The 104281-nt window shown below is 63.5% G+C and carries 102 protein-coding genes, 1 tRNA gene and 1 other RNA gene (1 of these 104 cut by a window edge); 54 read left to right on the forward strand and 50 right to left on the reverse strand.

The window, feature by feature from the left end:
- Nucleotides 1–266: the 5' portion of an NADH-quinone oxidoreductase subunit B gene (locus tag CWS72_RS03220; protein ID WP_101249114.1), read on the reverse strand. Its footprint begins 292 nt before the window's first position; 266 of the gene's 558 nt are visible here — the first part of the coding sequence; its start codon is at nucleotides 264–266; its stop codon lies off the left edge, out of view.
- Nucleotides 242–622, reverse strand: a complete 381-nt coding sequence (locus CWS72_RS03225) for an NADH-quinone oxidoreductase subunit A (RefSeq protein ID WP_101249115.1) — start codon at nucleotides 620–622, stop codon at nucleotides 242–244. The genes CWS72_RS03220 and CWS72_RS03225 overlap by 25 nt, the downstream gene beginning before the upstream one ends.
- Before the next feature lie 468 nt (nucleotides 623–1090).
- Between CWS72_RS03225 and ald the strand changes: the two genes are divergently transcribed.
- Nucleotides 1091–2209 (forward strand): alanine dehydrogenase, encoded by a 1119-nt coding sequence (ald, locus tag CWS72_RS03230; protein ID WP_101249116.1) that lies wholly within the window; start codon nucleotides 1091–1093, stop codon nucleotides 2207–2209.
- Between the two features lie 200 nt (nucleotides 2210–2409).
- Here the strand turns inward: ald and CWS72_RS03235 are convergent, their stop codons facing one another.
- From CWS72_RS03235 to CWS72_RS03255, 5 genes are all read right to left on the reverse strand, one after another.
- On the reverse strand, nucleotides 2410–3000 hold the full coding sequence (locus tag CWS72_RS03235; protein WP_199175525.1) for a hypothetical protein: 591 nt from the start codon (nucleotides 2998–3000) through the stop codon (nucleotides 2410–2412).
- A gap of 44 nt (nucleotides 3001–3044) precedes the next feature.
- The gene (hslO, locus tag CWS72_RS03240; RefSeq protein WP_241911546.1) at nucleotides 3045–3956 is read right to left on the reverse strand and encodes an Hsp33 family molecular chaperone HslO; all 912 of its coding nucleotides are present in this window, start codon (nucleotides 3954–3956) and stop codon (nucleotides 3045–3047) included.
- Nucleotides 3953–4858: an ornithine carbamoyltransferase gene (gene argF, locus CWS72_RS03245; protein WP_101249118.1), complete on the reverse strand. Its 906-nt coding sequence runs from the start codon at nucleotides 4856–4858 to the stop codon at nucleotides 3953–3955. The genes hslO and argF overlap by 4 nt, the downstream gene beginning before the upstream one ends.
- A complete protein-coding gene (locus CWS72_RS03250; protein WP_101249230.1) occupies nucleotides 4859–6031 on the reverse strand; it encodes an aspartate aminotransferase family protein in 1173 nt (390 codons plus the stop codon).
- A 538-nt stretch (nucleotides 6032–6569) separates the two neighbouring features.
- Nucleotides 6570–7409 carry an ABC transporter permease gene (locus CWS72_RS03255; RefSeq protein WP_241911547.1) on the reverse strand — a complete coding sequence of 280 codons (840 nt, stop codon included), beginning with the start codon at nucleotides 7407–7409 and terminating at the stop codon, nucleotides 6570–6572.
- Here CWS72_RS03255 and CWS72_RS03260 point away from each other — a divergent pair.
- The 4 genes from CWS72_RS03260 (at nucleotide 7408) to CWS72_RS03275 (ending at nucleotide 10996) form a co-directional block, all read left to right on the forward strand.
- Nucleotides 7408–7992 carry a regulatory protein RecX gene (locus CWS72_RS03260; protein WP_241911548.1) on the forward strand — a complete coding sequence of 195 codons (585 nt, stop codon included), beginning with the start codon at nucleotides 7408–7410 and terminating at the stop codon, nucleotides 7990–7992. The genes CWS72_RS03255 and CWS72_RS03260 overlap by 2 nt on opposite strands.
- A gap of 141 nt (nucleotides 7993–8133) precedes the next feature.
- The gene (locus CWS72_RS03265; protein WP_101249120.1) at nucleotides 8134–8994 is read left to right on the forward strand and encodes a chorismate mutase; all 861 of its coding nucleotides are present in this window, start codon (nucleotides 8134–8136) and stop codon (nucleotides 8992–8994) included.
- Between the two features lie 29 nt (nucleotides 8995–9023).
- Nucleotides 9024–10115: a histidinol-phosphate transaminase gene (gene hisC, locus CWS72_RS03270; protein WP_101249121.1), complete on the forward strand. Its 1092-nt coding sequence runs from the start codon at nucleotides 9024–9026 to the stop codon at nucleotides 10113–10115.
- On the forward strand, nucleotides 10115–10996 hold the full coding sequence (locus CWS72_RS03275) for a prephenate/arogenate dehydrogenase family protein (protein WP_101249122.1): 882 nt from the start codon (nucleotides 10115–10117) through the stop codon (nucleotides 10994–10996). Before hisC ends, CWS72_RS03275 begins: the two co-directional genes overlap by 1 nt.
- A gap of 301 nt (nucleotides 10997–11297) precedes the next feature.
- On the opposite strand, the gene CWS72_RS03280 is transcribed toward CWS72_RS03275, so the two are convergent.
- Nucleotides 11298–11654: a MarR family transcriptional regulator gene (locus CWS72_RS03280; RefSeq protein ID WP_101249123.1), complete on the reverse strand. Its 357-nt coding sequence runs from the start codon at nucleotides 11652–11654 to the stop codon at nucleotides 11298–11300.
- A gap of 58 nt (nucleotides 11655–11712) precedes the next feature.
- Entirely contained in the window at nucleotides 11713–13092 is a 1380-nt protein-coding gene (locus tag CWS72_RS03285) for a leucyl aminopeptidase family protein (RefSeq protein WP_241911549.1), read from the reverse strand.
- Between the two features lie 214 nt (nucleotides 13093–13306).
- On the opposite strand from CWS72_RS03285, the gene CWS72_RS03290 reads away from it, so the two are divergent.
- Entirely contained in the window at nucleotides 13307–13936 is a 630-nt protein-coding gene (locus CWS72_RS03290) for a glutathione S-transferase family protein (RefSeq protein WP_101249124.1), read from the forward strand.
- Between the two features lie 124 nt (nucleotides 13937–14060).
- Here the strand turns inward: CWS72_RS03290 and CWS72_RS03295 are convergent, their stop codons facing one another.
- Nucleotides 14061–15110 (reverse strand): TAXI family TRAP transporter solute-binding subunit, encoded by a 1050-nt coding sequence (locus tag CWS72_RS03295; protein WP_101249125.1) that lies wholly within the window; start codon nucleotides 15108–15110, stop codon nucleotides 14061–14063.
- 324 nt (nucleotides 15111–15434) lie between these two features.
- On the opposite strand from CWS72_RS03295, the gene hyfB reads away from it, so the two are divergent.
- The 6 genes from hyfB to CWS72_RS03325 are packed head-to-tail and all read left to right on the forward strand — an operon-like array spanning nucleotide 15435 to nucleotide 22649.
- The gene (gene hyfB, locus CWS72_RS03300; protein ID WP_101249126.1) at nucleotides 15435–17441 is read left to right on the forward strand and encodes a hydrogenase 4 subunit B; all 2007 of its coding nucleotides are present in this window, start codon (nucleotides 15435–15437) and stop codon (nucleotides 17439–17441) included.
- A complete protein-coding gene (locus tag CWS72_RS03305; RefSeq protein WP_101249127.1) occupies nucleotides 17438–18385 on the forward strand; it encodes a respiratory chain complex I subunit 1 family protein in 948 nt (315 codons plus the stop codon). Before hyfB ends, CWS72_RS03305 begins: the two co-directional genes overlap by 4 nt.
- Entirely contained in the window at nucleotides 18382–19071 is a 690-nt protein-coding gene (locus tag CWS72_RS03310; protein WP_420824042.1) for a hydrogenase-4 component E, read from the forward strand. Before CWS72_RS03305 ends, CWS72_RS03310 begins: the two co-directional genes overlap by 4 nt.
- Nucleotides 19068–20570, forward strand: a complete 1503-nt coding sequence (locus CWS72_RS03315; protein ID WP_101249128.1) for a hydrogenase 4 subunit F — start codon at nucleotides 19068–19070, stop codon at nucleotides 20568–20570. Before CWS72_RS03310 ends, CWS72_RS03315 begins: the two co-directional genes overlap by 4 nt.
- Nucleotides 20571–20575: 5 nt before the next feature.
- Nucleotides 20576–22096 (forward strand): hydrogenase large subunit, encoded by a 1521-nt coding sequence (locus tag CWS72_RS03320; RefSeq protein WP_101249129.1) that lies wholly within the window; start codon nucleotides 20576–20578, stop codon nucleotides 22094–22096.
- Nucleotide 22097: 1 nt separating this feature from the next.
- A complete protein-coding gene (locus tag CWS72_RS03325) occupies nucleotides 22098–22649 on the forward strand; it encodes an NADH-quinone oxidoreductase subunit B family protein (protein ID WP_101249130.1) in 552 nt (183 codons plus the stop codon).
- Here CWS72_RS03325 and CWS72_RS03330 read toward each other — a convergent pair.
- The gene (locus tag CWS72_RS03330) at nucleotides 22631–23905 is read right to left on the reverse strand and encodes an MFS transporter (protein WP_199175526.1); all 1275 of its coding nucleotides are present in this window, start codon (nucleotides 23903–23905) and stop codon (nucleotides 22631–22633) included. The genes CWS72_RS03325 and CWS72_RS03330 overlap by 19 nt on opposite strands.
- A gap of 150 nt (nucleotides 23906–24055) precedes the next feature.
- Here CWS72_RS03330 and CWS72_RS03335 point away from each other — a divergent pair, with 150 nt between their 5' ends.
- A complete protein-coding gene (locus tag CWS72_RS03335) occupies nucleotides 24056–24520 on the forward strand; it encodes an FKBP-type peptidyl-prolyl cis-trans isomerase (protein WP_101249131.1) in 465 nt (154 codons plus the stop codon).
- Nucleotides 24521–24602: 82 nt separating this feature from the next.
- On the opposite strand, the gene CWS72_RS03340 is transcribed toward CWS72_RS03335, so the two are convergent.
- Nucleotides 24603–25439 (reverse strand): 23S rRNA (adenine(2030)-N(6))-methyltransferase RlmJ, encoded by an 837-nt coding sequence (locus tag CWS72_RS03340; RefSeq protein ID WP_101249132.1) that lies wholly within the window; start codon nucleotides 25437–25439, stop codon nucleotides 24603–24605.
- Between the two features lie 351 nt (nucleotides 25440–25790).
- Here CWS72_RS03340 and CWS72_RS03345 point away from each other — a divergent pair, with 351 nt between their 5' ends.
- On the forward strand, nucleotides 25791–27113 hold the full coding sequence (locus CWS72_RS03345; protein WP_101249133.1) for a DNA recombination protein RmuC: 1323 nt from the start codon (nucleotides 25791–25793) through the stop codon (nucleotides 27111–27113).
- A 329-nt stretch (nucleotides 27114–27442) separates the two neighbouring features.
- Here CWS72_RS03345 and CWS72_RS03350 read toward each other — a convergent pair whose 3' ends face one another.
- A complete protein-coding gene (locus CWS72_RS03350; protein WP_101249134.1) occupies nucleotides 27443–27970 on the reverse strand; it encodes a hypothetical protein in 528 nt (175 codons plus the stop codon).
- A 171-nt stretch (nucleotides 27971–28141) separates the two neighbouring features.
- Nucleotides 28142–28480, reverse strand: coding sequence for an arsenate reductase (glutaredoxin) (arsC, locus tag CWS72_RS03355; RefSeq protein ID WP_101249135.1), 339 nt, complete (start codon nucleotides 28478–28480; stop codon nucleotides 28142–28144).
- Between the two features lie 89 nt (nucleotides 28481–28569).
- On the opposite strand from arsC, the gene CWS72_RS03360 reads away from it, so the two are divergent.
- The 3 genes from CWS72_RS03360 to CWS72_RS03370 all read left to right on the forward strand — a co-directional run bounded on the left by CWS72_RS03360 (nucleotide 28570) and on the right by CWS72_RS03370 (nucleotide 33674).
- Nucleotides 28570–30813: a mechanosensitive ion channel domain-containing protein gene (locus CWS72_RS03360; protein ID WP_101249136.1), complete on the forward strand. Its 2244-nt coding sequence runs from the start codon at nucleotides 28570–28572 to the stop codon at nucleotides 30811–30813.
- Nucleotides 30814–31083: 270 nt separating this feature from the next.
- Nucleotides 31084–31908 (forward strand): PstS family phosphate ABC transporter substrate-binding protein, encoded by an 825-nt coding sequence (locus CWS72_RS03365; RefSeq protein ID WP_101249137.1) that lies wholly within the window; start codon nucleotides 31084–31086, stop codon nucleotides 31906–31908.
- Nucleotides 31905–33674, forward strand: coding sequence for an ATP-binding protein (locus tag CWS72_RS03370; protein ID WP_101249138.1), 1770 nt, complete (start codon nucleotides 31905–31907; stop codon nucleotides 33672–33674). Before CWS72_RS03365 ends, CWS72_RS03370 begins: the two co-directional genes overlap by 4 nt.
- Here the strand turns inward: CWS72_RS03370 and uxaC are convergent.
- From uxaC to CWS72_RS03400, 6 genes are read right to left on the reverse strand one after another with little or no spacing between them, the layout of a single operon-like run.
- The gene (uxaC, locus tag CWS72_RS03375) at nucleotides 33652–35067 is read right to left on the reverse strand and encodes a glucuronate isomerase (protein WP_101249139.1); all 1416 of its coding nucleotides are present in this window, start codon (nucleotides 35065–35067) and stop codon (nucleotides 33652–33654) included. The genes CWS72_RS03370 and uxaC overlap by 23 nt on opposite strands.
- Nucleotides 35068–35070: 3 nt before the next feature.
- Nucleotides 35071–35844, reverse strand: a complete 774-nt coding sequence (locus CWS72_RS03380) for an SDR family NAD(P)-dependent oxidoreductase (protein ID WP_101249140.1) — start codon at nucleotides 35842–35844, stop codon at nucleotides 35071–35073.
- Entirely contained in the window at nucleotides 35841–37049 is a 1209-nt protein-coding gene (locus CWS72_RS03385) for a UxaA family hydrolase (RefSeq protein WP_101249141.1), read from the reverse strand. Before CWS72_RS03385 ends, CWS72_RS03380 begins: the two co-directional genes overlap by 4 nt.
- Nucleotides 37042–37371: a UxaA family hydrolase gene (locus CWS72_RS03390; protein ID WP_101249142.1), complete on the reverse strand. Its 330-nt coding sequence runs from the start codon at nucleotides 37369–37371 to the stop codon at nucleotides 37042–37044. The genes CWS72_RS03385 and CWS72_RS03390 overlap by 8 nt, the downstream gene beginning before the upstream one ends.
- A gap of 19 nt (nucleotides 37372–37390) precedes the next feature.
- The gene (locus tag CWS72_RS03395; protein WP_199175527.1) at nucleotides 37391–38056 is read right to left on the reverse strand and encodes an RraA family protein; all 666 of its coding nucleotides are present in this window, start codon (nucleotides 38054–38056) and stop codon (nucleotides 37391–37393) included.
- Between the two features lie 20 nt (nucleotides 38057–38076).
- Nucleotides 38077–39387 carry an MFS transporter gene (locus CWS72_RS03400; protein WP_101249144.1) on the reverse strand — a complete coding sequence of 437 codons (1311 nt, stop codon included), beginning with the start codon at nucleotides 39385–39387 and terminating at the stop codon, nucleotides 38077–38079.
- A 158-nt stretch (nucleotides 39388–39545) separates the two neighbouring features.
- On the opposite strand from CWS72_RS03400, the gene CWS72_RS03405 reads away from it, so the two are divergent.
- Nucleotides 39546–40319, forward strand: a complete 774-nt coding sequence (locus CWS72_RS03405; protein ID WP_158240488.1) for a FadR/GntR family transcriptional regulator — start codon at nucleotides 39546–39548, stop codon at nucleotides 40317–40319.
- A gap of 31 nt (nucleotides 40320–40350) precedes the next feature.
- On the opposite strand, the gene CWS72_RS03410 is transcribed toward CWS72_RS03405, so the two are convergent.
- On the reverse strand, nucleotides 40351–41472 hold the full coding sequence (locus CWS72_RS03410; RefSeq protein ID WP_101249146.1) for an enolase C-terminal domain-like protein: 1122 nt from the start codon (nucleotides 41470–41472) through the stop codon (nucleotides 40351–40353).
- Between the two features lie 185 nt (nucleotides 41473–41657).
- On the opposite strand from CWS72_RS03410, the gene hcp reads away from it, so the two are divergent.
- Nucleotides 41658–43292 carry a hydroxylamine reductase gene (gene hcp, locus CWS72_RS03415; protein ID WP_101249147.1) on the forward strand — a complete coding sequence of 545 codons (1635 nt, stop codon included), beginning with the start codon at nucleotides 41658–41660 and terminating at the stop codon, nucleotides 43290–43292.
- A 327-nt stretch (nucleotides 43293–43619) separates the two neighbouring features.
- Here hcp and CWS72_RS03420 read toward each other — a convergent pair whose 3' ends face one another.
- Nucleotides 43620–45440 carry an EAL domain-containing protein gene (locus CWS72_RS03420; RefSeq protein WP_241911550.1) on the reverse strand — a complete coding sequence of 607 codons (1821 nt, stop codon included), beginning with the start codon at nucleotides 45438–45440 and terminating at the stop codon, nucleotides 43620–43622.
- 284 nt (nucleotides 45441–45724) lie between these two features.
- On the opposite strand from CWS72_RS03420, the gene CWS72_RS03425 reads away from it, so the two are divergent.
- The gene (locus CWS72_RS03425; protein ID WP_101249149.1) at nucleotides 45725–46129 is read left to right on the forward strand and encodes a tellurite resistance TerB family protein; all 405 of its coding nucleotides are present in this window, start codon (nucleotides 45725–45727) and stop codon (nucleotides 46127–46129) included.
- Here CWS72_RS03425 and CWS72_RS03430 read toward each other — a convergent pair.
- The gene (locus tag CWS72_RS03430; protein ID WP_101249150.1) at nucleotides 46114–46662 is read right to left on the reverse strand and encodes a gamma-glutamylcyclotransferase; all 549 of its coding nucleotides are present in this window, start codon (nucleotides 46660–46662) and stop codon (nucleotides 46114–46116) included. The two genes, CWS72_RS03425 and CWS72_RS03430, sit on opposite strands and share 16 nt — an antisense overlap.
- A 227-nt stretch (nucleotides 46663–46889) precedes the next feature.
- On the opposite strand from CWS72_RS03430, the gene CWS72_RS03435 reads away from it, so the two are divergent.
- A complete protein-coding gene (locus CWS72_RS03435; protein ID WP_101249151.1) occupies nucleotides 46890–47921 on the forward strand; it encodes a DUF2125 domain-containing protein in 1032 nt (343 codons plus the stop codon).
- A 72-nt stretch (nucleotides 47922–47993) separates the two neighbouring features.
- Here CWS72_RS03435 and murI read toward each other — a convergent pair whose 3' ends face one another.
- From murI to CWS72_RS03460, 5 genes are all read right to left on the reverse strand, one after another.
- Complete coding sequence (gene murI, locus CWS72_RS03440) at nucleotides 47994–48890, reverse strand: glutamate racemase (protein WP_101249152.1); 897 nt, start codon at nucleotides 48888–48890, stop codon at nucleotides 47994–47996.
- Nucleotides 48891–48900: 10 nt separating this feature from the next.
- Nucleotides 48901–50514 carry an ABC transporter ATP-binding protein gene (locus tag CWS72_RS03445; protein WP_101249153.1) on the reverse strand — a complete coding sequence of 538 codons (1614 nt, stop codon included), beginning with the start codon at nucleotides 50512–50514 and terminating at the stop codon, nucleotides 48901–48903.
- Nucleotides 50511–52391, reverse strand: a complete 1881-nt coding sequence (locus tag CWS72_RS03450) for an extracellular solute-binding protein (RefSeq protein WP_158240489.1) — start codon at nucleotides 52389–52391, stop codon at nucleotides 50511–50513. The genes CWS72_RS03445 and CWS72_RS03450 overlap by 4 nt, the downstream gene beginning before the upstream one ends.
- The gene (hisN, locus tag CWS72_RS03455) at nucleotides 52388–53197 is read right to left on the reverse strand and encodes a histidinol-phosphatase (protein ID WP_101249235.1); all 810 of its coding nucleotides are present in this window, start codon (nucleotides 53195–53197) and stop codon (nucleotides 52388–52390) included. Before hisN ends, CWS72_RS03450 begins: the two co-directional genes overlap by 4 nt.
- A gap of 244 nt (nucleotides 53198–53441) precedes the next feature.
- Nucleotides 53442–54014, reverse strand: a complete 573-nt coding sequence (locus tag CWS72_RS03460) for a c-type cytochrome (RefSeq protein WP_101249236.1) — start codon at nucleotides 54012–54014, stop codon at nucleotides 53442–53444.
- Between the two features lie 136 nt (nucleotides 54015–54150).
- Between CWS72_RS03460 and CWS72_RS03465 the strand changes: the two genes are divergently transcribed.
- Together CWS72_RS03465 and CWS72_RS03470 are read left to right on the forward strand one after the other, a co-directional pair.
- On the forward strand, nucleotides 54151–54900 hold the full coding sequence (locus tag CWS72_RS03465; RefSeq protein ID WP_101249155.1) for a 3-deoxy-manno-octulosonate cytidylyltransferase: 750 nt from the start codon (nucleotides 54151–54153) through the stop codon (nucleotides 54898–54900).
- A 5-nt stretch (nucleotides 54901–54905) separates the two neighbouring features.
- Nucleotides 54906–55784, forward strand: a complete 879-nt coding sequence (locus tag CWS72_RS03470) for a prephenate dehydratase (protein WP_420824043.1) — start codon at nucleotides 54906–54908, stop codon at nucleotides 55782–55784.
- Here CWS72_RS03470 and CWS72_RS03475 read toward each other — a convergent pair.
- Nucleotides 55759–56370, reverse strand: coding sequence for an FMN-binding negative transcriptional regulator (locus CWS72_RS03475; protein WP_101249156.1), 612 nt, complete (start codon nucleotides 56368–56370; stop codon nucleotides 55759–55761). The genes CWS72_RS03470 and CWS72_RS03475 overlap by 26 nt on opposite strands.
- Nucleotides 56367–57071 (reverse strand): TetR/AcrR family transcriptional regulator, encoded by a 705-nt coding sequence (locus CWS72_RS03480; protein WP_101249157.1) that lies wholly within the window; start codon nucleotides 57069–57071, stop codon nucleotides 56367–56369. Before CWS72_RS03480 ends, CWS72_RS03475 begins: the two co-directional genes overlap by 4 nt.
- Nucleotides 57072–57336: 265 nt before the next feature.
- Between CWS72_RS03480 and ffs the strand changes: the two genes are divergently transcribed.
- From ffs to CWS72_RS27655, 10 genes are all read left to right on the forward strand, one after another.
- Nucleotides 57337–57433, forward strand: an RNA gene (gene ffs, locus CWS72_RS03485) — signal recognition particle sRNA small type.
- 38 nt (nucleotides 57434–57471) lie between these two features.
- On the forward strand, nucleotides 57472–59286 hold the full coding sequence (locus tag CWS72_RS03490; protein ID WP_101249158.1) for a DNA polymerase III subunit gamma/tau: 1815 nt from the start codon (nucleotides 57472–57474) through the stop codon (nucleotides 59284–59286).
- The gene (locus CWS72_RS03495; RefSeq protein ID WP_101249159.1) at nucleotides 59283–59606 is read left to right on the forward strand and encodes a YbaB/EbfC family nucleoid-associated protein; all 324 of its coding nucleotides are present in this window, start codon (nucleotides 59283–59285) and stop codon (nucleotides 59604–59606) included. Before CWS72_RS03490 ends, CWS72_RS03495 begins: the two co-directional genes overlap by 4 nt.
- Nucleotides 59607–59619: 13 nt before the next feature.
- Nucleotides 59620–60216 carry a recombination mediator RecR gene (recR, locus tag CWS72_RS03500; RefSeq protein WP_101249160.1) on the forward strand — a complete coding sequence of 199 codons (597 nt, stop codon included), beginning with the start codon at nucleotides 59620–59622 and terminating at the stop codon, nucleotides 60214–60216.
- A gap of 56 nt (nucleotides 60217–60272) precedes the next feature.
- The gene (locus CWS72_RS03505; RefSeq protein WP_101249161.1) at nucleotides 60273–60857 is read left to right on the forward strand and encodes a DUF4136 domain-containing protein; all 585 of its coding nucleotides are present in this window, start codon (nucleotides 60273–60275) and stop codon (nucleotides 60855–60857) included.
- Between the two features lie 2 nt (nucleotides 60858–60859).
- The gene (locus CWS72_RS03510; protein ID WP_101249162.1) at nucleotides 60860–62308 is read left to right on the forward strand and encodes a DUF4139 domain-containing protein; all 1449 of its coding nucleotides are present in this window, start codon (nucleotides 60860–60862) and stop codon (nucleotides 62306–62308) included.
- 75 nt (nucleotides 62309–62383) lie between these two features.
- A complete protein-coding gene (gene def / locus CWS72_RS03515) occupies nucleotides 62384–62908 on the forward strand; it encodes a peptide deformylase (protein ID WP_101249163.1) in 525 nt (174 codons plus the stop codon).
- 2 nt (nucleotides 62909–62910) lie between these two features.
- Nucleotides 62911–63846, forward strand: a complete 936-nt coding sequence (fmt, locus tag CWS72_RS03520; protein ID WP_241911558.1) for a methionyl-tRNA formyltransferase — start codon at nucleotides 62911–62913, stop codon at nucleotides 63844–63846.
- Nucleotides 63828–64613 carry a tRNA pseudouridine(38-40) synthase TruA gene (gene truA, locus CWS72_RS03525; protein WP_101249165.1) on the forward strand — a complete coding sequence of 262 codons (786 nt, stop codon included), beginning with the start codon at nucleotides 63828–63830 and terminating at the stop codon, nucleotides 64611–64613. The genes fmt and truA overlap by 19 nt, the downstream gene beginning before the upstream one ends.
- A 653-nt stretch (nucleotides 64614–65266) precedes the next feature.
- Complete coding sequence (locus CWS72_RS27655) at nucleotides 65267–65419, forward strand: hypothetical protein (RefSeq protein ID WP_158240490.1); 153 nt, start codon at nucleotides 65267–65269, stop codon at nucleotides 65417–65419.
- 174 nt (nucleotides 65420–65593) lie between these two features.
- Here CWS72_RS27655 and CWS72_RS03530 read toward each other — a convergent pair whose 3' ends face one another.
- The 4 genes from CWS72_RS03530 to CWS72_RS03545 form a co-directional block, all read right to left on the reverse strand.
- Nucleotides 65594–66154, reverse strand: a complete 561-nt coding sequence (locus tag CWS72_RS03530; RefSeq protein WP_101249166.1) for a hypothetical protein — start codon at nucleotides 66152–66154, stop codon at nucleotides 65594–65596.
- Nucleotides 66148–67299 (reverse strand): succinyl-diaminopimelate desuccinylase, encoded by a 1152-nt coding sequence (gene dapE / locus CWS72_RS03535; protein ID WP_101249167.1) that lies wholly within the window; start codon nucleotides 67297–67299, stop codon nucleotides 66148–66150. The genes CWS72_RS03530 and dapE overlap by 7 nt, the downstream gene beginning before the upstream one ends.
- Entirely contained in the window at nucleotides 67296–68138 is an 843-nt protein-coding gene (dapD, locus tag CWS72_RS03540; protein WP_101249168.1) for a 2,3,4,5-tetrahydropyridine-2,6-dicarboxylate N-succinyltransferase, read from the reverse strand. Before dapD ends, dapE begins: the two co-directional genes overlap by 4 nt.
- Before the next feature lie 63 nt (nucleotides 68139–68201).
- A complete protein-coding gene (locus CWS72_RS03545; RefSeq protein WP_101249169.1) occupies nucleotides 68202–68939 on the reverse strand; it encodes a pyrimidine 5'-nucleotidase in 738 nt (245 codons plus the stop codon).
- 194 nt (nucleotides 68940–69133) lie between these two features.
- On the opposite strand from CWS72_RS03545, the gene CWS72_RS03550 reads away from it, so the two are divergent.
- Nucleotides 69134–70825 (forward strand): sensor domain-containing diguanylate cyclase, encoded by a 1692-nt coding sequence (locus tag CWS72_RS03550; protein WP_158240491.1) that lies wholly within the window; start codon nucleotides 69134–69136, stop codon nucleotides 70823–70825.
- The gene (locus CWS72_RS03555) at nucleotides 70822–72186 is read left to right on the forward strand and encodes a DUF2336 domain-containing protein (RefSeq protein ID WP_101249171.1); all 1365 of its coding nucleotides are present in this window, start codon (nucleotides 70822–70824) and stop codon (nucleotides 72184–72186) included. The genes CWS72_RS03550 and CWS72_RS03555 overlap by 4 nt, the downstream gene beginning before the upstream one ends.
- A gap of 48 nt (nucleotides 72187–72234) precedes the next feature.
- Here the strand turns inward: CWS72_RS03555 and CWS72_RS03560 are convergent, their stop codons facing one another.
- Nucleotides 72235–72489, reverse strand: coding sequence for a hypothetical protein (locus CWS72_RS03560; RefSeq protein WP_101249172.1), 255 nt, complete (start codon nucleotides 72487–72489; stop codon nucleotides 72235–72237).
- 287 nt (nucleotides 72490–72776) lie between these two features.
- Between CWS72_RS03560 and CWS72_RS03565 the strand changes: the two genes are divergently transcribed.
- On the forward strand, nucleotides 72777–73598 hold the full coding sequence (locus CWS72_RS03565; RefSeq protein WP_158240492.1) for a complement resistance protein TraT: 822 nt from the start codon (nucleotides 72777–72779) through the stop codon (nucleotides 73596–73598).
- Nucleotides 73599–73623: 25 nt separating this feature from the next.
- Here the strand turns inward: CWS72_RS03565 and CWS72_RS03570 are convergent, their stop codons facing one another.
- The 7 genes from CWS72_RS03570 to rpmH form a co-directional block, all read right to left on the reverse strand.
- The gene (locus tag CWS72_RS03570) at nucleotides 73624–74526 is read right to left on the reverse strand and encodes a LysR family transcriptional regulator (RefSeq protein ID WP_101249174.1); all 903 of its coding nucleotides are present in this window, start codon (nucleotides 74524–74526) and stop codon (nucleotides 73624–73626) included.
- 155 nt (nucleotides 74527–74681) lie between these two features.
- Nucleotides 74682–75602, reverse strand: a complete 921-nt coding sequence (gene argB / locus CWS72_RS03575; protein ID WP_101249175.1) for an acetylglutamate kinase — start codon at nucleotides 75600–75602, stop codon at nucleotides 74682–74684.
- A complete protein-coding gene (gene yihA / locus CWS72_RS03580; RefSeq protein ID WP_420824044.1) occupies nucleotides 75599–76303 on the reverse strand; it encodes a ribosome biogenesis GTP-binding protein YihA/YsxC in 705 nt (234 codons plus the stop codon). Before yihA ends, argB begins: the two co-directional genes overlap by 4 nt.
- Nucleotides 76270–78003, reverse strand: coding sequence for a membrane protein insertase YidC (gene yidC, locus CWS72_RS03585; RefSeq protein WP_101249177.1), 1734 nt, complete (start codon nucleotides 78001–78003; stop codon nucleotides 76270–76272). Before yidC ends, yihA begins: the two co-directional genes overlap by 34 nt.
- A 27-nt stretch (nucleotides 78004–78030) precedes the next feature.
- Nucleotides 78031–78324: a membrane protein insertion efficiency factor YidD gene (gene yidD, locus CWS72_RS03590; RefSeq protein ID WP_101249178.1), complete on the reverse strand. Its 294-nt coding sequence runs from the start codon at nucleotides 78322–78324 to the stop codon at nucleotides 78031–78033.
- Nucleotides 78321–78773 carry a ribonuclease P protein component gene (gene rnpA, locus CWS72_RS03595; RefSeq protein WP_101249238.1) on the reverse strand — a complete coding sequence of 151 codons (453 nt, stop codon included), beginning with the start codon at nucleotides 78771–78773 and terminating at the stop codon, nucleotides 78321–78323. Before rnpA ends, yidD begins: the two co-directional genes overlap by 4 nt.
- A 53-nt stretch (nucleotides 78774–78826) precedes the next feature.
- On the reverse strand, nucleotides 78827–78961 hold the full coding sequence (rpmH, locus tag CWS72_RS03600; RefSeq protein ID WP_101249179.1) for a 50S ribosomal protein L34: 135 nt from the start codon (nucleotides 78959–78961) through the stop codon (nucleotides 78827–78829).
- A 328-nt stretch (nucleotides 78962–79289) separates the two neighbouring features.
- Between rpmH and CWS72_RS03605 the strand changes: the two genes are divergently transcribed.
- On the forward strand, nucleotides 79290–80030 hold the full coding sequence (locus CWS72_RS03605) for a phosphatase PAP2 family protein (RefSeq protein WP_158240493.1): 741 nt from the start codon (nucleotides 79290–79292) through the stop codon (nucleotides 80028–80030).
- Between the two features lie 88 nt (nucleotides 80031–80118).
- Here the strand turns inward: CWS72_RS03605 and CWS72_RS03610 are convergent, their stop codons facing one another.
- Nucleotides 80119–80760 carry a response regulator transcription factor gene (locus tag CWS72_RS03610; protein WP_101249181.1) on the reverse strand — a complete coding sequence of 214 codons (642 nt, stop codon included), beginning with the start codon at nucleotides 80758–80760 and terminating at the stop codon, nucleotides 80119–80121.
- Nucleotides 80757–82631, reverse strand: a complete 1875-nt coding sequence (locus CWS72_RS03615) for a sensor histidine kinase (RefSeq protein ID WP_158240494.1) — start codon at nucleotides 82629–82631, stop codon at nucleotides 80757–80759. Before CWS72_RS03615 ends, CWS72_RS03610 begins: the two co-directional genes overlap by 4 nt.
- A gap of 545 nt (nucleotides 82632–83176) precedes the next feature.
- Between CWS72_RS03615 and CWS72_RS03620 the strand changes: the two genes are divergently transcribed.
- Genes CWS72_RS03620 through CWS72_RS03640 form a run of 5 tightly spaced genes read left to right on the forward strand, consistent with a single transcriptional unit; the run spans nucleotide 83177 to nucleotide 88000 of the window.
- Nucleotides 83177–85426, forward strand: a complete 2250-nt coding sequence (locus tag CWS72_RS03620; RefSeq protein WP_101249183.1) for a TonB-dependent receptor — start codon at nucleotides 83177–83179, stop codon at nucleotides 85424–85426.
- 35 nt (nucleotides 85427–85461) lie between these two features.
- Nucleotides 85462–86127, forward strand: coding sequence for a MotA/TolQ/ExbB proton channel family protein (locus CWS72_RS03625; protein WP_101249184.1), 666 nt, complete (start codon nucleotides 85462–85464; stop codon nucleotides 86125–86127).
- Between the two features lie 3 nt (nucleotides 86128–86130).
- The gene (locus tag CWS72_RS03630) at nucleotides 86131–86529 is read left to right on the forward strand and encodes an ExbD/TolR family protein (RefSeq protein ID WP_101249185.1); all 399 of its coding nucleotides are present in this window, start codon (nucleotides 86131–86133) and stop codon (nucleotides 86527–86529) included.
- 8 nt (nucleotides 86530–86537) lie between these two features.
- Nucleotides 86538–87245 carry a TonB family protein gene (locus tag CWS72_RS03635; RefSeq protein ID WP_101249186.1) on the forward strand — a complete coding sequence of 236 codons (708 nt, stop codon included), beginning with the start codon at nucleotides 86538–86540 and terminating at the stop codon, nucleotides 87243–87245.
- A gap of 20 nt (nucleotides 87246–87265) precedes the next feature.
- Nucleotides 87266–88000 (forward strand): acid phosphatase, encoded by a 735-nt coding sequence (locus tag CWS72_RS03640; protein WP_101249187.1) that lies wholly within the window; start codon nucleotides 87266–87268, stop codon nucleotides 87998–88000.
- A gap of 94 nt (nucleotides 88001–88094) precedes the next feature.
- Here the strand turns inward: CWS72_RS03640 and CWS72_RS03645 are convergent, their stop codons facing one another.
- A complete protein-coding gene (locus tag CWS72_RS03645) occupies nucleotides 88095–89297 on the reverse strand; it encodes a class I SAM-dependent rRNA methyltransferase (protein ID WP_101249188.1) in 1203 nt (400 codons plus the stop codon).
- A 405-nt stretch (nucleotides 89298–89702) separates the two neighbouring features.
- Here CWS72_RS03645 and ccoN point away from each other — a divergent pair, with 405 nt between their 5' ends.
- The 11 genes from ccoN to panC all read left to right on the forward strand — a co-directional run bounded on the left by ccoN (nucleotide 89703) and on the right by panC (nucleotide 100425).
- Nucleotides 89703–91181, forward strand: coding sequence for a cytochrome-c oxidase, cbb3-type subunit I (gene ccoN / locus CWS72_RS03650; RefSeq protein WP_101249189.1), 1479 nt, complete (start codon nucleotides 89703–89705; stop codon nucleotides 91179–91181).
- A 12-nt stretch (nucleotides 91182–91193) separates the two neighbouring features.
- Nucleotides 91194–91919: a cytochrome-c oxidase, cbb3-type subunit II gene (gene ccoO, locus CWS72_RS03655; protein WP_101249190.1), complete on the forward strand. Its 726-nt coding sequence runs from the start codon at nucleotides 91194–91196 to the stop codon at nucleotides 91917–91919.
- Nucleotides 91920–91931: 12 nt separating this feature from the next.
- Nucleotides 91932–92090 (forward strand): cbb3-type cytochrome oxidase subunit 3, encoded by a 159-nt coding sequence (locus tag CWS72_RS03660; RefSeq protein ID WP_101249191.1) that lies wholly within the window; start codon nucleotides 91932–91934, stop codon nucleotides 92088–92090.
- Between the two features lie 2 nt (nucleotides 92091–92092).
- Nucleotides 92093–92971 carry a cytochrome-c oxidase, cbb3-type subunit III gene (gene ccoP / locus CWS72_RS03665; RefSeq protein WP_101249192.1) on the forward strand — a complete coding sequence of 293 codons (879 nt, stop codon included), beginning with the start codon at nucleotides 92093–92095 and terminating at the stop codon, nucleotides 92969–92971.
- Between the two features lie 238 nt (nucleotides 92972–93209).
- Nucleotides 93210–94700 carry a cytochrome c oxidase accessory protein CcoG gene (ccoG, locus tag CWS72_RS03670; protein WP_101249193.1) on the forward strand — a complete coding sequence of 497 codons (1491 nt, stop codon included), beginning with the start codon at nucleotides 93210–93212 and terminating at the stop codon, nucleotides 94698–94700.
- Entirely contained in the window at nucleotides 94697–95221 is a 525-nt protein-coding gene (locus CWS72_RS03675; protein ID WP_101249194.1) for a FixH family protein, read from the forward strand. The genes ccoG and CWS72_RS03675 overlap by 4 nt, the downstream gene beginning before the upstream one ends.
- The gene (locus CWS72_RS03680; protein WP_101249195.1) at nucleotides 95221–97557 is read left to right on the forward strand and encodes a heavy metal translocating P-type ATPase metal-binding domain-containing protein; all 2337 of its coding nucleotides are present in this window, start codon (nucleotides 95221–95223) and stop codon (nucleotides 97555–97557) included. Before CWS72_RS03675 ends, CWS72_RS03680 begins: the two co-directional genes overlap by 1 nt.
- Complete coding sequence (ccoS, locus tag CWS72_RS03685) at nucleotides 97554–97748, forward strand: cbb3-type cytochrome oxidase assembly protein CcoS (RefSeq protein ID WP_101249196.1); 195 nt, start codon at nucleotides 97554–97556, stop codon at nucleotides 97746–97748. The genes CWS72_RS03680 and ccoS overlap by 4 nt, the downstream gene beginning before the upstream one ends.
- A 98-nt stretch (nucleotides 97749–97846) precedes the next feature.
- Nucleotides 97847–98557 (forward strand): cyclic nucleotide-binding domain-containing protein, encoded by a 711-nt coding sequence (locus CWS72_RS03690; RefSeq protein WP_241911551.1) that lies wholly within the window; start codon nucleotides 97847–97849, stop codon nucleotides 98555–98557.
- A gap of 158 nt (nucleotides 98558–98715) precedes the next feature.
- A complete protein-coding gene (panB, locus tag CWS72_RS03695; RefSeq protein ID WP_241911552.1) occupies nucleotides 98716–99549 on the forward strand; it encodes a 3-methyl-2-oxobutanoate hydroxymethyltransferase in 834 nt (277 codons plus the stop codon).
- A 12-nt stretch (nucleotides 99550–99561) separates the two neighbouring features.
- On the forward strand, nucleotides 99562–100425 hold the full coding sequence (panC, locus tag CWS72_RS03700; RefSeq protein WP_101249198.1) for a pantoate--beta-alanine ligase: 864 nt from the start codon (nucleotides 99562–99564) through the stop codon (nucleotides 100423–100425).
- A 93-nt stretch (nucleotides 100426–100518) separates the two neighbouring features.
- Here the strand turns inward: panC and gpt are convergent, their stop codons facing one another.
- Nucleotides 100519–100995 carry a xanthine phosphoribosyltransferase gene (gpt, locus tag CWS72_RS03705; RefSeq protein ID WP_101249199.1) on the reverse strand — a complete coding sequence of 159 codons (477 nt, stop codon included), beginning with the start codon at nucleotides 100993–100995 and terminating at the stop codon, nucleotides 100519–100521.
- A gap of 121 nt (nucleotides 100996–101116) precedes the next feature.
- The gene (locus tag CWS72_RS03710; protein ID WP_101249200.1) at nucleotides 101117–102238 is read right to left on the reverse strand and encodes a hypothetical protein; all 1122 of its coding nucleotides are present in this window, start codon (nucleotides 102236–102238) and stop codon (nucleotides 101117–101119) included.
- A gap of 262 nt (nucleotides 102239–102500) precedes the next feature.
- Here CWS72_RS03710 and CWS72_RS03715 point away from each other — a divergent pair.
- Nucleotides 102501–102577 (forward strand) — tRNA-Arg (locus CWS72_RS03715).
- Between the two features lie 259 nt (nucleotides 102578–102836).
- Here the strand turns inward: CWS72_RS03715 and CWS72_RS03720 are convergent.
- From CWS72_RS03720 to CWS72_RS03730, 3 genes are all read right to left on the reverse strand, one after another.
- Entirely contained in the window at nucleotides 102837–103427 is a 591-nt protein-coding gene (locus CWS72_RS03720; protein ID WP_101249201.1) for an RBBP9/YdeN family alpha/beta hydrolase, read from the reverse strand.
- 155 nt (nucleotides 103428–103582) lie between these two features.
- Complete coding sequence (gene citX, locus CWS72_RS03725; RefSeq protein WP_101249202.1) at nucleotides 103583–104131, reverse strand: citrate lyase holo-[acyl-carrier protein] synthase; 549 nt, start codon at nucleotides 104129–104131, stop codon at nucleotides 103583–103585.
- Between the two features lie 2 nt (nucleotides 104132–104133).
- Entirely contained in the window at nucleotides 104134–104277 is a 144-nt protein-coding gene (locus CWS72_RS03730; protein ID WP_241911560.1) for a citrate lyase subunit alpha, read from the reverse strand.
- Between the last annotated feature and the right edge of the window lie 4 nt (nucleotides 104278–104281).

The following is a 104281-nucleotide window of genomic DNA, read 5'->3' on the forward strand; positions in this document are numbered from 1 at the left end:
CCGGCGACGATCAGGAGATCGGACTGGCGGGGCGACGGCCGGAACACTTCGGCACCGAAGCGCGAGATGTCGAAGCGGGCCATGCTGGTCGCCATCATCTCGATGGCGCAGCAGGCCAGGCCGAAGGTCATCGGCCACAGCGACATGGCGCGACAGATGTCGAGGACGTCATTGACCGCCTTGATCCGGACGACCGGGGGGACGATATGGGCGCCGCCCTCGGTCTGATAATCGGGGGCGATCAGAGTCGGATCTTGCGTGGCCACGTGAACACCCCTTTCGCCCAGAAATAGACAACCGCCAGACCAAGGAAGAACAGGAAGATCAGAATTTCGAAGAAGGCGTCCCAACCGACGGTCCACCGATATTGGGTAGCGACCGGGAAGAGGTAGAGGACGTCGACGTCGAAGGCGAGGAAGATCAGTGCGTAGACGTAGTAGTTGACGCCGAACCGGCCCCGGGCATTGCCCAGGGGAACGATGCCGCACTCGTAGGGCATGCCCATGTCTCCACCTTTCGCCTTCGGGGCGAGAAGGGATGCCAGGGCTAGTGGGCCACCGGCAAAAAGGGCGCCCAGTACGAGAAAAAGTATGATGGCGAGATGCAGCCAACTGAAGACCATGAGTCGACCCTTTTAGGAAGCTGATCAGTTCATAAGCATATAAAATTATGTTTTATTAACCTTATACTTTCGTATAATTTCTTTAACATATTGGTATTTTTACTAATAATTTTAAGTTAGCCATAAATAATTTTGGCTAATTTGGAGCACTCTGTCTATGCCAGAGATACCTGATGGCTTCCCCTCAATACCTTAACTGCAAATTTTTCATGGCTATTAAGTGATTGTGATCGCGAAGTCAAATCCAGACTGCACGGGCTTCGTTCGCCGATCTCATCGCGTGCGGTATTCGAATACCATCTATGGACTAACCGGTCCAACCGTTTCCATCCGATTGTGCCGCGCTTGGCCAGTAAAATCAGGGACAAGCCGTCCAAGTGCTTCGGTCGGAGATTCTCAAGTTTCGGGGGGACAAAATTTTCTTCCGATCATAAGCTGTTTAAAATTCCAAGACCGGGAGGGAGCGCGATGAAAATAGGTGTTCCGAAAGAGATCAAGATCGGCGAATACCGGGTCGGATTGACCCCGGAAAGCGTCGCCGAAATCGTCAGTCACGATCACGAGGTGCTGGTCGAGACGGGAGCCGGCGCGGGTATCGGCTGCGGTGACGACAGTTACCGCGACGCCGGCGCGGTGGTCGTCGCCAATGTCGCGGCGATCTACGAGGGTGCCGAACTGATCGTCAAGGTCAAGGAGCCGGAAGAGGCCGAGCGGCGCCTGCTGACCGAGAAGCATGTGCTGTTCACCTATCTGCATCTGGCCCCCGATCCGGTTCTGACCAAGGATCTTTTGAACAGTGGGGCCGTCTGTATCGCCTATGAGACGATCACCGACGATCACGGACATTTGCCGTTGCTGGCGCCGATGTCGCAGGTGGCTGGCCGCATGGCCATCCAGGCGGGTGCCAACGCCCTGGAGAAGGCGTGCGGCGGCCGCGGCGTCCTTCTGGGCCGGGTGCCCGGCGTTCGCCCCGCCAAGGTCACCGTGGTGGGCGGTGGCGTGGTCGGCGAAAGCGCCATCGAGACCGCCATCGGCCTGGGGGCCGAGGTGACGGTGCTCGACCCCAACCTGGAATTGCTGGAGCGTTTGGCCAAGCGTTTCGGCTGGGGCCTGCGGACGGTCAAGACCAACCGCTCGGCCATTGCCAGCAGTGTCGCCGAATCCGATCTGGTGGTCGGCGCGGTGTTGATCATGGGAGCGACGACGCCGAAGGTGGTGACCCGCCAGATGGTCGCCGCCATGCGGCCCGGATCGGTGGTGGTCGACGTCTCCATCGACCAGGGCGGTTGCTTCGAAACCAGCCGCCCGACCTCGCATGCCAGCCCGACCTATGTCGAGGAGGGCGTCGTTCATTACTGCGTGGTCAATATGGCCGGCGCCGTGCCTTGGACGGCGACCTACGCCTTGAACAACGCCACTCTGCCCTATGTCCTGCAAATCGCCGACGAGGGATACCGCGCGGCGCTCCTTTCCTCGCCGCATTTCCTGTCGGGTCTCAACGTCCATCACGGATGTCTGACGGAACCCTCGGTTGCGCGCGAACAGAAACTGGCCTTCATGCAGCCCGAGGTCGCCCTGGCCCGGTAAGGCAAAGAACCGTTAGAGGAAGAGGCGGCGGAACAGAAGTGTCCGCCGCCTCGAAAAATCTTAGAGCGGTTTGCGATCGTATTGAATCATCGTTTTTTCCGTCACCCCCGGACTTGATCCGGGGGTCCATGGATTGCCGGGTCAAGCCCGGCAATGACGAAAGGGTAAGTGACCCAACCTGGTCGCAAATCGCTCTAGCTTCAGTGTCTTCCCAGCCAGGGGCCGAAGGTCGAGCGGATATTGGGGTCGATATCGCCGTTGAAGCCCTTCACCAGATCCTCGACCATGTCGTAGAGCAGCTTGTCGCGGTCGTTCAGCTTCATGCCTTCCTGCTCGGTCTGGCTGCGGGTCTGCTTGCCGGTGACCTCGGCGGTGACGAACTGCTTGTCGTCGAGCATTTGCAGGGCGACGTCGACCGACATGTCGACCCGGGCGGCCTGTTCCCTCTTGAACATGCCGGTGAAGCCCTTGTCGGTCTGGAGGGGTGTTTCGGTGGCCGAGGCGTCGCGGATGACGACACGCAACGTCCCGGTGCGGCCGATCGGCTGCAGGCGGTCCTGGACCCAGCGCTTCAGGGCGCCTTCCGGCGAAACCGGCATGTCATATTCGATATGCGGCGCCTGTGCCGGCGGCTGATATTGCGATACCACTTCGATCCTGCCGATATCCAATTGCACGGGTGGCAGATTGCGGAAGGTGAGTTCCGGGAAGCGGTGCATCGGCGGGGCGGACGAACAGGCGGCAAGAAGGGAACAAAAACCGATCATCAGGGCAAGGTGACGCAAGGACATGGCGGGATACTCGCTGGCTGACAAATGAACGGGCAAACGCCGGGTCAGGATTGGTAAAGGCGATCCAGATCCGTATTCGCAAAGACATAGCGCGATTTGCAGAACTCGCAAACCACAACCACGTCTCCACTGTCGTCGCGCATCGATTCCACTTCCTTGCGTGGAAAGGATTTCAATGTTCCCGCGACGCGTTCGGCCGAGCAGCGGCAGTTTGCCGCCAGAGGCTTGGGGTCGTGCGGATGCAGCCCTTCGGCGTGATAAAGCCGATGCAGGAGCGCCCCGACCCCGACTTTCGGGCCGAGCAGTTCGTCGTCGCGAACGCTTGCCGTCAGGATGGCGGCGCGGTTCCAGGCCTCGTCGGCTTCTTCCGCCGTGAAGATCGGGCTGTTCTGTCCCAACGGCATGCGCTGGATCATCACCGCGCCGCCCCGCCAGCCGTCGCTTCCCATGGGCGCCCGGACGGCGGCCTGGAGATGGGTCTGAAGCTGTTCCGACTGTTCGAAATAGCGGTGCGCGCACTCCGCCAGGGTTTTGCCTTCCAGCTCGACAATGCCCTGATAGCGGTCGGTATCCGGTCCCTGGTCGACGGTGAAGGCTAGATAGCCCTTGCCGATCAGGCCGGGCACCACGGCGCCGCCGGCGGCCAGGGCGGTGGCCAGCTTCCCGGCATCGAAGCGGGCATAGCCGCGAAGGTCCCCGGCGCTGGTGACGTCGGCGACGATCAGCGGAATGGCGCCGTCGGCTTGAATTTGCAGGGTGAAGATGCCGTCGAATTTCAGGGCGCCGGCCAGGGCCGCCGCCAGGACCAGGGTCTCGGCGAGCAATGCCGCCACCGCCGGCGGATAATCGTGCCCGGCCATGATCACGTCCAGGGCCGGGCCCAGGCGGACGGCCCGCCCGCGGATGGCGCCGGCGTCGATCAGAAAAGGCTGAATAAGATCGTTGTCGATGCTCACAACAGGCACCAGGACAGGACCCCCTTCTGCACATGCATGCGGTTCTCGGCTTCGTCCCAGACCAGGGACTGCGGTCCGTCCATCACCGGATCGGTCACTTCCTCGCCGCGATGGGCCGGCAGGCAGTGCATGAAGACGGCGTCGGCCTTGGCGCGCGCCATCAGGCCCTGGTTGACCTGGAAGGGGGTCAGAAGATTGCGGCGGTTGCTTTCGTCGAACCCCATCGAGACCCAGGTGTCGGTCAGCACGCAGTCGGCGCCCTGAACGGCCTCCACCGGATCGGTGGTCAGCAGAACCTTCGCCCCCTTGCCGCGCGCCCAGTCGACGGCTTTGGGGTTGGGCATCAGGTCGGGCGGGCAGGCCAGGCGCATCTCGAACTTGAAATGCGCGGCGGCTTGAATCCAGGTGGCGGCGACATTGTTGCCATCGCCGCTCCAGGCCACGACCTTGCCTTCCAGCGAACCGCGATGTTCCTCATAGGTCATCACGTCGGCCATGACCTGGCAGGGGTGGGTGTCGTCGGTCAGCCCGTTGATCACCGGAACCGTGGCATAGGCGGCCAGTTCCGTGAGCTTTTGGGGATCGTTGGTGCGGATCATGATGGCGTCGACATAGCGCGACAGCACGCGGGCGGTGTCGGCGATGGTTTCGCCGCGTCCCAGTTGCGTGTCGTTGTGGGTGAGCACGATGACGTCGCCGCCCAGCTGCCGCATGCCGGCCTCGAAGGATACGCGCGTGCGCGTCGACGGCTTTTCGAAGATCATCGCCAGAATGCGCCCCTGCAAGGGCCGGGCGCCATATTCGCAGGTCCCGTTCTTGTAAGCCTTGCCGAGCTCAAGAATGCGCCGCAGCGTCGCGGTGTCGAAACGGTCGAGGTCAAGGAAATGCCGTAAGCTATTCATTCAGGCTGCCAGTTCTTTGCACGCGGCGTCGATGATTTCGGCCGCTTCCGCGATATGCGCGGGTTCGACGATCAGGGGCGGCACGAACCGCTCCACGTTGTCGCCGGCACCGACGGCCAGCAGGCCGCGGTCCAGCAGGGCCTTGTTGAGGGCGGTGTTTGGCACCTTGCATTTCAGGCCTTGCAGCAAGCCGGCGCCGCGCTGGTCCTCCAGCACCTTGGGATGGGCCTTGACCAAGCGTCCGAAGGTATCCCACAGGAGCGATCCCATCTTCTGGACATGCTCCATGAAGCCGTCGGCAAGCAGGATGTCCAGGGTGGCGCCGGCCGCCGCCATGGCGAGAGGATTGCCGCCGAAGGTGCTGCCGTGGGAACCCGGGGTCATTCCGGAGGCCGCCTTTTCGGTGGCCAGGACGGCGCCGAGCGGGAATCCGCCGCCCAGGCCCTTGGCGGTACCGAGGACGTCGGGCGTGATGCCGGCCCATTCATAGGCATAGAGCTTGCCGGTGCGTCCGTTGCCGGTCTGCACCTCGTCCAGCGCCAGCAGGATGCCGAACTCGTCGGCGACGGCGCGCAAGGCCCGCAGATAGTCGAGGCTGGCCGGAACGATGCCGCCTTCGCCCTGGACCGGTTCGACCAGGATGCCTGCCGTATGGGGGCCGATGGCGGCGCGCAGTTCGTTCAGGTTGCCATAGGCGACCCGATCGAAACCGTCGACGATGGGGGCGAAGCCCTTCAGATGCTTCTCCTGGCCGCCGGCGGCGATGGTGGCCAGCGTCCTGCCATGGAAGGCTCCGCGCGCGACGATGATGCGGTTGCGCTCGGGGTGACCGGCTTCATAATGGTACTTGCGCACCAGCTTGATGACGCCTTCCATCGCTTCGGCGCCTGAATTGCAGAAGAAGACGGTGTCGGCGAAGCTATGGGCGATCAGCCGGGCGGCCACGGCTTCCTGGCCCGGAACGCGGTAGAGGTTCGAGCAGTGCCAGAGCTTTTCGGCCTGGGCCTTCAGCGCGGCGACCAGATGGGGATGGGCGTGGCCCAGCGAATTGACCGCGACGCCCGAGCCAAAATCCAGATAACGTCGTCCCTCCGTCGACACCAAATACATTCCCTCGCCCTTTTCAAAGGCGATGTCGGCGCGCGAATAGACTGGCAAAACGGTAGAAATCACGAGCACTCTCCCGAACGCAAAGTGGGCACCGCAAAGGGGCCGCGCTCACGGAAAGCGGCAGAATATCGGCGCGTTCGTCTTAAAAGTCAACGAGCTCCTCGCGGGACGCGAGGAGCTTGACTTTATATGGTGTTCCTCAGGCGCCGGGCGGGGCCATCCGGCCCCTTGGCTTACGCGCCAACGGTGGCGCGGGACCTCAACGGCCCAGTCGCGGGCGATGCCCGCTCCGGTTTATAATTTTGTCCCTCAGACGCCGGGCGCCGGCATCCGCCGGCTTGGCTTACGCGCCAACGGTGGCGCGGGGCCTCAACGGCCCAGTCGTGGGCGATGCCCGCTCCGTTCCTCGTCTCCACCGTCTTTATGTATAACCCGACCGGAGCCGGCGTAGCCGGTGACTAGCGCGTTGAGCGTGCCGCAGCTTATGCCGGGAGCGTCAGCGGAGGCATAAGCGAGGAAAGCCAAGGGGCCGGATGGCCCCGCCCGGCGCCTGAGGGCTATTTAAAAGCCAAGGGCGCGAATGCGCCCGCCAGGCGCGTAATCAAGCCTTCAGCTTATAACCCGTCTGGAACATGCGGAAGGCGACCAGACCCAGAAACAGATCGGCGAGGCCGACGACCAGGGCGCCGATGCCCAGAGAGCCGTCGGCATGGCCGATGAACCCATAGCGGAAACCGTCGATCATATAGAAGAAGGGGTTGGCCAGGGCGAACAGGTGGAAACCTTCGGGCAGGCGGTCGATGGAATAAAAGGTGCCGGACAGGAAGGAAAGCGGGGTCACGATGAAATTGGTGACCGCCGCCATATGATCGAATTTATCGGCCCAGATGCCCCCGATCATGCCGAGCAGCGAGAGCATCAGGCAGGCCATGACGCCATGATAGAGAATGACCAGCGGATGGATGATCGGCAGATGGACGAAGCAGGCCATGGCCAGGGTGACGGCGATGCCGACCACCAGGCCGCGGATGACGCCGCCCAGGGCGAAGGCCACCGTCAGTTCCAGCGCGGAAAGCGGCGGCATCAGGACGTCGACGATGTTGCCCTGAACCTTGGCGATGATCAGCGACGAGGAGGTGTTGGCGAAGGCGTTCTGGGTCATCGCCATCATGACCAGACCGGGGGCGAGGAACTGGGAGAACGGTACGCCGCCGACGTCGAGCGAGGCCCGGCCGATGGCCAGGACGAAGATCGCCAGGAACATCAGGGTGGTCACCACGGGGGCGACGATGGTCTGGAAATAGACCTTGACGAACCGACGCACCTCCTTGGCGGTGAGGGTCCAAAGACCCAGCCAGTTGACGGCATTCTGGCGGCGCGGCCCGATCTGTTGCGGGAAGGTGGCCTGCGATTGGGCGGGGGGCGTATCGATCATCGTCATGATGAGCCGAAATCTGCGCTATGCTGAGCCGATGAGCAAGCCCCGTCCACCAAAGCGGATCTCGAAAACCTCTCTCGAAAACGCCGCTTTATTTTATCTCGAACGATTTTCCGCTTCGGCCGAAGGCCTGCGTCGCGTCCTGATGCGCCGCGTCGAGCGGGCCGCCCGCGTTTTCGGCGACGATCCGGCCGACGGCGCCGTCCTGGTCGATGACCTGGTGCGCCGCTACCAGGCCAGCGGTCTGCTCGACGACCAACGTTATGCCGAAGGCAAGAGCCGGAGTCTGTTGCGGCGCGGCTGTTCGCCAAGGGCGATCCGTCAGGACCTGGCCCGGCGCGGCCTTGAGGCTTCGGTGATCGACGAGGCGTTGCAAGGGTTGGCCGCGGATCTGGCCGAGGATGCGGTGACGCTCGACCGCGCCGCCGCCGAGGCTTTTGTGCGCCGCCGCCGGCTGGGTCCGCATCGTCCACCGGACCTGCGCGCCCAGAATCGCGATCGCGACATGGCGGCCCTGGGGCGTGCCGGCTTCTCCTGGGAAATCGCCCGCGCGGTGCTTGGTGGGACCGGCGACGGCGACGAATAGCCCGGTTTCCGCTCCATGCCGGTGCCCCCCTGGGGGCGATCGGGGCAAGGGAGAGCGAAGGGGCGTTGGATTTTGGCGAGGGATTCGGCTACTACTACCCCTCTTTGCGATTTGTCTTTTGGAAGTACGTGGATTTTGACTATGGCGAGCGAGAAGTCCCTCGATGATCTCCGGCAGGAACTCGACCGTATCGATGATGCCTTGCATGATCTCCTGATGCGGCGGACCGAGGTCGTCGTGCAGGTCGGAGCGGTGAAGGGCATCGACAATGCCGCCCTGCTGCGACCCGGACGCGAGGCGGAAATCCTGCGCAGGCTGGTGTCGCGCCATCATGGCCGTTTCCCCAAGGTGTCGTTGCTGCGCATCTGGCGGGAAATCATCGGCGGCATGATCGGTTTACAGGGCGATGTCTCGGTCGCGGTGTATATGCCCGATCGGGGCGCCGGCTATCTTGAACTGGCGCGCGATCATTTCGGCGTGGTTCTGCCGATTACGCCTTTCCGTTCGGCGGGACAGGTGACCCGGACCGTTGCCGAGGGCAGCGCCACCGTCGGCATCATGCCGATGCCCGATCGCGAGGATGTCGAAGCCTGGTGGATCAGCCTGATGGGCGACAGCCCCGATCTGCCGCGTATCATCGCCAGGCTGCCGTTTTCCGGTCCCGGACCGGGCCGTGGCGACGGGCTGGAGGCTTTGGCCATCGGCCGGCTGGCGCCCGAGCCCACCGGATACGACCGATCCTGGCTGGCTCTTGAGACGGCGCCCGATATCAGCCGTGCCCGGCTGCGGTCGGTCCTGTCGGCCGCCGGCATCGAGCCGACCATGCTGGCCGCTACTCAGCGGACCGAGGAAAACTGGCTGCATCTGGTGGAGGTGTCCGGCCATCTGGGGGCGGACGACCGCCGGATCCGCCGTCTGGTCGAACTCAAGCAGCCGGTGTTCCATGCCGTCGTGCTGGGCGGCTATCCCGTTCCCTTCAGTCAGGAAGATTTGACCGACTGAGTTCTCTCGAACCCAATAAGAAGACCAAAATGACGTCTCCCAAGCCTCGTCCCGGTATTCTGGACATCAATCCCTATGTCGCGGGGACGTCCAGGCTGACCGGCATCGACCGTGTGATCAAGCTCTCCTCCAACGAAGGCGCCCTGGGACCGAGCCCGAGGGCTTTGGCCGCCTATCAGGCGATGGCGGGCGAGATGCACCGTTATCCGGACGGACATGCGGTGGCTTTGCGCGAGGCTCTGGCGGCGCGGGATGGATTGAAGGCCGAGCAGATCGTCTGCGGCGCCGGTTCCGATGAACTGCTGCAGCTTCTGGTGCGCGGCTATGCGGGTTTCGGCGACGAGGTGCTCTACAGCCGTCACGGCTTTCTGGTCTATCCGATCGCCGCCAAGGCCAGTGGGGCGACGCCGGTCTTCGCCGAGGAGATCGATCTGACCGCCTCGGTCGATAATCTGCTGGCCGCGGTGACCGAGCGGACGCGCATTCTTTTCATCGCCAATCCCAACAATCCGACGGGGACCTATCTGTCCGTCTCCGAGATGAGGCGTCTGCGCGACGGATTGCCCGGCCATGTTCTGCTGGTCATCGATGCCGCCTATGCCGAGTTCGCCGACCGCAACGATTACAGTCCCGGGGCCGATCTGGTCGAGACCTCGGAGAATGTCGTGATGACGCGGACGTTCTCCAAAATTTACGGCATGGGCGGTCTTCGTCTCGGTTGGGCCTATTGCCCGCCGGCCGTCGCCGACGTGCTCAATCGCGTCCGTGGTCCGTTCAATGTCTCCTCGGCTGCGCTGGAGGCCGGCCTTGCGGCGGTGGAGGACGGCGAATTTCTCGATCTCGCCCAACGCCACAACAGCTATTGGCGGGCCTGGTTCGAGGAAAAGGTCAGAAGTCTGGGCCTCGAGACCATTCCCAGCGTGACCAATTTCATCCTGGTCCGCTTTCCCGGGGAAGCCGGACGCGATGCCGCCGCCGCCGACGTCTTCCTGCGCGGCAAGGGCATCATCGTGCGGGCCATGGGGACCTACGGCCTGTCCGACTGTCTCAGGATCACTATCGGTCGTGATGACGAGATGCAGGCGGCCGTGGCGGCGCTTGCTGAATTCCGGGGGGCGTGATGGCAGTACTGTTCGACAAGGTGGCGATCATCGGCATTGGCCACATCGGTTCTTCGCTGGCCCGCGTGATCAAGCGGGATGGATTGGCCGGACGGCTGGTGACCCTGGATTCCAACTCTCTGCACCGGGCCAAGGCTCTGGAACTCGGTATCGTCGACGCCGCCACCGATGACGTCGCCGAGGCCGTCGGCGACGCCGATCTGGTCGTTTTGGCGACGCCGGTCGGAACCTATGCCGATCTGGCCGCGGCCATCGCCCCCCATCTCAAGCAGGGCGCCATCGTCAGCGATGTCGGATCGGTAAAGATGGCGGTTCTCCGCGATGTCGGTCCGCATCTGCCGGAGGGCGTGTCGTTCGTTCCCGGCCATCCCATCGCCGGCACTGAGCACTCTGGGCCGACGGCGGGCTTCGCCGAACTGTTCCAGGGGCGCTGGTGCATCCTGACGCCGCCCGGTGGCACCGCCCAGGCGGCGGTGGACAAGGTCAGGGCCATGTGGGAATCGGCGGGCAGCACCGTTGAGATCATGGAGGCCGCGCATCATGACCGGGTGCTGGCGATCACGTCCCATCTGCCGCATCTGATCGCCTATACCATCGTCGGCACCGCGACCGATCTTGAAACCACCCTGCAGCAGGAAGTCATCAAGTTCTCGGCCTCGGGCTTTCGCGATTTCACCCGGATCGCCGCTTCCGACCCGGTGATGTGGCGCGACATCTTCCTCAATAACCGCGAGGCGGTGCTGGAAGTCCTGCAACGCTTCACCGAGGACTTGACCGCCCTGCAACGGGCGATCCGTTGGGGCGAGGGGGACAAACTGGAAGAGCTGTTCAGTCGCACCCGCGCCATCCGTCGCTCGATCATCGACGCCAAGCAGGCGTAAGTCCTGTCGTCATTTACCGCTCTTCCGGTGTTTTGGTTTCGCGATTCAATCAAAAGACGTCATGCCCGTGCTTGACACGGGCATCCACGTGCCCGCTTCAAATGACCTCGGCCGATCTATGCAATCATGGATTGCCGGATCAAGTCCGGCAATGACGGTTGTTGGTTGTGGTCACCACAAGAATATGGGCGACGCACAAACTGTGCCGGACAGCCGTGGGTTATTTCCAGCCATGACGGGCATAAGTAATCGGCCCTGAAATGAAAAGACGAAAATGTATGCCCCTCTCCCAAGGGCCGCGTCAGAGCCCGTTGTGGGTTTCCGCCGCGGCCGAGACGATGATGTCTCCGAATTCCCTCAGGAAGACCGATCCTTTGACGGTGCGCTGGATCAGCACGCTGCGGCGGTCCGTCTCGTCGACCTTGCGACGGATCAGGCCATATTCGCTCAGACGGTCGAGGGCGCGGGTGATGGCGGGTTTGGAGATGTTAAGGGCCGTTGCCAGCCCGCGCACCGTGTGTGGCGGCGGGGTCAGGTAAACCGTCAATAGCAAAGCCATCTGGCGGGCCGATAAGTCGGGCGCCTCGCGGCGCACGCTCTCAACGATTGCACCGCGCCAGAGGTCGAGAGCTTGAACTGCCTTGAGGTCGACGCCCATGATCCATCCGTTTCATTCCGCGCACGAAATTAGCCGAGCCTTGCTTCGGCGGCAATCCTCATGACGGGTATCTTTGCGCTATCAATCGATATAAAGCGCGAATTGCCATCGCCTCGCCGCCTTCCGGGCGTCCCGGCCGGGCCGATGGGTTCCAGGCGAAGATATCGAAGTGGACCCAGGAGGTCCCCGGCGAGACGAATTCCTGCAGGAACAGCGCCGCCGTGACGGCTCCGGCGTAGGGGCTGTCGGGGGCGTTGTTGATATCGGCGACCTTGCTGTCGAGCAGGCGGCGGTAGCTCTTCCACAAAGGCAGGCGCCAGACGGGATCATGTTCGGCTTCGGCGGCGGCCAGAATGGCGGCGGCCAGATCGTCGTCCGGGGTGAACATCGCCGGCAGATCGGGGCCCAGGGCGGTGCGCGCCGCGCCGGTCAGGGTTGCCAGGTCGATCAGCAGGTCGGGTTTCTCGCTATCGGCCTCGGCCAGGGCGTCGGCCAGGACCAGGCGGCCTTCGGCGTCGGTGTTGCCGATTTCGACCGACAGGCCCTTGCGCGACGTCAAGATGTCCGAGGGGCGGAAGGCGCTTCCCGAAACGGCGTTCTCGACCGCCGGAACGAGAACACGCAGGCGGACCGGGATTTTTGCCGCGATGATCATGGCGGCCAATCCAAGGACATGGGCGGCCCCCCCCATGTCCTTCTTCATCAGCTTCATGCCGGAGGCGGTCTTCAGGTCGAGGCCGCCGCTGTCGAAACAGACGCCTTTCCCCACCAGGGTCACCTTGGGGGCGAGAGCCTCGCCCCATCGCAGATCGAGGAGGCGCGGCGGCCGGGACGACGCGCGGCCGACCGCGTGGATCAGCGGATAGTTCCGCTCAAGCAACTCGTCGCCGATGATGCTGGAGAGGCTGGCTCCCGTCCGTTCGGCCAGCAGGGCGGCGGCCTGGTTCAGTTCCTCGGGCCCCATGTCGGAAGAGGGCGTGTTGACCAGGTCGCGGACCAGGCGCACCGCCTCGACGGTGCTGGCGACCTCGGCCCGGTGGGCGTTTTGCGGCCAGACCAGGCGGGGACACTCCGGCGGCTTCCGGTCCAGATAGCGGGAAAATTGATAGCCGGCCAACGCCCAGGCCAGTGCCGCCCAGTCGGCGGACGCCGGGGTGAGCGGCGGTTCGATGCGATAGACGCCCTTGGGCAATTTGACCGGCAGGTGGGCCCAGCACCAAGGGTCCCCCTCATCCCAGCCGAACAGCACACGCTCGACGCCGCCCGACGCGCCGGGCAATAGGCAGATGGTTCCGGCCTCGGCGGTAAAGCCGGTGGTTTCGACCCAGCGGCGTTCGGCTTCGGTTCGGCCCTCCATCCACGATTTCCAGGTCTCGCGGGTTAGCGGCACGATGGGCAGCGCCGCCGTCGTTTCTTCTTCGCACAGTTGGTCCGGCACGGTTCGCTCCACCTATGATCGGGATAACCGACAGAATGGCCAAAACTGGGAGGCAAGGGAAGGGGGCGCGCCGAAAGATCGATCATCGAAACGCATGGGTGGGTTGCGGTGCGGGAACCGGGGCGTCCACTTTCGTCTCCCCCGCTCCCGGCACTCTTGCCGAGCGGGACGGCGTCGCTATGATGCTCGCTCCAATGCCTGGAAGGGGAACATCATGGGCAATCTTGTTCTTGTCATCGGCACCAGAAGCTGGTCGTCCTGGTCGCTTCGTCCCTGGCTGGCCCTCAAGCAGGCCGGGTTGCCTTTCGAAGAGGTGAGGATCCGTCTGCGCCGCCCGGAAAGCCGGACGGAGATCCTTGCCCATTCGCCAAGCGGCAAGGTGCCGGTTTTGAAGGACGGCGGACTCGTCATATGGGATTCTCTGGCCATCTGCGAATATGTCGCCGAAATCGCCTGCGCCGTGCCCCTGTGGCCCGAGAACAAGGGGGCGCGGGCCGTGGCGCGGTCGGCTTGCGCCGAGATGCATTCGGGGTTTCCGGCCCTGCGCGAGCATCTGTCGATGGATGTCACGCAGAGCTTGCCGTTGCCCGAACTGCCGCCCGAGGCCGTGGCCGACGTGGCGCGGGTGCAGGCGCTGTGGAACGATTGTCGCAGCCGTTTCGGGGCCGGGGGCCCCTTCCTGTTCGGCCGCTGGTCGATCGCCGATGCGATGTATGCTCCGGTGGTGACCAGGTTCCATACCTATGGCGTCCCGCTCGATGCGGTCAGCACCGCCTATGTCGAAGCCGTCCTCGCCCTGCCGGCCCTGCAGGAATGGGTCGACGCCGCCAAAAGGGAAGCTTAAGTGCCAGTGAATCAACAGGCACTGAGCCCGAGCGGCGTTTGAGTCCGCCTTAAGCGGAGCGCAGGCGTCATATGGAATCTTTAAGGTTTGGAGCGATAATTTCGCGACAAGCCCTAAGCGGGTTTCACGGAAAGAGGCCTTTCACCCGATAATATCGCTCGGCGCCGGCATGCAGGGGCGCCCCCAGGCCGAAAAGCGCGGTGGAGAGTTTGATCTTGCCCGCCTGCGACAGACTTTCGGCCAGAAGGGCCGTGGTGGCCGGGTGCCACAGGGCCCGGGTCATGTTTTCGACGAGGGCGTCGGGCACATCGGATGCGGTCACCAGGCTGATGTCCAGTTGCACCGTCGCCACGTCGTCCGGCACTCCTTCGTAAAGGCCGCCTGGGATATGCGATGAGGCGAGCAGGGGATTGGCTTTCATAAGACGTTCCGAGCCTGCTCCATCGATCGGAACCAACCGGATGGGCATGCGCCTCGACAATTCCGTCACCGTGGGAACGGGTGCCCGGTCGATGACGAAAAAAGCGTCGAGGGTCCCTGCCGTCATGGCGTCGGAGGCCAGTGCCGAACGCAGGAACTGCGCCCCGACATCGCTTTCCTTGATCTTCCAGGCGGCGAGAAACTGACGGGCATGGAGCAGGGTGCCCGACCCCGCCTCGCCCAGGGAGACGCGTTTTCCCTTGAGATCTTCCGGGCCCTTGATCCGGGCTTCGGCGCGAGCCACGAGATGCAACTGGCTGGGATAAAGATTGGCGATGGAGCGGAGGGTGACCACCGGTTGCCCCTGAAAGGGCGGCTGTCCCCGGACCGCCCATGAGACCACGTCGCTTTGAACCAGCGCGGCGTCCAACCGGCCGTCGCGGATCGCCTCGATATTGGCGAGGCTGCCGCTGGTGACGCTGGCCACGGCGATCAGGTTGGGCACGCCGCAACTGCCGCCTTTCTCGCAAGGCGGGGCGCCGGGAGGGTTGCTGAGGGCGCTGGCGATCAGCCCCCCCACCGGGAAATAGCTTTCTCCCGGCGGACCGGTGCCGATCCGCAGATAGCGGAGATCCTCGGCCCAGGCGGCCGAACCCATCGCGGCGAGAAGAATGGCCGGCAGGGCGAGCAGAAGCGCGATACAGGCAATACCTATATCGCGGCAGATGTCCCGCCGGTGGCCATTGTCAATCATAAATTGAATCCCGTCCCACCTTCTCAGTTAATGACAAGCGCCGCCGGTTGGCAACCGTCAGCGTGCGAAGGGGCGCGAAAGTCCTGATCTTCCCGGATTTGGGGGATGTCCAAGCGCCTTGCACCCCATCCTTAGGGTGATATGATCTAATTTCTGGCTGATCCTTCCTTCGGTTGTCTCTCATGGAGCGAACCTCTCCCGGTCTGCTGCAGAGGGGGGTGGAGTCGGCTTTTCGTTCCGGTGACGGTTGCCGGAATGCCTCCGGAGGTGACCAATAGTGCATGTTTCGCCGGCTTCCGTTGAAACCGAGCCAAAGGTTCTTCCATGATCATCGGGTCCGCCCTGGCCGGCCTTCTGCTGCTCGGTCTTTGCGCCATTCTCCTTCACCGGCTGACGCGCGTGCACGAACTGATCTATGCCGGCTGTCTGGTGGCGACCGTGGTCCTGGTCGGCGACGGCCTCTGGCATATCGTCCAGTCCGGTCACGAGGAGGTCCCCTCGGTCGTGCTGCCTTTCGGTCTGCCCTGGCTGCACGCCCATTTCCGTCTCGACAGCCTGTCCGCCTTTTTCCTGGTGGCGATCAATTTTCCGGCGGCGCTGGCCAGCCTGTTCGGCATCGGTTACGGCGGGCATGTCCCGCACCCCGGTCGCGTGACCCCGCTGTTCCCGCTTTTCCTGTTCGGCATGAACGGCGTTCTGATCGCCGACGACGCCTTCGTCTTTCTGGTGTCCTGGGAATTCATGTCGCTGTCGTCCTGGCTGCTGGTGCTTTCCGATCATACCAACGAGGAAGCGCGCAAGGCCGCGATGGTCTATCTGGTGATGGCGGTGTTCGGCACCTTCTGCCTTTTGCCCGCCTTCGGCCTGCTGGCCGGTTCCGGCGGCGCCTACACCTTCGCCGCCATGCGCGCCGCCCATCTGCCGGCCCTGGCCGGCAGTCTGGTGGTGTTGCTGGCCCTGCTGGGGACCGGTTCGAAGGCCGGCCTCGTCCCTTTGCATGTTTGGCTGCCCCTGGCCCATCCCGCCGCCCCCAGTCACGTTTCCGCCCTGATGTCGGGTGTGATGACCAAGGTCGCCATCTACGGTCTGATCCGCATCCTTTATGACCTGCGGGGCGATGTCGGATGGCAGTGGGGGTTCGTCCTGATGGTGGTGGGGGCCGTTTCGGCGGCGATGGGCGTGCTTTACGCGCTGATGCAGCGGGATTTGAAGACGCTGCTCGCCTATTCGACGGTCGAGAACGTCGGCATCATCTTCATCGCGCTGGGATTGGCCCTCGCCTTCCGCGACCATGGGGAGCTCGCGCTGTCCGCCCTGTCGCTGGTGGCAGCACTTTACCACGTGGTCAACCATGCCCTGTTCAAAACCCTGCTGTTCCTTGGGGCGGGGGCCATTCTCCAGGCGACCGGCGAGCGCAATCTCGACAGGTTGGGCGGTCTGCTGAACAGGATGCCGATAACCGGTTTCACCTTCCTGATCGGCGCCTGCGCCATTTCCGCCCTGCCGCCGCTGAACGGCTTCGTCTCGGAATGGCTGGTCTTCCAGAGCCTGTTCAAGGGACCGACGGTGGCCCATTGGGCCATGCGCTTCGGCGTTCCGGTGGTCGGCGTCGCCATGGCCCTGGCCGCGGCCTTCGCCGCGACCTGCTTCGTGCGCGCTTTCGGCATCGCGTTTCTTGGCCGTCCCCGCACGCCCGAGGCCCGGCATGCCCGCGAAGTTCCCTTGAGCATGCAAGTGGCCATGGCCGTCCCGGCCTTCTTCTGCCTTTGCCTCGGCGTCTTTCCGGTGACGGTGACCTCCGGCATCGCCACGGCGGTCGAGCCCCTGGTGAGGGTCAAGCTTCCGGCCGCCATGCTTGGGTGGCCCTGGCTGTCGCCGGTCAGTCTGACGGCGGGATCCTATTCGGCGACCATGGTGTTGCTGACCGGCGCCGCCCTGATGGTCACCACCTTGCTGGTCGTCCATCATTTCGGCACGCGCAAGATCAGGCGCTTCCCCCTCTGGGATTGCGGCCATCCCGAGGATATCGTCAACGCTCAATATTCGGCCGACAGTTTCGCCCAGCCCCTGCGCCGCGTGTTCGGCAGCGTGGTGTTCCGGGCCCGGGAGGAGGTGGAGATGCCTCCGCCCGGCGAAATGGTCCCGGCGAGGTTCTCGGTCACAATGATCGATCCGGTGTGGACCGGCCTCTATCTCCGCATCGTCAGGATCGTCGATGCCATCGCCGACCGGGTCAATGTCCTGCAGTTCCTCACCGTCCGGCGCTATCTGCTGATGATGTTCCTGACGTTGGTGCTTCTCCTTCTCGTCGTCGCGGTGCGCCAGCAATGATCTCCTTCCTCTTCGGCGTCTTTCATACAGGGTTGGTGCTTGCGGCGGCGCCGCTCGTCATGGGAATCGTCCGCCTGACCAAGGCGCGCCTGCAGGGCCGGCGGGGGGCGTCGGTGCTGCAGCCCTACCGCGATCTGTGGCGACTGCTGCAAAAGGAATCGGTGGTGGCGGACTCGGCCTCCTGGCTGTTTCGCATCGCCCCTTATCTGGTGTTCGTTTCGGTCTGGCTGGCGGCGACCATCATGCCGACCTTCACCACCGACATGCTGCTGACGCCGGCGGCCGATTTGATCGCCCTGGTGGCGCTTCTCGGCACGGCGCGCTTTTTCACGGCGTTGGCCGGACTCGACGCCGGCACGGCCTTCGGCGGGTTGGGGTCGAGCCGCGAGATGTTCGTCGCCTCGATCGGCGAGCCGGCCATGCTGATGGTGATTTTCAGCCTGTCGCTGCTGACCCACACCACGTCGCCGGCCCAGATGGCCGCCTACGTGATGAGCGGGCATGTCGGCATCGAGGTGTCGGCGGGATTGGCCCTGGCCGCCATGGTGATGGTCGCCATCGCCGAAAATGGCCGCATTCCGATCGACAATCCCACCACGCATCTCGAACTGACGATGATCCACGAGGCCATGGTGCTGGAATATTCCGGCCGTCATCTGGCCTTGCTCGAAGCGGCGGCCATGGTCCGTCTGCTTCTCTTCATGTCGATCATTTCCTGCCTGTTCTTCCCGTGGGGCATCGCCGGTCCCGACAGCGGCCTGCTGGAGGTGCTGTGGGGACTGGCCGCCTGGGCTCTCAAGGTCGGGCTGCTGGCCGTGGTGCTCGGTTATTTCGAGACCATGCTGGCCAAGATGCGGGTCTTCCTCATTGCCGATTTCCTGGGTGGCGCATTGTTGCTGGCCTTGCTGGCGACGATCTTTCTTTACGTGTCGGAGGCCGTGTGATCAGCGTGCAACAACTCCCGTCCCTGGAGCGCTATGCCTATGACATGGCGCATCTGATCGGCGCGGTCATCCTGATGATGAGTTTCGGCCTGCTTTATCAGCGGCGCATGACGGCGGTGATCCGCACCTATTCGTTCCAGGCCATGGTGCTCGCCCTGGCGGCGGCCTGGCAGGCTTTCGTCCAGGAGGCCCCGCATCTCTACGTGTCGGCGCTGATCGCTCTGCTCTTCAAAGGCGTCGCCGTGCCCTTCGCGCTCGATTGGCTGGTCCGGCGCCTAGGGATCCACCGTACCGTCGAAACGGCACTCGGCATCGGGCCGACGATGATCGCGGGCGTCGCCCTGGTCGCGCTTTCGATCGTCCTGGTCCTGCCGGTTACCGCCTCGGCGGCCGCGATGACCCGGGAAAATCTGGCGCTGGCCATGTCGGTGGTGCTGCTGGGCCTGTTGATGATGATCACCCGGCGCAATGCCGTAACCCAGGTGGTGGGTTTCATGTCGCTGGAGAACGGCTTGATCCTGGCCGCCGTCGGCGCCAAAGGCATGCCCCTGGTGGTCGAAATCAGCGTCGCCTTTTCGGTACTGGTCGCCATGGCCCTGTTCGGCATCTTCTTTTTCCGGATCCGCGAACGCTTCGACAGCCTGGACGTCGCTTATCTCGAGACGTTCCGGGGAGAGCGCCGATGATGGGATCCCTGGCATCCCTCTTGCCGCTTGAGGTCCACAATCCCCTGTTCTGGGTGCTCGGCACGCCATTGGTCGGCGCCGGTCTGCTGGCGTGCATTCCCGATTGGCGGCAGGCGGCGTGGCTCAATGTGGCGATTTCCGCGGCGGCGCTGGGGGGCGCCATCGGTCTGCTGTATGTCCGGCCGGCCGAGACGGTGCTGTTCTTCATCGACGACTTCAACATCTATCTGGTGGTGCTGACCGCCTTCGTCGGTTTTACCACCGCCTTGTTCTCGGCCTCCTATATCGGTCGGGAAAGCAAGACGCGCCGGCTCACGTCCCAGCATTTGCGCTTCTATCACTCGATGTATCAGGCCTTCATGTTCACCATGCTGCTGGCCCTCTCGGCCAACAATATCGGTGTCCTGTGGGTGGCGGTGGAGGCGGCGACCCTGACCACCGTGCTGATGGTCAGCCTTTACCGGACCCGCGAGGCGATCGAGGCGGCGTGGAAATATTTCATCCTGTGCAGCGTCGGCATCGGCCTGGCCCTGTTCGGCACCATCCTGGTCTATCTGGCCGCCCAGCCGGTGATGGGCGACGGCGCGCTGGCCATGGCCTGGGCCCAGATGATCAAGCGTGCCGGCGCCTTCCAGCCCGAGCTGATGAACCTCGCCTTCGTCTTCCTGCTGGTCGGGTACGGCACCAAGGTCGGTCTGGCGCCGTTGCACGCCTGGTTGCCCGACGCCCACGCGGAAGGGCCGACGCCGATTTCGGCGGTGTTGTCCGGCTTGCTGCTCAATGTGGCCCTGTATGCCCTGCTGCGCTTCAAGATGCTGATCAATGCCAACGAGCATGCCCTGCAACCGGGGCCCTTGATGATCGGCATGGGGTGCAGTTCGATCTTCGTCGCCTCCTTCATGCTGTACCGGCGCGGCGACATCAAACGCCTGTTCGCCTACAGCTCGATCGAGCATATGGGCATCATCACCTTCGCCTTCGGCATGGGGGGCGGTCTGGCCAACTTCGCCGGCCTTCTGCACATGACCATGCACAGCCTGGTCAAATCGGCGATCTTTTTCGCCGTCGGCCTCATCACCCAGGCGACGGGCACCAAGCGGATCGCCGACATCCGGGGCCTGACGGTCAGCCATCCCTTCCTCGGCTGGGCCTTCGTGATCGGTGTGCTGGCCATCGCCGGCCTGCCGCCGATGGGCATCTTCATGAGCGAGTTCCTGGTGATCAGCTCGACCTTCGCCCGCAACGCCTGGCTGGCCGTGCCGGTGATGATCGGCCTGCTGGTCACCTTCGGCGCCCTGATCCTCCGTCTTCAGGGAATGGCTTTCGGCGAGCCCGGCCATCTGGCTGCCGACAGCGAGCGGACGCATCAGGGTTGGTTCATGCATTCCCTCGGAGTCGTTCCCCTGGTTGCCCATCTGACGCTGGCGCTGGTTGCCGGCGTCTATCTACCCGATGAACTGGTGACCTGGTTCAAGGTCGTCGCGAAACTGCTGGGATAGCGGCCATGCTCGGTAATGTGACCCTTATGGAATATCTGGGTGGCGGCCGTGCGGTGGCCGGGCACCGCCCCTGGCCGCGCTACTCGTTGGACGAGCGGGGCTGGCGCGAGATGGTTCACCAGCTTTCGGTATCCGATTGGACCCTGCTCGGGCTTTGGGCCGACGGCACCGAGGTGCATGCCGCTCTGCGCGACGAGGAGAACGCGGCGATCGCCGTGGCCTCCGTGGGATGCCCCGATCGCCGGTACCCTTCGTTGTCCGGTGTTCGGCCGGCGGCGATCCGGCTCGAGCGGGCCATCCATGACCTGTATGGATTGACCGCCGAGGGGCTGGAAGATCAGCGGCCCTGGCTCGACCACGGCCGCTGGGGACAGTCGGCCCCGCTCGCCATCGTTCGTGGCGCGCCGCCCTCGGGCCCGGTCGTCTATCCCTTCCTGCCGGTGGAAGGGGAAAGCCTGCACCAGATTCCGGTGGGGCCGGTGCATGCCGGCGTAATCGAGCCCGGGCATTTCCGCTTTACCTGCGCCGGCGAGACGGTGGTTCGCCTGGAGGAGCGTCTGGGCTACACCCACAAGGGTGTCGAGGGCCACATGGCCGGCAAGAGTCTGATCGATGCGGCCCGCCTGGCCGGCCGCATTTCGGGTGACAGCACTGTGGCCTACGCCATCGCCTTCGCCCGTGCCGCCGAGGCCGCCACCGGCACGGAAGCCCCGCCCCGGGCTCACTGGATGCGCGCCCTGATGGCGGAATTGGAAAGAGTGGCCAACCATATCCTCGATTTCGGGGCGATCTGCAACGATGCCGCCTTTTCCTTCATGCTGGCCCAGTGCACCGTCCTGCGTGAACGGATCTTGTCGGTCAACGAACTGTGTTTCGGCCACCGGCTGTTGATGGACACGGTGATTCCGGGCGGCGTCGCCGTCGACGTGACGCGGGAGGGGAGCAGCATTCTGCGGGGATTGGTCAAGGAGTTGCGCAAACGGGTTCGCCGATTGGCCGATGTCTACGACGACATGCCGAGCCTGCAGGATCGCACCGTCGGCACCGGCATCGTCCAGTCCTCGCTGGCTCACCGGTTCGGGGCCGGCGGCTTTGTCGGACGTGCCGCTTCGCAAGGCGGCGACGCCCGCAAGGTCCCCGGCTACCCGCCCTACGACGATCTTGATTTCGAGGTGCCGGTACATCCCGAGGGCGACGTCAACGCGCGGATCTGGCAACGACTGGAGGAGGTGACGGCCAGTCTCGCTCTGATCGAGCAGATTCTCGAACGGATGCCCGGAGGGCCGCTGCACAAGCCGATTCCGACGCGTGGCGGCGAAGGCATGGCCCTGGTCGAAGGCTTCCGCGGTGAAATCCTGCTGTGGCTGCGCTTGTCCGAGGTCGGCCGGGTGGTGCGGTGCCATCCGCGCGATCCCTCGTGGTTCCAATGGCCGCTGCTGGAAGCGGCCATCGAGGGGAACATCGTCGCCGATTTCCCGCTCTGCAACAAATCCTTCAATTGTTCCTATTCCGGGGTGGACCTCTGAGATGAGCCTGGCGCGCCTCCTGTTCCGTGAACTGCTGAGAGGGCCCCGGACCATCGAGGGGCCGCTGCCCGATCCCCTGGGCATCGAGCAATTGGGCCGGGCGCTTGGCGAGCGGGCCCGGGCGGGGTTGGGCCGCTCCTTGCGTATCCGCGAGGTCGACGCCGGATCCTGCAACGGCTGCGAGCTGGAGATCCAGGCCGTCAACGGACCGGTCTACGATTTGGAGCGGTTCGGCATCCATTTCGTCGCCAGTCCCCGTCACGCCGACGTGTTGCTGGTGACCGGCCCGGTCAGCCGGAATATGGCCGAAGCCCTGCGGCGGACCTACGACGCCATGCCGTCACCGAAATGGGTGGTGGCGATGGGCGATTGCGCCGCCGACGGCGGTTGCTTCGCCGGCGGCTACGCCGTGCTGGGCGGCGTCCATCATCTGCTGCCGGTCGATTTGACGATTCCGGGATGCCCGCCCACGCCTCTCAATTTGCTGTCCGGCCTGTTGGCCTTGCTGGAGGTCGCCGCGGTCGGGTCTGACGGTCAGGCTTCCGGGGCCTGATCCTGACTGGACGCGGCGGTACTTTCGCTTTCACCGCGGAAATGCACGAAGGCCAAGGCCAGCGAGGCCGCCTGCAACAGGGCGCAGAAATAAAGCGGCGCTCCGATTCGCCAGTCGCCCGACGGTAAATGGGAGACGGCGGCCAGCAGCGGCGCGCCGCAGGCCGGGGCGAGCACGGCCATCAGGCTGTTCAGGGAACTCACCGCGCCCATGGTCTGGCCCTGGTTGTGCGCCTCGGCGGCCCCCGAGATGATGCTTTGCAAGGCGGCGGTCACCGTGTAGCCCAGGACATTCAGCATGATCACGGCATACATCATCCAGCCCTGACTGGCGGCGCCCCAGGCGGCGTAGGCCAGGGTCGAAGAGATCAGACCGGCGATGGCGAGGTGGCGCGGACTGTAACGCTTGAGCAGTCGTCCCAGCAGAAATCCCTGGACGATCACCGACATGATGCCGACGGCGGCCAGCGACCAGCCGTTTTCCTTAGGTCCCCAGCCGAACTTGAAGGTCGTATAGAGAACCCAGCAGGTATAAAGCGCGAATTGCGCCAATCCGTTGAAAGCGAGAACAGCGACCAACCGGCCGACGCCGTGCAGCCGCGTCAGTGCGCGAAGCGAGGTGAATGGATTGGCATATTTCAAACGGAAAGGCCGACGGCGGTCGGCGGGCAGCGATTCGGGCAGCAGGAAGAAGCCGTAGAGAAAATTGATCAGTGTGACGATGCCCGCCACCAGGAACGGAAGCTGCAGATTGACCGCACCCAGAAGCCCGCCCATCACCGGCCCGACGATGAAGCCGACGCCGAACATGGCGCCCAGCATCCCGAAGCGCTTGGCGCGTTCCTCGGGGAGCGAGATATCGGCGACATAGGCATTGGCGACGGCGGCGTTGGCCTGCATCGCGCCGCCGATCAGCCTGACGGCGATCAGCATCCACAAGGCGGTGGCGTAGGCGGTCGCGAAAAACGTCAGGCCGAGCCCGCAAAAGCCCAGCAAAAGCAACGGTCGCCGACCGTAGGCATCGGAAAGCGCGCCCAGAATGGGCGAGCCGAAGAAATTGGCGAAACCGAAGGCGAAGGTAACCACGCCATACCAGAATGCCTGGTCGGCCTGCGATCCGGTGAAACTGCCGACCAGAGCCGGCAGCACCGGAATGATCAGGCCGATCGACAGCAGGTCGATCAACACCGTCAGCATGATGAAGGGCATTGCGGCGGTGCGGTCGCGGCGGGTTAGCAGGCGTTTGAAGTCAATCACGATGCAAATCCTGCCGCTCGAAGCGGCTGGGGTGGGGCGAGAAGCGCTGTTCTATCGGAAAGAGGGTGGGTGGGCATCAGGATAATCGTCCGGGGCGTCGCAATCGTCCGACCCGGGTGTTAATGTGCCGGCTTTCAGGGAGACGACACTATGCGCTTCTTTTCACCGGCAGGCGTCCGTACGGCGATGGCTCTCGTCGCCGCTTGGGCGATCGGCCTTTTCATCGCCACTGCCCCGCTTGCCGTTCAGGCACAGGAGAAAACCATGACCACATCTTCGGGTCTGCAGATCACCGACATCCAGGTGGGAACGGGGGCGACGCCCAAGCCGGGCCAGACCTGCGTCATGCACTATACTGGCTGGCTCTACCAGGGCGGCGTCAAGGGCAAGAAATTCGACAGTTCGCTCGATCGCGGTGAACCGTTCGAGTTTCCCATCGGTCAGGGACATGTGATTCGCGGCTGGGACGAGGGTGTCGCCACCATGAAGGTCGGCGGCAAGCGCACGCTGATCATTCCCCCGCAACTGGGCTATGGGGCGCGCGGCGCGGGCGGCGTCATTCCCCCGAACGCCACGCTGATCTTTGATGTCGAATTGCTTGCCGTGAAGGGCTGACCCGCAAGTCTTCAGGAGACGCGCTTGCGTGTCTCCTGAAGACTTGCCCCCATGGCAAAAGCGGCGTGACGATCAAAAACCGTCACTTGTCGGCGACCAGCCAGCGCACACCGCTGGGACCGGAGGCATCCAGGCGATCGGCCAGGACCGGCAGCAGGCCGTCGAGGCTTTCGTCCAGCTTCCATGGCGGGTTGATCAGCAACAGGCCGCTGCCGTTCAGGCGCGACGGATCGTCCGGCGGCGTGCGGAAGAGTTCGACGGTGAAGCAGGGACGCCCGAAGGTGGCGATTTCGCCCAGGAAGCGTTCGACCGGTTCGGGCGCCTTGATCGGATACCAAATTCCATAGATGCCCGTCGGCCAGCGCCGCAAGGCCTGTCCCAGTCCCCTGGCGATGCGCTGGAATTCGTCCGTCACCTCGAATGGCGGGTCGATCAGCACCAGACCCCGGCGTTCCTTCGGCGGCAACAGCGCTTTCAAGGCGGTGTAGGCGTCGCCGGCATGGACCCCGACCTGGCCGTCGCCGGCGAATTCGCGTTTCAGGGCGCGGGCGTCCTCGGGATGCAATTCCACCAGGGCGAGGCGGTCGCCGGGACGCAGCAACGAGCGGGCGATGCGGGGGGATCCCGGATAGAAACGCAGACGCGGCCAATCCGGATTGACCGCGCGCACGGCGGAGAGATAGCCGTCGAACAGGGCGGGCAGGGCGGGGCCGTCCAGCAACCGGGCGATGCCGTCCTGATATTCTCCGGTCTTTCCGGCTTCCGTTCCCAGGAGATCGTAGCATCCGGTGCCGGCATGGGTGTCGATGACGCTGAAGGGGGTATCCTTCTTGCGCAAATGTTCGATGACCAGGGCCAGGGCGGCATGTTTGACGACGTCGGCGAAATTGCCGGCGTGATAAGCGTGGCGGTAATTCATCGCGGCACTATGCCCGAGGGACGGGGCGGGGAACAGAGCCTTGGGCGGAAAGATCCGGCTAATCGGGTGACCGCGCGCGAGTTGCTTTTTTCGAGAATGATTCTCGTCGCGTTGGCGCGATTCCCGAAGCTTTAGCGAAGGAAGCCCGAGGCGGACGGATGTCCGCCGCCCGGCGCGTGAGGGGCTAAGAATTTAAAACGGGGCAAGCGGGTTCACCCGATTGCCCCGGCGGAAAGATTTGACGCTTCCCGGGGTGCGGCGTACATGATGGCCGAGAAGATCAAAGGGGGAACAAATGATTCTCGTCCGCTTGCCGGTATTCGCCGAGACTAGGTCGTGAGTGGCGTTACGATGGATTGGATCCCCTACGCCAATATGGCGCTGTCCGCCCTGGTCCTGCTGGTTCTGGCCCTGTTGCTGGCCCGCCGGGGCGACGACGGCACGGCGCGTCTGCTGGACAGCCTGGAACGGCTGGAACGGCGACTGCGCGACGAGATGGCCGCCGGCCGCGAGGAACAGACCCAGGCGGCGCGCGGCTTGCGCGAGGAGGTGGCGGTGACGCTGAAGGGGCTGTCGGAGCTGCAGAAAGGCACCCTGGACGCCTTTGGCGCCCAGATGGCGCGGCTGACCCGGACCCTGGAACAACGGCTTGAGGCCTTTTCCCGTCAGATCGGTGAAATGACCAAGGTCAACGAACAGCGGCAGGAGGCGTTGCGCGCCACCGTCGAACAGCGTCTGACGAAGTTGCAGGAAGACAATTCCGCCCGCCTGGAACAGATGCGCCAGACGGTCGATGAAAAGCTGCAGGGCACGCTGGAAAAACGGCTGGGCGAATCCTTCAAGCTGGTTTCCGAACGCCTGGAGCTGGTGCACAAGGGCTTGGGCGAGATGCAAAGCCTGGCCAACGGCGTCGGCGATCTGAAAAAGGTCCTGACCAATGTGAAGACCCGCGGAACCTGGGGCGAGGTGCAACTGGGCAATCTGCTCGAACAGGTGCTGACCAGCGAGCAATATGCCGCCAACGGCATCTGCAAGGAAGGATCGGCCGAACGGGTCGATTACGTCGTCCGCCTGCCCGGCAAGGGCGAGGGAGAGGGCGAGGTTCTGCTGCCCATCGACGCCAAGTTCCCGCAGGAGGATTACGAGCGTCTGCGCGACGCCGCCGACCGTGCCGACGTCGACGGCATCGAGATGGCCTCGAAGGCCTTGGAATTGCGGGTCAGAAGCTTCGCCAAGGATATTCGGACCAAATACATCAATCCGCCGCGGACCACCGACTTCGCCATCCTCTTCCTGCCGACCGAGGGGCTCTACGCCGAGGTATTGCGCCGGCCGGGCCTGACCGAGCAATTGCAGCAGGATTATCGGGTCAATGTCTGCGGCCCGACCACCCTGGGCGCCCTGCTGAACAGTTTGCAGATGGGGTTCAAGACGCTGGCCATCCAGAAGCAGTCGAGCGCGGTCTGGGAAATTCTGGGGGCGGTGAAGACCGAGTTTGGCAAATATGGCGAGGTGCTGGACAAGGTGCAGAAGAAGCTGACCGAGGCATCGGACAGCATCACCCATATTTCCGTGCGCAAACGCGCCATCGACCGCAAGCTGCGCTCGGTGGCCGAGCTGCCGGCCGGAACGGCGCAAACCCTTCTTGAGTTGGGTGGCCCGGACGAGGAATAAGGTGGCGCCGTTATCGCGGGCTCTTCGTCCCGTTGCCTCTGGTTTCTCAATGGCCAGAAAGGCACCCCGGATATTTTGAACCACCAAGGCACCAAGGCGTCTTTCGGACCATCCGGTGGCGGCCAACCTGCGCCGCAGGCATTCGGCCGACAGCCGATGACAGGACGGGAAAATGCCAGTGGCACACACCGCCACCTTGGTGTCTTGGTGCCTTGGTGGTTGATCAAAAGCCGGAGCGCACCGGAACCATCAAAAGGACGAGGCGCATCCGGCCAATTGCCAACTTACCCAGACGCCTGGACACCAAGCGCCTGGGTTTGGACCACAGGCTAGCGCAACTGCCAGTCGGTGAAGTCGGAGCCGCCGTTTGTCGGCGTGCGGCAAAACGACATCTTCCAGGAAAAGGACGTGTTCTTCGGATGGACGCTGTCGAAGGCGAAGGCTCCGTCCTTGACCACGGGCACGCCTTCGGCACCGCTGGCGGTGGCGTTGGCCTCGACACATTCCGCCGTCTCGGTGGCCTCGTGACGCGTGGTGCGCACCGTCACCTTGTAGGTTGCGTTCTTCTCTTCCGCGACGTTTTCCGTCGCCTTGCCGGGAGTTTCCTCCTCAAGGCGGCTCATATGCGCTTTCACCGTCTTCAGGGCCAGATCCTTGAGCAGGCCGCTGGTCATCCGATTCTCGGGGGCATCGGCCGAGGCGAAGAAACTATCGATGTTCTTCAACACCGTTTCGACGATGGGAACCGACAGATTGTAGCGGCGCGCGATATCGCCTGTATCACTGGCTTGCGCCGAAGCGGCGGCCAGGAGAAAAACGGCGGCCGGCAACACGATGAATTTTGTCAGGGCGGGCATTGTGGGCCTCGGATGAAAATAGGATCTCGAAGACAAAGCTTCCGCTTGGTGTTAGTCGGGGGCGGAGGGCCTGTCAATCGTTAGCGCGCGTCCGGACACAACTGCGACAGGCCGTCAATCCGGACCGCGCTTCTCCCGCCGGAAGCGGAGCGGGGGCGTCGTCGTGGAATTCTAGAGGATTTCCAGCACCTTCTCGGGCGGCCGACCCACCCGCGCGCGGCCGTCGGCGACGACGATGGGACGTTCGATGACGATCGGATGGGCGACCATCGCCGCGACCAGATCGTCTTCCGGCAGGCCGGGATCGACGCCGTTCTCGGCAGCTTCCTTGCGGCGCAGAACCTCCTTGGCGGAAAGGCCCAGCCATCCCAGAATCCGTTTCAGTTCGGCCGCCGTGGGCGGGGTCTTCAGATATTCGACGACGGTCGGATGGATGCCTTTCGCCTCGATCAATTTCAAGGTATCGCGCGACTTGCCGCATTTCGGGTTGTGGTAGATGGTGACGGACATGAGCCATTGTTCCTTGCAATGGACGTGGGATCGCCTTTATTTGAGGCTAAACCCCCGAAGAGAGAACACTTAAGGTTTAACGGTTTGCCATGGCCCGTCTTTGCGTACAAGTGATCCGTCGATTTTTCTCCATCCTCGCCCTCGCCACGCTTCTGATCGGTTGGCAATGTCTGTCGGCCCCTGGAGTTTTCGCGGCCAACGGCCAGACCGGGGGAAGCGACCAGCCGGCGGCGGTGAACAAGGCCGATGTCGATCACCTGGTCTCGGTGATCGAGGATCCGCAAAGCCGGCAGCGTCTGGTGGCCAATCTCAAGCTGCTGGTCGCCGCCGACAAGGCCGGGCAGGACGAGGACCCGGGGCTGCTGGGTCTGATCTCCGAGAAAATCCAGGACATCAGCGACGATGTGCTGGCGGCGGCGACGGCGCTGGCCGACGTGGGGCACATGGTCAATTGGATGAGCCGTCAGGTCGGCGATCCGCGCCTGCGCGCCCAATGGGCCGATGTCCTGATGAAGCTGGCCGCCATCTCCTGCGGAGGATTCGTCGCCGAATGGCTGGCCAGGCTGGCGCTGTCGCATCCCCGCCGGTGGCTGGAAAATCATCGGATAGCCAACCGCTGGCTGCGCATTCCCCTCGTCTTCGGCCGCGCCTCGTTGGATTTGCTGCCCATCGCCGCCTTCATCCTGGCCGCTTACGTCCTGCAGTCGATTCCCCTGTTGGCGCAGGCGGGCGATGCCCGTCAGGCGATGATCATGATCGTCATGGCCTATGTCCTGGTGCGTTTCAGCCTGGTCCTGGTCCAGGCCATCCTGATGCCGGGAAGCGCTTCGATCCGGCTGGCGCCGTTCGATGACGAGACGGCGACCTACCTGTTCATCTGGGCGCGCCGTCTGACCTTCACCGGGGTCTGGGGCTATTTTTTGATCCAGGCGTTGAAATTGCTCGGCCTGCCGAAAAGCGGCTACAACTTCTCGCTTAAAATTCTGGGTTTGGTGGTAGCGACGCTGCTGGTCATCCTGGTTCTGCAATTGCGTCAATCCGTCGGAGCCTGGATCCGCAGCCGTGGGACCCGTACCGCTCTGTCGGGCAAGATCCAGGCCCTGCGGGACCGTCTGGCCGACATCTGGCATGTCCTGGCCAGTCTTTACATCATCGCCTCGTTCGCCATCTGGGCTTTGCAGGTCAAGGGCGGTTTCGAGTTCATCGTCGAGGCGTCGGCGCTGACCTTGGTGATCCTGATCGCAGCCAATCTGCTGGTCGGCGCCCTGGCGCGGCTGGTCGAGCGGGCCTTTTCCATCAGCGAGGATCTCCGGGCCCAGTTTCCCCAGCTCGAGGACCGCGCCAACCGTTATCTGGCCATCATGCACAACATGGTGCGGGTGGTCGTCTCCATCCTGACCCTGTTGGCTCTTGCCCAGGCCTGGGGGGCGAACACCCTGGCCTGGCTCAGTTCGGATCTCGGACGGCGGTTGCTTTCCAGCACGGTATCGATCGTCGCCGTGCTGGTCGGCGCCCTCATTCTGTGGGAGGTGGTCAACGCCGCGATCGAGCGCTATCTGGCGGGGAATGGAAGCAACGGCCGGGCAGTCGAGCGTAGCGCCCGCGTGCGTACGCTGCTGCCGCTGTTTCGCAACGTGGTGATGGTCGTGCTGATCGTCGTGGTGGCCCTGATCGTGCTTTCCGAACTGGGGATCAATACGGCGCCCCTGCTGGCCGGTGCCGGGGTGGTGGGCGTGGCCATCGGCTTCGGTTCGCAAAAGCTGGTGCAGGACGTGATCACCGGCGCCTTCATCCTGTTCGAGAACACCATCGCCGTCGGGGATCTCGTCAAGATCGGCGAGCATTTGGGAACCGTCGAGGGCATGACCATCCGCACCATGCGGCTCAGGGCGGGCAATGGCCAGGTCCATACCCTGCCGTTCAGCAGCGTGGCCAGCGTGACCAACCTGAGCCGCGATTTCGGCTATCACGTCTTCGAGATCGGCGTGTCCTACCGGGAAGACACCGACGCGGTGATCGCGGTGATCCAGAAATTGGGCGAGGAGATGCATGCCGATCCCGAAATCGGCGCACAGATCATCGATCCGATCGAGGTGTTCGGCATCGACAAGCTCGCCGAATCGGCGGTGATCATCAGCGGGCGGTTCAAGACCCAGCCCGGCAAGCAATGGGCGGTCGGACGCGAGTTCAATCGCCGCGTCAAGAAGCGCTTCGACGAGTTGGATATTTCCCTTCCCTATCCGTCGACCACGCTTTACTTCGGGGAGGACCGCGACGGCAAGGCGGTCCCGATTCACGTCGAATTGAGCGGAGACGCCAAATCCGCAGGCTAAGGGCTTGGGGCGAAATTATCGCTCCAAGCCCTTAAGCCCGAGCGCGCCTGAGCTTGGCCGAAGCCGGAGGCGCAGGCATCATATGAACCCTTAGGCTCTGGAGCGATTGTTTCGTCCCAGAGCCTAAGGACTTGGGACAGAATAACCACTCCATGTTCTCAGGGACTCGTGACGGACAACATCAATCCAGGGTAGAATTCTCAATCCATCGGGCTGAGTTCCGCTTGCGGCCCAGGCCCTTCGCGGTTTCACGTCAAAGTGGGGGGTACCATGATCGGTCGCGCATTTCTGAGCTGGGTGATCGGGGGCCTCATGGCCTGCGGGGCAGGCTTTCCCGTTCGAGCCGACACTGTGACGATCGGGGGGACGGGGTCCGCCACTCCGATCGTGCGGACGCTGTTCGACGCTTTCCATCAGGACAACCCGGACGCGGCCCTTAATTTGGTCTCCCCGCCGCTGGGATCCGGGGGCGGGTTGAAGGCCCTGGCGGAGGGGCGCATCGACATGACCGTCGTGGCGCGCCCATTGAAACCCGAGGAAAATGCCGTTTTCGGGTCGGTTTTCGAATGGGCCGCGACGCCCTTCGTGTTGGCCTCGCCGAACGGACGGCATGGAAGCGGCTTTACCATCACGGAACTGGCGGCCGTTTATCAGGGCAGCCTGGCGAATTGGGATTCGGGGGCGCCGATCCGGCTTGTGCTGCGCACGCTCGACGACAGCGAGGCGCGCATGCTGGCGGGGATGTCGTCGGACATGGACAAGGCGGTCCGTGACTCGGCGCAACGGCCCGGCATGGTGATCGCCATGGACGATCTGGAAGCGGTCGAGCTTATCGCCCGCACGCCGAACGCCTTGGGGGGGACGTCGCTGGGATTGTTGCGCTCCGTCGGGGTCCCGGTGAGCGCATTCCCAATCAACGGCGTGACGCCGTCCGTCCAGTCTCTGAAGGACGGATCCTATCCCTGGCGCAAGACGCTTTGGGTCGTCCTGCCGAAGGAGCCCAGCCGGCCAGCGCGGCAATTCGCCGATTTTCTGCGTTCCGACAAGGCGTCGTCGCTGTTGGCGCGCTACGACTATCTGCCGGTCGGTCGATGATGATCGCCAGTTATGGCGCCATGGCGAGACGCATTTCGCTGCTGACGACCTTTCTGGCGGTGATGATCCTTTGGGTGCCGACGACCATTTATGGTTTGGCGGTCTATGACGGGGCGGCCCATTCCCTGGATACGAGTCTCCGCCTCCAGGTTCTCGCCTTGGAGCAGGTCATCGCCCAGCAACCCGATTATTGGCAGATGAATCCGCAACGGCTGAGTGCCGGCCATGCGATTTACGCCGTGCCCGAGCAATATTACCGGGTCCTGGGCAATGACGGAAAAGTCATTTTCACCGACGGTCCATCCTTAAGCTGGGACATGGTGCTGAAGTCCCGGCCGTTGCATGACTTCGGCCGTCCCGTCGGCCGGATCGAGGCCGCGGTTTCCATTTTTCCGCAGATCATGATCGGTTTCGCGGTGTTCCTGGGAAGCCTGGGCGCCGCCTGGTTGATCTGGAGTCCGGTGCGTCGCCTGCCGCTGGCGGCCCTTGCAGCGGCGGAGGCGGCGGAGGCCGGCAACCGCGCCAAGAGCGAGTTTCTGGCCACCATGAGCCACGAGATCAGGACTCCGATGAACGGATTGCTGGGCATGGCTGAAATGCTGACCAGAACTGCTCTCGATCCGCAGCAGCGTTTCTATGTCGATACGCTTGATAAATCGGGCCGTCACCTGCTTGGTATCATCAACGAAATTCTCGACTATTCGAAGATCGAATCCCGGCGCGTCGAACTGGACATTTCCGAATTTGATCTCAATGCCCTGATCGAAGATTGCGGCGCCTTGTTCGTGCCGGCGGCGCGGACCAAGGGAGTGGAGTTGACGGTCGTCCTGCCGTCGGGGGCGCCACCCATCGTTCGGGGCGATCCCCTGCGCCTGCGCCAGATCGTCGTCAATCTGCTCAACAACGCCGTGAAATTCACCGAGCGGGGACGGATTTCCCTTCGTCTGGATATGAAGGCCGCGGATCCCGGACGGATTTCCTTCGATCTTTCCGTCTCCGATACCGGGGTCGGCATCGCGGCGGAGGCGGTAAGCCACGTTTTCGAACCCTTCGTGCAGGAAGACGCATCCTCAACCCGCAAATTCGGGGGAACGGGCCTGGGGCTGGCCATTTGCCGCCATTTGGTTCAATTGATGGACGGAACCCTGACGGTGGAAAGCGGGCTTGGCATCGGTTCGACCTTCCGTGTTTCCCTCACCCTTGACCGTGGCGAGGGCGTTTCGTCGGCCGCCCTTCCGCCGACGACCCTTCCCGCGACCCGTCCCGACGACTGTCCGACGTTGTCCGGACATGTGCTGCTCGCCGAGGACAATGAGGTGAACCAGCTTCTGGCGAAGGCTTTGCTGAACAGCCTCGGTCTCGTGGTGACCGTCGCCGGGAATGGAGGGGAGGCCGTTTCCCTGTGCGGCTCGGGTGTTTTCGACATCGTGCTGATGGACTGCCAGATGCCGGAAATGGACGGATTCCAGGCAACCGCGGAAATTCGCCGCATGGAGGCGGGAGGCGATCGGCATGTCCCGATCATCGCGCTTACCGCCAATGCCTCCTCCGGTGATCGCGAGACCTGCCTGCGTGCCGGCATGGATGACTATCTTCCCAAACCCTATTCGCGAATCCAACTCGCCGCGGCGCTCGGCCGATGGGGGCTGGTCGGAACCCGGTCGCCGGACGGCCCGGTTCCCGTCACCTCACCCCCATCTAACATGTTGAAAAAAGAACTTTTTTCCCAAGACCCCTCCGACTCTAAAGTTTGTAGGCGGCCTTGACCAGGCGGTAGGCCAGATCCTGGGCGACCTCCAATGCCTCGTCCTTATCCAGGCGGTGTTCGGCCACCAGACGGCCCAGGAAGCCGCAATCGATGCGCCGGGCCACATCATGGCGGGCCGGGATCGACAGGAAGGCCCGGGTGTCGTCGTTGAAGCCGACGGTGTTGTAGAAGCCGGCGGTCTCGGTGACCTGCTCGCGGAAACGCCGCATGCCTTCCGGGCTGTCGTGGAACCACCAGGACGGACCCAGCTTGAGGGCCGGGAAGTGACCGGCCAGCGGGGCGAGTTCCCGGGAATAGCTGGTCTCGTCCAGGGTGAAGAGGATGATGGTGAGCCGGCGCTCGTTGCCGAAACGGTCGAGCAGCGGCTTCAGGGCGTGGACATAATCGGTCCGCATCGGGATGTCGTCGCCCTTGGCCTCGCCGAAGGCACGCTTCACCGTCGGGTTGTAGCTGCGCCAGGCGCCCGGATGGATCTGCATGGTCAGGCCGTCCTCCAGGCTCATACGGGCCATTTCGGTCAGCATCTGGCCGCGGAACAGTTCGGCGTCCTCGGCACTGGCGTTGCCCTTGGAGACGCGGGCGAACAAAGCCTCCGCCCCGGTCTTCGACAAATCGGCGGTGAAGGCCGTCGGATGGCCGTGGTCGGTCGAGGTGCAGCCGCCGTTCTCGATGAAATAGCGGCGCCTCTCGAAGAGGGCGTCGAGATAGCCGGTCCAGCTCTTGGTGTCCTTGCCGGTGATCCTGCCCAGTTCGGCCAGATTGCCGACGAAGTTGGGGTAATCGGGATCGACCACGGGGTCGGGGCGATAGGCGGTGACCACCCGGCCCTTCCAGCCGCTGGCCTTGATCTTCCTGTGATGGCGCAAATCGTCGAGCGGCGATTCGGTGGTGGCCATCACCTCGATGTTGAAGCGCTCGTAAAGGGCGCGCGGCCGAAATTCCGGCCGTTCCAGGCGTTCGGCGATATGGTCGTAGATCTTGTCCGCATTGGCGGCGCTCAGGCGTTCCTCGATGCCCAGGACCTCGTGGAAGGCGTGGTCGAGCCACATGCGCGACGGCGTGCCGCGCAGCAGATGAATATTTTCGGCGAACCGGCGCCAGATCTTGCGTTTATCCATTTCCAGCGGGCCGCCGTCGATGCGGGGCACGCCCAACTCCTCCATCGGCACGCCCTGGCTGTAGAGCATGCGGAAGACATAGTGGTCTGGCACGATGAACAGGCTGGCCGGGTCGGGGAATGGCTCGTTATCGGCAAACCAGGCGGGATTGGTGTGACCATGCGGGCTGACGATCGGCAGCCCGGCGATGGACTTATAAAGCGTGCGCGCGGCGTCGCGCGATGCCGGGTCGGCCGGAAACAGCCGGTCGGGATGAAGCGTGAGCGCTGTCATGGTCTAAAACCCTTGCGAGGCGCCGCCGTCGACGGGCAGCAGGACGCCGGTGACGAAACGTGCGGCGGGGGAGCAGAGATAAACGGCGGCCCACCCGATATCGTCGGGTTCGCCGAAGCGCCCCATCGGCGTCCGCGAAAGGATCTTGTTGCTGCGCTTCTCGTCGCCGTCGAGCGCCTTGCGCAACATCGGCGATTCGATCCAGCCGGGGGCGATGGCGTTGACCCGGACATTATGTTCGGCGACTTCCGCCGACAGGCCGCGCACCATGCCGAGATAGGCGGACTTGGCCGCCGAATAGGCGATGACCAGGGGCATGCCGATGATCGAGGTCATCGAGGCGGTGAACAGGATGCTGCCGTGCTTCGCTTCGATCATCGCAGGTAGGACATGGCGCGTCAGATTGTGGGCGGCCAGGACATGGGTGTTCATCAGGGCGCCGAAGGCCTCGACCGTGGTGTCCACCGCCGCCTTTTTCAGATGGATGCCGGCATTGTTGATCAGGATGGAGATCGGTCCGACCTGCTTGGCGATCCGGCCGACCAGGGCCTCGACGGACGGAAAATCCGTGATGTCGGCCACCTCGTAGCTGGCCGCCGGTCCGATTTCGATGCAGGCATCGCGCAACACGGCCTCGCGGCGGCCGACGATGACGACCTTGGCTCCCGCCTTGGCCAGGCAGTGGGCCATGGCCAGGCCCAGTCCGCTGCCTCCTCCGGTGATCAAAGCCACCTCTCCATCGAGGCGAAAGACGGTCGTCGCGGAATCCTTGGTCATAATCTGCAACCCTGTTCGATTGTTGGCGTGTCTTGATGCTTGTACATGACGAAATATTCCCGGTGGCCCAGCGCCTCCGGCTTGCTGGGGCGGCCCGAGGCAGTGACGGCGATCAGCTTACCCAGTTCGTCTGCCGCCGCCTCCAGGCTCAACTCGCCGGCCAGGACGCGGCCGGCGTCGAAGTCCATGTCCTCGGCCATGCGTTGGAAGGTCCGGCTGTTGCCGGTGACCTTGATGAGCGGCGAGACCGGAGAGCCGATGACGCTGCCCCGTCCGGTGACGAACAGCACCAGTTGGCTGCCGCCGCTGATCAGATCCATTAACCCTTCGGTATCGTTGGGATTGGTGTAGCCGAACATCATGAAATGGTCGTCCGGCACGCTGTCCATGATCCATAAGCCGGGGAAGGGGGGGCGCTGTCCGACCTTGATCACGCCCTGGATGGGGCGCGATCCGCTCTTGGCGAAGGCCCCCATGCTTTTTTCCTCGATGGTGGTGAGGCCACCGGCGAAATTCCCTGGCGAGACCGAATATTGGCGGACCTGCCGGCAATAGCGCACCGCCTTTTCATAGGCGCTCTCCAACTGTTCGCGGGCCTCCGGCGTGGCGGCGCGGTCAAGGATGATCTCCTTGAGGCCGATCATCTCGACGATTTCCTCAAAGATCGCCGTGCCGCCGGCATCGACCAGACGATCGAAGAAGGCTCCGACCACGGGATTGCCGACCAATCCGCTGGTGCCGTCGGAACCGCCGCATTCGCAACCGACGGTCAAATCGGCCAATCCCATGGGGACGCGGGGTGTCTCCCGTTCGATCCGCCGGCGCAAATCGCCGACGATCCGTTTGCCTTTTTCGATGGAACTTCGCGTGCCGCCGTTTTCCTGAATGGTGAACCAGGCGGCGGGACGCCCGCTTTTCCCGGTCATCCCGGCGATCTTCTCGGCCTGCGTATATTCGCAGCCCAATCCGACGGCGAGGACCGCTCCGACGTTGGGATGACGGGCGAGGGACAGGATCAGGCGGATGGCGTATTGATTGTCATAGCAACCGGGAAAGCCGATGACATGGGTATCGGTTTCTCCCTGAGCGATGGCGTGGGCGACGTGGCTCGCGCATTCGACGGTGTAGACCACCAGCACGAGATTGCGGATGCCCTTGCGGCCGTCGGCCCGTTGAAAGCCGCTCCACAGCGGAAGGTCATTCATATTTCATATCCGTGGCGGCCCCCGAATGCGGATCGAGGGTGCTTGAACGCGTGTCGAAATTGCTGCGGCAGTTGTGCAGATGAACCCAGGCGCCCCGGGCGATGTCCCGGCAGGCGGTTCCGATCGGCACGCCGAATTTGACGATGGTTTTCCCGGCCGGGATATCCGCCAGGGCCACCTTGTGGCCAAGCTCGACGGCTTCGGTCAGCCTTACCGTGGTCGCCTCCCCGCCGCCCCAAACCGGCACGTCGCCGGGCGGGGCGTCGGACAGCAGCGTGGCTACATTGTCCTGGGGGTGGATCCTGAAACAGATGGCCGTCATGTCTCCGTCCCTGGTGATTTCAGAGGATACCGTATTTGCGGAAGGCGTCGGTGCTGGACATGCCCGCCTCGATCTCCTTGCGCACGGTCTTTTCGCCCCGCGCCTTGGCCAGGGCCCGTTCGATCACGTCGGCCTCATGCCGTGCCGGAACGACCAGGACGCCGTCCAGGTCGCCGAACAGCAGATCGCCCGGTTCCACCCAGACGCCGCCGATTTCGATCGGACAACGATAGTCGACGACCTTGGTGCGGACCGAGGAGTCCTGCGCGAACCGTCCACGGCTGAACACCGGCCAATTCTGTTCGAGGACCATCGGCGTGTCACGATGGAAGCCGTTCACCACGGCGCCGGCGGCGCCGCGATGCTTGGCGGTGGCGGTGAGGATCTCGCCCCAGTAGGCGCAGCGCATGTCTCCGCCACTGGCCAGATAGATCTCACCGGGATGCAACTGGTCGAGAGCCTCGGTCAGTTTGCCGAAGGGTTCGGCCTGACGGCCGAACACGTCGATCATGACCACCGGCATGGCGCGCCCGACCAGTTTCATCTCTTCCCGCAGGGGTTGGATGGCCTGCGGCAGGAATTGATGAAAAAGGCCGAGATCGTCGAGGATGTCGCCCACCACGGGTGTGTAGAGTTCGCGGCGGACGACGTCGAACAGCTCCGCGTCGGTCATAGCTTTACCCACGTCTTTTCCTCCCCCCTTGCTTAAACGTCGATGCCGGCCGCGGTCTTGCCGCGTTTCGGCAAAATGAGATGCATCACCAGCACGGTGGACGGATAGATCACCGAGGCGGCAACGAAGAGGACCATGTAATTTCCGTTGGTCGCGTCCAGGATGCGGCCGATGGCCAGGGCCATGAACATGCCCATGATGCCGCCCGCGAAGCCGCCGAGCCCGACCACCGAACTGACGGCGTTGGCTGGCACGGTGTCCGAGACGATGGTGTAGAGATTGGCGGCGAATCCCTGGTGGGCCGCCGCGGCCAGGCTGATCAGCAGGACCGCCGCCCACATGGAGGAAACCTGCGAGACCATGGCCACGGGGACGACGCAAAGCGCCATGATCAGCAGGGCGATCTGCCGGGCCTTCAGGGTCCGCATGCCGCGCTTGATCAGGTGGGACGACAACCAGCCGCCGCCCACGCTGCCGATGTCGGCGAAGGCGTAGATGGTGACCAGTGGCGCCATGGCGGCCATCATATTGATGCCGAACTGCTTGTTGAGATAGCCGGGAACCCAGTTCAGATAGAACCACCAGACCGAATTGACCATCAGCATGCCGGCGACGAAGGCCCAGGTGCCGCGATAGGCGAACAGGGACAGCCAGGGCACGCGCTGCGTCGGAACAATGGGATCGCTGCGGATGTAGGCGAGTTCCCGCTCCTTCAGCCGTTTCTGCTTTTCGGGGTGTTCATAGAGAACCATCCAGCAGATCACCCAGACGAAACCGGTGGCCCCTACCACGACGAAGGCGAGTTGCCAGCCGAAGGCCATCACGATGAAGGGCAGGATGATCGGCGTCACCACCGCGCCGATATTGCTGCCGGCGTTGAAGATGCCGGTGGCCAGGGCGCGTTCCTTGGCGGGAAACCATTCCGCGATGGTCTTGATCGACGCCGGGAAGTTGCCGCCCTCGGTGATGCCGAGGCCGCCGCGCATGATCTTGAAGCCCAGCACGCTGCTCATCAGTCCGTGCAGGCAGGCGCACAGGCTCCAGCCGGCCACGGCGATGGGCAGGCCGATCTTCACCCCGACCTTGTCCATGAAGCGTCCCATGCCGGCGTAGCCCAGGGCGTACATGAAGGAGAAGACGGCGACGATGTCGCCGAAGTCGGTCTCGGTCCAGCCCAGGTCCTTCATCAAGAGCGGTTTCAGCAGGCCCAGGACCTGGCGGTCCATGTAGTTGATGGTGGTGGCGAAGAATAAGAGGGCGCAGATCGTCCATCGGTAATGGCCGACCTTTTCGGTGACCGTGGCGATGATCCCCGGCGCCGTTGGATTGTTGGCGTTCGACATTTCTCCTCCCTAGAGCATGCGCACCAAACCTGTATGACAGGTTTGAAGTGTGCCCGATTCAATCCTGTCAGACAAGTTTTCATTGCGGGGTGCGCTTGCAGGTCGCACCTTTTTGAGGTGGGATGAGACCCGGCAAGTTTTACGAAGGTGTATTGTCCGTGACCGAACAACCGAAACCGCGACGCGGGGAGTTATCCGTGCCGCGGCGGGAAAACAGCGAGACCCTGGCCAACCGGGTCGTTTCCTATCTGCGCGAGCATATCGCGGCCGAGGGGCTGCGTCCGGGGGCGCGCCTGCCGAGCGAGGCGAAGATCTGCAGCACGCTGGGTATCAGCCGCCCCATCGTGCGCGAGGCCTTGCGGACCCTGGCCGCCACCGGGCTGATCGAAATGGCGATGGGCAAGCGGGCCCAGGTCAGCGCGCTGGATGGCGCCGTTTTGCAAAGCGTCATCGAAAACGCCGTGCTGACCGGACAGGCCGATGTCTGGCATGTGATGGAAATGCGCCGCGGCATCGAAATCTCGATGGCCGGTCTGGCCGCCGAACGGCGTTCGGAGAAAATGGTCGGGGAATTGACGGCGATCGTCGAGCGGATGTCCGGTAAGCTCGACAAAATCAAGGATTACACGGAACTCGATATGCGGTTTCATCTCGCCTTGGCCGAGGCGGCCGACAATCCCCTCTATCTGATGTTGATCGAGGCCTGCCGGCAGATCTTCGAGACCTCCATGCTGATCGGTATCGAGCGTTGGTCGGAAACGCCGGAACTGAGCCGCGTCCAGCAATTGCACGAAGGAATCCTGGCGGCGGTCGCCGCCGGCGATTCCGTGGCCGCCAGCCAGGCGATGGCCCAGCATTTCGACAACGCCGTCCGCGTGATGTTCGGCAGTCGTCCCGTCGAGGCGCCGCCGCTGCCGGTCGACGCCGGATAGGGCGCGGGGCGAAATTATCGCCTCCCCGCCCTCAGGCCCGAGTGACGCTTTCCCTGTGCGACACGCACAGCCCGTCGATGGCGGCCCAGTCGAGTTCCACCCCCAGACCGGGAGCTTCCGGCACTCTGGCGTCGCCGTGCCCGTCGATCGGCAGGGCGCCCAGCATGGGAAACTGGAACGCTTCCTCGGGCACGAACAGCTCGAAGAATTCGCAATTGCGGATCGCGCAGGAGACGTGAAGGTTCGCCACGTCCATGAAGGCCATGGTGGTGGTGTGGATCTCACAGTTGAGGCCGAAGGCTTCCGCCAGATGGGCGATCTTCATGGTTCCGGTGATTCCCGCCTTCCATGAAACGTCGGCGCGGACGATGTCCGCCGCCCGCTGGGCGATGGCCTGCGCGACGCCCCAGGGGCCGCCGCGAGTGGTTTCGGTGGCCGCCACGGCGATGTCGAGGGAACTGCACAGGGCCTGGTATTTATAGAGCTCGAAATCGCGGAAGGGTTCCTCGAACCATTCATAGCCAAGCCGTTCGAGATCGCGGCCGACGCGGATCGCCTGGTCCAGGCTATATTCGCCGACGGGATCGGCGAACAGCAGCATGTCCGGCCCGACCGCGTCGCGGACGGCGCGGTGGACCTCCATGTCCCGGCGCCAGGGCCCCGGGCCGTGGACCTTGTAGCCGGGGATACCGCGACGCTGATAGGCCCGCGCCTCGGAGACATATTCGTCGGTCGTTTCATGGAACAATCCGCTGGCATAGGCCGGCAGCCGGTCGCGGTAGGCGCCCAGATAGCGAAACAGCGGCAAGCCTGCGGCCTTGGCCGCGAGATCCCAGAGGGCGACGTCGATGGGGCCGGGCAGATAGACCGGAAAGAAGGTCAGATGGCGATCGAGCGTCCAGAGATCGTGCCAGATACGCTCTCTTTCCGTGACATCCCTGCCCAGCACCACCGGGGCGATGTTGTCATGGATATAGGCTTCGGTCACTTTGCCGGAACGCGCCGCCAAAGCCGAGGCGAGGCCGGACAGGCCGCTATCGGTGTTCAGCCGCAGCACCACGACGTCCCAGGGCATGTTGCCACCCGCCCGGCTTTCGGGAAATAGAGACAGATCGCGGCGGCAATGCCAGGTCTCGACACCGGTGATCTTCATGGCAACCTTCCATCGTGCAAACCTGTAAGACAGGTTTGCACGATGTGACAAAGAGCCGCCCTTGGCAATCCCTTTTCGCTTTTTTTGCGAGAAGGCGGCGGATTTGCGTTTGACCATCGTCAAGGCCGGTGGTCACCCCCCTGGATTATCCATTTGACCATTATGGTTTAAGACAGGGGTTCGAGATGTTTTGCTATCAATGTGAACAGACGGCGCATGGTACCGGTTGCGTCGATCGCGGCACCTGCGGGAAGACGGCAGAGGTCGCCGCTCTTCAGGACGTTTTGCTGCGCAGGGCGATGGGTCTTTCGGTCTGTGCCCTCGCCCTGGCCAGGGCCGGCCATCCATTGGTCGCCCTCGATGCGTTCGTCGAGAACGCGCTGTTCACCACGGTGACCAACGTCAACTTCGACGCCGATAGTCTGGAATCCCTGATTGGCGAGGCGAACCGTCTGCTGGCCGAATCCCGTGACGCGGTGGGGCGGGCGGGCCTGCGGAACGCCCTGTTCGGACCGGCGCTGGCCGAAGGCTCTACCGATCGCCAGGCGTTGCTGGTGGAAGCGGCGGAAATCGGCATCGACGCGCGGCGTCAAAATGCCGGTGTCGATGTCGTCGGGTTGCAGGAACTGCTGACATACGGGATCAAGGGCATGGCCGCCTATGCGCATCATGCGCGGATTCTCGGCCGTCATTCGGCCCAGGTGAACAGCTTCATCCACGAAGCGCTGGAGGCCTTGGCCAAGCCGGTCGTCGCGATGGACCAGTTGCTGGCCCTCAACCTGCGCTGCGGCGAGGCGTCGCTGGCGGTGCTGGCCCTGCTCGACGAGGCGAATACCGGCGCCATGGGCAATCCCGAGCCCACATCCGTCCTGATGGGCCACAAGCCGGGCAAGGCGATCCTGGTGTCTGGGCACGATCTGCGGGATCTGGCGAGTTTGCTGGAGCAGACGGCCGGGCGCGGCATCAATGTCTATACTCACGGGGAGATGCTGCCGGCGCATGGATATCCCGAACTGAAAAAACATTCCCATCTGGTCGGCCATTTCGGGGGCGCCTGGCAGGATCAGCAGCGCGATTTCGCCGCCTTCCCCGGGGCCATCCTGATGACCACCAACTGTCTGATGCCCCCGCGCGAGGCTTATTCGGGGCGTCTCTTCACCAGCGGCGTCGTGGCCTCGCCCGATATCTTGCATGCCCCCGACCATAAGTTCGACGCGGTGATCGCCGCCGCGCTGGCCGCTCCGGGCTTCCAGGAAGCCTCGCCGGATCGCCGTCACACGGTCGGTTTCGGTCATCATGCGGTTACGTCCGTGGCCGGCGACGTGGTCGCCGCCGTGAAAAGCGGCGCTCTCAAGCATTTCCTGTTGATCGGCGGCTGCGATGCCGCGACGGCGGGCCGCAGCTATTACTCCGATCTGGCCGCCGCAGCCCCCAAGGATTGGGCCGTGCTGACGCTGGGGTGTGGAAAGTTCCGGGTCATCGACCGGGTGGAGGGGAACATCGGAGGATTGCCGCGTCTCCTGGACATGGGCCAATGCAACGACGCCTACTCGGCGATCAAGGTGGCGGGGGCCCTGGCCGAGGCTTTCGGTGTCGGCCTGAACGAACTGCCGCTTTCCCTCGTCCTGTCCTGGTACGAGCAGAAGGCGGTCACCGTTCTGCTGGCCCTGCTGCACCTGGGCGTGCGCAACATCCGTATCGGGCCCAAGCTGCCGGCCTTCGTCACCCCGGCCATCCTGAAGGTGCTGGTCGACAATTTCAACGTGATGGCCATCGGCACCGTCGAGGGCGATCTCGCCGCCATGGGGGCCGCCGCCTGATCTGGAAGGAAGAATCGGCCACGGGGAAGACCCGTGGCCGTCGCCTTGGGTTTTCAGTACTTCTCGGGTGTTATCCCCGCCTTCCATCCCAATCTGTGCTTCCCTTTGACCGATTGCGACGGATCATCCCGAGGGTAATTAGGCTGCTCCCGAAGGTGTAGTCCATACCGGGCCCTTGTGCCAAAGACGTACAGAGGAATACGGGACAGGCGCAGATGATGTTGTGCGCCTCGTCGGGTGGTGCTTTTTCGACGCTGCCACGGAATGGCCGGGTTTTATAGGAAGTCTTCGTGTCGCCGTGGCGGACGGGTTAGCCGGCGATTTTCATCATTTTGGCCCGTCCTGAACCCAGGGGTCGGCCAGGGTGACCAGGCGGGCGTACTCCTCGGCCGGCAGGGCGCGGCTGAAATAGAAGCCCTGGCATTCGTCGCAGGCCAGGTCGCGCATGAAGGACAACTGCTCGGCGGTTTCGATTCCTTCGACATTGACCTTGGCGCCGATGCCGTGACCCAGGTTGACGATGGCGCGGACGATGGCGTCGTTGCCGGGATGATGATCGAAATCGACGACGAAGCTGCGGTCGATCTTCAGTTTGTCGACCGGAAAATGACGCAGGTAATTGAGGGACGAATAGCCGGTTCCGAAATCGTCGATGGCGATGCTCAGGCCCATGTCGCGCATTTCCCGCAGAACCTGCACCGAATAATCGAAATTGGTCATGGCGATGGTTTCGGTGATCTCGAGCTGTAGTTGCGCCGGGTCGACGCCTGTCTGCTCGATGATGCTGCGGATGGTGTCCAGCAGGTCGGGATGTCGGAACTGCGCGGGTGACAGATTGACCGAGATTTGTAAGGGCGGCAGGCCTTGGCTGTGCCAGGTCTGGATCTGCATGCAGGCGCGCAGCAATACCCAGCGGCCCAGCCGGAAGATCAGTTCGCTGCGCTCGGCGACCGGAATGAAAATACTGGGCGGGATCGATCCGCGCTCGGGATGGAACCAGCGGACCAGCGCCTCGGCGCCCAGGATGGCGCCGTTTTCCAGATCGACCAGCGGCTGGTAGTGCAGGCACAATTGATCGGTGGCCAGCGCATGGCGCAGGTCGCGCTCGATGGCCTTGCGGTTTTGAACCTCCTGGTCCATCTCGGCGACATAGAAGTGATAGCGCCCCCGGCCTTCGTTCTTCGACCGGTAGAGCGCCAGATCGGCGTTCTTCAGAAGATCCTGGGCATCCGGCCCGTCGTCGGGAAAAATCGTGATGCCGGCGCTGACGCCGCTGACCACCTCGTTGTCGTCGAGGCCGAAGGGTTCGGCGATGTTGCGGATGATGGTTTCCGCCACCGTGCTGGCGCCATCGGCATCGGATAGATTGGTCAGCAGGACGGCGAACTCATCGCCGCCCAAACGGGCCACCGTATCGGTTTCCCGGACGCAACTGAGCAGCCGCTTGGCCACAGCGCGCAACAGCAGATCGCCGACGGGATGGCCCAGCGTGTCGTTTACTTCCTTGAATTTATCGAGATCGAGCAGCAGCAGGGCCATCATGCAGCCGCTGCGGCGCGCCTGGGCCAGCGCATCGCGCATGCGCTCCTGGAACAGGACGCGGTTGGGCAGGCTGGTCAGGCTGTCGTGATGGGCCAGATGGTGGATGCGTGCCGCCGCCAGCTTGCGTTCGGTGACATCGCGGCCGATCATGACCAATCCCTTGCGGCCGCCGTCGCCGTTGAACAGCGGTACCTTCTGGATATCGAAGATCTTCTCGCCGCCTTCCAGCAGGGGAATGGTCTGTTCGAAGGAAATGGGCCGCCTGTCGTTCCAGGCCTGTTCGTCCGTGGTTCCGCATGTGGTCATGAAGCGTTCGTAGAACGGCGATTGCCGGCTGAGCTCCTGCGCGGTGCGGTTGACGTAGTCGTTGGAGTCCAGGCGGAACAGATCCAGGTAGAAACGATTGGCCACCAGGCAGCGGTTGTTGGCGTCCTTGAAGCAGACGATATCGGGAAGGGCGTCGATCAGCGTGGTCAGCCATTCCTTTTGCAGACGCAGATCTTCCGCCGAGCCGGTGTCCGATTGGATGGCCTCGGCCAGATCCTCCAGCGAAAAAGGTCGTTTGGAACCGGCGCAATCCGTCACCTCGCCGTAGCTTTCCGGCACGATGTCCCTTTCGCTGTTTGGGAAGGAAGTCTGAACAGAAAAATCCGAACTCATATGATGACACTTTAGTGGAAGACCGCGCCTGGATGCCAGAGCTCTATGTTGATTGCCGTAAATGGTGTGATTGGCCATTCTACCCACGATTCATACCCGGGTCTGGCGGGAAGCCGATGGAATGAGGCTCGCGGGCCGTTACTTTCCGCAAAGGCTTCCTGTATGATCTGCGGCAACGAAGCGTTCCGAAACGGCAAACGCGGGCGTCCCCAGGGGAGCATTCAGCGAAAATGGTCAGCCACCACGCAGCTTTGATCTACACCATGGTCCTCGTCTCGGCGGCCGACCGCGACATGTCCGACGCCGAATTGCGGGCGATCGGTGAAATCGTCGGCTATCTCCCGGCATTCCGCGACTATGACCCGGCTTTGCTGCCCAAGACCTCGGAGGCCTGCGCCGAAATGCTCGATCTCGACGACGGTCTGGACAAGGCTTTCGATCTGATCAAGTCGGTCCTGCCTCCGCGTCTGCGCGAGACAGCCTATGCCCTGGCCTGCGAGGTCGCGGTGGCCGATGGCGAAATGAACCAGGAAAAACTGCGCGTGCTGGAACTGATCCGTCACCGCCTGGAGATCGATCGTCTGATCGCCGCCGCCATCGAGCGTGGCGCCACGGTGCGCTACCGCACCGCCTGAACGGGATTCCTCCCGCCGTCGACCAGATCGAGGAGGCGGCGGAGCGCCTTGTCATGCAGCCCGAGACGGTCGAGATGCGCCACGGTGCTGGCCAGATAATCCCGGCTGGATCCGGTGCTTCCGCGACCCTGATGAATCAACTGCGCGGCCCTCTCGGGGGGCAGCGATCCCGCGTATTGCTTGTGGTCGCGGCGTGCGACGAAGACATATCCCCGGACGTCCCGTCCGTCTTGCAGGCGAAGCCGGATGAATTTCGGCACATAGACCCCGCTGACCATTTCCCGCTCTTGCAGATAGCCGCGCACGCTTTCGACCTTGTCCTCGGCGATGCGATAGGCCAATCCCCGGCATGATCCGCCGTGATCGAGACCCAGCACCAGACCGGGCGTCTCGGCGGAGCCGCGGTAATGGGTGGACAGGATGCACATGGCGCGGTGCCATCCGCTTAATGTCGCCTTGCGGACCTCGGCGAACTCGAAGCCGGGCTGCCAGATGAGGGAGCCATAGGCGAAAACCCAGAAACTGCCGTCCATGTCTCGAATCACCGTCCCGATGTCGCGCGTTTTCGTCACTCATGCAATGAGTTGGTGGGTCAACTGATCCGGACGCTCGGCGGGCAAGCGTCCGGATCGGACCCCTAAAGTGGCATTCATTTCTTTCCGGCCGGTTACCAGGACCGGAAGGAACGTATTTCGCATTTGCCTTGCGTGCGGTCTATGCGTTTAAAAGGGGGGACATTCCGCCCAACGCAAGGCTTTTCATGTCCGACCCCCAGCGTCGGCCCGCCGCATCCCGGGCCATCCGTTTTTTTCTCATCGGTTGCGGCCTTTTGGTCGTCCTGGCCGGTGCCTATGGCTTCTGGTGGCATTATCTGACGACCACGCTGCAGGGTGAGCTCGCCCGCTGGGTGGACGAGCAGGGATCCGTCGGCTGGAAGATCCGCACCGGTTCGGTGACGACGGGAGGCTTTCCATGGCGCGTCGCCCTGACGGTGGAGGCTCCCGCCGTCGAGGATCCTTCCGGAAATCAATGGCAAGGGCCGCCGCTGAGCGTCGTCCTGCCGCTTTTCGATCCCCGTCATCCCCGCATCGAGGGGGCGGGCCGGCATGTCCTTACCCCGAAGGGACGGGATCCCATCGGTTTTTCCGCCGATGCCGCCTCGGCCGATCTGCAGTTCGATGACCATGGGCTGGTCGGGGCCTCGATCCGGCTGGCGGCCGTCGCGCTGGCGGATAGCCGTCTGGGACGCCTGTCCGTCGACGTGCGCCGGCAGGCCTCGGGCAGGATCGAGCACACCATGACGAGCTGGGAATCCCATATCCTTCTGGAAGACCTGGTCCTGCCCGACGACCCGCGTCTGTTGTTCGGGACCCGGCTGCCCGCCATCCGGCTGGACAGCCGTTTGCAGGGGAGCGTGCCGGGGGGATCGCCGGCGCAGGCCTTGGCCGCCTGGCGCGACGACGGCGGCACGCTGGAAATCGATGCCCTGTCGGTCGACTGGCCGCCGCTGGCCTTGTCCGGCAAGGGGACTCTGGCGCTTGATTCGGACATGCAGCCGATGCTGGCCAGCACCTGCGATATCCGTGGCCTGTTCGCGGCCATCGACGCCCTGGTCCGCGGCGGCGTGATCCGGGGGCAGGACGCGGGGATGGTGAAATTGGCCTTTGGATTGCTGATGAAACCGGGAAAGGATGGGGAAAAGACCTTGAGCATGCCGGTGACGATCCAAAACCGGGTGCTTTCCATCGGTCCCGTCAAGTTGCTGGATTTGCCTGTCGTGACATGGCGGTGACGGTCTAGTGGGCCAACTAATTGAATTGTGGTGAAAATCTGACGGATGGCGGGGGCACCATCCGTCAGATTTTCACCACTCGGGGGCGGTTCCCGCCGCGAAGATGGGCCTTTGGGACGGCGCCGGCTCCTCTGCCGCCGTGAACGTCACCGGGCGTCCGAAGAATTGGCTGCCCAAAGCCGATGTCCGCAGGGGATCGCCGGTGGTCAGGAACTGAATTCCCGCCGGAATGGCGGTGGTGTCGATTTCGGGGTGGCGGGTCAGATAGGCGGACAGGCTGCGGGCGACCAGGTCCGGCTGGGACAGGATATCGATGCCCGGCGGCAGCGCTTCGGCGAACAGATCGGCGGCCAGCGGATAGTGGGTGCAGCCCAGCATGACCACGTCCGGACGGCGGCCGTTCAACCGCTCCATCAGCGCCGCGGCATAGCGCCGCACGGCGGCGCCCAGTTCGGCGCGGACGGCGCCGGCCTCGATCAGGTCGACCAGTTCTGGGCAGGCCTGCTGGACGACGGTGACTTCCGGCGCCCGCTTGCCGATTTCGGCCGGATAGGCGTTGCTCTGTACCGTCCGCCGGGTGGCGAAAACGGCGATGAGCCGTTCCTTTTCTCGCCGGGGCCGGGCCGGAAGGTCGGCCATCCAGGGAACGCCGGTGATGGCCTCGACCATCGGCACCAGGACACCGAGGATCCGCCTGTCCGGATAATGCCGGGGAAGCCATTCCTGCTGCAGCCGGCGCAGCGAGGTGGCGGCGGCGGTATTGCAGGCCAGCACCACCAGGCGGCAGCCCCGGTCGAACAGGATTTCGACGGACCGTCTGGTCAGACGGTCGATGTCCTCGGGGTCGCGGTTGCCGTAGGGCGCCGCCGCATGATCGCCCAGATAAAGAAAACGGCGTTTCGGCAGGGCGTCGGCGACGGCCCGCAACACCGTCAAACCGCCGAACCCCGAATCAAACAGACCTATCATCGAACAAACATCATTCCGTAGGAGGCGGGGCAAGATCGAATGCCGCCGCCATCAAGGCGCGGGTATAGGCGGTCTCGGGGGCCGCGAACAGCCGTTCGGCGGGGCCGGCCTCGACCGCCTTTCCGTCCTTCATGACCAGCACGCTGTCCGCCAGGGCGCGGACCACCCGCAGATCGTGGCTGATGAACACATAGGCCAGTCCGTGGCGTTTTTGCAAGTCGCGCAACAGCGTGACGATCTGGGCCTGGACGGACAAATCGAGGGCCGACGTCGGTTCATCGAGGATAAGCAGGCCGGGTTTCAGAATCAGCGCGCGGGCGATGGCGATCCGTTGGCGCTGGCCGCCGGAGAATTCGTTGGGATAGCGGTCCTGCGTCTCGGGATCGAGCCCCACCTCGGTGAGGCTTTGGGCGATCAGGTCCCGCCGCTCCCGGCTGTTCCCGCCCAAGCCATGGACGTCCAGTCCTTCTCCGACGATCTGCTCGATCGATCGGCGGGGCGACAGCGAGCCGTAAGGATCCTGGAAGACCATCTGCATCCGGCGGCGCAGCGGACGCAATGCCTTGGCCGACAGGTCGTGCAGGGCGTGGCCGGAAAAGACGACGGAGCCTTCGCTCCTGACCAGCCGCAACAGGGCGAGGCCGAGCGTCGTCTTGCCCGATCCCGATTCGCCCACCACGCCCAGGGTCTGCCCCTCCTTCAGCGTGAGGTCGATCCCGTCGACCGCCTGGATCCATCCGATCCGGCGGCGGAACAGGCCCCGGCGGATGGGAAAGCCGACCTTGAGATCTCGCGCGGTGAGGATCGTGGCGGCCCCGGGGAGTGGCGGATTGGGGCGCCCCGTCGGTTGCGCGGCCAAAAGCTCGCGGGTGTAGGGATGTCGCGGCGCGGCGAAGACCGTGGCGGTATCCCCCTGTTCGATCACCTCTCCGGCCCGCATCACGCAGACGGTGTCGGCCATTCTGCGGACAATTCCCAGATCATGGGTGATGAGCAGCAAGGCCATGGCGAAACGGTCCTGCAGATCCTTGAGCAGGGCGAGGATCTGGGCCTGAACCGTGACATCGAGGGCCGTCGTCGGCTCGTCGGCGATGAGGATGTCGGGTTCGTTGGCGAGCGCCATGGCGATCATCACCCGCTGGCGCTGTCCGCCGGAGAGGCTGTGCGGCAGCGCTCCCAGTCGAAGTTCGGCCTGCGGCAGGCCGACCAGGCGCAGCAGTTCGAGAACGCGCTCGCGCGCCTTCGCGCCGCGCAATCCCCGGTGCAGGGCGAGCACCTCGCCGATCTGGGTGCCGATCGGCTGCAGGGGATTGAGACTGGTCATCGGCTCCTGGAAGACCATGGCGACGCGGTTGCCGCGGATCGTCCGCAGGACGGGATCGCCGGCCCCCAGCAGTTCCTGCCCGGCCAAACGGATGCTGCCCGCCGGATGGTGGGCGTGCGGGTAGGGCAGAAGCTGGAGAATGGAAAGCGCGGTGACCGATTTTCCCGATCCGGATTCGCCGACCAGGGCCAGGGTTCGCCCCCGTTCGAGTTCGAAGGATACGCCTTTGACGACGGGGTGGGCTTCGGCGTCCCGGCCGAAGCTGACATGCAGGTCGCGGACCGACAGCAGGGCGGTCAAGGCCGGGCCTTCACCGGATCTTTCGCCGCCGGCTTGGACTTTTCAGGGGCAACCCACCAAGCCAGCACTTCGGCTCCCTGATCGGGGGTCACCGCCGGGATGCCGAACTTGTCCCATACCGCGACGTGATCCTCCGGCATATACCACTGCGGGATGACGTAGTCGCCCCAAAGCAGCAATCGGTCCAGCGCATGTGTGCGCGTCACCAGGGTTTGCCGGTCGGGGCTGGCCGCCAGCGCGTCGATCGTCCGGTCGATGGCCGGCGAGCGAATACCGGCCCAGTTGAGCCCGTCCGGCTGGTCGGCGGCGGCCGATCCCCACAGGGTCCGCTGTTCCGTCCCCGGCGTTTCGGAGGCCGGCCAGCGGGCCACGATCATATCGAACTCGGCTTGCGCGCGTCTGCGCGAGAACTCGGCCTCTTCCACCGCATGCACGCTGGCTTGGATGCCTAGATGGTGGAGGGCTGAGAGGAAGTCCTTGCAGATCGGCTGCCAGCTCGGGTCGTCGACCAGGATTTCGAAGACGAAGGGTTTGCCGCCCTGTCCATCGACCAGTTTGCCTTTTTTCATTGTCCAGCCGGCTTCGCTCAACAGATGGGCGGCTTCGGCCAGGTTGCGCTGGCGCTGGGCGTGGTCGGCATTGTCGGGCAGGGAGTAGGGTTTTGCGAAAAGCTCGTCGGGGACCTGGCCGCGGAACGCTTCGAGAAGAAGCGTCTCCTCGTCGGAGGGAAGTTCCGGCGCGGCCAGTTCGGATTTGGCGAAATAGCTCCCGGCGCGGCGGTACAGCCCGTAAAACAGATCGTGATTCAGGCTTTCGAAATCGAAGGCCAGGATCAGGGCGCGACGGGTCCGGGGATCCCGCCAGAGGGGATTGCGCAGATTGAAGGCGAAGCCCCGCATGGGTTCGGTGCGGCGATTCGGGATGTTCAGTTTGTTCACCAAACCCCGCGTCAGGGCCGGGAACACGTAGCCGGTCGCCCATTTCCTCGATTCCCATTCGAAGCGGACGTCATAGGCGCCGTTTTTGAAGGCGCTGAAGGCGGCGGGCGAATCGGCGAAGAAGTCGGTGCGGATCCGGTCGAAGTTGTAGAGCCCCGTGGCGACAGGCAAATCCTTGGCCCAATAGTCCTGCGCCCGGACCAGAACCACGGAGCGGCCGGGGTCCACCGATTGAACGGCGTAGGGGCCGCTGCCCAGGGGAGGTTCCGCGAGGGGACGGGTGAAATCCCGGCCTTGCCACCAGCTTTTCGAAAGAATGGGCAGGCTGCCCAGGACCAGCGGCAGCGCCCGCGTCTCTCCGGGCCCGAAGATGAAGCGGACTTTGCGGTCGGCCAGCTTTTCCCCGCGGGTCACCCCCTGCAACGATGCCTTGAGGCCGGGTGGTCCGGAGTTTCTCAGGGTCTCGAAGGAAAACAGGACATCGTCGGCGGTGATCGCGCTGCCGTCGTGAAAGCGCGCCTCGGGACGTAGGTTGAACACCAGCCAGCGGTTGGCGCGGTCCCATTCGAACGATTCGGCGATCAGTCCATAAGCGCTTGCCGGTTCGTCCTCCGAACGGGCCAGCAGGCTGTCGAAGGTCAGTCCGATCAGATCGATGGGGCGGGCCGTGGCGCCGCGCGCCAGCGGCGGATGGCCGATGCCGGAAAAGGGGTTGAGGGTGTCGAAGCCGCCCAGTTGGTAAAGGCGGAGCAGTCCGCCTTTCGGCGCGTCCGGATTGACATAGTCGAAATGCTTGAAGTCGGGCGGATATTTGGGAGTGCCGTAAAGGGCCAGGGCATGGGCCCCCTGTCCGGCGCGGCTCTCACCGCCGCCAGCCAGCAGAAGCAGGGCGGCGGTGACCAGGAAAACGATGCTCTTTGCGACGCCGGAGCGCGTCAATGCCCGCCGCCCGCTTTGGCGAGCACGGCCATGGTCGCGGCGTGCGCCGCCTTGTCGCCGGCTGCGATAACCCTGCCGTCCGACCTCAGCCCCAGCCGTCCGCCCCGCCAGTCGGTGAGCAATCCGCCCGCTCCCTCGATGATGGCCACCAGGGGGAGATAATCGTAGGGCTGCAAGGAGGCCTCCACCACCAGATCCACATAACCGGCGGCGAGCAGGCCGTAGGCGTAGCAATCGGCGCCGTAGCGCGGCAGCTTGACGGAAGAGCGCAAGGCTTCCCAGGCCGTGGCGTCGGTCCCGGTGAACATCTCGGGGGCCGTGGCGTAGAGTGCTGCGAGAGACAGGTCGGGGCAGGGGCGGACCCGGATGGGACGCCCGTTCAGTGTCGAGGGACGGCCCGACACGCCCAGCCAGCGCTCGTCGAGGATCGGCTGGTCGATGATGCCGAGAACGGGAACTCCCTTATGCAGGAGGGCGATCAGCGTGCCGAAGGACGGCTTGCCGGTGATGAAGGCCTTGGTGCCGTCGACCGGATCAAGGACCCAGACCCATTCGGCATCGGTTCTGACGGCGCCGTATTCTTCGCCGTAGATGCCGTGGTCGGGGGCCGTGCGTTCGATCAGTTCGCGCATGGCTGCTTCCGCTTCGCGATCGGCGACGGTGACCGGACTGGCATCGGCCTTGTCGAATACCGTCACCGGCTGACGGAAATAGCTGCGGGTAACGGTGCGGGCTGCGTCGGCGAGGCGGAGCGCCAAGGCGACGTGGTCGTCCGGGCAGAGGGACGGGGGAATTGGCGTATTCATCGGGTGATATTGCACCGGGGCCCGAAATATTTCCACCCTCCCCAGCGTCGGTTCCAGGGCAATCGGGTGAACCCGCTTGCCCTGGTTTAAATTGTTGCCCCTCAGACGCCGGGCGGCGGACATCCGTCCGCCTTGGGCTTCCTCCGCTAAAGCTTCGGGGCGCTCATCGCGCCAACGAGGCCAAAACACCCTCGGAAGAACAGTTCGCGCGCGTTCACCCGATTGCCTTGGCGTCGTTTCCCCGTCATTGCGGTGGCGGCGGGGCCTCGGGACTGATCGAGCGCAGATAGGCGATCACATCGGCCCTCTCCTCGCCATTGGGCAGGCCGGCGAAAGTCATCTTGGTGCCCGCCGCGAAAGCGCCCGGCTTGCTGAGGAATTTGTCGAGATCCTCATAGCTCCAGGCGCCGGAGAGCTTTTTGAAGGCTTCCGAATAGGCGAAGCCCGGGAAGCTCGCCTTGGCCCGGCCGACGACGCCGAAGAGATTGGGGCCGATCTTGGCGCCGGCCCCCTGATCGAAACTGTGGCAGGACAGGCACTTCTTGGCCGAGGTCTGGCCCTTGCCGGCATTCGCCGCCGCCAGGCGCTGGGGCAACGGTTTATCCTCGGCGATTGCCGCCGTCTCGCCCCCGGTCTGTCCCGGCGCGGTTTTGGCCTGGATCGCGGCGGGGTCGAATCCGCCTTCCGAAGCGACGATCTCCGGCGATGGCCGGTCGATCCGTCGCGGCATCAGGCCGTCGACCAGCAGATTGAGGCCAACCACCAAAATAAGCGCGAACAGGCATGCTCCGGTGATTTTCTGGAGGGTGATACCCATGGCTGCTCCCCTGTGGCCGTCTTCGTTATCCCGCCCCCCTTGATCCATGGCGAAGGTCATGGGGCGAAGGGGGGTTCCACCAGCGATCCTCCCGTTATATGGTTACGCCCCTTCGACTTCACAGACGCCATTGGTGATGCCCGCCATTTTGAACCCCGTCGTAGTGATCCCGGCCCGCTTGCAGGCGGCGAATCTGCCTGGGAAGCCGTTGCTCGACATCCATGGGGATCCGCTGATCGTCCATGTCTGGCGTCGCGCGGTGGCGGCCGCCATCGGTCCCGTGGTGGTGGCTTGCGCCGAGCGGGAAATCCAGGACGCCGTCATCCGGGCGGGCGGCAACGCCATCCTGACCAGGCCCGATCACCGCAGTTCGTCCGACAGGGTTTTCGAGGCCGTCGAGAAATTCGATCCGGAGGGGCATTTCGATACGGTGGTCAATCTGCATGGCGATCTTCCGGCGATTACGCCGGCGGCGATCCGCGCGGCCTTGCTTCCGCTCGACGATCCGGCCGTGGACGTCTCCACGGTGATCACCGAAATCACCGATGACGGGTTTCGCCATTCGCCCGGCATCGTCAAGGCGGTGGTCGGGCTGGCGGAGGGACAGCGGAGCGGACGGGCCATCTATTTCAGCCGGGCGGCGGTTCCCGCCGGCGAGGGCCCGCTTTTCCATCACATCGGCCTTTACGCTTTTCGCCGCGCCACCCTGGAGCGGTTCGTCGCTCTGGAGACCGGGGTGCTGGAACAGCGCGAGGGCCTTGAACAATTGCGGGCCATCGAAAACGGGATGCGTCTCGAAGCGGTGCTCGTCGCCAATTTGGCCCCGGGTGTCGATACTCCCGCCGATCTGGAGAGACTCCGCAAGATCCTGGTCCGCCTGCATTGAGTGAGATGATGACCGATACCGACGCTTCACCCGAACGTACCATCGCCTTCCAGGGCGAACCCGGCGCCTATTCCCATTTGGCCTGCACCATCGCTTTTCCCGACATGCAGCCGCTTCCCTGCGCGGCCTTCGAGGATGCTTTCGCCGCGGTCAACGAGGGCCGCGCCCGGCTGGCGATGATTCCCATCGAGAATTCGGTGGCCGGCCGCGTTGCCGATATTCACTCCCTGATGCCCGCCTCGAAGCTGCATATCATCGGCGAGTTCTTCGAGCGGGTGAATCACCATCTGCTGGCGGTCAAGGGCGCCCGTCTCGAGGACATCAAGGTGGTGCGCAGCCATGTGCACGCCCTCGGCCAGTGCCGCAATTTCATCCGCGCCTACGGCTTGAAGGCCGTGGTCGCCGCCGATACCGCCGGTTCCGCCGCCGAGGTCGCGGCCAAGGGCGACAAGACGGTGGCCGCCATCGCCTCCGAACTGGCCGGACGGACCTACGGTCTCTGCTCGCTGGCCGCCAATATCGAGGATGCCGAGCACAATACCACGCGCTTCCTGATCATGGCGCGCGAGGCCACGCAGCCCGATCCGCGCAAGGGGCCTTGCATCACCACCTTCATCTTCCGTGTCCGCAACGTGCCGGCCGCCCTTTACAAGGCTTTGGGCGGCTTCGCCACCAACGGCGTCAACATGACCAAGCTGGAAAGCTATCAGGTCGGCGGCGGTTTCGCCGCGACCCAGTTCTATGTCGACATCGAGGGACACCCCGAGGAACCCAATGTCCGGCTGGCCCTCGAAGAGCTGGGATTCTTCTCGAGGGAGGTGCGCATCCTGGGCGTCTATCCAGCCCATCCCTATCGGTTCAAGGCTCGTCTGGCGGCCGATTGATCTCGGCCATCATATCGGCCACCGCCCGTTCCTCCGGCTCGCCCCGGGCCAGCCGTTCCGCCACTTTCTTCTGATCGACGGCGGGGCGGTTCTGGCTCATCTTGAATTTGCCCTCGAGCTTCTGGAGGGCCATGGAAAAGCCGACGATGCCGCGCAGCATTCCGGCCCGGTAATCGTCGGGCAGGTCGGCGAACGACCAGTCCGATCGTGGATCGTGGATCGCCGCCATCTTCTCCACGACCTGCGCCGTTTCGTCGGCATTGAGGTGCCGGGCCGGCCCGAGGGCATGCACCACGGCATAATTCCAGGTCGGCACCGCCGGCGCCGTTTCGTACCAACTGGGCGAGACATAGGCATGGGGGCCATGAAAAATGGCCAGGCTGTCGCCGCTTCCCAGCGCCTGGGCCTGCGGATTGGCCTTCGCCAGATGTCCGAACAAATGATCGTTTTCATAAATCAGGGGCAGGTGGCTGATCCAGGGCCCCCCGGCCCCATGGGTGATCAGCGTCGCGAAGGGATGATGGCGGATGAAATCTGTCAGGGAGCGGCGGTCATCGCAGGCGAAGGCGGCGGGACGATAAATCATAAGGCATTCCTGTCGGTGGCGGGAATGGTGGGAACGCGGACCGACGTCGGGACGGAGTCCGAAGAGGCGTATCGCGCAAGAATGAGATCGACTGCGATCTCGATCAGTCTTCGATGATTTTGGCGCCTGGGGCTGACTTTCAAGAGTTCGCGCATATGCGCATCCCCTTTCAGCATGTTCAGAAACAACTCCGCGACCAGAGGGGCCTCTTCCGGAGGGATGGTCAAAAGGCCCCGGCTGCTCAGATCGTTGAACATCCGGGTCAGCCGGCCCATCGCCGTGGTGGGGCCGGCGGCGTAGAAGGTTTCCCCCACCTCGGGCAGGCGCGGCGCCTCGGCGACCACCACGCGGTTGATGGCGAGGGCTTCGGGAGAAAGAATAACTTCCAGCATATTGCCGGCCAATCGCCGCAGAAGGGAGCGGACATCTCCTGCCTCGCCGATATCGCCCATGATGTCGGCGTCGGCGAAAACGCATTGGCAACGGCCGCGGAGAACCTGTTCGAACAAATCCCGCTTGTTGTCGAAGTGGGTATAGATCGTGGCTTTCGACACGTTGGCCCGGGCCGCCACGGCATCCATGCTGGCGGCGCCGTATCCCATTTCCATGAAGATTTCCCTGGCCGCCGTCAGGATGCGGTCATGTTTGCTGGGGGCTGGCCCATTTTCCGTGGCCGTGACGATTTTCCTCGGTCGAGACATGATCCCAAACCCTTATCTGAAAAATGACGGCCCCATGCCGGCATTGACCACAGCATCGCCCCATAAATCTAACACGCCACGGGCGGAAGGGCGCCGGATTGTTCTCATAATTCAAGTGTTTGATGGGGCATCCTCCTTCCCCTCGGCGGTTTCGGCGCCAAGGGCCGGGAGATCCGGGAATTTTCGCGTCCACACGCAATTGCCCTCGTCGGGGCCTCCTTTGGGTCTTGCCTTTTTCCTCCGGGGGGCTGATATACTCGGCTCGGGAGACTGGCGGCGGACGGGCCCGTCGCCAACCCGGTCAGGTCCGGAAGGAAGCAGCCGTAACGATTTTTGGTTCGGGTCGCCGACCAGTCTCCCACCTACCCGTTAGGAACCGCCCGCCAACCGATCCGGGCCCATGACCGACAGCTCAGCCACATCTCCTTATCGCGTTCTTGCCCGGAAATACCGCCCGGCCGATTTCGCCGGCCTGATCGGGCAGGAAGCGATGGTCAGGACGCTCAGCAACGCCATTCAGAGCGGGCGGCTGGCCCACGCATTCGTGCTGACCGGGGTTCGCGGCGTCGGCAAGACGACGACGGCACGGATCATCGCCCGCGCTCTCAATTGCGTGGGCGTCGACGGGCAGGGCGGCCCCACCACGGAGCCGTGCGGCGTGTGCGAGCATTGCCGGGCGATCGCCGAAGACCGCCATGTCGATGTCCTCGAAATGGATGCGGCCTCCCGCACCGGGGTCAACGACATCCGCGAGCTGATCGACGGCGTGCGTTACCGGCCGACCTCGGCCCGCTTCAAGATCTACATCATCGACGAAGTGCATATGCTGTCCACGGCGGCCTTCAACGCCCTGTTGAAGACGCTCGAAGAGCCGCCGGAGCATGTGAAGTTCATCTTCGCCACCACGGAAATCCGCAAGATTCCGGTCACCGTGCTGTCGCGCTGCCAGCGGTTCGACCTGCGCCGCGTCGATATGGACGTGCTGAATGCCCATTTCGCCGCCATCGCCGAGAAGGAAGGCGCCGTCATCGATCCGGCCGCGCTGGCCTTGATCTGCCGGGCCGCCGACGGTTCGGTGCGCGATGGCCTGTCGCTGCTCGACCAGGCCATCGCCCACGGCGCCGGGCAGGTCAGCGAGGAGCAGGTCCGCGACATGCTGGGCCTGGCCGACCGGGCCCGGGTCTTCGACCTGTTCGACTCGGTGATGAAAGGCGATCTCGCCTCCGCCCTCGGCCAGATGGTCGAACAATATGCCGTGGGCGCCGATCCGGTGGTGATCTTGCAGGATATGCTGGAACTCACCCATTGGCTGACCCGCCTCAAGCTGGCGCCCGAGATGGCCAATGCCGCCGGCGTTTCCGAGACCGAGCGGGTGAAGGGCGGCGCCATGGCCAAGGGATTGTCCATGGCGACCCTGACCCGAGCCTGGCAGATGCTGTTGAAGGGCCTCGGCGAAGCCAGGGGGGCTCCCTCTCCGCTGCAGGCCGCCGAGATGGTTCTGGTCCGTCTGGCTTACGCCGCCGATCTGCCCAGTCCCGCCGAAGCGCTGGAGGCGCTGCGCCATCAGCCGTCCACCGGCGGGCCGGGTTCCTCCGCCTCTTCCGGCTCCGGCGGCGGCATGGCTGCTCCGGCCGGCGCCGTCGGAGCCAGCGTCATTGCGCCGCCTACCGCCGGTGGGCGCGGCGAGGTCATGGCCCGGATGGCAGCGACCGGCACGTCGGGCGGTGGCGAGATGGTGATGCGGGCGAGCCCGCAGCCCGAACCCGAACCCGAACCGGCCGCGCCGGGATTGCCCGCCGATTTCGAGGAATTGGTCGCCCTGTTCGGCGAGAAGCGCGAGGCGGTGCTGTCGGCGGCCCTGAGTTCCGCCGTGCATCTGGTGCATTACGAGGTCGGGCGGGTCGAATTCCGCGTCGATCCGGCGGCGCCCTCCGATCTGGCGCCCAGGATGTCGCGTCTGCTCGCCGATTGGACGGGCAGGCCGTGGCTGGTCAGTTTGTCGCGTGACGAGGGGGCGCCGACGCTGCGCCAGCAGCATCTGGAACGCGAACTCAAGCGCAAGCAGGATGCGGCCAACCATCCCCTGGTTCAGGCGGTTCTGACGGCTTTTCCGGGCGCGACCATCGAAGTGGTGCGCGATCTGGCGGCTTCCGAAGACGCCCTCGAACCGGCGGACCTGGCCGAAAACGAATCTGGAAATGGAGACGAAGAGTGAAGAATCTCGGCAATTTGATGAAACAAGCCCAGCAGATGCAGAGCAAGATGGCCGAGATGCAGGCCAAGCTGAGCGAGGTCGAGGTCTCCGGCGCCGCCGGCGGAGGCATGGTGCAGGTGACGATCAACGGCAAGAGCGACATGAAGAAACTGAAGATCGATCCGTCGCTCTGCACGGCCGAGGACGTCGAGGTGCTCGAGGACCTGATCGTCGCCGCCTTCAACGATGCCAAGGGCAAGGTCGAAGCCCTGATGCAGTCGGAAATGCAGAAGGTTACCGGGGGGCTTAATCTGCCGGCCGGACTGAAGCTGCCCTTCTGACGCGCCGCAATCGATGGCCGGTCCCGAGATCGAGCATCTGGTCCAGCTTCTTGCCCGCCTGCCCGGCCTGGGGCAGCGCTCGGCTCGCCGGGCCGCGCTGACACTGCTCAAGCGGCGTGAGCAGTTGTTGGCCCCGCTGGCCGCGGCGATGACCGATGCCGCGGCCAAGGTCAAGACCTGCTCGGTTTGCGGAAATTACGACAGCGTCGATCCTTGCGCCATTTGCGCCGACCAGCGGCGGGATCCGTCCCTGATCTGCGTGGTGGAGGACGTCGCCAGCCTGTGGGCGATGGAGCGGTCGGGGCTGTTCAAGGGGCGCTATCACGTGTTGGGTGGGGTGCTGTCGGCTCTCGACGGCATCGGTCCCGACGATTTGTTCATCGACCGTCTGGTGGCGCGCGCCTCGGCGGAAGAGGTGGCCGAGGTCATTCTGGCGATGGCCGCTACCGTCGATGGCCAGACCACCGCCCATTATCTGGTCGATCGTCTGGCGAACTGCCATGTCGCCGTATCGGGTTTGGCGCAGGGCGTGCCGGTCGGCGGCGAGTTGGATTACCTTGATGACGGGACCATTGGCGCCGCGTTGCGGGCGAGGCGTCCGATCGCCTGAATTCCGCCACGAAAAGGGACCAATTTTCCGCTGTAACGCATTGCTGGGGAACGGTCATGAAACGTCTACTGGTTTCTTGCGTCCTGATGATTTTCCTGGGGGCTTGCCAACCGAGCCTGCGCGCCGACGTGACGCGCTTCTACAGCCTGCCTCCGGTTGCTTTCGGACAAAGCTTCGCCATCGCGCCGGACCCCGCGCAAGCCAGCGATCTTGAATTCCAGCACAACAGCACCCTGCTGAGCGGCGCCCTGCAGGCCAAGGGATTCTATTCCGCCACGGCCTACGCCGAGGCCGATCTGATCGCGGTGTTGCATTACGGCAATGTCGGCAGCCATACCGAGATCTATACCGAGCCGGGCGGCCCGGGCTGGGGACGCCCCGGTTGGGGGTGGCGCCCCTATCCCCCCGAGGTCGCCAGCTACACCTACTATTCGCAGTTCGTCGATGTGGCGCTTTTCGATGGTCCGGCCTGGCGGTCCGGCGAGCGGCGCATGCTCTATCAGGGCCGCGCCCTTACCGAAAGCGGCGCGCGCGATCTGAATGTCTCCATGCCCTATCTGTTGCGGGCCCTGTTCCTGGATTTCCCCGGGCTCAACGGGCAGACCGTGCGCGTGGTCGTGCCGCTCGACGATCGGCCGTGACGATGCGGCTTCCCTGCGGAGGGCTTGGCTTGGCGCTGGCGGCATTCGTTTCGTCCTGGCCGGCCGTGGGCGCCGAGGTCACCGTGCCGGCCGAGGGGCGTTCGCTGGCCTTGACCGTTTATAACCAGGATCTGGCCCTGGTCCGCGATCGTCGGCAAGTGGTGTTGCCGGCGGGAGAGACGAGTCTCGCCTTCGCCGATGTCAGTCCGAAGATGCTCGCCGGGAGCGCCGATCTGTCGGGCGCCGGAATCCGCGTTGCCGCCCAGGTCGTCGATTTCGCCCTGTTGAGCCCCGACAGCCTGTTGCGCCGCACCGTCGGCGGCGAGGTGACCCTGATGCGCCCGGCGACGCCGAATTCCGGTGAAATTCCGGTGCGCGGGCGCCTGCTGTCCGAGGATGGTCCGATCCTCGACATCGGCGGCCATGTCGAGGTGGCTCCTCCCGGCCGTATCGTCTATGACCGGCTGCCTGAGGGATTGCGGGCGGCGCCGGCCCTTTCCTCGCAGGTGACGGTGAGCGGCGCCGGCCGCCACGACCTCGATCTCACCTATCTGACCTCCGGTCTCGGCTGGCATGCCGAATATCAGCTGTTTCTGGACGAGAGCGAGAGCAAGGCCGATCTCAAGGCCTGGGTGATGCTGACCAATGCCAGTGGGACGTCCTTTCAGGACGCCGATCTGACTCTGGCCTCCGGTGATGTTCATCAGGCCGCCGCGCCGGTCGATGTCGGTGGCGACCGGCCCCGCATGTTGACCGTGATGAAGGCCGCGGCGCCGGTGCAACCGATGTCCGAACAGGCCGCGGTGCCCGAGGATCTATCCGGCGTCGCGCTTTTCCATCTGGCCGGTCCGGTGAGCATCGACGACCGGCAGAGCAAGCTTCTCGCGTTGTTCGTCAGGGCGGGCGTGCCGGCCCGGCGGGAAATCGCCGGCGATCCGTTGCCGCAATTCCTGGCCGGACAGCCCTTCGATCCGGCGCGCAATCGCGATCCGTCGTTCAGCCGCCCGCAGTCGGTTCTTGTTCTGGACGGCGCCGGCGCGCAAGCGACAACCGCGCCGCAAGGCCTGGTGCGTGTGTTCAGGCGGGATGGCGCCGGTATTCCCCGTCTGCTGGGCGAAGACAGGATCGGCCAGAAAGCCAAAGGCGAGACCTGGCGGGTGGCTCTCGGCCGCGACGGGGATATCGGGATCACACGGATCCAGACATCCTTCATCCCTCCGAAAACGGGGAATGCCGGTCCGATGGAATCGGCTTGGCGGATCACCGTCATCAACGCCAAGGCGCAACCGGTCACGGTGCTTTTGCGCGAAGCGATTCCGGCCGGAACGGCAATCGTCGAGGAAAGCCTGCCGCACCGGGACGGCGATGCGCGGCAGGCCGTTTGGCCCATCAAGGTTCCGGCGCAAGGCGAGGCCGTCTTGATTTATAAAGTGGCAAGAGGCGACGGCTGATCGCTTGACGCGGGGGCCGGCGCGGCATATGTGAGCCCTCTGATCGCTTATGCCTTAGTTATACGGAATGCTGAAATGGCCTTGCTTCCTATTCTCGTCGCGCCCGACCCTTTTTTGAAGCTGAAGGCCAAGCGGGTCGATACCGTCGATGATGCCTTGCGCCGTCTGATGGACGATATGCTGGAAACCATGTACGCCGCCCCGGGGATCGGTCTGGCGGCGCCGCAGGTTGGTGTTTCCAAGCGTCTTCTGGTCATCGACCTGGCCAAGGAGGAGGAGCCGAAAGCCCCGCTTTGCATGGTCAATCCGGAATTGACCTGGCTTTCCGACGAGGAAGCCACCTATGAGGAGGGATGCCTGTCGGTTCCCGAGCATTATGCCGACGTGGTCCGTCCGGCGAGGGTTCGCGTGCGGTTCATCGATCGTCAGAACGAGATCCGCGAGATCGAGGCCGACGGCCTGCTGGCGACGGTCATCCAGCATGAAATGGATCATCTGGATGGTGTCCTGTTTGTTGACCATCTGACCAACCTCAAGCGCAACATGATCCTGCGCAAGCTGGTCAAGGCCCGCAAAACCACGGCTGGCGCATCGCTTTGAGCCTGCGCGTTGCCTTCATGGGGACACCGGATTTTTCGGTTCCCGTCCTCGCCGCGCTGATCGACGCCGGTCATCGGGTTTGTTGCGTCTACAGCCAGCCGCCGCGTCCGGCTGGCCGGGGCCAGCAGGAACGTCCCTCGCCGGTGCACGCCTTCGCCGCCAGCCGGGGAATTCCCGTGCGGGTGCCGAAAACGTTGCGCGATGCGGATGCGCAGACGGCATTCGCCGCGTTGGAGGCCGATGTCGGCGTGGTCGCGGCTTATGGCCTGATCCTGCCGAAGGCCGTCCTCGACGCCCCCCGTTTCGGCTGTCTCAATGTTCATGCCTCGCTTTTGCCGCGCTGGCGCGGCGCGGCGCCGATCCAGCGCGCCATTCTGGCCGGCGATGCACAAAGCGGGGTGACCATCATGCAGATGGATGCTGGTCTCGACACCGGCGCCATGCTGCTCTGGGACAGCGTGCCGATCACCGCGTCGACCGACGCGACCGCGCTTCATGACGCCCTGTCCGTCATGGGCTCGCACCTGATCGTCGATGCCCTGGATCGGCTGGAAAAGGGCGGTTTGGCCGCGACGGCGCAACCGGACGACGGCGTGACCTATGCCGCCAAGCTGGCCAAGGACGAAGGCCGGCTTGACTGGACGCGTCCGGCCGTGGAACTGGAGCGGGCCGTGCGCGCCTTCACGCCCTGGCCCGGCGCCTGGTTCGAACGGGGGGGCGAGCGTTTCAAGGTGTTGGCCGCAACTGTCGCCGACGGTTCGGGAGCGCCCGGCACGGTGCTCGACGATGTTCTGACCGTGGCATGCGGCAGTGACGCCCTGCGGCTTTTGAAGATCCAGCGTTCCGGCAGGGCGGCTCTCGATGCCGACGCCTTCCTGCGCGGCTATCCCCTGGCCAAGGGCGCCAGGATTTTCGAGCCATGCCCCGCTACAAACTGACCGTCGAATATGATGGCACCGGCCTGGTCGGCTGGCAGCGCCAGGACAACGGCCTCTCGGTCCAGGCGATTCTGGAGACGGCCGTTTTCCGGTTGTCCGGAACCGAGGTGGGGGTCGCCGGGGCCGGGCGCACCGATGCCGGCGTCCATGCCACGGGCCAGGTCGCTCATATCGACCTGGTGAAGGCGTTCCATCCAGACCGGGTGCGGGACGGATTGAATTTCTGGCTGCGCGGCGAAGACGCGCCCGTTTCGGTGGTGGCGGCCGAGGTCGTTCCGGATGATTTTCATGCCCGTTTCTCGGCGATCGGCCGGCGCTATCTTTACCGGATCGTCGACCGCCGCCCGCCACCCGTCCTCGATTTGCATCGCGTGATGTGGGTGCACCGGCGACTGGACGTCGATGCCATGCATCTGGCGGCCCAGAATTTGGTCGGGCATCACGACTTCACGTCCTTCCGCGCCTCCGAATGCCAATCGGCCACGCCCGTCAAGACGCTCGACCGGCTGGATGTGCTGCGCGTCGGCGAGGAAATCCATGTCGTCGCCTGGGCCCGCTCGTTCCTGCATCACCAGGTGCGCAACATGGTCGGCACCTTGCGCCTGGTCGGCGAGGGCAAGTGGGGGGGCGAGGACGTCGTGCGGATTCTGGCGGCGAGAGACCGCGCCAAGGCCGGGCCGACGGCCGCCCCCCAGGGGCTTTACCTTACCGATGTGATCTACCCCGATGTCGTCGGCGGCGAGGGCGGGGCGGCCCCGGTGCGGTAAGTGGAAGAGGGGCTACGGCATTTGCACATCTTAAATTTCGTAGTTTTATCGGTGCACTGCTCGCTTTGGATAAAATAGTGGCACCGGCCTCCGTGCCGGTGATCCGCCGCAAGGCGGACCCTTTCCGGCTCACGCCGGAACACCGGCAGAGACGCCCATACGCGCCAGCTTAACCCTCGCCCGCTTTGCGGGAGAGGGTGGCCGCTTTAGCGGCCGGGTGAGGGGGGCTTAGCGTCCGCGCGACATAAAGACCTGTTTGTTTCTGCACGCTTTTTCCGCGCTCCCGCGCGTAAGTGCCCTCACCCAACTCGCTTCGCTCGTCCCCTCTCCCGCAAAGCGGGCGAGGGAGAAGACCTTGAAGCCCCGCCCTTTTGCCCCCTTATGGTTTTTCTCGCGATCGCGGGGAGTGTGATTTTTTTCGACAAATTTTTTGGGGAAATATGTAGGCCATCCCAGCGGGGTCCTTGGGATGATGTCCTGGGGTGGGGCTGGATTGGCCAATTTCGGCTCATTCAATAGAAATTTCAAAGATAATGGGGCTTTGCGGTTCGCGCCGGAGGGGGTTTCCGATTTTGCATGGCGAGATCAGAGAAGTTTGCCTTAATCTCCGGGACATCGATCTTGTAAATTTACTACACGTTTAGGAGAGCAAAATGGACAGCAACCTTTTCAAGTTCCGGGTCATCTTCTACGCCGCAACCATCGTTTTCGCCCTGCTGGTCAATGCCAACATCGATCCCAAGGCCGCCGCCGACCTGTCCGAGCAGATGACCGCCGCCGAAGCGGGCGTGGCCCAGCTCAACTAAAACAAGTTTCGCTGGGGATAAGCCGGCGAAACTTGGTCTGGGGCATTGAGATCCCGCGCCATCGGTGGCGCGAAAGCCAAGGGGCGAGGATCTGTCCCAGCCCGGCGACTGATGGTCGATGGTCGGCTTCGGTCACCGCAACTTATGAAGGTCTTCCCGCCCGATGTCCGCTCCTCAGGCCAGCGAGGCGGCCAGACGGTCGATCAGAACGCCGAGAAGAAGGTCGATGATGACCAGCGCGCTTGCCGTTCCGGCGTCCACCTGGAGGCCGCGGCGGGCGATGAACCAGGCGTAGGCGATCAGCACGCCATGGGTGAGCAGCCAGACGATGGCGACCAGCCCGCGCGGCGCGCCAAAGGCCATCAGCAGAAGCATGGGCGCCCAGGCGACGGCTTGCACCAACTGGAACCAGTTGTAGGCGACCATATAAGTGTAATATCTGGGCCAGCGGCCCAGGAAATCGCAAATTCGCACCATGGCCAGTGGATAGGCCAGCCAGCCGATCGCGTAGGCGATGGCTTGGGTCGCGAAAAAGCTTTCCGGCGACGGCTGTTCCACCCGTACCATCTGGTCGGTGACCACATAGCACCATACCGGCAGAATAATCAGCGCCACCCAAAACGACGCCCAGAACCCGCGAGCCGTTTTATCGAAGGCGTCGAAGCCATCGTCGCGCCAGCGCAGCAACCGCCCGACGCCGATCAGCGCCGCGATGACCTGCCCGAGACTCAGCATGGGATGGTCAGGCACGCCCGAAGGACGGACAGGTAAATGCGGGTCAAGGCTTCGAGGTCGGCGAGCGGCACGCGTTCGTCGGCTTTGTGCATGGTTTGTCCGACCAGGCCGAACTCCACCACCGGGCAGGCGTTCTTGATGAAGCGGGCGTCGGACGTGCCGCCCGTCGTGCTCAATTCGGGGGTGTGGCCGGTGACCTCGGCGATGGCCTTGCTCACGGCGTCGCTCAGGCGGCCGGGAGGCGTCAGAAAGCTTTCCCCCGAAACCTCGACGCTCAATTCATAAGCGCCGCCGACTTCGTCGAAGCGCTCGCGCAGCCAGCGTTCCAGGCCTGCCCCGGTGTGCAGGTCGTTGAAGCGGATATTGAAGGCCGCCCGGCCTTCCGCCGGAATGACGTTGGTCGCCTCGTTGCCGACGTCGATGCTGGTCAGGGCCAGGGTGGAGGGCTGGAAATGGGCCGACCCCTCGTCCAGCGGGCGGGCGGTGATGGCGGCCAGCATGGACAGCAGACGGGGCAGGGGATTGTCGGCCAGGTGCGGATAGGCGACATGTCCCTGGCTGCCCAGAACGCGCAAGCGTCCATTCAGGCTGCCGCGCCGGCCGATCTTGATCATCTCCCCCAGATGCCGGGGATTGGTCGGCTCTCCGACCAGGCAGAGATCGAGGGTCTCTCCCCGCTCCGCCAGCCAGTCGAGAACCCGCTGGGTCCCGTCCAGGGCGCGTCCCTCCTCGTCTCCGGTGATCAGCAGGCTGATCGACCCCGCACTCGTCTCGGACGCGGGCAGGCGGGCGACGGCGGCGACGAAGCAGGCGATGGCCCCCTTCATGTCGGCGGCCCCCCGCCCATAGAGATGATCGCCGACGACCTGGGCCTCGAAGGGTGGAACGCTCCAGCCCTGGCCCGGCGGCACGACGTCGGTATGTCCGGCGAAGCAGATGTTCGGCCCCGTCCGGCCCCGCCGCGCGTAGAGATTGGCGATCGGCGGACGTCCCGCCTCGGCCCCGAAGGTCAGGCGCGCGCAGTGAAACCCGAGCGCCGTCAGGGTCTGTTCCAGAACGTCCAGAGCTCCCTCGTCCGCCGGCGTGACGCTGGCGCGGCGGATGAGGGCCTGGGCCAGGGGCAGTGGATCGCGGAAAGGACTCAATCGCGCAACAGTTCGTTGATCGAGACTTTCGACCGGGTCTTCGCGTCCACCCGCTTCACGATGACGGCGCAATAGAGGCTGGGGCCGGGCATCCCGTCGGGCAGGGGTTTGCCGGGCAGGCTGCCGGCGACGACCACGGAATAGGCCGGAACGCGGCCATAGAAGACTTCGCCGGTCGCCCGGTCGATGATTTTCGTCGAAGCTCCGATGAACACGCCCATGGACAGGACGGCGCCCTCCTCGACGACGACGCCCTCGACGACTTCCGAGCGGGCGCCGATGAAGCAGTTGTCCTCGATGATCACCGGACCGGCCTGCAGGGGTTCGAGCACGCCGCCGATGCCGACACCGCCGGACAGATGCACGTTCTTGCCGATCTGGGCGCAGGATCCGACGGTGACCCAGGTGTCGACCATGGTTCCTTCGCCGACATAGGCGCCGAGATTGACGAAGGACGGCATCAGGATGGCTCCGGGCGCGATGAAGGCCGAGCGGCGCACGATGCTGCCGGGAACGGCACGGAAGCCCGCCGACTTGAAGCTGCCGGCATCCCAGCCGTCGAACTTGCTGGGCACCTTGTCGTACCAGGTGGCCTGTCCCGGACCGTTGCCGATCACCGCATTGTCATTGAGGCGGAAGGACAGCAAAACGGCCTTCTTGGCCCATTGATTGACCTGCCAGGCGCCGCCCGCCTTCTCGGCGACGCGGGCTTCGCCGCTGTCCAGGGCGTTGAGCACGATCTCCACGGCCTCGCGGACGGGACCTTGCGTTCCGGTGTTGACCTCGGCGCGGTTCTCCCACGCCTCTTCGATACGGGCGATGATCTGAGGGCTGACCATGAGCTTATCATTCTTCCAATGTGAACAACGGTTGACCGAACCTTAACCGTTGACGGACCGCTGTCAAGGAAGCGACGCGGTCCCGGTGGTCCTGGCCTTGGCCACGCCGGAGAGCCAGCCGGCCAAATCGTCGGTAACATGGTGGATGTGCGAAAGATCGTCGCCGGGAGCGCCGCTCCACCGGGTATGACCCTCCTCATGGACCCAGACGGTGGTCATGCCGACCGCCGCCGCCGGCGCCAGATTGCGCGCGATGTCCTCGAACATGGCGCTCCGTTTGGGATCGATTCCGCAATGCAGGGCCATGCGGCGATAGCTCTCGGCGTTCGGCTTCGGAATATAGTCGGCGGCCTGGATGTCGAAGATCGCGTCGAAATGCCGGGTCAGGCCGAGTTTGGCCAGGACGCTTTCGGCATGGCGCTCCGAGCCGTTGGTGAAGACGATCTTGCGGCCGGCCAGTCGTTCGAGGGCGGAATCGAGCAGGGAGGCCGTGGGCAGGGGGCTGTAGTCGATATCGTGCACATAGGCCAGGAAAACGCCGGGTTCGATACCGTGCGACAGCATCAGGCCGCGGAGCGTCGTCCCATATTCGTGGTAGTAGCGTTTTTGCAGGGTGAAGGCTTCGTCCAGGCCGAGATGCAGCGCCTCGGAAATGAACTGGCGCATCCGGACGTCGATCTGCGCAAACAGATTGCACGATGCCGGGTAAAGCGTGTTGTCCAGATCGAAGATCCAGCTATCCACGTGGGAAAGCGCGGGCGGCGGATCGATCGGGGGAGGAGTCTCTGTCGATGATTGCATCGCTTTAGGAGATAAGCCTTATGATGGTCTTGCCGCAAGAATATAGCGCCGGGGCCGGATAATTTCTTGAGCGATCCGTTGTAAATTCTTCTTTTGCGTGCATTTTCAATCAATTAACTATGGAGCGACAGGATTTTTCTGTTAGGGTGGCGCCTCGAAGCGTGGCGGATATGGGCTTTTTCGTTGGGTGTGCCATGAACCGGTTGAAGGCGCTTCTGCAGAAAGCCGGATTGCTCTCCGGGGCGCGCGGCTGGTCGGTGACGTTTGCCGGCTCGGCGATAGCCGCCTTTCCCCATCCCATACTGCTGGCCGATGGTTCCGGCCGTCTTTCTCCCGCCAACGCCGCCGCCCGCACCTTGTGTCTCGCCGCCGAGAAGGGGGTGGTGCCGGGGATCGCAGCTTGCCTGTCCCGTGCCGCCGTTTCCGGCGAAGCGCAGTTCGAACGGGTGACGCTACCCGGCGAGGCCGGCGCCATGCTCTATGAATTGATCGTGCTGCCCATGCTCGATCACGCCGCCCTGGTGATCGCCAAGGACGTGACCCTGGAGAGCAATCTGCGGACGGCGCTGGTCGAATCGCGCCAGCGTTACAAGGATCTGGTGGACATCTCCACCGATTTCGCCTGGGAGACCGGAGAGAATGGCGCCTTCGGTTTTGTTTCGCCGCGCGGCGCGCTGGGATTCGCCGCCAATGAGATGGTTGGCCGCAAGCCCGAGGACTTCCTGGCCGAGCCGGACGGTGTGGAGGGGGACCTGCCGTTTCATGGGCGACATCCGGTGGAGAACGCGGAGGTCTGGATGCGGCGCTCCGACGGGAGCTTGTCCTGTCTGCGTGTATCCTCGTCTCCGTTGTTGGACGCGGAAGGGGGCTATCGGGGGTCCCGTGGGATCTGGCAGGACGTCACGGCGGCACGGGAGCGCGAAACGGCGCTGGCCAAGGCGAACAATCGCGAACGTCTGCTCACTTACGTCGTGCGAACCATCCGCGATGTCGTCGAGCCGAACGACATGCTGCGCATCGCCGCCGAGGCGACGTCGTTGGCCTTGGGCGCCGCCGGCGGTCAGATCTTCCGTCGTCGCGACGATGGTTTCGAGCCGTCGGCATCCTTCGGAGACATTGGCGGGGCAGGCCCCGTTCTGGACGCTTTGGCCGGCCGGGACGTCGTCGATCTGGTGATCGGCGAGCGGCTTGCGCTTGCCGTGGTGAGCCGGTACCGCCAGCAGGTAACGGGTGCCATCGTCATCTGGCGGCCGGCCGACGTTGTCGGCTGGGACAAGAATGATCGTTTGCTGCTGGAGGACGTGGCCGACCAGATCGGCATCGCCAACGAGCAGATCGCCAATCACGAACGGATCCTGGCCCTGTCGAGAACCGACGCTTTGACCGGGCTGTTCAATCGCCGCGCCTTTTTCGACGAGTTGAGCCGCCGCGTCGCCCGCCTCGAACGGGACGGCAAGCCCGCGGCCCTGATTTATATCGACCTCGACAATTTCAAGGCGGTGAATGATCGCCATGGCCATAAGCGTGGTGACGAGGCTCTGATGGCGGTGCGCGATATTCTGATGCGCCATACCCGTTCGATCGATTTGATCGCCCGTCTGGGGGGCGACGAATTCGCCTTGTGGCTCGATGGGGCCGATGAGGAAATTGCCGTCAAACGATGCCGGGATATCGTCGCCGCGGCCCAGGACCTCCTGATGTTTTCGGGAAACGAGGATGCGCCCCTGACCTTGTCGATGGGGGTGGCGGTTCATCGGCCGGGCCGGCCGGAGACTCTCGATGACCTGCTGCAACGGGCCGACGAGGCGATGTATGGCGTGAAGCACGACGGGAAATGCGACTTCCGTCTGGCCCGCCCACCCTCCAGCGCGGAGGATGCGTCATGAGCCGCTTCATCGGCAAGGTGCTGGGCGTCCTGCGCGGAAAGGGGGCCGTGGAGCCGGACCGGCAGGACGGGGAAGCCCCGCCCCTGACTTACGAACAGTCGCGCGATCTGGCCCTGCATGCCGATCCCGAAGTGCGCCGGCGGCTGGCCGGAAGGCAGGATCTGCGGCCGGAAATCCTCTATTTCCTGGCCGACGATCCGGCGCCCCAGGTGCGTCGACAGATCGCCGCCAATCTGGCAACTCCGGCGCAGGCCGATTTTCATCTGGCCGCCGATACCGATCCGTCGGTTCGGGGTGATCTGGCGCAGAAAATCGCTCGATTGGCTCCGGGGTTGTCGGCCGACGAACAGGACCGCCTGCGTCATATCACCTATGAAACGCTGCAACTGTTGGCCCGCGATCAGATCACCCGGGTCCGCCAGATTCTCGCCGAAGCCTTGAAGGATGTCGCCGATGCGCCGCCGGCGGTGATCCGGCAGTTGGCGCATGACAGCGAGTTGGCGGTAGCCTCGCCGGTGCTCGAATATTCCCCGGTGCTGACGGACGAGGATTTGCTGGAGATCATCCGCGATTGTCCGATCAGCGGGGCGCTTTCGGCCATTTGCCGTCGCAAGGGGTTGGGGGGCGCCGTCGCGGACGGCATCGCGCGGACCGACGATATCGACGCCATCGCCGTGTTATTGGCCAATTCGTCGGCGCAGGTCCGCGAGGAAACCCTGGATCTCCTGATCGACCGGGCGCCGGATTACGAATCCTGGCATCTGCCTTTGGTCCGCCGGCCGCATCTGTCGGGCCGGGCGGCGACGCGATTGGCCCGGTTCGTCGCGGATAATCTTCTCCAGGTCCTCGAACGCCGCTCGGACTTCGATCCGAACACCAAGGCGGCGGTGGCGGCGGTCGTGCGCCGTCGTGTCGAGGAGGCCGGCGCCGACATGGCCGAATTCCGCCGCGGACGGGTGGACGAGAAAGGTGCGGTGACGGCGGAAACGGCGATGGAGCACGTCACCCGGCTGTTGGCGGAGAACAGTCTGAGCGACGCGGTCATCCTCGACGCCTTGTCGGCCGGCGATCGTGAGTTCGTCATCTGCGCCTTGGCCCTGCGCGCCGAGGTCTCGGTCGAGCGGGTTCGGAAGATCATCGAGACGCAAAGCGCCAAGGGCATGGTGGCGGTGTGCTGGAAAGCCGGCATGGCGATGACGGCTACGGTTCCCCTGCAGACGAAACTGGCCAAGGTGATACCGTCCGATGTGCTGAGGCCCCGGTCCTCGACGGCGGATGGGTACCCGATGTCGCCCGACGAAATGCTCTGGCAGTTGGAGTTCTTCGCCTCGATGGTTGGAGACGGCACGACTGTCCCGTAGCCGCGATCCGTCGGACCGCCGCCTCGATGGCGGCGGGTCCCCGCCAAATTAGGATTTGGGGCCGATGCTGCAGGTCACCGGGGGGCTGATGATCCATTCCTGGACATGCGAGCCGGTCGCGCTGGTGAACTGGATGATCGTCTGGCCGGAAACGATGCGGGTTACGTGATAGGCCTCATTGGTGTAGCGACCGTCCGAGCATTTGATCTCATAGGCGAACGAGTCGGATTCGGTGAAATGAAACTGCTCGGCATAAGCCGGTGTCGCCATAACCAAGGAGGCCAGGAACAATATTTTGCGCATGGAAACATCCTTTTTTCGAGTAATCTTCAAAAAAATATTCAATTTTATTCGAATTAAGATATTCGTCTGATCACTTGCCGCGGATCCGCTATATCGGACTGTGGATACATTCGTTTCGGTAGAGAATGCAGACAAGTTTCTCCTAAAAGACGCACAAATGTATACCACTTGTTCTATAATGGAAAATGTTCTTCTGCTGCTTTTGCCGAATTGGTAGGGTTGTCTCCGGGCGTTGCCCATGGGGACCGAAGATTGCACACCCTTCCAACACTATTAAGGACATGACGATGCGACCGAAAGCTCTTCCCGGCCTGCTGCTTTCCATCTCCGCAGCGGCCGCCCTGGCGGCCTGCGCCGCAGCCGATTCCGCGATCAATCACGGCACGCTCGATGTGCAGACGCATCTGAGCGAAACCGTATTCCTTGATCCGGTGCCGCCGGATCAGAAGACGATCTACGTCAGCGCGCGAAACACGTCTGATCATCCCGAGGTCGATCTTCGCGGGCCGTTGATGCAGGCGGTTGCCGCGCGTGGCTATGCGGTGGTGCAAGATCCCAATCAGGCGCATTACATGTTGCGGGTCAACGTGCTGCAGGCCGGTAAAATCGAAACCAAGGACAAGGGGTCCCTGCTGTCTGCGAAATATGGCGAACCTCTGCTGGCCGGCGCCGGTGCCGCGGCGTTGGCTCATGTCGCCGGTGGGAACGCCACTGCCACCACCGCGACCGGTCTCGGTGTGGCGGCGGGAACCTTCCTGCTGAACCAGGCGTTCCAGACGGTGACCTATTCGGTGGTGGTCGACATCCAGCTATCCGAACGTCCCCTGAAGGGCAGCAAGGTCAAGCAGAGCACCACCACGACGGCCGCCCAGGGCAATGGCTCCCTGGAGTCCGCCCGGACCTCCCAGACGCCCACGGGAGGCGGCGCCAGTGTCTCGGCGACGCTCAATACCAAGGTCAAGACCCAGCAGGTCGAGGAAGAGTCCGACTTCAAGCAATATCAGATTCGCGAAGTCGCCTATGCGGACCAGATGAATCTTAAGTTTGAGGAAGCCTCGCCGTTGCTGATCGCCAAGCTGTCTTCCAGCCTCAGCAATCTCTTCGAGTAACCGTTCTCGCGATCTGCCGGCGGCATCATTGTTCCGATGCCGCCGGTCCCGATTTTTCCACTGACGAAAGAAATGCCCGGGCGGCCCCGCTCAAGCGCCGTTCGCGGTGACGCAGCACCGAAAAGCGCCGGGTCGGCATGGCGCAAGCGGCGGCTTTCAACACACCGGCGCGCAGCGCGGTGGCGACGACCATCTGGGAAAGCACGGTCGCTCCGGCCCCGGCTTCGACGGCGGTGCGCACGGCTTCATTGCTGGGAAGTTCGAGGCTGACGGTCACATCGGCCAAGGTGAGCTGCCTGCTGGCCAGAAGAGCCTCGGTGGCGGCTCTTGTTCCCGAACCGGGTTCACGCAGCACCCATGGAATATTGCGGAAATCCTCGGCGGTCAGAGCCTTGGTCGCTGCCCAGGCATGCCGTTCGCCCACCACCAGAACCAGGCGGTCGTCGTCGATGGGGCGGACATCCAAGGCCGGTGCCGTAACCTCGCCTTCGACGAAGCCCAGTTCCGCCTCGCCGGCCAGCACGCTGGCGGCAACCTGGGTGGTGTTGCCGATCGTCAGCGATGTCTCGATGCCAGGATGGCGTTGATGGAAGCGCAGGAGCCGGGGCGGGAGCCAATAGGTGGCGACGGTCTGGCTGCCGACGACGCGCAGATGTCCGCGCCGCAGGCCCGTCAGTTCGGCCAGGCTTTCCTCGGCCCGCCCCGCCGCGCTCAGAACTTCGCGGGCCTCGTCGCGGAAGGCGTGGCCGGCGCCGGTCAGTTCGACGCGCCGGCCGACCCGGTGGAACAACTCCACGCCATAGCGGCTTTCCAAGGCGGCGATCGCCGCGCTGACCGCGGATTGTGTCAATCCCAACGCCTGGGCCGCCTGGGTGAAATGCATCCGCTCGGCCACCGCCAGGAAGATGCGCAATTGTTCGAGGGTCATCGATCGTCTCACAAATGAAACTAATCAATACAACGAAATCGATGAACGGGACAGATTGATGGTGGAGATAAAAGGGCGAAAAAAAGCCCCTCTCCCAAGGGCGGGGGAAGGGCTCTGATGAGGGGATTGCGTTTATAAGGACGGCGGGCGGCCGGTCACGCCGCGTCGTGGCGGATCAGGGTGCCGGCGCCGTGCGGGGTGAACAGTTCCAGCAGCATGGCATGGGGGACGCGGCCGTCCAGGATGACGGCGGCTTTGACGCCCAGCTCGACCGCCTGCAGGCAGGTCTCGACCTTGGGGATCATGCCGCCGCTGATGGTGCCGTCGGCGATCAGTTGCCGGGCCTGACGGGCGGTCATGTCGGGAATCAGGTTGCCCTGCTTGTCGAGCACTCCGGCGACGTCGGTGAGGAAGATCAGCCGGGACGCCCCGCAGGCGCCGCCGATGGCTCCAGCGGCGGTGTCGGCGTTGATGTTGTAGGTTTCGCCCGACATTCCGACGCCGGTCGGCGCGATGACCGGAATGATGTCGGACTGCTGGAAGAAGTTCAGGATGTGGGGATTGATTTCCGCCGGCTCGCCGACGAAGCCCAGATCGAGAACCCTCTCGATGTTGGAGTCGGGGTCGCGGGTGGTGCGGCGCAATTTGCGCGCGCGGATCAGCTGGCCATCCTTGCCGGACAGACCGACGGCGAAGCCTCCGGCCTGATTGATGGCGGTGACGATCTGCTTGTTGATCGAACCGGCCAGAACCATTTCAACGATGTCGACGGTGGCCTGATCGGTCACCCGGAGGCCGTCGACGAATTCGCTCTTGATCTTGAGGCGTTCCAGCATGGCCCCGATCTGCGGCCCGCCGCCATGCACGACCACCGGATTGATCCCCACCTGACGCAGCAGGACGACATCCCGGGCGAATAACTGGGCGAGGTTCTCATCGCCCATGGCATGGCCGCCGTACTTGATGACGAAGGTTTCGCCGGCATGTTCACGAAAGAAGGGCAGGGCCTCGGATAGGGTACTCGCTTTTTCGAGCCAGGTTGCGCGTTCATCGGCGCGGTTTGGATCGGCGGTCATGGAGTGGTCTCCGGCAATGCGACGTTAAGGGCCAAGGCGGTGAGGTTAGCGCGCAACTGCGCGATCCCCAAGCCGCTTTCGGCACTGGTGGACAATATCTCGGGATGGGCGGCGGGGCGTTTGGCGATGGAGGCGGCGACCTCCGCCCGAACGGTTTCGAGCGCCGAGGGCTTGATCTTGTCGGCTTTGGTCAAGACGATCTGGTAGTTGACCGCGCTCTTGTCGAGCATGGTCATCACCTCGTCGTCGCTGTCCTTGAGACCGTGCCGCGAATCGATCAGAACGCAGGTGCGCCGCAACACCGTGCGGCCTTTCAGATAAGCCTCGACCAGCGCGTTCCACTCGGCGACCTGGTTTTTCGGGGCCTGGGCGTAGCCATAGCCCGGCAGATCGACCAGCATCAGGCGCCGTCCCAGATCGAAGAAGTTGATCTGCTGGGTCCGGCCGGGCGTGTTGGAGGCGCGGGCCAATCCGTTGCGTCCGGTGAGCGCGTTGATGAGGCTGGACTTTCCGACATTGGAACGTCCGGCGAAGGCCACTTCCGGCAGGGAGGCCGACGGCAGGCGGGCCAGCGTCGCCGTGCCCGCGACGAAGCCGCATTCCTTGGCGAACAGGAGGCGGCCCGCCTCGATGCGGGCCGCCTCCTCGCCGTCGGTGACGGGGGCGGTCAGGTTCGGTCCTGCCGGCGCATGATCAGCCACTGCTGGGCGATCGACAATGTATTGCTCCATGCCCAGTAGATCACCAGTCCGGCCGGGAAACTGGCCAGCATGAAGGTGAAGATGATCGGCAGGAAGGTGAACATCTTGGCCTGGATGGGATCGGCCGGCGCCGGATTCAGCTTCTGCTGCAGATACATGGTGACGCCCATGATCAGCGGCCAAATGCCGATATGCAGGAATTCCGGCGGCACCCAGGGGATCAGGCCGAACAGATTGAAAATCGTGGTCGGGTCTGGAACCGAGAGATCCTTGATCCAGCCGAAGAAGGGCGCCTGGCGCATCTCGATGGTGACGTAAAGCACCTTATAGAGGGCGAAGAACACCGGGATCTGGATCAGGATGGGCAGGCAGCCGGAGACCGGGTTGGCCTTCTCGCGCTTGTAGAGCGCCATCATTTCCTGATTGAGGCGGGCCCGGTCGTCGCCGAAACGTTCCTGCAGTTTCTTCACCTCGGGTTGCAGCTTCTTCATCTTGCTCATCGCCTTGTAGGACTTGTTGGCGATGGGGAAGAAGGCGCCCTTGATGATCACCGTGAAGATCAGGATGGCGATGCCGAAATTGGCCACTTCGGAATGGATGAAGCGCAGGAAATAGAAGAAGGGCTTGGTCAGGAAATAGAACCAGCCGAAGTCGATGGCCAGATCGAAACGGGGAATTCCCAGCTTCTCGCCATAGGCGTCGAGCTTGGCGAGCTCCTTGGCTCCGGCGAAGAAGTGACTGGTGGTTTCCGAACTGGCCCCGGCCGCCACGGTCAGGCCGCCCCCCAGCCAATCGCTCTGGTAACGGTCGACACCGTCCACCGCGCGCCAGTTCATCCGGGTGGAGATCGGCATGCTCTGGTCGGGGATGAGCGCCGTCAGCCAGTATTTGTCGGTGAAGCCAATCCATCCGCCGGTGCTCTTGGCCTCGACCAGATGCTCGTCCTCGCGCAACTTCTTGTATTTCATTTCCTTGAGCGTGCCGTCCAGCACACCCAGGGCGCCCTCATGCAGGATGTAGATGTCCTGCGTTTTCGGCGTGCCCCAGCGCGACACCAGGGCGTAGGGGAACAGGGTGATGGGCGAAGATCCGGTGTTCTCCACCTTCTGCGTCACGCTGAACATGTAGTTGGCGTCCACCGTGTAGGTCCGGCTGAACTTCAGGCCGTGTCCGTTTTCCCAGGTCAAGGTGACGGGAGTGTCGGGCGTCAGGGTCTGGCCGCTGGCCGTCCACAGGGTATCCGGGCCGGGAATGGCGTCCTTGTCCTTGGCGTCTGCCGCGACGAAGCCGAATTCGGCGTAATAGGCGCCGGCGCCGGCTCCCGGCGACAGCAAGGTGATTTCCGGGCTGGCGGGGTCGGGGCTTTCATGGAAATGCACCAGATCGAGATCGTCGATCCGGCCACCCATCAGCGAGAAGGATCCGCTCAGGCTGGGGGTGCTGATCTTCACGCGCGGAGCCTGGGCGATGGCTGCCGCCCGCGTTTCCGCCGAGACGACCGCGGGGACCACGGCCGAGGTCTGTTGATCCGGCACTTTCGGCACGGCTGACGTCTGTTTGTCCGGACCCGCTTGAGTGTCGGTCTGGCCGGAAGGCGTTTGGCCGGGCGGCGTGGCCGGTTTGGGCATCAGGAACTGCCAACCGAGCAGAATGGCCACCGAAAGGGCAATCGCCAGGATAATGTTCTTCTGTTCGTTCATGACTTTCTTTCCGGAAGGCCGGACGGGCTAATGGGAGCCTGTGGGACAACAAGAGCCGCCGCCATGGTGGCGGTGGCCGCGGGCGTGGTGGATGTGCGGTTCGGGGACCGGATCATAGCCGGAGCCGCCCCACGGGTGGCATCGTGACAAGCGCTTGACGATCAGCCAAATGCCTACAAGCGCGCCATGCTTGTCCAGTGCCTCCATCCCATAGGCCGAACAGGTGGGCAGGAAGCGGCAGCTATGCGCCGGTAAAATCGGCGATAGCAACAACTGGTAGCCGCGGATCAAGCCGCGGAGCGACGCGCTGACCAGTTTCATGGAGCCTCTTGACCACTCTGCAGGCCTTGGGGTGGACGATCGGCGGAATCGCAAGGGCGATCCGCGCCCACACGTTTTAACGCGGTTTGCAAATCCTGCAAGAGCAGAGCGAAGGGCCGGCGCAAGGTTTCTTGGCGGCCGATCAGCACATAGTCATAGCCGGGCATGGCCCGGACCGGTAAAACCGCCGCCGCCGCCGCGCGCAAACGCCGTTTGGCGCGGTTTCGCGCCACCGAGTTGCCCACTTTTTTGCTGCAGGTAAATCCCACGCGCAAATCGGTTGCCGTCTCACCGGAAGCGGGAGCGGCATCGGCGCAGTCTGTGGGAGAGGATGAGTCGATGATAGCCGGCGCCGCCTGCAAAATCAGGCCGGGCGCCGCCCATTTGCGCCGCAAGCCGGCGACGCGGAGAAATTCGGAACGACGCTTCAGGCGTCCGACCGTCATCATCCGCGCATCCGGCGCGTCATCGTGGCCGCGACCCGCCGGCAAAGCCGACAGGATCAGGCGGAGAGGCGCTTGCGGCCCTTGGCGCGACGCTCGGACAGAACGCGGCGACCGCCGACGGTGGCCATGCGGGAGCGGAAGCCGTGGCGGCGGGCGCGGACGAGCTTGCTGGGTTGATAGGTACGCTTCACGGTTCGAACTCCAAACGGCCCAAGAAAAAGGGAGGAACGGTGTATAGGGACTTGTGCCGGACGAGTCAATCGTCATGACGCGAACCTTAACGGTGATCGCTTCGGGTCAGCGGCTTGGCATTGGCCGATGGGGCCCCAAAGGGGATTTTTTGAGCGCTTCGTTGAAGGTCGTGCCGTTTATGTTGCGAGGACCGATATCGAGAAGCGGTCATGGACATTTTCCCACCGTTGACGGTCCCTTGCGTCAGGATTTTCCGGGCTTGACCCGTTCATGTCGTCTATGGCCCCTTGGCCTCGGCCACAGAGTCTACCGTCGAAGGGGACAAGGATGCGCATATCGTTGCCGAATCATCCGCTCCGTCACGCTCTTTTTCTTATCCTGTCTCTGACGTTCGGATTTCCGGCGCAGGCGGCGTCCGACGCCCATTATGTGGGGATCGCCCAGGTCGATCTCGGGCGGCTGTTGTCGCCGCCTCCCTCTCCCGGGACATCCGAGGAGAAATCAGACCTTGAGGCGGTTGTCGAAGCCTCGCGAAGCCGTTCTCCACAGGAGGCCGAGGCGGCACGCGCCGATGGGGAAAGGTCTGTACTGCGTTTCGCCGATGCCTTGGGTGACGGTTTCACCGCCGGGAAGCTGACCTTTTCCCTGCCGTTTTTCGCCCGGGTGGGGGGCGATATCCATGCCATCGTCGGCACGGCCAAAGTCGATTTCGATCGGTTGCGGCCCTATATCGTCGACACGCGCGTGGAAGCGTTGCGCAATGATGCGGAGATGTCGCCGGCGCCTCATCATCGCAGCGGATCCTATCCCAGCGGGCACGCGAGCTTCGCCTATGCCGCGGCTATCCTGCTGGCGGCCATGGTTCCCGAAAAATCTTCTGAAATTTTCGCCCGGGCGGCGCTTTACGCCCATCACCGGCTGGTCGCCGGCGTCCATTATCCGACCGATATCGAGGCCGGTCGCATCGCCGGAACGGTGATCGCCAACGTCCTCCTGCACGACCCGCGTTTCATGGCGGACTACGCCCGTTCCCGTGAGGAGATCCGCCATGCCGTCGGGGTGGATTAGCGCGCTGCGGTTGGATTGAATCGCGCCCGTTAGTCTGAGCGGCGTTTGAGCAATTGAAAAAACGGAGTTTTTTCAGCGTCACGCAAGCCTAGAGTGGGGCTTCGAACCAGCCTTGCGCCGCGGCGAAGCGGATGATCTGGACGCGTGTCCTCAAGTTGAGTTTTTCGGCGGCGCGCACTTTGTAGGTTTCCACCGTCTTGATGCTGATGAGCAGGCGTTCAGCGATCTCCTTGGTGGTGAACCCCTGTGCGAGCAGGCGCAGGACGCTGGTTTCGCGCTCGCTCAGGATGTCGGCGTTGGGCAGCCTGCCGGGGGGCGGCGCCACGGCCTTGGCGGCGATGGCCGGGTCGAGATACATTTCCTGGCGGGCCACCGTGCGAACGGCGCGGACCAGATCCTCGGCCGCCGACCGCTTCAGCAGATAGCCGTCGACGCCTGCCAGTAGTGCCTGCTGAAGATAGCTTTGGTCTTCATGGACGGTCAGGGCGAGCAGGCGGACGGACGGCACCTCGGCTTTCAGGCGGCGGATCAGCTCGATTCCGTCCATGTCGCCGATCGAGATGTCGACCACGGCGACGTCGGGGATGGTCGCGGCGATCTCCGCCGCGGCGGAAAGTCCGCTGGTGGACGCGCTGACCACGGTGATGTCGGGTTCGGTCTCGATCAACGCCTTGATGCCGGTGAGCACGATCGGATGGTCGTCGGCGAGGGCGACGCGAATTGCCGTCATGCCGCTTCTCCCGGCTGGTCGATGGCGGGGAGGGGGATGCGGACGAAGATCGCCGTGCCCGCGCCGATTTCACTTTCGATCTTCAATTGCCCGTTGACCAGTTCCAGCCGTTCGCGGATGCCCAGCAGGCCTAGGTGGCGTTGCGAGGAGGGGGTGGCGGAGCCGTCGGCGAATCCTCGTCCGTTATCCTCGACGATCAGCACCAATTGTCCCGGACGGCGATCCAGTGTGACGTTGACGGCCGACGCCTCGGCATGTTTGACGATATTGGTCAACAGTTCGACGATGATGCGGTAGACGGTGGTTTCGATGACGGGGGCCAGTCTCGGTCCTTCCAGTCCTCGCATGAAGACGTCCAGGTCGATACCTGTCTGATTGCGCCATTCGTCGAGCAAGGTGGCGAGCGCATCGCGCAACCCGATATCGTCGAGGGCCGTGGGGCGCAATTCGACGGCGGCGCGGTGAATGTCCTGGCTGATGTCGGAAATCATCTTTTTCAGCTCCTTGCAGGCATCGAGGGTGGCGGGCGACGCCGCTTCGACTTCCAGCCGCTTCAGCCGCAAGGACAGGCCGGCGACCGTTTGGCCGACACGGTCGTGAAGATCGCGGGCGATGCGCCGTCGTTCGTCCTCCTGCGCGGAGTTGAGCAGGGTCAACAACAGGCGATGTTCCGCTTCCGCTTTCTTCTGCTTGTCGATATTGACGATGACGCCATAGATACCGGCCGTCTTGTTCGAACCGTGCTCGGGAACCTGGCCGGAAATGCGCAGCCAACGGACGTTGCCGTCGGCCAGCATGGCCCGGACGTTGACCTCGTAAGGGGTTTGATCGTGCCGGCATTGCCGCATGGCGAGATCGACCGCCTCCCGGTCCTCGGGATGGATGGTGGCCAGAAAGGCATCGTAACTGTTGAGATGCCCCGTCAGGCCGCAAAGGCGGCGGCAACGTTCGCACCATTCAATGTTGTCGCTGCCAAATCTCCAGTGCCAGGTGCCGATGTCGGCGGTTTCGACCGCCAACAGGCGCCATGCTTCGCTCCGGCGCAGCACCTGTTCGGCGCCTTCCATCTCGACGCGGCGTCGTGCCGCGATGGAGTGCGCCACCAGGCTGGCCAGCAAGGCGGTCAGAAAGAGGGCGCCGGTGCCGGCCAGGACGATCATCAGCCATGCCCTTCGGACCGGCTTGTCGAGGGACGCTTTGGGCATTCTCAGATGTACGGTCCAGGCGCTGAGCGGGATCTTTTGCGAGACCGCGTAGACGGCCTGGCCATTGGGCAGGATCTCCTCGTGAATGGCCGCGTTGTCCTTGCAGCAGATGGCGATGTCGAATTTATCGCCGATGCCGAACTGTCCGCGGTGGCGTCTGTCCGTGCTGGCGATGATCCGGCCCGAGGCGTCGACCAGGGCGCCGTCCCAGCCCTTGGGGAGATCGGCCATGTTCAGCGTCTCTTCGAAGGTGCCGGGTTTTATGCCGACGGAGACGACGAAGCGCACCGAATCCTGGCGAACGACCGGATAGTGAATCGGGATGCTGGCGGTCTGCGCCAGGGTTCCCGACGGTAGATAGCCGCCGACGGTGGCCTTCGCCGTTTCCACCGCTTTGCGGAAGCCGTCGATGTCTCCGTTGCTGCCGGCCGGTTGGCCGCCGGGCTGTTCGGCGTTCAGGATCTGCGCGCCGGATGTCGCCGCGAGAGACACGGTCAACCAGTTTGGATGCAGGGTCTGCAGACGCTGGGCATGTTCGAGGAAGCTCGATGTGTCGTCGCGGTTGAGCCTGCGCAGGTTCGCCAAAGGTTGCGCCGCCTCGATTTCGCCTTCCAGTTCGGTTTCCACCTGGTGGGCCAGGCGCTCGGCGCGCAGGGCAACTTGCAAGGCGACTGTTTGGCGTTCCTGTGTGCTTGAGCGATATCCGCTAATTATTCCTAACAATATTAATGGAATTGCCGCAGATAGTACTATAATTAAGAACGGTCGAAGTGAAATATCAAAAATATAGCGTTTATATTTTTGTGATATGAGTTTAAATTCACTAATTTCAGTGGAAATCTCCATATTTTCCGCCATTTCAAAAAATTTTATTTTGCATTTTTCATTATCAATTTTTGTATTTTATGTGTTCTGCGATATTCGGGCGGATATCAAAGAAGTATTGTTTTGGTGGAATAGGGCGTCGCCTTCGCATATTTTAAAGAATATTTAATGAAATAATCTGGATGATTCGCCTAGTTCAATAGCATAAGTTTAATCAATATTCTGTTACAGAAATATTTCACTTTCTGTTGGCGTGTGGGGATAATCCTGACAGGTTTATCGTTTCTTTCCGACATCATTATCATTGTCGCTTATGACATATTGCCGCCGACTTAATTTGTTTGGGGGGCAAAGACGTGTTGGCAGCCGTACATTCCGGAGTTGGTTTGGATAATCGTGCGTATTTCCGCGCCGTCGGTCTTTCCGTGGCGGCGCTTCTGGCGAGTACCGCGCTGGCGGGGGCTCAGACGCTCGATCTGGGCGCCGTCGATGTCGCCGGGTCGGGGGGCAATAACGATACTGCGGTCGGGAGCAAGGCTGCGCCCGGCACTGCCGCGGCGATCGCGCCGACGCAAAGCAGCCTTTACGCCACCGAGCCCCAGACCATTATCAGCGATCGCTACATCAGCGACATGCTGCCGCCGCAGTCGGACATGTCGGCGATCGTCAAGATGGCGCCCAGCGTCTATACCACCAGCCCGAACGGGCCGGGGGCGTCCGAGGCCAAGATCCAGATGCGCGGTTTCGTCGACGGTCAATACAACATCACCATCGATGGCGTGCCTTTCGGTGACGCCAACGACCCGACCCATCATTCCACCGCCTATCTGCCGTCTGGATCTCTCAGCCAAGTGATCATCGATCGCGGACCCGGACAGGCCAGCACCCAGGGCTATTCATCGTTCGGCGGCAGCGTCAATTTGTTCTCGCGCGCCTTCTCCGACACGGCCGGTGGGCATGTGGACACCGGTTGGGGCAGCGACAACACGCAGAACTACAATCTCGAGGCGCAATCCGGCCTCATCAAGGAGACCGGGACCAAGGTTCTGTTCAACTACGACAACACGATGACCGATGGCGCATTGCAATACGCCGCCGCCGCACACAAAAACTACATGCTGAAGATCGACCAGCCGATCGGAGAAAGCTGGGACATGACCCTCATGAGCTCGGTGGAGACGGGCATGTATTACGGTCTGGCCCAGATCACCATGGCGCAGGCGGCCAAGTACGGGAAGTCTTATGCCGGCCTGAATGCCAATCCGTCCAGCGCCGATTATTTCGGCTTCAATCACGTCCATAAGACGACGGATTTCGAGATCATGACGTTGACCGGCGATGCCGGACTCTTCCAGGTCGACAACAAGGCTTACACCTACGCCTACGTCAACAAGGATCTCGAAGAGAAAGACCAGACGACGGAAACCACCACGTCACTTTACACCAAGGCCCAGTTGGCGGCCAACCCGGCCCTGGCCAACGACGTGATGGGATTGGCCAAGGAAAACCGCTTCCGCGCTTTCGGGGACATTCTTACGCTGTCGCGCGACGTCGATGCCGGGATTTGGTCGGGCACCGGGCGTTTCGGGGCCTGGGTCGAGCATGTCAACAACACGCGTTATCTGATCCAGCGTGACGACACGCTGGGGCTCGCCGTTCCGACGACGACCTATCCCGCCGCCTATCAGTACAATATCCTTTCGAAGATCGACACTTTCCAGCCGTTCGTCGAATATGAGTGGAAGCCCTCGGACCGCTGGAGCCTGACGCCCGGCTACAAGCATTATGATTTCAGCCGCGACCAGTTCGGCAATCCCAACCAGACGGCCGGCGGCAAGACACAGACGGTCCGCACGCAGGCGATTAACGCCGCCTATTACGCCGATCTGCCCTATTTCACCGCCCGCTATCGCGTTTTGCCCGAGCTTTCCGCCTATTTCCAATATGCGCAGGGCATCCAGGCGCCGACCGTCAACGCCCTTTACGTGGCGGACCCGCAGGCCAATAAGATGCAGCCGCAGACCACCACCAATTACCAGGTGGGGGCGGTTTGGAAGAACGATCGCATCACGGCCGATGCCGATCTTTATTTCATCGATTTCGCCAACTATGCCCAGTTGAACGGCAGCGGCAATAATGCCTACTACAGCAATATCGGCGGCGTGGATTATCAGGGCATCGAAGGCGAGGCGACCGGTGTCGTCGGTGCCGGATTCAGCCTTTATACCAGCGGAAGCCTGAACAGCGCCAAGACCAAGGGAACCAATCTCTGGGTGGCCAATGCTCCCGACGTGACCTTGGGCGGGGGTCTGCTTTACGACAAGGACGGCGCTTTCGGCTCGTTCCTCACCAAATATGTCGGTCATCGTTACGCCGGCAGCCAGGTGGCCGGGACCGATTTCAACCGCCTGAAGCCGTTCAACTCGACGGATCTGGTGGTCGGCTATCGTTTCGGCAATGTGGTGGCGCATACCAGCGACATCAAAATCTCCTTCGGCATCACCAATCTGTTCGACCACCACACCATCACCGATGCGTCGAGCATGCTGAGCGGCAGCACGCCGACGCCGGCCTCCGCCACTTATTACTGGATGTCGGGACGGAGTTATTTCGGAACCCTCTCCGTCTCTTTCTAAGCGCACCTCCTCACTGACCCGTTCGGAGCTTTGGAATGTCTTTTTCTCACCTGATTGATCTTGCCGCCGCTTCGGGCGGGGTTCTTTTCGCCATGCCGGTCCTGTTGCTGGTGACCCTTACCGTCAGCTTCGAACGCGTCTGGTGGCTGGCCCGGTTGATGTCGGCCAGCCGGGCGACGATCGCTCGGGTGGCCGGGCTGACCCATCTCGACCGGACCGCCCTTGAACGGGAACTGGTCCGCGTCGAAGGCCAGCCGATCGGCAGCGTGCTTCGCGTTCCGTTGGCTTTTCCCAATGAACATGATCACGCGCGCCTCGCCGATTTGTTGGAGGAGGCGGTTCTGCGCGAAGTGCCGAGGGTCGACCGCTCGCTATGGATGCTCGATACGGCGGTGACCTTGGCGCCGTTGCTGGGTCTTTTGGGAACCATCATCGGCATGTTCAACGCGTTTCAGGTATTGGGGAAGCCCGGAGCGGCCCCCACGGAGATTACCGGCGGTGTCGCCGAAGCCCTGATCGCTACGGCCTCGGGACTGTTCATCGCCATTATCGGGTTGATCTTTTTTAACAGCCTGCAGGCCCGGGTTCGCCTGGTCGTCCATGACATGGAGACGCTGAAGACCATGCTGGTCAATCGCTTGAGCGGCAACCGGGACGAGGAGATTCAGGTGACCCGTTCGGTCAGCGTGCGGGGACTCTGAGCCATGCGATATCTCGAGCAGCGCAAGGCCCGCATCGAAATCGTGCCGATGATCGACATCATGTTTTTCCTGTTGGTCTTCTTCGTGATGGTGGTTTTGCGGATGATCCCGTCAAGCGGGTTGGCGACCCAATTGCCGCACAGCTCCACCGCCCAACAAATTCCCCATCCCAAGGTTCTCGTCGCCGTGGCCGACGACGGCGGCATTTCGGTCGAGAATCAGGCGATATCCCTGTCCGATCTGACCGCGCGGCTGGCAGCCGGCAATGCGGCGGAGACGGCGGTGACTATCGCCAGTTCCAAGTCGGTCACGGTTCAGCAACTGATGGCGGTCATGGATGCCTGCCGGACGGCTGGCGTGACCCAACTGGGTTTGGCCGCGCAAATCGAAACGCAGCCGTGAGCGCGCCGATGAGTTTCGTCCTGGCGCCCGTGGTCCCCTCCCCCCGCTGGTGGCCCGCGGCGGTGCTGGCCATTGCCGTGGAGGCGGCCGTTCTGACCGGCGCGGCCTGGTTGTTGGCTCGTCCCGCCCCGCCGCCGCCGGCGAGGGAGGAGATCAATCTTGACCTGACCACCTTGCCGCCGCCCGAGTTGCCGAAGCCGCCCGAGCCGGAACCGCCGAAAGCCCTGCCTCCCAAACCCGAGCCGGCCAAGCCCGTGTCGCAAAAGATGCAGGCCAAACCGGAGATGAGGAAACCCGTTCCGCCGCCACCGGTTTCCGCCAGGACGGCGCCGCCGCCGGGTCTGGTCAGCAGCGCGCCGTCCGATTTCGCCGAACCGCCGCCGCCGGCGCCCGTCGAGGCGCCTCCGGTCCGTTCGGCAGCGAAAGCCGAGGCCGTCGATCTTTTCCAGGCACAGGCCCGTGCCGCAGTCCAGGCCGCGTTGCGTTATCCGAACGCCGCGAGGGTTCGCAAGCTGGTCGGGCAGAGCCGCATCGGTTTCGATTATCGCGATGGTCAGGCGTCGAATGCCCGCATCGTGACGTCAAGCGGCTACGACGTTCTGGACGAGGCGGCGATCGCCGCGCTGAACAACGCCGTTCTGCCGACGCCCCCTCCGGACCTGGCGGGGCATTTGCTCAAGCTTACCATCGCCGTCAATTTTTCGGTCCAACCTTAAAACCGTATCTTCCGGAGCTCATGATGCGTCAACAGTTGTCCCGGTTGTTCAAGGCCGCGCTTGTCGCCGCTTCTCTCGTCGTCTCGGTGGCTCCGCTCGGTTTCGGGACGGCACAGGCCCGCGAGCCGATTTTCCTGCCGGAGCAACCATTCGATCTGCAAAATATCCTGCCGCCGCCGCCGGCCGAAACCTCACCGCAGGAGGCGGATGAACTGGCCGAATTGCACCGGATCGAAGAGAGCCGGACGGCCGAAGCGGAGGAGCGCGCCAAATCGGACGATGCCGAGGAGGAGGTGTTCATTTATCGCACGATTTTCGGCAAGGATTTCAGTGCCGAGCGCCTGCCTGCCGTTGCGTCCTTTTTCTCGCGGATCAAGAACGACGCCTCTCTTTTTGCCAAGGCGGGAAAGGTGGCCTGGCACCGCAGGCGTCCCGTCGCGGTGGACCCGACGCTGCATCCGATCGGCCGGGGCACCAGCGAATCCTATCCCAGCGGACATGCGACGTTGGGCTGGCTCGATGGGATCATCCTGGCCGCCATGGTGCCGGAGAAGCGCGAGGAAATCCTGACCCGGGCCGCCGACTATGCTCATAACCGCCTTATCTGCGGCGTCCATTTTCGCAGCGATATCGAGGCGGGGCAGGTGGCGGCAACGGTGGCCAGCCGATTGTTGATGCAGAATGTCCAGTTCCAGACCGAATTCCTGGCGGCCCGGAGCGAACTGGTGCGGGCGCATCTCGCGTCCGGTCCCTGACATTCGGAGCCAGAGCGCGTTGCGTTTGGATTGAATCGCGCTCGTTAGCCCGAGCGGCGGAGGGGGGGCGTGTCGGTCACGCCCCCTGGCCGGCTTAATCCAGTTGCAGAAGCAGCGCCTTCAGATAGGCGCTTTCCGGAAGGAAGGGATGGAGGGGGTGGTCGGCGCCGGCGCCCGACGAGCGCAGGATGCGTCCCTCCCTGCCGGCGAGCGACAGGCCGTGGCGGACCTCTTCGGCGAAGGCGTCGGTGCCCATGTGATGCGAGCAGGACGCCACCATCAGAACGCCTCCGGGCTCGACCAGGCCGGCGGCCAGACGCACCATCTTGCGATAGCCTTTCGAGCCGGCGGCCAGATCCTTCTTCGATTTGACGAAGGCCGGCGGGTCGGCGATGACGACGCCGAAGAGCTGGTTGGCGGCCTTTAGGCGTTCCATCTCGGCGAAGGCTTCCGCCCGGACGGGCTCGATGACGACCCCGTTACGCTCCGCCGATTGGGCGGCCAGGGCCAGCGAGCCTTCCGAACGGTCGACGGCGACCACCTTGCCGGCGCCGGCAAGGGCCGCCTGGATGGCGAAGCCGCCGGCATAACTGTAGAAATCGATCACGCTGCGGCCCTTGGCCATGGCGGCGACGGCGGCGCGATTGTCCCGCTGGTCGAAGAACCAGCCGGTTTTTTGGCCGGTGACCAGGTCGGCGAAGAAATAGGCGCCGTTTTCTTCCAGTTCGATCGGCCCGGAGATCTCGCCCTTGGCCACCCGGTCGTAAAGTTCCAGCCCCTCCAGTTTGCGGATGGCGCCGTCGTTCTGCAAAAGGACGGTGGACGGGGCCAGGACCTCGTCCAGCGCGGCGAGCAGCGCGGGAAGAAGCATCTCCATGCCGGCGGTGTTGGCCTCCAGCACGACGATATCGCCGTAACGGTCGATCACCAGTCCCGGCAGGCCATCGGCCTCGGCATGGATCAGACGGTAGAACGGCCGGTCGTAGAGTCTGTCGCGAAGGGCGAGGGCGCGGCGCAGGCGCAGGGCGAGAAAGGATTGGTCGACAGTCTCGTCGGGATTGCGCGAGAGCACCCGGACGGCTATCAGCGAATGGGGATTGAATGTGCCGACGCCAAGCCGCTCGCCGCCGGCGTCGACGATCGTCGCCAAGCCTCCCGGAGGCAGGGCCTTGGCTTCGGCGCTCATGACGATTTCGTTGGAAAAGATCCACGGATGGCCGCTTCTGAAGCGGCGGGAACGCCCGGGAAGAAGGTGAATCTGCGGGCGGGTGACCGATGTGTCAGAGATGTTTGTCATTGCCGCAGTGTAGCGTTCCGGGGGCGCTGGGCAAGAGCCGCGTGTTTCCGAGGGCGTCGCACGGAGCCGCAAGTCGCTATGAATGGAGTTGTCCGCCAAGCCCCCATCTTTCGCCCAGGTGGCGGTTGGACAACCATAGACGTATCCTATTCCAGAAACCACACGCATTGTGGGAGAAATTCGAGGGTAATTTGATTCAAATCAATGGCCCCTCTGGACAGAAGCGGCATATTCCGGCAGACCATTGCCGGCGGAGGGGGAATCCGCCGGGCTTTAATTCAAGAGCTTCGATAAGAACTGCCAGCTTGGCGGGAATATAAGGGGGAAGAGAAACATCTTCCCGACAAGAGGAACGCGGCGGGCTGGTTTCCGCCTGGAACAATTTGGTCGAGACAGGAGTTCGGCATGACCCAAGCGACCACGGCGCTCGGCGCCAAAGAAGCGACGCCTTATGTCGACGATGTCATACAAAAGTTTGTCATTGCGGCGACTTTCTGGGGCATCGTCGGTTTTCTGGTGGGCGATTACATCGCCTGGCAGATGGCTTTTCCGGTTTTGAACCTTGATCTGGAATGGTTCTCTTTCGGTCGCCTCCGGCCGGTGCACACCTCCGCGGTGATTTTCGCCTTCGGGGGCAACGTGCTCTTCGCCACCTCCTTTTTCGTCGTGCAGCGGACCTCGCGGGCCTCGCTGTTCGGTGGGGCGGCCTTCGGCAATTTCATCTTCTGGGGGTATCAGCTCTTCATCGTGCTGGCGGCCTCCGGCTATGTGCTGGGGATCACCCAGGGCAAGGAATACGCCGAACCGGAATGGTATACCGACCTCTGGCTGACCGTCGTTTGGGTTTCTTATCTGGTGGCCTTCGTCGGCACCCTCTACAAGCGCAAAGAGCCGCATATCTATGTTGCCAACTGGTTCTTCCTGGCGATGATCATCACCATCGCCATGCTGCATCTGGGCAACAATCTGGCGGTTCCGACGGCCATCTTCGGCGGCACCTGGTGGCGTTCCTACGAGGTCTATGCCGGCGTCCAGGACGCCTTGACGCAGTGGTGGTACGGACATAACGCCGTCGGCTTCTTCCTGACCGCCGGCTTCCTCGGCATCATGTATTATTTCGTGCCGAAGCGGGCCGAGCGTCCGGTCTATTCCTACCGTCTTTCCATCGTGCATTTCTGGGCCCTGATCTTTCTCTATATCTGGGCCGGTCCGCATCATCTGCATTATACCGCGCTGCCCGATTGGGCGCAGACGCTGGGCATGACCTTCTCGGTGATGCTGTGGATGCCCTCCTGGGGCGGCATGATCAACGGCCTGATGACATTGTCGGGGGCCTGGGACAAGCTGCGCACCGATCCGGTGATCCGCTTCCTGGTCACCTCGGTCGCCTTCTACGGCATGGCGACGTTCGAAGGGCCGATGATGTCGATCAAGGCGGTCAATTCCCTGTCGCACTACACCGACTGGGGTATCGGCCACGTCCATTCCGGTGCCCTGGGCTGGGTCGCCTTCGTCAGCTTCGGCGCCCTTTATTATCTGGTGCCCGTGCTGTGGAAGCGTAAGCAGCTCTATTCGATGCGCCTCGTCAGCTACCACTTCTGGGTCGCCACCATCGGCATCGTTCTCTACATCACCTCGATGTGGATCTCGGGCATCATGCAGGGCCTGATGTGGCGCGCCTACGACAGCATGGGATTCCTGCAATATTCCTTCGTCGAATCCGTGGCGGCGATGCATCCCTACTACATCATCCGGGCCACCGGCGGCGTCCTGTTCCTCACGGGCGGTCTGATCATGGCCTACAATTTCTATCGCACCATCAGGGGCGACGTGCGCACGGAAGCGCCGTACGAAGCGCCTGCCACTGTGATAGCCCGGAGCTAGGGAGAGCGATCCATGTCCATCCTGAAGCATCATGCTAAAATTGAGACGAATGTCATCCTGCTGATGGTCGGCATTCTGCTGACAGTCATCATCGGCGGTATCGTCGAGATCGTTCCCCTGTTCACCATCACCGAGACCATCGAGAAGGTGGAGGGCATGCGTCCCTATTCACCGCTCGAGCAGGAGGGGCGCAACATCTACGTCCGCGAAGGCTGCTATCTTTGTCACAGCCAGATGATCCGTCCGTTCCGCGACGAAGCCGAACGTTACGGTCATTACAGTCTCGCCGCGGAATCGATGTACGACCATCCCTTCCAATGGGGGTCGAAGCGCAATGGTCCGGATCTTGCCCGCGTCGGTGGAAAATATTCCAACGACTGGCATGTCCGCCATCTCGACAATCCCCGCGATGTCGTGCCCGAGTCCATCATGCCCGGTTACCGGCACCTCCATCGTCCGCTCAACTATGACGATGTCGTTGCCAACATGAAGACGCTGCGCGTCGTCGGCGTGCCTTACACCGAGGACGATATCGCCAATGCCAAGGCGGACCTGGTCGCGCAGGCCACCACCGACGCGTCCACCGACGCCTTGCTGCAGCGCTATCCGAAAGCCAGCGTAGGCAAGAAGGACAGAACCAGCGATCAGATCACCGAGATGGATGCTCTCGTGGCCTATCTGCAGATGTTGGGAACTCTGGTGGATTTCTCCACGCAGACACCAGACGCGATTCGCTAGGGGGCGGTTGCTATGGATCCCTTCATCAATGGGCTGCGCGCCTTCTGGGGTGTGTGGGTGATGGTTTTCTTCTGCGGGATCGTCCTTTGGGCCTATTGGCCGAAAAACAAGGCGACGATCGAGTCCTATGGACGGATCCCGTTGAAGGATGATGAGAACGAGGAGCGCTGAGCATGGCGACCAATGCTGAGAAAGACCCCGTCACTGGCCAATACACGACCGGCCATGAATGGGACGGCATCAAGGAACTGAATACGCCGCTGCCGAGGTGGTGGATGGGCGTCTTCTACGCGACCATCATCTGGGCCATCGGCTATTGGGTGCTTTACCCGTCATGGCCGACCCTGAACGGTTACTGGGCCGGCACGCTGGGATGGCATTCCCGCAGCCAGGTGGTCCAGGACATCGAGCAGGCCAAGTCGGCCAAGGCCGTCTATCTGGCCAAGATCCAGGAGGCGTCCCTGGAAGACATCGTCAAGGACAAGGATCTGCTGAACTTCGCCCTGGCCGGCGGACGGTCCGTGTTCAACGAGAACTGCGCGGCTTGCCACGGCGTCGGCGGCGTCGGAGCCTACGGCTTCCCCAGCCTGGCGGACGACCAGTGGCTGTGGGGCGGAACGCTCGACGATGTCCGGACGACCATCACCTACGGCATTCGCAACAGCAATCCCAACTCCCGTCAGAGCGAGATGCCGCAATGGGGCGGCGGCGATCCCCTGTCCGACGAGGAACTGAACAATCTGGCGGAATATGTTCTGTCCCTGTCGAAGAGTTCCTCCGATCAGGCGGCGGCGCAGAAAGGTTTGCCGATCTTCGCGGAACGCTGCTCGCCTTGCCATGGCGAGGCGGGAGAGGGCAGTCAGGCCGTCGGCGCTCCGGCTCTGGCCGCCGGCATCTGGCTTTACAAAGGCAAGAACCAGAAGGCCGAGATCATCTCGCAGGTCAAGAACCCCAAGGGTGGCGTGATGCCGTCCTGGACCGACCGCGGCCTCGACGAGGCGACCATCAAGACGTTGGCGGTCTACGTCCATTCCCTCGGGGGCGGGAAGTAGGATCCGGAAAAATCGAAGGGCGTCCGCGGAAACCGGCCGCGGGCGCCCTTCTTTTGTTGCCCTATCGCCAGATGGTTGTGACTTAGTCATATTTCTCCAAAGGCCGGAGAGCCTATAGTCCATTCCGGCAGGGCCGGGATGATCATTCGACCCAGATCTTGACCGAACGCAAGGTTCGGGGGGTGTGAGGCGGGTAGAGTTTTCGGTCGGAGTTGAACAACAGGATTCCAGGCGAACCATGTCCTCAGCGAAGCAAACGGTCTTGGAGCCGCCACCGCCTTCCCAGCGGAAGGTTTCCCTTTACGCCGTTCACGAAAAGGCCTACCCCCGTTTTCTCAACAAGGGAACTTTCCGCCGCTTGAAATGGCTGGTCATGGCCGTTTTGCTGGGCATCTTCTGGATCATGCCCTGGGTGCGGTGGAACCGCGGATTGGGGGCGCCCGATCAGGCCATCCTGCTCGATCTGCCGGGCCGGCGGGCTTATTTCTTCGCCATCGAGATCTGGCCGCAGGAGGTCTATTACCTGACGGGGCTGCTGATCATCGCCGCCCTGAGTCTGTTTTTCATTTCGGCGCTGCTGGGGCGCGTCTGGTGCGGTTTCACCTGCTTCCAGACGGTGTGGACCGATCTTTACGTCTGGATCGAGCAGAAGTTCGAAGGCGACCGCAACCGGCGCATGCAACTCGACAAGGCGCCGTGGACCTCGGGCAAAATTCTGCGCAAGGCCGGCAAGCACGCCTGCTGGATCGTCATCTCGCTGCTGTCGGGCTGGGGTATGGTGCTCTATTTCGACAATGCGCCGAGCGTGACCCGGGACCTGCTGACCGGACAGGCCAGCATCAACGTCTATGGCTTCATGGCGCTGTTCTCGGTCTTTCCCTATCTGCTGGCTGGTTTCGCCCGCGAGCAGGTCTGCATCTACATGTGTCCCTATTCCCGTTTTCAAAGCGCCATGTTCGACGAGCATTCGCTGATCGTCAGCTACGAGGGCTGGCGGGGTGAGCCGCGCGGCAAGCTGGGCGGGGCCGTCCAGGGGCGCGAGGCGGCCCAGATCTTCGAAGGGCGCGGACATTGTGTCGATTGCAAATTGTGCGTGCAGGTCTGTCCAACCGGCATCGATATCCGCAACGGCAGCCAACTGGCTTGCATCGGTTGCGCGCTCTGTGTCGATGCCTGCGATAGTGTGATGGACCGGCTGGGCCTGCCGCGCGGGCTGATCAGCTATGATTCCTCGTTCAATCAGATGGCGCGCTCGCGGGGGGATACATCCGTCAAGACCAGGCTGTGGCGTCCGCGGACATTCATTTATCTGGGAATGATCTGTCTGGTCGGCGCGGTGATGGTCTACAGCCTTTCAACCCGCAAGACCTTCGATGCCAATGTGTTGCACGAGCGGTCTCCGGTTTATGTCGAGTTGTCGGGCAATCGCATCCGTAACGGCTATACGCTGAAGATCCTCAATATGGTGCGCCAGGAGGGCCACTTTCGTTTGAGTCTTGAAGGCGTGGCGGGAGCCACCATGTCGGTTATCGGCATAGACGGGGATGGGCGCAGCACGATCGATCTCACCACCGGAGCGGACGAGGTCGGCACCTATCGCCTGTTCGTCACCGCGCCGAAGGGATCGGTCACCACCAAAAAGGCGGATCTGACCATGGTCTTGACCAATCTCGACACCGGCAGAATCATTCGTCATCAAAACATGTTTGCGGGGCCAGGCCAGGAATGACGCAGTCAGCGAGTGTTTCCTCACCGATGTCGGGGCGCAGGCCCGGTTGGTGGTATCCCTACATCTATGTCGGCGTCTTTCTCGTGGTGCTGGCCGTCAATCTGATCTTCATGTTTTCGGCGATTCATACCTTCAGCGGCCTGTCGACCGACCAGGCCTATGACAAGGGGCTGAAATACAACGAGGAGATCGCCTCCGCCAAACGCCAGCAGCAGCTCGGCTGGACGGTGACCGCGGAGGTGCGGGCCACGGCGCCGACCGCCGCCGTTCCCCATGGCGCCGACATCCTGGTAACCTTCAAGGATAAGGACGGCAGGCCGGTGACCGGCCTGCAGGGCGATGTTTCCTTCATCCGTCCCGCCCAGGCTGGTCATGACGGTTCGGGAACCATGGCCGAGCAGGGGCAGGGGCGCTATCTGATCGCCGCCGTGCTGCCTCTGGCGGGCCAATGGGACCTGGAGGTGGCGGCCCGCCGTGGGGATGTGAGCTACCGGTTCGCGCAGCGCATCTATCTTCCCTGATGGCTCTGTGTGCCCATTGCGGAACGGAGGTCGCCGCCACCTCCTCGGGTGGCGACGCCTTCTGTTGCCGGGGATGCCGCGCGGCATACGGCCTGATCCGGGGCATGGGTCTCGATCAATATTATCGCCGTCGCAGTATCGATCCGACGCAGCGTCCGTTGCGTCCCGACGAGGACGCCGGGCCGATCGACTATGCGTCCTATGGACGGGTGGATGAGGACGGTCTGGCCACTTTGCATTTGATGGTCGAGGGAATGCATTGCGCGGCTTGCGTCTGGCTGATCGAATCGCTGCTGGCCAAGCAACCCGGAGTGGTTCAGGCGCGGCTCAATATGACGACGCGCCGTTTGGTGGTGCGCTGGCGCCCTGGGGACAACGACGCCAATACGATTCTGGGGCCGGTGATCGGGATCGGCTACCTCCTGCAACCCTACGACGCTTCGCGGTTGGGCCGCGAGTCGGATCAGGCCGAGAAGGAGTTGCTGCGGGCGATGGCGGTGGCCGGATTCGCCGCCGGCAATGTCATGCTGTTCTCGGTGTCCATCTGGGCCGGCGAATCGGGGTCCATGGACTGGGTGACCCGCTCCCTTTTCCATTGGATTTCCGCGCTGATCGCCCTGCCGGCGGTGGTCTATTGCATCAGGCCCTTCTTCCGGTCCGCGCTGACCGCCTTGCGGGCCGGGCGCTCGAACATGGACGTGCCGATCACCATCGGCGTGACCCTGGCCTCCGCCATGAGCCTGTGGGAGACCATCCGCGGGGGGCCGCATGCCTATTTCGACGCGGCCGTCTCCCTGCTGTTTTTCCTGCTGATCGGACGCTACCTGGACAGCCGGGCGCGGGGGCGGGCGCGGGCTTCGGCCGAACATCTGCTGTCCCTCGGCGCCGCGGCGGTGACCATCCTGGAGCCCGACGGAAGCCGGCGCCTGTCGCCGCCCGAGCAGGTTGGCCTGGATATGACCGTAATGGTGGCGATGGGCGAGCGCATCGGCATCGACGGCATGGTGATCTCGGGCTGCTCCGAAATCGATTCCAGCCTGATCACCGGGGAGTCTATCCCCGCCCCCGTGGCGCCCGGGTCCCCGGTTTTTGCCGGCACCCTCAATTTGGCGGCGCCTTTGCGCCTGCGCGTCACCGCCGTCGGGGAAAGCACGCTCCTGGCCGAAATCGTGCGCATGATGGAAGTCGCCGAGCAGGGCCGCGCCCGTTATGTCGCGGTGGCCGACCGGGTGGCCCGTTATTACGCCCCCGTGGTCCATCTGATGGGGGCCTTGACCTTCCTCGGTTGGGAGATCTTCACCAACACCCCCTGGCAGCAGGCCCTGCTTTATGCCGTCTCGGTGCTCATCATCACCTGTCCCTGCGCGCTCGCCCTGGCCGTGCCGGTGGTGCAGGTGGTGGCCAGTGGCCGCCTTTTGCGCCAGGGCATCCTGGTCAAGTCGGCGACGGCCCAGGAGCGCCTGGCCGCGGTCGATCGCATCGTGTTCGACAAGACGGGCACGCTGACCGCCGGACGTCCCGAACTGCTGCCCGGGACCTGGGCGCCCGAGGATTTGCGGCTGGCCGCGTCTATCGCGGCGGCCAGCAAGCATCCCGTGGCCCGGGCGCTGGTCAGGGCGCTGCCCGGCGCGGCGGCGGCCGAGGGGGTGGAGGAGATCCCCGGCCGCGGGCTGACGCTGGGCGATATCCGGCTAGGAAGCCGGCGCTGGTTGGGGCTGCCCGACGATGGCGGCGAAGCCCTGGGGCCGGAGCTGTTCCTGGCCAGGCCGGATGCCCCGCCCGTTCGTTTCGCTTTCGCCGACCCGCCCCGCGACGACGCGGGCGAGGTGATCGCCCTGCTCAAGCGCCGGGGATATCACATCGAGTTGCTTTCCGGAGACCGGCCGGCCAGCGTCGGCGCCGTCGCCCATGCGCTCGGCATCGAGGACTGGCGGGGTGGCTGCACGCCGCAGGACAAATGCGTGCGTTTGGAGGAAATGGCGGCGGCGGGGCACAAGGTGCTGATGATCGGCGATGGGCTGAACGACGCCCCCGCCCTGGCTCTGGCCCATGTCTCCATGTCGCCGTCATCGGCGGTCGATATCAGTCAGACGGCGGCCGACGTGGTGTTCCAGGGGCACCGTCTGGCGCCGGTCGCCGAAGCCCTGGCGGTGTCGCGAAAGGCCGGGACATTGGTCATGCAGAATTTCGTCCTGGCTTTGGGCTATAATCTGTTCACCATACCATTGGCGGTGGCGGGAATGGTGACGCCCCTGATCGCGGCGATATCGATGTCGACCTCCTCGGTGATCGTCATCACCAACGCGCTCAGGCTTTCCCGCGGGAGGATCTGGTGAGCAACCTGTTGATGCTGATACCGGTCGCCCTGGTGCTCGGTGCATTGGGACTGACCGGATTCCTTTGGGCGTTGCGGTCGGGACAGTTCGAGGATCTGGACGGCGCGGCCAACCGCATTTTGTTCGATTACGACGAAACCGCCGACAGCCCGGCGGAAAAAGAATCGCAAGAGGGCCCGCGCCGGGACTAACCGCAACAGCGGGCTTGCGCGAACGGGCCGGGACGTTTCATGATCTGGTAACTTGACATGGGCCGAGGCGGTTGGCCGGAGGGGATCCTTTGGATGTCTTGACGCTTGAACGCGAGAAGGTCGAAGCGCAGGTGGTGAGTTGCGTCCACTGCGATCTTGGCGCCATGGCTTTTTGCGCGGGGCTCAGCACCCAGCAATTCCGCCGCTTCATGACGGTATTGGGCCAAGCGAGCATCGATCCGGGCGTCACCATTTTCCGCGAAGGCGATCCGGCGCTGAATCTCTATACGATCACCGCTGGCGCGGTGAAGCTCTACAAGCTTCTGTCCGACGGACGGCGTCAGATCACCGCCTTCCTGTTTCCCGGCGATTTCTTCGGCCTGTCGGTCCATGAGGGCTACGCCTATACGGCCGAGTCCATGACGCCCGTCGTTCTATGCCGGTTTCCTCGCCGCAAACTCGAAGCCCTGTTCGACGAACTGCCGATGCTGGAAAAGAAGCTTCTCGGCGCCACCACCCAGGAACTGGCCGCCGCCCAGGAGCAGATGCTGCTGCTTGGCAGGAAGACCGCCCGTGAAAGAGTGGCGACCTTCCTGGTGGTCCTTTGGCGGCGGCTTGGCGATAAGACGCCGGTTTTCGCCTTGCCGATGAGCCGTTCCGACATCGCCGACTTCCTGGGACTGACCATCGAGACGGTCAGCCGCACGCTGACCGGCCTGAAGCGCGACGGCCTGATCGCCTTGCCCGACGCCAATCACGTGGCGATTCAAAGATTGGATGATCTGCTTTGCATTGCCGAGGGTGGTTGATCCGGGTATTCGGCGCAGCAAGAGTTCTGTTCTCTTCGACAAAAAGGTTGTAAAAGACGCCGCGGTCCGCATCGACGACGATGCGGCCGAATTTGGCCGGCCGAAAGATGGGCGCATCTAAAGAGAACGCCATCAGGACCGACCGAGGAGATACCCCTGTGAGCAAGGAAATCGTCAGCAAGCGCATTACCACGCGCGACATCCGTTTGAAGAAGGCGGGTGAACCCATCGTCGCACTGACCGCTTATACCGCCCCTGTCGCCAAGCTTCTCGATCCCCATGTGGACATGCTGCTGGTGGGGGATTCGCTCGGCATGGTGCTCTATGGCATGGACACCACCATCGGCGTCACCCTGGACATGATGATCAATCATGCGCTCGCCGTGATGCGCGGTTCCCAGCATGCCTGCGTGATCGTCGACCTGCCTTTCGGCAGCTACCAGGAAAGCCCGCAGCAGGCGTTCCGCAATGCCGCCCGGGTGCTGGCGGAAAGCGGGGCCGCCGGGGTGAAGCTGGAGGGGGGCGCCGAAATGGCCGAGACCATTCAGTTTCTCGTGTCTCGGGGCATTCCGGTGTTGGGGCACATCGGTTTGAAGCCGCAGGCGGTGCATGCTCTCGGCGGCTTCCGAGCCCAGGGCCGGGCCGAATCGGAGGCCTTGCAGATCCGGGCCGATGCCCAGGCGGTCGCCGGTGCGGGAGCCTTCGGCGTGGTCATCGAAGGAACCGTCGAGTTCCTGGCCAGCGCCATTACCCGGGAGATCGATATCCCGACGATCGGTATCGGCGCGTCCCCCGCTTGCGACGGCCAGGTGCTGGTGACCGAGGATATTCTCGGGTTGTTCGGGACCTTCACTCCGAAATTCGTCAAGCGCTATGCCGAGCTTGCCGGTGCCGTCGAGGATGCGGCCGGGCGTTATGCCGCCGACGTGCGGGCCCGCCGCTTTCCCGGTCCAGAACATTGTTTCGGCATGCCGAAACCTTCCGAGCCTTAAAAGATGCCTGCGATGACTATTCAGAACACATTGCCGACCTTCAGAACCGTCGCGCTTTTGCGTGACACCATCCGCGCCTGGCAGGGGCAGGGATTGCGCGTCGCCCTGATCCCGACCATGGGGGCGCTGCATGCCGGGCATATGGCGTTGGTGACCCGAGCCTTGCAGGTCGCCGACCGTGCCGTTGCCAGCGTCTTCGTCAATCCCACGCAGTTCGGTCCCAAAGAGGATTTCGCCAGCTATCCGCGCCGGGAATCGGAAGACGCGATGCTGCTGATGAAGAACGGAGGACATGGTCTTTACGCACCCACGGTCGATGAGATGTATCCGGAAGGATTCGTCACCAGCATCACCGTCGGCGGACCTTCGGCGGGATTGTGCGGCGATTTCCGGCCCGGCCATTTCTCCGGCGTGGCAACGGTGGTGACCAAATTGCTGCTGCAGTCGGGGGCCGACGTGGCGTTGTTCGGTGAGAAGGATTACCAGCAGCTCCAGGTGATCCGCCGTCTGGTGCGCGATTTGAACATTCCGACGGTGATCGAGGGCGTTCCCACGGTTCGGGAAAGCGATGGGTTGGCGATGAGTTCGCGCAACGCCTATCTGAGCGTCGAGGAGCGTGCCATAGCCCCGATATTGCACCAGACGCTGATGGCGATGGCCTCGCGGGTGGCCGAGAGGGCGCCGATCGCCGAACAGGAGGCGTGGGGCCGGAAGCAATTGCTGACGGCGGGCTTCAGGGCGGTGGATTACTTGAGTGTTCGCGATGCGGAGAGTTTGACCCCGTTGGACACGCTGACCGGTGCGGCCCGCATCCTGGCCGCCGCCCATTTGGGAAAGACCCGCCTGATCGACAATGTCGGGGTACGGCCGGCCTGATCCGGCTCATCGTCTCGACACCGGCAGGGACGCCGGTGCCACTTACATAAAGCGACAAACTCAGTGGCACCGGCGTCCCTGACGGTGTCCGTTTCAGCCGCGGTGCAGGCGCCAGTTGGCCGGGTCGTCGTCCCAGGGGAAAACCAGCCAGATCTCCTGATCGATCGGGATCACCGTGGTGTCGACCACCGGCTGTCCCACCGGCTTGACATAGACGGTGGCGTAATGCGCCTTGGGCAGCATCTTGCGCAATTGGCGGAAGGTCTTGCCGGAATCGACCAGATCGTCGATGACCAGCCAGCCGGTGCCATCGCCTTCCACCGGTTTCAGAATCAGCAGGTCGTCACGCTGGACGGTGTCGTCGTAACTCGATACGCAGACGGTATCGACCAGGCGAATATCGAGTTCCCGGGCCACGATGGCCGCTGGAACCAAGCCGCCGCGGGCCACCGCGATGATGCCTTTGAACGGCCCCTTGGTCCGCAGTTTCTGCGATAAGATCACGGAATCGCGATGCAGGGCATCCCAGCCGATCTTGATGGCGGCGTTTCCGGTAAAATCCTGAGCCATGTGACACTCCCCGAAATAGGGGGCGCATTTAACCCCAGGTGACGGGTTGAGGCAACAGCTGGAACAATAAAAAAGCCGACCTGAAGGTCGGCTTTTTCAGCTGCCGTGAAAGGCCAGCCGTTTAACGAACGAAAACCCTGACCTCGCCGGAGGTGGCGTCGGGGCTGCTCAAGGACGAGACGCGAACCCGATCGGACGGCAAGCCCATCTGCGAAAGCGACCGGACAACGGCCTCGGCATTGCGCCGCGCGGTGGTTTCGCCCAATGCGGTGGTGCCCGGGGAGCCCGAGGACGGCGACACGGCGACAACGTCGAAGACCGCAGTCGGACGGCGGTCGAGGGCACCCTTGACGGCGGTATAGAGCGCGTCCTCATAGGCGATGTTCTGGCGGTCGAAACGGATGACCACCAGCGGGCGCTCGGTGGAGCCGACTGCGGCGGACGTCGCCTGGGTCGCCCCAGGGGCCAGCGACGCCGGGTTGGCGTAGGCCACGTTGGAAAGGGACGCGCCGTAAAGCTGCCCATTCTTGATGGCGATGGCCAGCGTGTTCAGATTGCTGCGCTCGTTGGAAACGTACTGCTGCTGGCGCTGCACATCGGTCGCCAGATCGGTCAGCAGGCGCTCGATCATGACGATGGTTCCGTTGGTTTCGTCTTCAAGGACGCGCAATTGCCGATGGTCCTCGTCGACGGCACCGGACAGGCTGCGCGCCGCGCGGACCGAATCGAGCAGATAGGCCGCCAGGCCGGAGGTCGAAGCGACATCCGTGCTGAGGCGATTCATCTTCAGCACATCCTCATTGATGTGATCAAGTGCGCCCTGTGCGGTATTCCACTGCTGGACCAGGATCGGATTGCCGAGCGTCGTTCCGACCTGCAACCGCGATTCGATGGCGGCCACGGTGCCGTGATAGCTCTGTGAATCCTGAACGGTCTGATTGCGGATCTGCTGGAGTTGACCAGCCTGGCCGGTCAGCGTGCTCTGGAGCTGTTGCAGATCGTTGCGCAAAGAGGAAACCTTCTGCCCGACGAAGGTTCCGGTGGATTGGCCGGATGAGACCCTCGGTACGGCGTAGGTATTCTCGACCGCAGCCGACGGCTGCGCGCTCGTCGCGCCGGCGGTCGATGAAGTAGCGTCCGGAGCCTGTGCGAGAGGCGGAAACAAAGCCTGGTCGGTGAAAGAGCATCCACCAAGCAGGAGTGCCGCAAAGACGGCGACGGAATGGGTTTTAGTGAAAGCCATCGGGCAGGGCACCTTGACTCGCGAGTTTATGGTCTATGCGGCCGGGATCTTTTTTAGAATTTCTGTAATGGAAAGAAATTTGCTCCCCCAGCAAATCTTCGGGCGAGTGTACTCAAATGCTGCTGGGGGGACAAGCCGCTTTTGGTCCGCGGGGAGGGCTCGGTCAGCAAGTTGCACCTCCCCCATATTTTGCCTTGCGCAGTGAGATTGGTTTGAGTATGTTCCCCGTCCTCCGCCCCGCCGAACGGCAGGGCTTGAGAATGCGCCCGTAGCTCAATTGGATAGAGCACTAGACTACGGATCTGGGGGTTGGGAGTTCGAATCTCTCCGGGCGCACCATTCTCAACCATTTCATACATTCCCTCTATCGAAGCGTCCGGCATCGCTCGTTCGCAGGATCATTCGCATCCTGACCGCAGCGGCGCATTTTTTTTGTCGGCAAGTCTATCGAACACTCAAGTATTCAAATGACCAACACGGATATTGACGATAACGTTACGATTCTTGGTGGCGATTGGCAAATTTTTCAATTTTCCCATCCAAATATTGTTGGGGGGTAATTGAAAGTTCAATCAGGGCGATCGGGACTGTGACCTCGTCAGGTTCCCTGCCGCTGGTGATCGATGGTCGCCACCAGTTCCTTTAGAATCTCCAGGCCATAGGGCCAGGGGCCGAAGCCGGCCTCGGCATTGATGTGTCCGGCTTCGCCGATGTCGGCGAGATCGGCGTTCCACACCTTGCTCCAATAGACCGTGCGACCGAAACGGATGACGGGGTCGTTGTGGCTGGCCACGACGACCGTCGGCACGTGAAGCGGTGCCATCGGCACGCGGTCCTCCACTTCGAACTTCTCGGGCTCGGCCGGGGCGACCAGCATCAGCCCGGCGATCGGATAACGCTCTTCGGTGGTTACGCAGCAGGAGGCGAGGGCGCCGAAGCTATGGCCGACCAGGATGGCCGGTTGCCGGCAGGTCGCCAAGAGCCGGTGGGTGGCGTCGATCCATGAACCGATGTCGGGATTGTTCCAGCGGCTCTGCGTCACGCGTCGCCAGAAATCGTGCCGGGCCTGCCAGAAGCTCTGCCAATGTTCCGGGCCGCTGTCGTTGAGACCCGGAACCAGGACAAAGTCGTAGCGTGCCGCTGCTTCGTTGAGTGCCTTGTCGGTTTCCTGGTGATGAGGAAAGGTCATGACTTCCGGCGGTTGAAATGTCTATCAGCTTCGGAGAGTAGCCGCCTGTCGTTCAGCACAGCAAGTCCGCTTGATGAAAGCCGTGTCGATTTCCGAAAGGGTGGGTTGCGTTTTGCGAAGAGCTTCGCGGTCCGGACGGGGTACCAGTCCCGGCGTTAAGGGCCTGTCGCGGAATAGGCGCCTGTCATCTTTTCGATCGCCGTCAACAGTTCCTCCAGGGAGTGTCGGCGCGATCGGGCACAGGCATGCGCCTCGGCTTCGCAGAGAAGGCATCGGCGCGGCGGTTGCCCCAGGGATCGGCGCGAGATGATCCCCCGTTCGGGGCAGATGACGTCGAGATCCCATAGCCGGCCCAGGGGATGGGTGTCCTCCAGTTTGGCAAGGGCCCGTTTGATCTCCAGGGCGTCGGCGTCGATCACATGGATGCTTTCCGGCCCGGTCGGTCCGCGGACCGGTTCGAACAGGCGAACCGGCCAATCGCGGGCGGCAAACAAGGCCTCCAGGGCCTCCCTGGCAGCGGCCATGGCGATGCGCGACTGCGCATTGTCCTTCACCGGACCGGGCATCACCACGCCCGACGAGACGACCGGCAGGGCGAAACGGGTCAGCGCCGCCTGTTGGCGGGCCGCCCGTTTGTCCCTCGCCTCGAGCATCTGCTCGAGGCTGACCGCTTCACCGTTTCGACCGGTCGTCTCCGCCGTCATGCTCAGTCCTTGACCTGGCGCACCACGTCGATCGCGCTGCCATCGCGATAACGCACGATACCGACGACCTTGTCGAGGAACTCGATGGGCTTTGGCTCTCCGGTGAGGGCGACGGCGCGCTTGTAGAGGTCCTCGATGGATGTCACCGGC

The sequence above is a fragment of the Telmatospirillum siberiense genome (assembly GCF_002845745.1).
GTDB lineage: Bacteria > Pseudomonadota > Alphaproteobacteria > Rhodospirillales > Magnetospirillaceae > Telmatospirillum > Telmatospirillum siberiense.

What these genes read in the sequence shown, in the direction of transcription:
- CWS72_RS03225 (WP_101249115.1), bottom strand. Translation starts at nt 622, where the DNA reads ATGGTCTTCAGTTGGCTGCATCTCGCCATCATACTTTTTCTCGTACTG.
- ald (WP_101249116.1), top strand. Translation starts at nt 1,091, where the DNA reads ATGAAAATAGGTGTTCCGAAAGAGATCAAGATCGGCGAATACCGGGTC.
- CWS72_RS03235 (WP_199175525.1), bottom strand. Translation starts at nt 3,000, where the DNA reads ATGTCCTTGCGTCACCTTGCCCTGATGATCGGTTTTTGTTCCCTTCTT.
- argF (WP_101249118.1), bottom strand. Translation starts at nt 4,858, where the DNA reads ATGAATAGCTTACGGCATTTCCTTGACCTCGACCGTTTCGACACCGCG.
- CWS72_RS03260 (WP_241911548.1), top strand. Translation starts at nt 7,408, where the DNA reads ATGATGAGCCGAAATCTGCGCTATGCTGAGCCGATGAGCAAGCCCCGT.
- CWS72_RS03255 (WP_241911547.1), bottom strand. Translation starts at nt 7,409, where the DNA reads ATGACGATGATCGATACGCCCCCCGCCCAATCGCAGGCCACCTTCCCG.
- CWS72_RS03265 (WP_101249120.1), top strand. Translation starts at nt 8,134, where the DNA reads ATGGCGAGCGAGAAGTCCCTCGATGATCTCCGGCAGGAACTCGACCGT.
- hisC (WP_101249121.1), top strand. Translation starts at nt 9,024, where the DNA reads ATGACGTCTCCCAAGCCTCGTCCCGGTATTCTGGACATCAATCCCTAT.
- CWS72_RS03275 (WP_101249122.1), top strand. Translation starts at nt 10,115, where the DNA reads ATGGCAGTACTGTTCGACAAGGTGGCGATCATCGGCATTGGCCACATC.
- CWS72_RS03280 (WP_101249123.1), bottom strand. Translation starts at nt 11,654, where the DNA reads ATGGGCGTCGACCTCAAGGCAGTTCAAGCTCTCGACCTCTGGCGCGGT.
- CWS72_RS03290 (WP_101249124.1), top strand. Translation starts at nt 13,307, where the DNA reads ATGGGCAATCTTGTTCTTGTCATCGGCACCAGAAGCTGGTCGTCCTGG.
- CWS72_RS03295 (WP_101249125.1), bottom strand. Translation starts at nt 15,110, where the DNA reads ATGATTGACAATGGCCACCGGCGGGACATCTGCCGCGATATAGGTATT.
- hyfB (WP_101249126.1), top strand. Translation starts at nt 15,435, where the DNA reads ATGATCATCGGGTCCGCCCTGGCCGGCCTTCTGCTGCTCGGTCTTTGC.
- CWS72_RS03305 (WP_101249127.1), top strand. Translation starts at nt 17,438, where the DNA reads ATGATCTCCTTCCTCTTCGGCGTCTTTCATACAGGGTTGGTGCTTGCG.
- CWS72_RS03315 (WP_101249128.1), top strand. Translation starts at nt 19,068, where the DNA reads ATGATGGGATCCCTGGCATCCCTCTTGCCGCTTGAGGTCCACAATCCC.
- CWS72_RS03320 (WP_101249129.1), top strand. Translation starts at nt 20,576, where the DNA reads ATGCTCGGTAATGTGACCCTTATGGAATATCTGGGTGGCGGCCGTGCG.
- CWS72_RS03325 (WP_101249130.1), top strand. Translation starts at nt 22,098, where the DNA reads ATGAGCCTGGCGCGCCTCCTGTTCCGTGAACTGCTGAGAGGGCCCCGG.
- CWS72_RS03335 (WP_101249131.1), top strand. Translation starts at nt 24,056, where the DNA reads ATGCGCTTCTTTTCACCGGCAGGCGTCCGTACGGCGATGGCTCTCGTC.
- CWS72_RS03340 (WP_101249132.1), bottom strand. Translation starts at nt 25,439, where the DNA reads ATGAATTACCGCCACGCTTATCACGCCGGCAATTTCGCCGACGTCGTC.
- CWS72_RS03345 (WP_101249133.1), top strand. Translation starts at nt 25,791, where the DNA reads ATGGATTGGATCCCCTACGCCAATATGGCGCTGTCCGCCCTGGTCCTG.
- CWS72_RS03350 (WP_101249134.1), bottom strand. Translation starts at nt 27,970, where the DNA reads ATGCCCGCCCTGACAAAATTCATCGTGTTGCCGGCCGCCGTTTTTCTC.
- arsC (WP_101249135.1), bottom strand. Translation starts at nt 28,480, where the DNA reads ATGTCCGTCACCATCTACCACAACCCGAAATGCGGCAAGTCGCGCGAT.
- CWS72_RS03360 (WP_101249136.1), top strand. Translation starts at nt 28,570, where the DNA reads ATGGCCCGTCTTTGCGTACAAGTGATCCGTCGATTTTTCTCCATCCTC.
- CWS72_RS03365 (WP_101249137.1), top strand. Translation starts at nt 31,084, where the DNA reads ATGATCGGTCGCGCATTTCTGAGCTGGGTGATCGGGGGCCTCATGGCC.
- CWS72_RS03370 (WP_101249138.1), top strand. Translation starts at nt 31,905, where the DNA reads ATGATGATCGCCAGTTATGGCGCCATGGCGAGACGCATTTCGCTGCTG.
- uxaC (WP_101249139.1), bottom strand. Translation starts at nt 35,067, where the DNA reads ATGACAGCGCTCACGCTTCATCCCGACCGGCTGTTTCCGGCCGACCCG.
- CWS72_RS03380 (WP_101249140.1), bottom strand. Translation starts at nt 35,844, where the DNA reads ATGACCAAGGATTCCGCGACGACCGTCTTTCGCCTCGATGGAGAGGTG.
- CWS72_RS03385 (WP_101249141.1), bottom strand. Translation starts at nt 37,049, where the DNA reads ATGAATGACCTTCCGCTGTGGAGCGGCTTTCAACGGGCCGACGGCCGC.
- CWS72_RS03390 (WP_101249142.1), bottom strand. Translation starts at nt 37,371, where the DNA reads ATGACGGCCATCTGTTTCAGGATCCACCCCCAGGACAATGTAGCCACG.
- CWS72_RS03400 (WP_101249144.1), bottom strand. Translation starts at nt 39,387, where the DNA reads ATGTCGAACGCCAACAATCCAACGGCGCCGGGGATCATCGCCACGGTC.
- CWS72_RS03410 (WP_101249146.1), bottom strand. Translation starts at nt 41,472, where the DNA reads ATGAAGATCACCGGTGTCGAGACCTGGCATTGCCGCCGCGATCTGTCT.
- hcp (WP_101249147.1), top strand. Translation starts at nt 41,658, where the DNA reads ATGTTTTGCTATCAATGTGAACAGACGGCGCATGGTACCGGTTGCGTC.
- CWS72_RS03425 (WP_101249149.1), top strand. Translation starts at nt 45,725, where the DNA reads ATGGTCAGCCACCACGCAGCTTTGATCTACACCATGGTCCTCGTCTCG.
- CWS72_RS03430 (WP_101249150.1), bottom strand. Translation starts at nt 46,662, where the DNA reads ATGGACGGCAGTTTCTGGGTTTTCGCCTATGGCTCCCTCATCTGGCAG.
- CWS72_RS03435 (WP_101249151.1), top strand. Translation starts at nt 46,890, where the DNA reads ATGTCCGACCCCCAGCGTCGGCCCGCCGCATCCCGGGCCATCCGTTTT.
- murI (WP_101249152.1), bottom strand. Translation starts at nt 48,890, where the DNA reads ATGATAGGTCTGTTTGATTCGGGGTTCGGCGGTTTGACGGTGTTGCGG.
- hisN (WP_101249235.1), bottom strand. Translation starts at nt 53,197, where the DNA reads ATGAATACGCCAATTCCCCCGTCCCTCTGCCCGGACGACCACGTCGCC.
- CWS72_RS03460 (WP_101249236.1), bottom strand. Translation starts at nt 54,014, where the DNA reads ATGGGTATCACCCTCCAGAAAATCACCGGAGCATGCCTGTTCGCGCTT.
- CWS72_RS03465 (WP_101249155.1), top strand. Translation starts at nt 54,151, where the DNA reads ATGCCCGCCATTTTGAACCCCGTCGTAGTGATCCCGGCCCGCTTGCAG.
- CWS72_RS03470 (WP_420824043.1), top strand. Translation starts at nt 54,906, where the DNA reads ATGATGACCGATACCGACGCTTCACCCGAACGTACCATCGCCTTCCAG.
- CWS72_RS03475 (WP_101249156.1), bottom strand. Translation starts at nt 56,370, where the DNA reads ATGATTTATCGTCCCGCCGCCTTCGCCTGCGATGACCGCCGCTCCCTG.
- CWS72_RS03480 (WP_101249157.1), bottom strand. Translation starts at nt 57,071, where the DNA reads ATGTCTCGACCGAGGAAAATCGTCACGGCCACGGAAAATGGGCCAGCC.
- CWS72_RS03490 (WP_101249158.1), top strand. Translation starts at nt 57,472, where the DNA reads ATGACCGACAGCTCAGCCACATCTCCTTATCGCGTTCTTGCCCGGAAA.
- recR (WP_101249160.1), top strand. Translation starts at nt 59,620, where the DNA reads ATGGCCGGTCCCGAGATCGAGCATCTGGTCCAGCTTCTTGCCCGCCTG.
- CWS72_RS03505 (WP_101249161.1), top strand. Translation starts at nt 60,273, where the DNA reads ATGAAACGTCTACTGGTTTCTTGCGTCCTGATGATTTTCCTGGGGGCT.
- CWS72_RS03510 (WP_101249162.1), top strand. Translation starts at nt 60,860, where the DNA reads ATGCGGCTTCCCTGCGGAGGGCTTGGCTTGGCGCTGGCGGCATTCGTT.
- def (WP_101249163.1), top strand. Translation starts at nt 62,384, where the DNA reads ATGGCCTTGCTTCCTATTCTCGTCGCGCCCGACCCTTTTTTGAAGCTG.
- truA (WP_101249165.1), top strand. Translation starts at nt 63,828, where the DNA reads ATGCCCCGCTACAAACTGACCGTCGAATATGATGGCACCGGCCTGGTC.
- CWS72_RS27655 (WP_158240490.1), top strand. Translation starts at nt 65,267, where the DNA reads ATGGACAGCAACCTTTTCAAGTTCCGGGTCATCTTCTACGCCGCAACC.
- CWS72_RS03530 (WP_101249166.1), bottom strand. Translation starts at nt 66,154, where the DNA reads ATGCTGAGTCTCGGGCAGGTCATCGCGGCGCTGATCGGCGTCGGGCGG.
- dapD (WP_101249168.1), bottom strand. Translation starts at nt 68,138, where the DNA reads ATGGTCAGCCCTCAGATCATCGCCCGTATCGAAGAGGCGTGGGAGAAC.
- CWS72_RS03545 (WP_101249169.1), bottom strand. Translation starts at nt 68,939, where the DNA reads ATGCAATCATCGACAGAGACTCCTCCCCCGATCGATCCGCCGCCCGCG.
- CWS72_RS03550 (WP_158240491.1), top strand. Translation starts at nt 69,134, where the DNA reads ATGAACCGGTTGAAGGCGCTTCTGCAGAAAGCCGGATTGCTCTCCGGG.
- CWS72_RS03555 (WP_101249171.1), top strand. Translation starts at nt 70,822, where the DNA reads ATGAGCCGCTTCATCGGCAAGGTGCTGGGCGTCCTGCGCGGAAAGGGG.
- CWS72_RS03560 (WP_101249172.1), bottom strand. Translation starts at nt 72,489, where the DNA reads ATGCGCAAAATATTGTTCCTGGCCTCCTTGGTTATGGCGACACCGGCT.
- CWS72_RS03565 (WP_158240492.1), top strand. Translation starts at nt 72,777, where the DNA reads ATGCGACCGAAAGCTCTTCCCGGCCTGCTGCTTTCCATCTCCGCAGCG.
- CWS72_RS03570 (WP_101249174.1), bottom strand. Translation starts at nt 74,526, where the DNA reads ATGACCCTCGAACAATTGCGCATCTTCCTGGCGGTGGCCGAGCGGATG.
- argB (WP_101249175.1), bottom strand. Translation starts at nt 75,602, where the DNA reads ATGACCGCCGATCCAAACCGCGCCGATGAACGCGCAACCTGGCTCGAA.
- yidC (WP_101249177.1), bottom strand. Translation starts at nt 78,003, where the DNA reads ATGAACGAACAGAAGAACATTATCCTGGCGATTGCCCTTTCGGTGGCC.
- yidD (WP_101249178.1), bottom strand. Translation starts at nt 78,324, where the DNA reads ATGAAACTGGTCAGCGCGTCGCTCCGCGGCTTGATCCGCGGCTACCAG.
- rnpA (WP_101249238.1), bottom strand. Translation starts at nt 78,773, where the DNA reads ATGATGACGGTCGGACGCCTGAAGCGTCGTTCCGAATTTCTCCGCGTC.
- CWS72_RS03605 (WP_158240493.1), top strand. Translation starts at nt 79,290, where the DNA reads ATGCGCATATCGTTGCCGAATCATCCGCTCCGTCACGCTCTTTTTCTT.
- CWS72_RS03610 (WP_101249181.1), bottom strand. Translation starts at nt 80,760, where the DNA reads ATGACGGCAATTCGCGTCGCCCTCGCCGACGACCATCCGATCGTGCTC.
- CWS72_RS03625 (WP_101249184.1), top strand. Translation starts at nt 85,462, where the DNA reads ATGTCTTTTTCTCACCTGATTGATCTTGCCGCCGCTTCGGGCGGGGTT.
- CWS72_RS03630 (WP_101249185.1), top strand. Translation starts at nt 86,131, where the DNA reads ATGCGATATCTCGAGCAGCGCAAGGCCCGCATCGAAATCGTGCCGATG.
- CWS72_RS03635 (WP_101249186.1), top strand. Translation starts at nt 86,538, where the DNA reads ATGAGTTTCGTCCTGGCGCCCGTGGTCCCCTCCCCCCGCTGGTGGCCC.
- CWS72_RS03640 (WP_101249187.1), top strand. Translation starts at nt 87,266, where the DNA reads ATGATGCGTCAACAGTTGTCCCGGTTGTTCAAGGCCGCGCTTGTCGCC.
- CWS72_RS03645 (WP_101249188.1), bottom strand. Translation starts at nt 89,297, where the DNA reads ATGACAAACATCTCTGACACATCGGTCACCCGCCCGCAGATTCACCTT.
- ccoN (WP_101249189.1), top strand. Translation starts at nt 89,703, where the DNA reads ATGACCCAAGCGACCACGGCGCTCGGCGCCAAAGAAGCGACGCCTTAT.
- ccoO (WP_101249190.1), top strand. Translation starts at nt 91,194, where the DNA reads ATGTCCATCCTGAAGCATCATGCTAAAATTGAGACGAATGTCATCCTG.
- CWS72_RS03660 (WP_101249191.1), top strand. Translation starts at nt 91,932, where the DNA reads ATGGATCCCTTCATCAATGGGCTGCGCGCCTTCTGGGGTGTGTGGGTG.
- ccoP (WP_101249192.1), top strand. Translation starts at nt 92,093, where the DNA reads ATGGCGACCAATGCTGAGAAAGACCCCGTCACTGGCCAATACACGACC.
- ccoG (WP_101249193.1), top strand. Translation starts at nt 93,210, where the DNA reads ATGTCCTCAGCGAAGCAAACGGTCTTGGAGCCGCCACCGCCTTCCCAG.
- CWS72_RS03675 (WP_101249194.1), top strand. Translation starts at nt 94,697, where the DNA reads ATGACGCAGTCAGCGAGTGTTTCCTCACCGATGTCGGGGCGCAGGCCC.
- CWS72_RS03680 (WP_101249195.1), top strand. Translation starts at nt 95,221, where the DNA reads ATGGCTCTGTGTGCCCATTGCGGAACGGAGGTCGCCGCCACCTCCTCG.
- panC (WP_101249198.1), top strand. Translation starts at nt 99,562, where the DNA reads ATGACTATTCAGAACACATTGCCGACCTTCAGAACCGTCGCGCTTTTG.
- gpt (WP_101249199.1), bottom strand. Translation starts at nt 100,995, where the DNA reads ATGGCTCAGGATTTTACCGGAAACGCCGCCATCAAGATCGGCTGGGAT.
- CWS72_RS03710 (WP_101249200.1), bottom strand. Translation starts at nt 102,238, where the DNA reads ATGGCTTTCACTAAAACCCATTCCGTCGCCGTCTTTGCGGCACTCCTG.
- CWS72_RS03720 (WP_101249201.1), bottom strand. Translation starts at nt 103,427, where the DNA reads ATGACCTTTCCTCATCACCAGGAAACCGACAAGGCACTCAACGAAGCA.
- citX (WP_101249202.1), bottom strand. Translation starts at nt 104,131, where the DNA reads ATGACGGCGGAGACGACCGGTCGAAACGGTGAAGCGGTCAGCCTCGAG.